The sequence below is a fragment of the Telluria sp. ZT3P39 genome, from assembly GCF_059685935.1.
Genome location: NZ_JCASIH010000008.1, coordinates 1 through 113,488, shown reverse-complemented (window position 1 = coordinate 113,488; position 113,488 = coordinate 1). Strand labels below are relative to the sequence as shown.

The 113,488-nt window shown below is 65.3% G+C and carries 99 protein-coding genes, 1 pseudogene and 1 riboswitch (1 of these 101 cut by a window edge); of the genes and pseudogenes, 61 read left to right on the top strand and 39 right to left on the bottom strand.

Annotated features, from left to right (window positions below):
* Window positions 1-635, top strand: partial view of a class II glutamine amidotransferase gene (locus tag AC56LR_RS10665; protein WP_497130157.1) — the 3' portion only. It extends 130 nt beyond the left edge of the window; the window shows 635 of its 765 coding nt (coding positions 131-765); its start codon lies off the left edge, out of view; its stop codon occupies window positions 633-635.
* A 111-nt stretch (window positions 636-746) separates the two neighbouring features.
* Entirely contained in the window at window positions 747-2,024 is a 1,278-nt protein-coding gene (locus AC56LR_RS10660; protein ID WP_497130156.1) for an EAL and HDOD domain-containing protein, read from the top strand.
* A 185-nt stretch (window positions 2,025-2,209) separates the two neighbouring features.
* On the opposite strand, the gene AC56LR_RS10655 is transcribed toward AC56LR_RS10660, so the two are convergent.
* Both AC56LR_RS10655 and metH read right to left on the bottom strand, forming a co-directional pair.
* Window positions 2,210-2,584 carry an SPW repeat protein gene (locus tag AC56LR_RS10655; RefSeq protein WP_497130154.1) on the bottom strand — a complete coding sequence of 125 codons (375 nt, stop codon included), beginning with the start codon at window positions 2,582-2,584 and terminating at the stop codon, window positions 2,210-2,212.
* Window positions 2,585-2,721: 137 nt separating this feature from the next.
* Window positions 2,722-6,489 carry a methionine synthase gene (metH, locus tag AC56LR_RS10650; RefSeq protein WP_497130152.1) on the bottom strand — a complete coding sequence of 1,256 codons (3,768 nt, stop codon included), beginning with the start codon at window positions 6,487-6,489 and terminating at the stop codon, window positions 2,722-2,724.
* Window positions 6,490-6,749: 260 nt separating this feature from the next.
* Here metH and AC56LR_RS10645 point away from each other — a divergent pair, with 260 nt between their 5' ends.
* On the top strand, window positions 6,750-6,986 hold the full coding sequence (locus AC56LR_RS10645) for a BrnA antitoxin family protein (RefSeq protein WP_497130150.1): 237 nt from the start codon (window positions 6,750-6,752) through the stop codon (window positions 6,984-6,986).
* Window positions 6,987-7,183: 197 nt separating this feature from the next.
* On the opposite strand, the gene fmt is transcribed toward AC56LR_RS10645, so the two are convergent.
* Together fmt and def are read right to left on the bottom strand one after the other, a co-directional pair.
* Window positions 7,184-8,134: a methionyl-tRNA formyltransferase gene (gene fmt, locus AC56LR_RS10640; RefSeq protein WP_497130149.1), complete on the bottom strand. Its 951-nt coding sequence runs from the start codon at window positions 8,132-8,134 to the stop codon at window positions 7,184-7,186.
* A gap of 13 nt (window positions 8,135-8,147) precedes the next feature.
* Complete coding sequence (def, locus tag AC56LR_RS10635; protein WP_497130148.1) at window positions 8,148-8,693, bottom strand: peptide deformylase; 546 nt, start codon at window positions 8,691-8,693, stop codon at window positions 8,148-8,150.
* Window positions 8,694-8,957: 264 nt separating this feature from the next.
* On the opposite strand from def, the gene AC56LR_RS10630 reads away from it, so the two are divergent.
* The 7 genes from AC56LR_RS10630 to AC56LR_RS10600 all read left to right on the top strand — a co-directional run bounded on the left by AC56LR_RS10630 (window position 8,958) and on the right by AC56LR_RS10600 (window position 17,902).
* Window positions 8,958-10,061 carry a LysM peptidoglycan-binding domain-containing protein gene (locus AC56LR_RS10630; protein WP_497130146.1) on the top strand — a complete coding sequence of 368 codons (1,104 nt, stop codon included), beginning with the start codon at window positions 8,958-8,960 and terminating at the stop codon, window positions 10,059-10,061.
* A gap of 8 nt (window positions 10,062-10,069) precedes the next feature.
* Complete coding sequence (dprA, locus tag AC56LR_RS10625) at window positions 10,070-11,197, top strand: DNA-processing protein DprA (protein ID WP_497130145.1); 1,128 nt, start codon at window positions 10,070-10,072, stop codon at window positions 11,195-11,197.
* Window positions 11,198-11,423: 226 nt separating this feature from the next.
* Window positions 11,424-11,882 carry a Smg family protein gene (locus AC56LR_RS10620; protein ID WP_497130143.1) on the top strand — a complete coding sequence of 153 codons (459 nt, stop codon included), beginning with the start codon at window positions 11,424-11,426 and terminating at the stop codon, window positions 11,880-11,882.
* A gap of 275 nt (window positions 11,883-12,157) precedes the next feature.
* Entirely contained in the window at window positions 12,158-14,812 is a 2,655-nt protein-coding gene (locus AC56LR_RS10615; RefSeq protein WP_497130141.1) for a DNA topoisomerase III, read from the top strand.
* A gap of 256 nt (window positions 14,813-15,068) precedes the next feature.
* Window positions 15,069-16,781 carry a methyl-accepting chemotaxis protein gene (locus AC56LR_RS10610; protein ID WP_497130139.1) on the top strand — a complete coding sequence of 571 codons (1,713 nt, stop codon included), beginning with the start codon at window positions 15,069-15,071 and terminating at the stop codon, window positions 16,779-16,781.
* On the top strand, window positions 16,781-17,116 hold the full coding sequence (locus tag AC56LR_RS10605) for a hypothetical protein (RefSeq protein WP_497130137.1): 336 nt from the start codon (window positions 16,781-16,783) through the stop codon (window positions 17,114-17,116). Before AC56LR_RS10610 ends, AC56LR_RS10605 begins: the two co-directional genes overlap by 1 nt.
* Window positions 17,117-17,137: 21 nt before the next feature.
* Window positions 17,138-17,902 (top strand): alpha/beta hydrolase, encoded by a 765-nt coding sequence (locus AC56LR_RS10600; protein WP_497130136.1) that lies wholly within the window; start codon window positions 17,138-17,140, stop codon window positions 17,900-17,902.
* 78 nt (window positions 17,903-17,980) lie between these two features.
* Here AC56LR_RS10600 and AC56LR_RS10595 read toward each other — a convergent pair whose 3' ends face one another.
* From AC56LR_RS10595 to AC56LR_RS10585, 3 genes are read right to left on the bottom strand one after another with little or no spacing between them, the layout of a single operon-like run.
* Entirely contained in the window at window positions 17,981-18,187 is a 207-nt protein-coding gene (locus AC56LR_RS10595; protein ID WP_489875573.1) for an addiction module protein, read from the bottom strand.
* Between the two features lie 43 nt (window positions 18,188-18,230).
* On the bottom strand, window positions 18,231-21,815 hold the full coding sequence (locus tag AC56LR_RS10590) for a M1 family aminopeptidase (RefSeq protein WP_497130135.1): 3,585 nt from the start codon (window positions 21,813-21,815) through the stop codon (window positions 18,231-18,233).
* A 4-nt stretch (window positions 21,816-21,819) separates the two neighbouring features.
* Window positions 21,820-22,713 carry an ABC transporter ATP-binding protein gene (locus AC56LR_RS10585; RefSeq protein ID WP_497130133.1) on the bottom strand — a complete coding sequence of 298 codons (894 nt, stop codon included), beginning with the start codon at window positions 22,711-22,713 and terminating at the stop codon, window positions 21,820-21,822.
* 207 nt (window positions 22,714-22,920) lie between these two features.
* Between AC56LR_RS10585 and AC56LR_RS10580 the strand changes: the two genes are divergently transcribed.
* Together AC56LR_RS10580 and coq7 are read left to right on the top strand one after the other, a co-directional pair.
* Window positions 22,921-23,355: a hypothetical protein gene (locus AC56LR_RS10580; RefSeq protein ID WP_497130131.1), complete on the top strand. Its 435-nt coding sequence runs from the start codon at window positions 22,921-22,923 to the stop codon at window positions 23,353-23,355.
* Between the two features lie 73 nt (window positions 23,356-23,428).
* A complete protein-coding gene (gene coq7 / locus AC56LR_RS10575; protein ID WP_497130129.1) occupies window positions 23,429-24,073 on the top strand; it encodes a 2-polyprenyl-3-methyl-6-methoxy-1,4-benzoquinone monooxygenase in 645 nt (214 codons plus the stop codon).
* Between the two features lie 144 nt (window positions 24,074-24,217).
* On the opposite strand, the gene AC56LR_RS10570 is transcribed toward coq7, so the two are convergent.
* From AC56LR_RS10570 to AC56LR_RS10555, 4 genes are read right to left on the bottom strand one after another with little or no spacing between them, the layout of a single operon-like run.
* Complete coding sequence (locus tag AC56LR_RS10570) at window positions 24,218-24,640, bottom strand: OsmC family protein (RefSeq protein WP_497130128.1); 423 nt, start codon at window positions 24,638-24,640, stop codon at window positions 24,218-24,220.
* A 33-nt stretch (window positions 24,641-24,673) separates the two neighbouring features.
* The gene (locus AC56LR_RS10565; RefSeq protein WP_497130126.1) at window positions 24,674-25,858 is read right to left on the bottom strand and encodes an ABC transporter permease; all 1,185 of its coding nucleotides are present in this window, start codon (window positions 25,856-25,858) and stop codon (window positions 24,674-24,676) included.
* Window positions 25,855-26,586 carry an ABC transporter ATP-binding protein gene (locus tag AC56LR_RS10560; RefSeq protein WP_497130125.1) on the bottom strand — a complete coding sequence of 244 codons (732 nt, stop codon included), beginning with the start codon at window positions 26,584-26,586 and terminating at the stop codon, window positions 25,855-25,857. The genes AC56LR_RS10565 and AC56LR_RS10560 overlap by 4 nt, the downstream gene beginning before the upstream one ends.
* 10 nt (window positions 26,587-26,596) lie before the next feature.
* Window positions 26,597-28,045 (bottom strand): alpha/beta hydrolase, encoded by a 1,449-nt coding sequence (locus tag AC56LR_RS10555; RefSeq protein WP_497130123.1) that lies wholly within the window; start codon window positions 28,043-28,045, stop codon window positions 26,597-26,599.
* 292 nt (window positions 28,046-28,337) lie between these two features.
* Here AC56LR_RS10555 and rplM point away from each other — a divergent pair, with 292 nt between their 5' ends.
* From rplM to argC, 5 genes are all read left to right on the top strand, one after another.
* Window positions 28,338-28,766: a 50S ribosomal protein L13 gene (rplM, locus tag AC56LR_RS10550; RefSeq protein ID WP_091874105.1), complete on the top strand. Its 429-nt coding sequence runs from the start codon at window positions 28,338-28,340 to the stop codon at window positions 28,764-28,766.
* 9 nt (window positions 28,767-28,775) lie between these two features.
* The gene (rpsI, locus tag AC56LR_RS10545) at window positions 28,776-29,168 is read left to right on the top strand and encodes a 30S ribosomal protein S9 (RefSeq protein ID WP_259211456.1); all 393 of its coding nucleotides are present in this window, start codon (window positions 28,776-28,778) and stop codon (window positions 29,166-29,168) included.
* Window positions 29,169-29,354: 186 nt separating this feature from the next.
* Window positions 29,355-30,110, top strand: a complete 756-nt coding sequence (locus AC56LR_RS10540) for a helix-turn-helix domain-containing protein (RefSeq protein WP_497130121.1) — start codon at window positions 29,355-29,357, stop codon at window positions 30,108-30,110.
* A gap of 9 nt (window positions 30,111-30,119) precedes the next feature.
* A complete protein-coding gene (locus tag AC56LR_RS10535; RefSeq protein ID WP_497130119.1) occupies window positions 30,120-30,854 on the top strand; it encodes a hypothetical protein in 735 nt (244 codons plus the stop codon).
* Between the two features lie 158 nt (window positions 30,855-31,012).
* Entirely contained in the window at window positions 31,013-32,050 is a 1,038-nt protein-coding gene (gene argC / locus AC56LR_RS10530; protein WP_497130117.1) for an N-acetyl-gamma-glutamyl-phosphate reductase, read from the top strand.
* 19 nt (window positions 32,051-32,069) lie between these two features.
* On the opposite strand, the gene AC56LR_RS10525 is transcribed toward argC, so the two are convergent.
* Window positions 32,070-32,687, bottom strand: a complete 618-nt coding sequence (locus tag AC56LR_RS10525) for an ArsR/SmtB family transcription factor (protein WP_497130115.1) — start codon at window positions 32,685-32,687, stop codon at window positions 32,070-32,072.
* 89 nt (window positions 32,688-32,776) lie between these two features.
* On the opposite strand from AC56LR_RS10525, the gene AC56LR_RS10520 reads away from it, so the two are divergent.
* The 3 genes from AC56LR_RS10520 (at window position 32,777) to erpA (ending at window position 35,130) form a co-directional block, all read left to right on the top strand.
* A complete protein-coding gene (locus tag AC56LR_RS10520; protein ID WP_497130113.1) occupies window positions 32,777-34,072 on the top strand; it encodes a S41 family peptidase in 1,296 nt (431 codons plus the stop codon).
* 233 nt (window positions 34,073-34,305) lie between these two features.
* Window positions 34,306-34,707 (top strand): bactofilin family protein, encoded by a 402-nt coding sequence (locus AC56LR_RS10515; RefSeq protein ID WP_497130111.1) that lies wholly within the window; start codon window positions 34,306-34,308, stop codon window positions 34,705-34,707.
* 54 nt (window positions 34,708-34,761) lie between these two features.
* Complete coding sequence (gene erpA / locus AC56LR_RS10510; RefSeq protein WP_489875586.1) at window positions 34,762-35,130, top strand: iron-sulfur cluster insertion protein ErpA; 369 nt, start codon at window positions 34,762-34,764, stop codon at window positions 35,128-35,130.
* A gap of 77 nt (window positions 35,131-35,207) precedes the next feature.
* Here erpA and AC56LR_RS10505 read toward each other — a convergent pair whose 3' ends face one another.
* On the bottom strand, window positions 35,208-36,305 hold the full coding sequence (locus AC56LR_RS10505; RefSeq protein WP_497130109.1) for an anhydro-N-acetylmuramic acid kinase: 1,098 nt from the start codon (window positions 36,303-36,305) through the stop codon (window positions 35,208-35,210).
* A 174-nt stretch (window positions 36,306-36,479) separates the two neighbouring features.
* Here AC56LR_RS10505 and AC56LR_RS10500 point away from each other — a divergent pair, with 174 nt between their 5' ends.
* On the top strand, window positions 36,480-37,232 hold the full coding sequence (locus AC56LR_RS10500) for a hypothetical protein (protein WP_497130107.1): 753 nt from the start codon (window positions 36,480-36,482) through the stop codon (window positions 37,230-37,232).
* Between the two features lie 40 nt (window positions 37,233-37,272).
* Here AC56LR_RS10500 and AC56LR_RS10495 read toward each other — a convergent pair whose 3' ends face one another.
* The 7 genes from AC56LR_RS10495 to AC56LR_RS10465 all read right to left on the bottom strand — a co-directional run bounded on the left by AC56LR_RS10495 (window position 37,273) and on the right by AC56LR_RS10465 (window position 44,903).
* Window positions 37,273-38,424 (bottom strand): ATP-binding protein, encoded by a 1,152-nt coding sequence (locus AC56LR_RS10495; RefSeq protein ID WP_497130105.1) that lies wholly within the window; start codon window positions 38,422-38,424, stop codon window positions 37,273-37,275.
* Window positions 38,421-38,807, bottom strand: a complete 387-nt coding sequence (locus AC56LR_RS10490; protein ID WP_497130103.1) for a response regulator — start codon at window positions 38,805-38,807, stop codon at window positions 38,421-38,423. The genes AC56LR_RS10495 and AC56LR_RS10490 overlap by 4 nt, the downstream gene beginning before the upstream one ends.
* Window positions 38,808-38,879: 72 nt before the next feature.
* Entirely contained in the window at window positions 38,880-39,089 is a 210-nt protein-coding gene (locus AC56LR_RS10485; RefSeq protein WP_497130102.1) for a hypothetical protein, read from the bottom strand.
* 233 nt (window positions 39,090-39,322) lie between these two features.
* On the bottom strand, window positions 39,323-40,147 hold the full coding sequence (locus AC56LR_RS10480; RefSeq protein ID WP_497130100.1) for a response regulator: 825 nt from the start codon (window positions 40,145-40,147) through the stop codon (window positions 39,323-39,325).
* Window positions 40,140-42,473, bottom strand: coding sequence for a PAS domain-containing hybrid sensor histidine kinase/response regulator (locus tag AC56LR_RS10475; RefSeq protein WP_497130098.1), 2,334 nt, complete (start codon window positions 42,471-42,473; stop codon window positions 40,140-40,142). The genes AC56LR_RS10480 and AC56LR_RS10475 overlap by 8 nt, the downstream gene beginning before the upstream one ends.
* A 64-nt stretch (window positions 42,474-42,537) precedes the next feature.
* On the bottom strand, window positions 42,538-43,287 hold the full coding sequence (locus AC56LR_RS10470; protein WP_497130097.1) for a Crp/Fnr family transcriptional regulator: 750 nt from the start codon (window positions 43,285-43,287) through the stop codon (window positions 42,538-42,540).
* 251 nt (window positions 43,288-43,538) lie between these two features.
* Window positions 43,539-44,903 carry a M23 family metallopeptidase gene (locus AC56LR_RS10465; protein ID WP_497130095.1) on the bottom strand — a complete coding sequence of 455 codons (1,365 nt, stop codon included), beginning with the start codon at window positions 44,901-44,903 and terminating at the stop codon, window positions 43,539-43,541.
* Window positions 44,904-45,087: 184 nt separating this feature from the next.
* Between AC56LR_RS10465 and tyrS the strand changes: the two genes are divergently transcribed.
* The 10 genes from tyrS (at window position 45,088) to ruvB (ending at window position 53,863) form a co-directional block, all read left to right on the top strand.
* Complete coding sequence (gene tyrS, locus AC56LR_RS10460; RefSeq protein ID WP_497130094.1) at window positions 45,088-46,329, top strand: tyrosine--tRNA ligase; 1,242 nt, start codon at window positions 45,088-45,090, stop codon at window positions 46,327-46,329.
* Window positions 46,326-46,784: a D-aminoacyl-tRNA deacylase gene (dtd, locus tag AC56LR_RS10455; protein ID WP_497130093.1), complete on the top strand. Its 459-nt coding sequence runs from the start codon at window positions 46,326-46,328 to the stop codon at window positions 46,782-46,784. Before tyrS ends, dtd begins: the two co-directional genes overlap by 4 nt.
* A gap of 69 nt (window positions 46,785-46,853) precedes the next feature.
* A complete protein-coding gene (locus tag AC56LR_RS10450) occupies window positions 46,854-47,516 on the top strand; it encodes a YbhB/YbcL family Raf kinase inhibitor-like protein (RefSeq protein WP_497130092.1) in 663 nt (220 codons plus the stop codon).
* A gap of 52 nt (window positions 47,517-47,568) precedes the next feature.
* Entirely contained in the window at window positions 47,569-48,234 is a 666-nt protein-coding gene (locus AC56LR_RS10445; RefSeq protein ID WP_497130090.1) for a histidine phosphatase family protein, read from the top strand.
* Between the two features lie 141 nt (window positions 48,235-48,375).
* Window positions 48,376-49,401 (top strand): tRNA dihydrouridine synthase DusB, encoded by a 1,026-nt coding sequence (gene dusB, locus AC56LR_RS10440; protein WP_497130088.1) that lies wholly within the window; start codon window positions 48,376-48,378, stop codon window positions 49,399-49,401.
* 125 nt (window positions 49,402-49,526) lie between these two features.
* Window positions 49,527-49,760, top strand: coding sequence for a helix-turn-helix domain-containing protein (locus AC56LR_RS10435; RefSeq protein WP_027865797.1), 234 nt, complete (start codon window positions 49,527-49,529; stop codon window positions 49,758-49,760).
* A 90-nt stretch (window positions 49,761-49,850) separates the two neighbouring features.
* Window positions 49,851-51,437: a bifunctional phosphoribosylaminoimidazolecarboxamide formyltransferase/IMP cyclohydrolase gene (gene purH / locus AC56LR_RS10430; protein ID WP_497130086.1), complete on the top strand. Its 1,587-nt coding sequence runs from the start codon at window positions 49,851-49,853 to the stop codon at window positions 51,435-51,437.
* Window positions 51,438-51,654: 217 nt separating this feature from the next.
* Window positions 51,655-52,191: a crossover junction endodeoxyribonuclease RuvC gene (gene ruvC, locus AC56LR_RS10425; protein ID WP_497130085.1), complete on the top strand. Its 537-nt coding sequence runs from the start codon at window positions 51,655-51,657 to the stop codon at window positions 52,189-52,191.
* Between the two features lie 19 nt (window positions 52,192-52,210).
* Window positions 52,211-52,792 carry a Holliday junction branch migration protein RuvA gene (gene ruvA, locus AC56LR_RS10420; RefSeq protein WP_497130083.1) on the top strand — a complete coding sequence of 194 codons (582 nt, stop codon included), beginning with the start codon at window positions 52,211-52,213 and terminating at the stop codon, window positions 52,790-52,792.
* 3 nt (window positions 52,793-52,795) lie between these two features.
* Window positions 52,796-53,863: a Holliday junction branch migration DNA helicase RuvB gene (gene ruvB, locus AC56LR_RS10415; RefSeq protein ID WP_497130081.1), complete on the top strand. Its 1,068-nt coding sequence runs from the start codon at window positions 52,796-52,798 to the stop codon at window positions 53,861-53,863.
* A gap of 45 nt (window positions 53,864-53,908) precedes the next feature.
* Here the strand turns inward: ruvB and AC56LR_RS10410 are convergent, their stop codons facing one another.
* On the bottom strand, window positions 53,909-54,121 hold the full coding sequence (locus tag AC56LR_RS10410) for a hypothetical protein (protein ID WP_497130079.1): 213 nt from the start codon (window positions 54,119-54,121) through the stop codon (window positions 53,909-53,911).
* 349 nt (window positions 54,122-54,470) lie between these two features.
* On the opposite strand from AC56LR_RS10410, the gene AC56LR_RS10405 reads away from it, so the two are divergent.
* Genes AC56LR_RS10405 through AC56LR_RS10395 form a run of 3 tightly spaced genes read left to right on the top strand, consistent with a single transcriptional unit; the run spans window position 54,471 to window position 58,010 of the window.
* Window positions 54,471-56,264 (top strand): CIA30 family protein, encoded by a 1,794-nt coding sequence (locus AC56LR_RS10405; RefSeq protein ID WP_497130078.1) that lies wholly within the window; start codon window positions 54,471-54,473, stop codon window positions 56,262-56,264.
* A 19-nt stretch (window positions 56,265-56,283) separates the two neighbouring features.
* The gene (locus AC56LR_RS10400; protein WP_497130076.1) at window positions 56,284-57,408 is read left to right on the top strand and encodes a sensor histidine kinase; all 1,125 of its coding nucleotides are present in this window, start codon (window positions 56,284-56,286) and stop codon (window positions 57,406-57,408) included.
* Entirely contained in the window at window positions 57,405-58,010 is a 606-nt protein-coding gene (locus tag AC56LR_RS10395) for a response regulator transcription factor (protein ID WP_497130075.1), read from the top strand. The genes AC56LR_RS10400 and AC56LR_RS10395 overlap by 4 nt, the downstream gene beginning before the upstream one ends.
* On the opposite strand, the gene AC56LR_RS10390 is transcribed toward AC56LR_RS10395, so the two are convergent.
* The 4 genes from AC56LR_RS10390 to AC56LR_RS10375 all read right to left on the bottom strand — a co-directional run bounded on the left by AC56LR_RS10390 (window position 57,977) and on the right by AC56LR_RS10375 (window position 62,638).
* A complete protein-coding gene (locus AC56LR_RS10390; RefSeq protein WP_497130074.1) occupies window positions 57,977-58,444 on the bottom strand; it encodes a hypothetical protein in 468 nt (155 codons plus the stop codon). The genes AC56LR_RS10395 and AC56LR_RS10390 overlap by 34 nt on opposite strands.
* Window positions 58,445-58,543: 99 nt before the next feature.
* Window positions 58,544-58,969 carry a hypothetical protein gene (locus AC56LR_RS10385; protein ID WP_497130073.1) on the bottom strand — a complete coding sequence of 142 codons (426 nt, stop codon included), beginning with the start codon at window positions 58,967-58,969 and terminating at the stop codon, window positions 58,544-58,546.
* 201 nt (window positions 58,970-59,170) lie between these two features.
* Window positions 59,171-59,617, bottom strand: coding sequence for a DUF2147 domain-containing protein (locus AC56LR_RS10380; protein ID WP_497130071.1), 447 nt, complete (start codon window positions 59,615-59,617; stop codon window positions 59,171-59,173).
* A gap of 225 nt (window positions 59,618-59,842) precedes the next feature.
* Window positions 59,843-62,638: a valine--tRNA ligase gene (locus AC56LR_RS10375; protein WP_497130069.1), complete on the bottom strand. Its 2,796-nt coding sequence runs from the start codon at window positions 62,636-62,638 to the stop codon at window positions 59,843-59,845.
* A gap of 348 nt (window positions 62,639-62,986) precedes the next feature.
* Between AC56LR_RS10375 and AC56LR_RS10370 the strand changes: the two genes are divergently transcribed.
* The 9 genes and pseudogenes from AC56LR_RS10370 to AC56LR_RS10330 all read left to right on the top strand — a co-directional run bounded on the left by AC56LR_RS10370 (window position 62,987) and on the right by AC56LR_RS10330 (window position 73,113).
* Window positions 62,987-65,125 carry a hypothetical protein gene (locus tag AC56LR_RS10370; RefSeq protein ID WP_497130067.1) on the top strand — a complete coding sequence of 713 codons (2,139 nt, stop codon included), beginning with the start codon at window positions 62,987-62,989 and terminating at the stop codon, window positions 65,123-65,125.
* Between the two features lie 137 nt (window positions 65,126-65,262).
* Window positions 65,263-65,556: a hypothetical protein gene (locus tag AC56LR_RS10365; protein WP_497130065.1), complete on the top strand. Its 294-nt coding sequence runs from the start codon at window positions 65,263-65,265 to the stop codon at window positions 65,554-65,556.
* 82 nt (window positions 65,557-65,638) lie between these two features.
* A riboswitch (TPP riboswitch) is annotated at window positions 65,639-65,747 on the top strand.
* Between the two features lie 68 nt (window positions 65,748-65,815).
* Window positions 65,816-67,765: pseudogene (gene thiC, locus AC56LR_RS10360) on the top strand (phosphomethylpyrimidine synthase ThiC).
* Window positions 67,765-67,968: a sulfur carrier protein ThiS gene (gene thiS / locus AC56LR_RS10355; protein ID WP_497130064.1), complete on the top strand. Its 204-nt coding sequence runs from the start codon at window positions 67,765-67,767 to the stop codon at window positions 67,966-67,968. Before thiC ends, thiS begins: the two are co-directional and overlap by 1 nt.
* Before the next feature lie 136 nt (window positions 67,969-68,104).
* Window positions 68,105-68,887 carry a thiazole synthase gene (locus AC56LR_RS10350; protein WP_497130062.1) on the top strand — a complete coding sequence of 261 codons (783 nt, stop codon included), beginning with the start codon at window positions 68,105-68,107 and terminating at the stop codon, window positions 68,885-68,887.
* Window positions 68,887-69,639 (top strand): hydroxymethylpyrimidine/phosphomethylpyrimidine kinase, encoded by a 753-nt coding sequence (locus AC56LR_RS10345; protein ID WP_497130060.1) that lies wholly within the window; start codon window positions 68,887-68,889, stop codon window positions 69,637-69,639. The genes AC56LR_RS10350 and AC56LR_RS10345 overlap by 1 nt, the downstream gene beginning before the upstream one ends.
* 24 nt (window positions 69,640-69,663) lie before the next feature.
* Entirely contained in the window at window positions 69,664-70,278 is a 615-nt protein-coding gene (thiE, locus tag AC56LR_RS10340; RefSeq protein ID WP_497130239.1) for a thiamine phosphate synthase, read from the top strand.
* A gap of 87 nt (window positions 70,279-70,365) precedes the next feature.
* A complete protein-coding gene (locus tag AC56LR_RS10335; RefSeq protein WP_497130058.1) occupies window positions 70,366-72,246 on the top strand; it encodes a potassium transporter Kup in 1,881 nt (626 codons plus the stop codon).
* Between the two features lie 162 nt (window positions 72,247-72,408).
* The gene (locus AC56LR_RS10330) at window positions 72,409-73,113 is read left to right on the top strand and encodes an ion channel (RefSeq protein WP_497130056.1); all 705 of its coding nucleotides are present in this window, start codon (window positions 72,409-72,411) and stop codon (window positions 73,111-73,113) included.
* On the opposite strand, the gene AC56LR_RS10325 is transcribed toward AC56LR_RS10330, so the two are convergent.
* Entirely contained in the window at window positions 73,114-74,751 is a 1,638-nt protein-coding gene (locus AC56LR_RS10325; protein WP_497130054.1) for a TonB family protein, read from the bottom strand.
* 7 nt (window positions 74,752-74,758) lie between these two features.
* Complete coding sequence (locus AC56LR_RS10320; RefSeq protein ID WP_497130052.1) at window positions 74,759-76,471, bottom strand: molecular chaperone HscC; 1,713 nt, start codon at window positions 76,469-76,471, stop codon at window positions 74,759-74,761.
* A gap of 178 nt (window positions 76,472-76,649) precedes the next feature.
* On the opposite strand from AC56LR_RS10320, the gene AC56LR_RS10315 reads away from it, so the two are divergent.
* Complete coding sequence (locus AC56LR_RS10315) at window positions 76,650-78,077, top strand: M28 family metallopeptidase (protein WP_497130050.1); 1,428 nt, start codon at window positions 76,650-76,652, stop codon at window positions 78,075-78,077.
* Window positions 78,074-78,607, top strand: a complete 534-nt coding sequence (locus AC56LR_RS10310) for a GNAT family N-acetyltransferase (protein ID WP_497130048.1) — start codon at window positions 78,074-78,076, stop codon at window positions 78,605-78,607. The genes AC56LR_RS10315 and AC56LR_RS10310 overlap by 4 nt, the downstream gene beginning before the upstream one ends.
* A gap of 112 nt (window positions 78,608-78,719) precedes the next feature.
* On the opposite strand, the gene AC56LR_RS10305 is transcribed toward AC56LR_RS10310, so the two are convergent.
* Window positions 78,720-80,261: a S8 family serine peptidase gene (locus AC56LR_RS10305; RefSeq protein WP_497130047.1), complete on the bottom strand. Its 1,542-nt coding sequence runs from the start codon at window positions 80,259-80,261 to the stop codon at window positions 78,720-78,722.
* 401 nt (window positions 80,262-80,662) lie between these two features.
* Between AC56LR_RS10305 and AC56LR_RS10300 the strand changes: the two genes are divergently transcribed.
* Window positions 80,663-81,769: an S-(hydroxymethyl)glutathione dehydrogenase/class III alcohol dehydrogenase gene (locus AC56LR_RS10300; protein ID WP_497130045.1), complete on the top strand. Its 1,107-nt coding sequence runs from the start codon at window positions 80,663-80,665 to the stop codon at window positions 81,767-81,769.
* Between the two features lie 252 nt (window positions 81,770-82,021).
* Complete coding sequence (locus tag AC56LR_RS10295) at window positions 82,022-83,818, top strand: M56 family metallopeptidase (RefSeq protein WP_497130043.1); 1,797 nt, start codon at window positions 82,022-82,024, stop codon at window positions 83,816-83,818.
* A gap of 167 nt (window positions 83,819-83,985) precedes the next feature.
* Here the strand turns inward: AC56LR_RS10295 and AC56LR_RS10290 are convergent, their stop codons facing one another.
* Complete coding sequence (locus AC56LR_RS10290) at window positions 83,986-84,468, bottom strand: SRPBCC family protein (protein ID WP_497130041.1); 483 nt, start codon at window positions 84,466-84,468, stop codon at window positions 83,986-83,988.
* A gap of 392 nt (window positions 84,469-84,860) precedes the next feature.
* Between AC56LR_RS10290 and AC56LR_RS10285 the strand changes: the two genes are divergently transcribed.
* Complete coding sequence (locus tag AC56LR_RS10285) at window positions 84,861-87,179, top strand: UvrD-helicase domain-containing protein (RefSeq protein WP_497130039.1); 2,319 nt, start codon at window positions 84,861-84,863, stop codon at window positions 87,177-87,179.
* A gap of 47 nt (window positions 87,180-87,226) precedes the next feature.
* Here the strand turns inward: AC56LR_RS10285 and AC56LR_RS10280 are convergent, their stop codons facing one another.
* From AC56LR_RS10280 to AC56LR_RS10270, 3 genes are read right to left on the bottom strand one after another with little or no spacing between them, the layout of a single operon-like run.
* Window positions 87,227-87,997 (bottom strand): BPSS1780 family membrane protein, encoded by a 771-nt coding sequence (locus AC56LR_RS10280; protein ID WP_497130037.1) that lies wholly within the window; start codon window positions 87,995-87,997, stop codon window positions 87,227-87,229.
* Window positions 87,994-88,953 (bottom strand): homoserine kinase, encoded by a 960-nt coding sequence (locus AC56LR_RS10275; RefSeq protein WP_497130035.1) that lies wholly within the window; start codon window positions 88,951-88,953, stop codon window positions 87,994-87,996. Before AC56LR_RS10275 ends, AC56LR_RS10280 begins: the two co-directional genes overlap by 4 nt.
* A gap of 52 nt (window positions 88,954-89,005) precedes the next feature.
* Window positions 89,006-89,485: a hypothetical protein gene (locus AC56LR_RS10270; RefSeq protein WP_497130034.1), complete on the bottom strand. Its 480-nt coding sequence runs from the start codon at window positions 89,483-89,485 to the stop codon at window positions 89,006-89,008.
* A gap of 188 nt (window positions 89,486-89,673) precedes the next feature.
* Between AC56LR_RS10270 and polA the strand changes: the two genes are divergently transcribed.
* The 4 genes from polA to AC56LR_RS10250 all read left to right on the top strand — a co-directional run bounded on the left by polA (window position 89,674) and on the right by AC56LR_RS10250 (window position 95,677).
* Complete coding sequence (gene polA / locus AC56LR_RS10265; protein WP_497130033.1) at window positions 89,674-92,448, top strand: DNA polymerase I; 2,775 nt, start codon at window positions 89,674-89,676, stop codon at window positions 92,446-92,448.
* Window positions 92,449-92,637: 189 nt separating this feature from the next.
* Window positions 92,638-93,852, top strand: coding sequence for a DUF4382 domain-containing protein (locus AC56LR_RS10260; RefSeq protein WP_497130032.1), 1,215 nt, complete (start codon window positions 92,638-92,640; stop codon window positions 93,850-93,852).
* 78 nt (window positions 93,853-93,930) lie between these two features.
* Complete coding sequence (locus tag AC56LR_RS10255; RefSeq protein WP_497130030.1) at window positions 93,931-94,812, top strand: dienelactone hydrolase family protein; 882 nt, start codon at window positions 93,931-93,933, stop codon at window positions 94,810-94,812.
* Window positions 94,813-94,975: 163 nt separating this feature from the next.
* Complete coding sequence (locus AC56LR_RS10250; RefSeq protein WP_497130028.1) at window positions 94,976-95,677, top strand: ZIP family metal transporter; 702 nt, start codon at window positions 94,976-94,978, stop codon at window positions 95,675-95,677.
* A 203-nt stretch (window positions 95,678-95,880) separates the two neighbouring features.
* On the opposite strand, the gene AC56LR_RS10245 is transcribed toward AC56LR_RS10250, so the two are convergent.
* Genes AC56LR_RS10245 through AC56LR_RS10230 form a run of 4 tightly spaced genes read right to left on the bottom strand, consistent with a single transcriptional unit; the run spans window position 95,881 to window position 99,368 of the window.
* Complete coding sequence (locus tag AC56LR_RS10245) at window positions 95,881-96,432, bottom strand: DNA-binding protein (protein ID WP_497130026.1); 552 nt, start codon at window positions 96,430-96,432, stop codon at window positions 95,881-95,883.
* 48 nt (window positions 96,433-96,480) lie between these two features.
* Window positions 96,481-97,335, bottom strand: a complete 855-nt coding sequence (locus AC56LR_RS10240; protein ID WP_497130025.1) for a sulfurtransferase — start codon at window positions 97,333-97,335, stop codon at window positions 96,481-96,483.
* A gap of 8 nt (window positions 97,336-97,343) precedes the next feature.
* Window positions 97,344-98,264, bottom strand: coding sequence for a DMT family transporter (locus AC56LR_RS10235; protein WP_497130023.1), 921 nt, complete (start codon window positions 98,262-98,264; stop codon window positions 97,344-97,346).
* A 3-nt stretch (window positions 98,265-98,267) separates the two neighbouring features.
* Window positions 98,268-99,368, bottom strand: coding sequence for an aromatic ring-hydroxylating oxygenase subunit alpha (locus AC56LR_RS10230; protein WP_497130022.1), 1,101 nt, complete (start codon window positions 99,366-99,368; stop codon window positions 98,268-98,270).
* Window positions 99,369-99,705: 337 nt separating this feature from the next.
* Here AC56LR_RS10230 and AC56LR_RS10225 point away from each other — a divergent pair, with 337 nt between their 5' ends.
* From AC56LR_RS10225 to dxs, 3 genes are read left to right on the top strand one after another with little or no spacing between them, the layout of a single operon-like run.
* The gene (locus AC56LR_RS10225; protein ID WP_497130021.1) at window positions 99,706-99,957 is read left to right on the top strand and encodes an exodeoxyribonuclease VII small subunit; all 252 of its coding nucleotides are present in this window, start codon (window positions 99,706-99,708) and stop codon (window positions 99,955-99,957) included.
* Complete coding sequence (locus tag AC56LR_RS10220) at window positions 99,954-100,847, top strand: polyprenyl synthetase family protein (protein ID WP_497130019.1); 894 nt, start codon at window positions 99,954-99,956, stop codon at window positions 100,845-100,847. The genes AC56LR_RS10225 and AC56LR_RS10220 overlap by 4 nt, the downstream gene beginning before the upstream one ends.
* Complete coding sequence (dxs, locus tag AC56LR_RS10215; RefSeq protein WP_497130017.1) at window positions 100,848-102,719, top strand: 1-deoxy-D-xylulose-5-phosphate synthase; 1,872 nt, start codon at window positions 100,848-100,850, stop codon at window positions 102,717-102,719.
* Between the two features lie 56 nt (window positions 102,720-102,775).
* On the opposite strand, the gene AC56LR_RS10210 is transcribed toward dxs, so the two are convergent.
* Both AC56LR_RS10210 and AC56LR_RS10205 read right to left on the bottom strand, forming a co-directional pair.
* Window positions 102,776-103,474 (bottom strand): 2OG-Fe(II) oxygenase, encoded by a 699-nt coding sequence (locus AC56LR_RS10210; RefSeq protein WP_497130015.1) that lies wholly within the window; start codon window positions 103,472-103,474, stop codon window positions 102,776-102,778.
* Between the two features lie 4 nt (window positions 103,475-103,478).
* The gene (locus AC56LR_RS10205) at window positions 103,479-104,033 is read right to left on the bottom strand and encodes a cob(I)yrinic acid a,c-diamide adenosyltransferase (protein WP_497130013.1); all 555 of its coding nucleotides are present in this window, start codon (window positions 104,031-104,033) and stop codon (window positions 103,479-103,481) included.
* 81 nt (window positions 104,034-104,114) lie between these two features.
* On the opposite strand from AC56LR_RS10205, the gene AC56LR_RS10200 reads away from it, so the two are divergent.
* The 5 genes from AC56LR_RS10200 (at window position 104,115) to AC56LR_RS10180 (ending at window position 110,384) form a co-directional block, all read left to right on the top strand.
* Window positions 104,115-105,596, top strand: coding sequence for an FAD-linked oxidase C-terminal domain-containing protein (locus tag AC56LR_RS10200; RefSeq protein ID WP_497130011.1), 1,482 nt, complete (start codon window positions 104,115-104,117; stop codon window positions 105,594-105,596).
* Window positions 105,597-105,598: 2 nt separating this feature from the next.
* Window positions 105,599-106,645: a glycolate oxidase subunit GlcE gene (gene glcE / locus AC56LR_RS10195; RefSeq protein ID WP_497130010.1), complete on the top strand. Its 1,047-nt coding sequence runs from the start codon at window positions 105,599-105,601 to the stop codon at window positions 106,643-106,645.
* Between the two features lies 1 nt (window position 106,646).
* The gene (gene glcF / locus AC56LR_RS10190; protein ID WP_497130008.1) at window positions 106,647-107,873 is read left to right on the top strand and encodes a glycolate oxidase subunit GlcF; all 1,227 of its coding nucleotides are present in this window, start codon (window positions 106,647-106,649) and stop codon (window positions 107,871-107,873) included.
* 58 nt (window positions 107,874-107,931) lie between these two features.
* Entirely contained in the window at window positions 107,932-108,237 is a 306-nt protein-coding gene (locus AC56LR_RS10185) for a hypothetical protein (protein WP_497130007.1), read from the top strand.
* A 107-nt stretch (window positions 108,238-108,344) separates the two neighbouring features.
* A complete protein-coding gene (locus tag AC56LR_RS10180) occupies window positions 108,345-110,384 on the top strand; it encodes a glycoside hydrolase family 97 protein (protein ID WP_497130005.1) in 2,040 nt (679 codons plus the stop codon).
* Between the two features lie 21 nt (window positions 110,385-110,405).
* Here the strand turns inward: AC56LR_RS10180 and AC56LR_RS10175 are convergent, their stop codons facing one another.
* Window positions 110,406-110,888: a glutathione peroxidase gene (locus AC56LR_RS10175; protein WP_497130003.1), complete on the bottom strand. Its 483-nt coding sequence runs from the start codon at window positions 110,886-110,888 to the stop codon at window positions 110,406-110,408.
* A gap of 138 nt (window positions 110,889-111,026) precedes the next feature.
* On the opposite strand from AC56LR_RS10175, the gene AC56LR_RS10170 reads away from it, so the two are divergent.
* Window positions 111,027-113,312 carry a TonB-dependent receptor domain-containing protein gene (locus AC56LR_RS10170; protein WP_497130001.1) on the top strand — a complete coding sequence of 762 codons (2,286 nt, stop codon included), beginning with the start codon at window positions 111,027-111,029 and terminating at the stop codon, window positions 113,310-113,312.
* Window positions 113,313-113,488: the final 176 nt, after the last annotated feature.

The window sequence follows — 113,488 nt, the reverse complement described above, 5'->3', positions numbered from 1 at the left end:
CGGGCGTGCGCCACTTCGTCGATCACCAGGCCGCAGTCGCCTCGCCGATCGCCGAACTGATCAAGCGCTACCCGATCAAGTCCACCAATGTCATCGCCCACATCCGCAAGGCCACGCAAGGGAGAGTCGCGCTCGAGAACTGCCATCCTTTCGTGCGCGAGCTGTGGGGCCGCTACTGGGTCTTCGCCCATAACGGCGACCTGAAGGAATTCGCGCCGGTCCTCGACGGGCCGTTCCGCCCGGTCGGCAACACCGACAGCGAGCTGGCCTTCTGCTGGCTGATGCAAAGCCTGCGCGCCGAATTCGGCGACACCGCGCCACAGCTGCCGGCGCTGCGCGCCACGCTCGAGCGCCTGGTCGCGCAAGTGGCCGCGCATGGCACCTTCAACATGATGCTGTCGGACGGCACCGCGCTGTTCACGCATTGCTCGACCAAGCTGTGCTACGTGGTGCGCAAATACCCGTTCGTGACCGCCTCATTGTCCGACGAAGACCTGTCGGTCGACTTCTCGCAAGTGACCACGCCCGACGACCGGGTCGCCATCATCGTGACCGAACCGCTCACCACCAACGAGACCTGGACCCAGTTCGCGCCGGGTGAATTGAAGCTGTTCGTGGATGGCTTGCCACAATAATGGCCGCGTAATGACAGGTAAGTATCATTCCGCTAATAAATTAATGCTAAGAAGCCACTAAAACTGACGAATACGGTAAAGTAGGTGTGTTCGCGAGCCCAACCAGACGACATGACCGATACCGCCAGCATTGACCAGTCCGCGCAGCCCCTGCGCCTGCGTAATTTCTACCTCGGGCGCCAGCCGGTGCTCGACCGTAACCAGGCGCTGTTCGGCTATGAACTGCTGTTCCGCGGCAGTGCCCAGGGACCGGCGCAGATCGAATCCGGCATCTCGGCCAGCGCCAGCGTCATCCATCACGCTTCGCAGCTGGGCCTGGCGCGCGCGATCGGCGACGCCACCGCCTTCCTGAACGTCGACACCGACGTGCTCATGAGCGACATGTTCGCCTTCCTGCCGCGCGAGCGCACCGTGCTCGAGATCGTCCGCTCGGTGGAGCCGACCGATGCCGTGATCCAGCGCATGACCGAACTGTCCACCCACGGCTTCCGCTTCGCGGCCGAGGCCTCGGCCCATGGCGCCAGCCTGGCTAGATTGCTGCCGGTGATCGACTTCGTCAAGATGGACCTGCGCGAACTGCCGGTCGTGACCCTGCTGTCGCTGGCCCCGCGCCTGCGCGGCACGGGCAAGCGCCTGGTGGCTGAAAAGGTCGAGACCCACAACGAATACCGCACCTGCCTGGACATCGGCTTCGATTACTTCCAGGGCTATTATTTCGCCAAGCCGACCGTCATCGCCGGCCGCAAGCTGTCGCCCTCGCAGGCGGCGGTGCTGGACCTGATGAACCTGGTGACCTCGGATGCCGACAATGCCGTCATCGAGCGCGCCATCAAGAAGGACATCACGCTCGGCCTGAACCTGCTGCGCCTGGTGAACACGCCGGCCGCAGGCAACGGGCGCCGCATCGAGTCGATCAGCCAGGCCCTGATGCTGCTGGGCCGCCGCCAGCTGCAGCGCTGGCTGCAGATCCTGCTGTACGCCGAACCGGGCGTGCGCGGCCACAACCTGAGCCCGCTCCTGATGCTGGCCACCACGCGTGCTCGCCTGATGGAACTGCTGGCCAAGCGCCTGCGCCCGCAACAGCGCAACGTCGCCGACATCGCCTTCACGGTCGGCATGATGTCGCTGATGGACACGCTGTTCTGCATCCCGATGCACGACATCGTCGACCAGATTCCCGTGATCGACGAAGTACGCCACGCCCTGCTGGTCCGCGGCGGCTTCTTCGGCGAATTGCTGCGCCTGGCCGAATCGATCGAGCGCATGGAAGATACGGAAGACGAAGTGATGCCGGCGCTGAACAGCCTGTCGATCAATGGCGACGACCTGGCCGAGCTGGAAGTGTCGGCTTTCGAGTGGAGCGACAAGGTGGTTCGCTACGCTATCTAGCGCAAGCAATGTCCGTAGGGTGGGCGGCTTCGCCGCCCGCGCGTTCACATCACGTTTGGATTCACGCGACGGGGTTATCGGGTTGGCGCATCGGGGTCCTTGGATGATTTGGACGCCAATTCAATCACGTCGCATCGACGCACATGTAATTTGAACGCGCGGGCGGGAGACCCGCCCACCCTACGTCACCCTGTCGCGCCAGAGCTCCACTGCCTCTGCAACTCCGGATCGCTGCGCAACTCCCACAATCCCAGCACGATGGTCGCAATCCCCGCAACCACCAGGCTCCAGGTCATCGCCACGTCGTTCACCGCATCGATCATCCACGGCGAGATCGTCACCCACGCGCCAACGATAATATTGAACAGCACGGCCCAGACATAGGTCTTGACCAGGTCGAAGGCCGCGAGGATCCCGATGATGGCGCCGGCCAGGGTGGCGTTCCATGCCTCCGGCGTGCCGGGCGGGTAAGCCAGTATCCAGGGCAAAACGAATAGCCAGACGCCGATCACCACCATCAGCTGGTCTTGCCAGCGCCTGGTCGACAGATGCATTGCCATGATGTCCTCCTCCGCGTTCTAGACGCTTACACAGGCTTGGACAAACGGGGCGGGCAGACGTTCCAGTGCGCAGGTGCTCAGGAACATAAAAAGAAGGGCTCTGCCGCCGGCCTGGGGCCGGCGGCAGGCAAGGGGAATTACAGGTTCGGCGCCAGGTGGCGTTCGAGTTCGGCCTTGTCCATGCCGCGGCGCTTGGCCATGTCCTCGACCTGGTCGTCGCCGATCTTGCCGACCACGAAATACTTCGATTCCGGGTGGGCAAAGTAAAAGCCCGACACGGCCGCGCCCGGGTACATCGCATACGACTCGGTCAGCTCCATGCCGATTTCTTCCGCCTGCAGGGTGCGGAACAGCTCGGCCTTCACGGTGTGCTCCGGGCAGGCCGGATAGCCCGGCGCCGGGCGGATGCCGCTGTAGCTTTCCTTGATCAGCGCTTCGCAGCTCAGGTCTTCGCCCGCCGCATAGCCCCACAAATCGGTGCGCACGCGCTCGTGCAGGTATTCGGCAAAGGCTTCTGCCAGGCGGTCGGCCAGGGCCTTGAGCATGATCGACGAATAATCGTCGTGGGCCGCTTCGAAACGCTGCTCGTGCTTCTCGATGCCGAGGCCCGCGGTCACCGCGAACATGCCGATATAGTCCGCCACGCCGGAATCTTTCGGTGCGACGAAATCGGCCAGGCACTGGTTCGGGCGCTGCACGCCGTCGACCACCGGCTTGACGCCCTGCTGGCGCACGCCGTGCCAGGTGAAGGCCACGTCCTTGCGCGTTTCGTCCGTATAGATCTCGATGTCGTCATGGCCGACCGAATTGGCCGGCAGCAGCGCGATGGCGCCGTTGGCGGTCAGCCAGCGGCCTTCGATGATCTTCTTGAGCATCGCCTGCGCTTCCTCGAACACCTTGCTTGCTGCTTCGCCGACCACCTCGTCGGTGAGGATGGCCGGGTAGGGGCCGGCCAGGTCCCAGGTCTGGAAGAACGGACCCCAGTCGATGTAGCGCGAAAGCGTGGACAGCTCCACGTTCTTGAAGATGCGGCGGCCGATGAACTTCGGTTTGACCGGCGCATACGCCAGGCGTGCACGGTTGCCGCGCGCCTGCTCGAGGGTCAGCATCGGCAGCGCCTTCTTGTTGGCGTGCTGGATGCGAATGCGTTCGTAGTCCTGCGCCAGCTCGATGATGTAGGCATCGCGCGTGTCGTCGGTGAGCAAGGACTGGCCCACCGACACCGAGCGCGAGGCGTCCGGCACGTAGACCACCGGGCCGTCGTAGTGCGGCGCGATCTTCACGGCCGTGTGGGCGCGGCTGGTGGTGGCGCCGCCGATCAGCAGCGGGATTTTCTTTTCGCGGAAATAGGGGTCGCGCTGCATCTCGCGGGCCACGTGGGCCATCTCTTCCAGCGACGGCGTGATCAGGCCGGACAGGCCCACGATGTCGGCGTTCTCCGCCTTGGCCTTGGCCAAAATGTCGGAGCAGGGCACCATCACGCCCATGTTCACGATCTCGAAGTTATTACACTGCAGGACCACCGAAACGATGTTCTTGCCGATATCGTGCACGTCGCCTTTCACCGTGGCGATCACCATCTTGCCCTTGGGCTTGGCGACAATGCCGGTACGCGCTTCTTCCAGCGCCTTTTCTTCTTCGATGAAGGGCACCAGGTGGGCCACGGCCTGCTTCATGACGCGCGCCGACTTCACCACCTGGGGCAGGAACATCTTGCCCTGGCCGAACAGGTCGCCGACGATGTTCATGCCGTCCATCAGCGGGCCTTCGATCACGTGGATCGGGCGGCCGTTGGCAGCCAGGACCTGCTGGCGCATCTCTTCGGTGTCCTCGACAATCCACTGCGTGATGCCGTGCACCAGCGCGTGCGCCAGGCGCTTCTCGACCGTGTTGTTGCGCCACTCGAGGTTCTGTTCCTGCTTGCCGCCGCCGGCCTTCAGGGTGCCGGCGAATTCGATCATGCGCTCGGTGGCGTCGTCGCGGCGGTTCAGCACCACGTCTTCGACGCGCTCGCGCAGTTCCGCGGGCAGGTCGTCGTAGACGCCGACCATGCCGGCGTTGACGATCCCCATGGTCATGCCGGCCTTGATTGCGTGGTACAGGAAGACGGTATGGATCGCCTCGCGCGCTGGGTCGTTGCCGCGGAAGCTGAACGACACGTTCGACACGCCGCCCGACACCTTCGCGTGCGGCAGGTTCCTGCGGATCCAGCTCGTGGCCTCAATAAAATCTACGGCATAGTTGTTGTGCTCTTCGATGCCGGTGGCGATGGCAAAGATGTTCGGATCGAAGATGATGTCTTCGGGCGCGAAGCCCACCTGCTCGACCAGTACCTTGTAGGCGCGGCCGCAGATCTCGGTCTTGCGCGCGAAGGTGTCGGCCTGGCCCTGCTCGTCGAAGGCCATCACGATCACGGCGGCGCCATAGCTGCGGCAAAGACGTGCCTGGCGGATGAATTCTTCTTCGCCTTCCTTCATCGAGATCGAGTTGACGATGGCCTTGCCCTGCACGCATTTCAGGCCCGCTTCGATCACGCTCCATTTCGAGGAGTCGATCATGATCGGCACGCGCGAGATGTCGGGTTCGGAGGCGATCAGGTTCAGGAAGCGCGTCATGGCCGCCTGCGAGTCGAGCATCGCCTCGTCCATGTTGATGTCGATGACCTGGGCGCCGTTTTCCACCTGCTGGCGCGCCACCGACAGCGCCTCGTCGAACTGCTCGTTCAGGATCATGCGCGCAAACGCTTTCGAGCCGGTGACGTTGGTGCGCTCGCCGACGTTGACGAACAGCGAGCTGTCGTCGACCGTGAACGGCTCCAGGCCCGACAGGCGCATGGCGACCGGGATGTCCGGAACTTGCCGCGGCGCGTGGCCTTCGAGGATCCTGGAGATCGCCGCGATGTGCTCGGGCGTGGTGCCGCAGCAGCCGCCGGCGATGTTGATGAAGCCGGCGTCGGCGAATTCGCGCAGCAGGGCCGAGGTGTCGGCCGGGAGCTCGTCGAAACCGGTGTCGCTCATCGGGTTGGGCAGGCCGGCGTTCGGATAGATGCAGACAAAGGTGTCGGCGATCTGCGAGAGCTCTTCCGCATAGGGGCGCATCAGGGCGGCGCCCAGCGCGCAATTCAGGCCGATGGTCAGCGGCTTGGCGTGGCGTACCGAGTTCCAGAAGGCCGGCACGGTCTGGCCCGACAGGATGCGGCCCGAGGCATCGGTGACGGTGCCCGAGATCATGATCGGCAGGCGCAGCTGCTCCGGGCGCTCGTTGAAATACAGGTCGATCGCGAACAGTGCGGCCTTGCAGTTCAGGGTGTCGAAGATGGTTTCGACCAGCAGCACATCCGCGCCGCCATCGACCAGTCCGCGCACCTGTTCGTGGTAGCTGGCGACCAGCTGATCGAAGGTGACGTTGCGCGCGGCCGGGTCGTTCACGTCTGGCGAAATCGATGCGGTCTTGGGCGTCGGTCCAAGCGCGCCGGCCACGAAACGCGGCTTGTCCGGGGTACTGTATTTGTCGCAGGCCGCACGTGCGAGCCTGGCCGATGCGACGTTCATCTCGTAGGCGAGATGCGCCATATGGTAATCGTCCTGCGCCACGCCGGTTGCGCCGAAGGTATTCGTCTCGAGCAGGTCGGCGCCGGCGGCCAGGTAGCGCTCGTGGATTTCCTGGATGACGTGCGGCTGGGTCAGGCTCAAGAGCTCGTTGTTGCCCTTGACGAAAAGCTCGCGGTGGCCAGCACCTTCCGGCGCGGCGAAATCCGCAAATCGCTCGCCGCGGTAGGCCGCTTCATCGAGCTTGTACTGCTGGATGATGGTGCCCATCGCGCCATCCAGGATCATGATGCGGCGCGACAGAATCTCGCGTAGCTGGGCGTCGATCGGGGAGAGGTTGGCGTGGCGGGCGTTCATGGTGGGCGACTTTCTGGATAAGCGGCAAGGAGTGCTGAGGCGGGCCGTTACTGTTGGGCGGTCTGAAATTATACGTCAAGGCGCCCATTTCCTCTGGAGGGCCCGATTTGTGGCTTTGTGTTTGTATCTTTATGTAAGGAAGACGCGAACTGATACATGACGTTACAAAACCCGGGGTATCCGCAATCTTTACGTTACATACACGGACGACAATTACCCTATCGACACATTGTTGGCGATGCTTTTAACGGGATAACTGTATGAACAAAGAATATGTGCCGGATTGGGACCAAGCGGTGATGCGTGATGACGAACCGGCGGTGGCGCCGAAGCCGCAAATGATCAACGGCGTGAAGCAGATCGTGACGATCCGCCTCGATGTGGACATGCTGGAATGGTTCAAGGCTGCCGGTCCGGGCTACCAGACCCGTATCAACCAGGTACTGCGCGAGTACATGGACGCGCAGCGCGCCGCTGCGGTGGAATACGACAAGTGATGCGATGGGGCGCATGCCCCTGGGTCGTGAAATGTTCGGGGGCGCAAGCCCCCGTTTTATTTCATGGTGCGGACGAATGCCCCTGACAGATTTGCGTAGGGTGGGCGGGTTTCCCGCCCGCGCGTTCAAATCACATACGATTTGACGAGCAGGCCTTCATAGTCGGGTTGAACGCGCGGGCGGCGAAGCCGCCCACCCTACGAAAAGCTTAACCCCGCAAGTGGGAAGCTTTTGAGGAATTCCTGCGCAGCGAGGCGCTTGCCACCCGGTTTCTGCAGTTCAGTAAAGCGCAGCGCACCTTCTCCGCACGCCACCACGATTCCCTGCTGCCCATCGGCGGCCAGCACCTGCCCCGGCGCGCCGCTGCCCGTGGCCAGCTCGGCATTCCAGATCTTCACCGTCACGCCATCGACCAGCCCGTGCGCACCCGGGAAGGGATTGAACGCACGCACCCGGCGCCACAGCAGTGCGGCCGGCAGGTTGAAGTCCAGTTTCGCTTCTTCCTTGCTGATCTTGGCCGCATAGGTCACGCCTTCTTCCGGCTGCGGGACTGCCTCCAAACTACCTTGCTCCATCTTGCGCAGCGCCTCGACGATCATGCGGCCGCCCAGTCCGGCCAGCTTGTCGTGCAGGCTGCCGGTGGTGTCGCTGTCCTGGATGGCCACGCGTTCGATCAGCATCATCGGCCCGGTATCGAGCCCTTCTTCCATGCCCATGATGGTCACGCCGGTTTCAAGGTCGCCGGCCTCGATGGCGCGGTGGATCGGCGCGGCGCCGCGCCAGCGCGGCAGCAGCGAGCCGTGGATATTGATGCAGGGCCGGATGTCGAGCGTGGCGCGCGGCAGGATCAGCCCATAGGCCGCCACCACCATCACGTCGTAGTCCAGCGCCAACAGGCGTTCGTGGGCGGCGCGCGCCTCGAGGGCGCGTTGCGGGTCCTTGCTATCCATGCGCAGCGACAGCGGCTGCGCCACTTCCATGCCGTGCGCCAGCGCATATTGTTTCACGCTGGACGCCTGCAACTGCATGCCACGCCCGGCAGGGCGGTCGGGCTGGGTCAGGACCAGGGGAATCTCGAAGCCGGCCTCGTGCAGGGCACGCAAGGCAACGGCGGCAAACTCGGGGGTGCCGGCAAAAACGACTTTCATGGGCGCGCCGCGATCAGTAGCGGCGGCCGGCGGCCTTCAGGGCGGCTTCGCGCTCCATGCCGCGCTCTTCCTTCTGGAGCTTGGCCTTGATGCGGTTGCGCTTGAGCGGCGACAGGTATTCGACAAAGACCTTGCCCACCAGGTGGTCCATCTCGTGCTGGATGCACACGGCCAGCAGGCCGTCGGCTTCGACTTCGAATTCCTTGCCGTCGACGTCCTGGGCCTTGCACTTGACGCGCGACGGGCGCTCGACGCCGTCGTAGATGCCCGGCACCGACAGGCAGCCTTCGTCATAGACCTGCTTGTCGTCGCTGGCCCAGGTGATTTCCGGGTTGATGAAGACCATCAGGTTGTCGTTGGTTTCCGAGACGTCGATGGTGATCACGCGCTCGTGCACGTCGACCTGGGTGGCGGCCAGGCCCACGCCCGGTGCGTCGTACATCGTGGCGGCCATGTCCGCGACCAGCTGGCGCAGGCGCTCGGTGCCGAATTCGGTGACCGGGGCGGCGATCTTGTGCAGGCGCGGGTCAGGGTAGCGGAGGATATTCAGTAAGGCCATAGTCAGGAGATTCAGGAATAGGTAGTGTGCAATCGGGTTGCGGCTCGACCAAAAATGCAACACTCGGCCGGCCTTGCAGGACGCGGTTTGTCTTGCTAGTTCGGGGAATTGTGTGCAGAATTTGATTCAGTACGGCAACCCTTTTACGATCAGGGAGCGGCGCATCGTGCTGTCGGGCTCCACATTTACTGGGGCCAAGTGACGCACGCTGCCAGCGATCCGGTGTAAAAGCCGCAATTTACGGACGCAATAACGGACGTCTCAATGAAAAATTTTAGCACAGTCGTGACCCGCGCTGCTGCCGTGGCGCTCGTTGCATGTGCCGCGACGGCCGCCGTGGCCAGCCCGGTCCAGGCCGCCCAGTGCGCCTTCCGCCCGAATGCGCCCGACCAGCATGTCGTGGTCAAGGGCGATACCCTCTGGGATATTTCCGGCACCTTCCTCCAGAACCCGTGGTGCTGGCCCCAGGTCTGGGGCATGAACCGCGAGGAAATCCGCAATCCGCACTGGATCTATCCGGGCCAGATCATCTATTTCGACCGCGCGCGCGGCCGCCTGTCGCTGACCCGCCCGGGCGGTGATGGCCGCGGCGAGCCGCCGATCACCAAACTCTCGCCCCAGGTGCGCACCGAATCGCTCGAGCGCGATGCCGTGCAATCGATCCCGGCCGGCATGATCGAGCCCTACCTGACCCAGCCGCTGGTGGTCGAGGCCGATGAGCTGGAAGGCAGCCCGCGCATCGTGGCCTCGCAGGAAGGCCGGGTATTCCTCGGCGCCGGCGACCGCGTGTATGTGAAGGGCACGCTGCAGGGCGGCACCAGCTTCCAGGTATTCCGTCCGGGCGGCATCCTGCGCGACCCGCAGACCCGCAAGGTGCTGGCGCGCGAGGCCGCCTACCTGGGCAGCGTGGCGCTCGATACCGAGGCGAAACCGGGCGTGGACGTGCACACCTTCCGCGTCACCGAAACGCGCCAGGAAATCGGCGTGGGCGACCTGCTGATCCCGATGCCGCCGGCGCCGGTGCGCAACTACATGCCGCACCCGCCGCTCCAGCCGGTCGATGCGCGCGTGATGTCGATCTACGCCGGCGTGACCTATGCCGGCCAGAGCCAGGTGGTCACTGTCAATCGGGGTTCGCTTGACGGACTCGATGTCGGCTCCGTGCTGCAGCTTTATCATCTCGGGAGAACGATGGTCGACCCGGCCCATAAAGGCGTGCTCGGCATCGGCAAGCAGAACATCAAGCTGCCCGACGAGCAATACGGCAGCCTGTTCATTTTCCGCGTGTTCAAGAACGTCTCGTACGGCTTGATCATGCAAGTGACGGCGCCGGTGGAAGTCGGCGACGTGGCCCGCTCACCGGAGTAAACCCTACCGTGCAGGACACGGCCCCCCATCCCGCCAGCCGCGCCGCCGCTCCTTCACCCGTCGCCGACTGGATCCGCCTGGAACAGGCGAGCGGGGTGGGGTGCCGGACGGCCCACCTGCTGCTCGGCGCCTTCGGCTCGCCCGCGGCGATCTTCCGTGCCGGCCATGCGGCGCTCGCCGCGCACGTGCCGGCGGCAACCGCCGCGGCGCTGTGCGCACCCATCTCCCCCGAACTCGCGCAACTGCTGGACGCCACCGATCACTGGCTGGCCCAGCCGCTGCACCACATCCTCACCCTGCACGACCCCGGCTATCCCGAACTGCTGCGGCATATTCCCGATCCGCCCTTGCTGCTCTATATAAAAGGGCGGCGCGCGTTGCTTGACGTGGCGATGGTCGCGGTGGTCGGCAGCCGCAATGCCAGCACGCAAGGCCGCGCAAACGCGGAAGGATTTGCGCGCTCGCTTTCCGAGGCCGGCCTGTGCGTGGTGTCGGGCCTGGCGTTGGGCATCGATACCGCGGCGCACGAGGGTGCGTTGTGCGGGGCCGGCTCGACCATCGCCGTCATCGGCACCGGCATCGACCGCGTCTATCCGGCGCGCAACCGCGCGCTCGCCCACCGCATCGCCGAAGAAGGCTGCATCGTCAGCGAATATGCGCTCGGCACGCCGCCGGTGGCCGGGAATTTCCCGCGCCGCAACCGCATCATCAGCGGCATGAGCGCCGGCGTGCTCGTCATCGAGGCGGCGGCGCAGTCGGGTTCCCTGATCACGGCGCAACTGGCGGCCGAGCAGGGGCGTGACGTCTTCGCGCTGCCTGGCTCGATCCACTCGGCACTGGCCAAGGGGTGCCACCAGCTGATCCGCGAAGGCGCGCGCCTGGTCGAGACCGTCGACGAGGTGCTGGAGGCCATGCAGATGTCGCCGCTCGCGCGCCGGCCCGTTCTTGCCGCGCCGGCCGGCAACGGGGCGCTGCTCGATGCGCTGGGCCACGACCCGGTCGAGCCGGACGACCTGCTCGCTTGCACCGATGGCGATGCGGCCCTGCTGGCGGGCGAATTGCTGGCGCTGGAGATGGCCGGGCTGGTCGAACGCTTGCCCGGCGGCAGGGTGCAACGGGTGGTCCGGATCGCTTGAACCCCCGTAGCATGCCGGTTCTCCCATATTCATCCTGCATGGATTAATGCGATAAAGCATATTCTTCCTGAGATGTCCTTGTGGAACGTACGGCCTTGATTCGGAAGAAAATAAGGAAAACTGTACGAACGGATAAGGCCTCGATACAACGTTTTTTATCGGCCGCGCGCCCCGCTGCGAGACACTCTTGTGCCGCGACGAGCTTAGCTGCTACAGTAGCGACACTATGTTCGACATCCTGGTTTACCTCTACGAGACGTACTATCGTCCTGACGCCTGCCCCGAGCCGGCGGCCCTGGCACGCAAGCTGTCCGCCGTCGGTTTCGATGACATCGAAATTTCCGAAGCGCTGGACTGGCTGTCCGGGCTGACCGAAGCGGAAGTTACCGACGCCATCGATGCCTGCACCGGCACACGTTATTACGTGGACGAGGAATACATCGAGCTGGGCAGCGCCGCGATCGGCTTCATCCAGTTCCTCGAGAGCGCCAAGGTGCTCAGCCCGACGCAGCGCGAGATCGTCATCGAGCGCGCGCTGGCCTGCGACGAGTCGCCGGTGGCGCTGGGCAAGCTCAAGATCATCGTGCTGATGGTTCTGTGGAGCCAGGGCAAGGAACCCGATGCGCTCATGTTCGACGACCTGTTCGGCGACGACGACGAGCAGGAACCGCGGCTGCTGCACTAGGCAACGCGACAGGATACACAACGGGGCCTTGAGCCCCGTTTTCCATTTCTGGCGCACGCTTGATGCGCCTCGCTGCACCGCCATGGGGCGCTACCCCAGCCGAATGTGCACTTGCGGTCTGCGCATCATCGCGCTTATCATTGGCCGCTCAATCCAGACAGTTACCGTACAGACACTACGGCGTTGAACCGCCCACAGGCTCGCAAGCATGTATGATGCGCGTGGCCGACAGCCAGGCCGGGCCCCACACTATATATAAGCAAGTACGAAAAACTATGACCAAATCCCTCATCATCGCCGAGAAGCCGTCGGTCGCGAACGACATCGCGAAGACGCTGGGCGGCTTCACCAAGCACGATGAGTATTTCGAATCCGACGAGTATGTGCTGTCGTCGGCCGTCGGCCACCTGCTCGAGATCGCGGTGCCGGAAGAATACGACGTCAAGCGCGGCAAGTGGAGCTTCACCCACCTGCCGATGATCCCGCCGTACTTCGCGCTGAACCCGATCGCCAAGACCGAGTCGCGCCTCAAGGTGCTGAACAAGCTGATCAAGCGCAAGGACGTCACCACCCTGATCAACGCATGTGACGCGGGCCGCGAAGGAGAACTGATCTTCCGCCTGATCGCGCAGAACGCCAAGGCCAAGCAGCCGGTCAAGCGCCTGTGGCTGCAGTCGATGACGGCCAATGCGATCCGCGAAGGCTTCAAGCAGCTGCGCACCGACGACGAAATGCTGCCGCTGGCCGATGCCGCGCGCTGCCGCTCGGAAGCGGACTGGCTGATCGGCATCAACGGCACCCGCGCCATGACCGCGTTCAACTCGAAAGAGGGCGGCTTCTACCTGACCACCGTGGGCCGCGTGCAGACGCCGACCCTGTCGATCGTGGTCGAGCGCGAAGAGAAGATCAAGAAATTCGTCCCGCGCGACTACTGGGAAGTGCGCGCCGAATTCGTGTGCGCGGCCGGCGTCTACGAAGGCCGCTGGCTCGACCAGGCCTTCAAGAAGGACGAGAACGATCCGGAAAAGCGCGCCGAGCGCCTGTGGAGCAAGGCGGCCGCCGATTCGATCGCGGCTGCCTGCCGCGGCAAGCAGGGTGTGGTCACCGAGGAATCGAAGCCAACCACCTCGATGGCGCCGGCACTGTTCGACCTGACCAGTTTGCAGCGCGAGGCCAACGGCCGCTTCGGCTTCTCGGCCAAGAACACGCTGGGCCTGGCCCAGGCGCTGTACGAGAAGCACAAGGTGCTGACCTATCCGCGTACCGATTCGCGCCACCTGCCGGAAGACTACGTCCAGACCGTCAAGGACACGATGGGCGCGCTGGCCGACACCAACAACTACAACCAGTTCGCCAAGCAGGTCACCAAGAACGGCTGGGTCAAGCCGAACAAGCGCATCTTCGACAACACCAAGATCTCGGATCACTTCGCGATCATCCCGACCGGCGTGGCGCCGAAGAACCTGACCGAGCCGGAACAGAAGCTGTACGACCTGGTCACGCGCCGCTTCCTGGCCGTGTTCTTCCCGCCGGCCGAGTTCCTGGTGACCACCCGCTACACCGAAGTGTCGGGCCACCAGTTCAAGACCGAAGGCAAGGTCATGACCAACCCGGGCTGGCTGGCGGTGTACGGCAAGGAATCGCAAACCGACGACAAGGACGGCGCCAACCTGGTGCCGGTGCAGAAGGGCGAGAAGGTCCTGACCGACAAGATCACCGCCAATGGCCTGGTCACCAAGCCGCCTGCGCGCTACTCCGAAGCGACGCTGCTGTCGGCGATGGAGGGCGCGGGCAAGCTGGTCGACTCCGACGAGCTGCGCGACGCCATGGCCGGCAAGGGCCTGGGCACGCCGGCCACGCGCGCGGCCATCATCGAAGGCCTGCTGACCGAGAAATACCTGATCCGCGAAGGCCGCGAGCTGATCCCGACGGCGAAAGCCTCGCAGCTCATGACGCTGCTGCGCGGCCTGGGCGTGAACGAGCTGACCGCGCCCGAGCTCACCGGCGAATGGGAGTTCAAGCTCTCGCAGATGGAGAAGGGCAAGATCTCGCGCGAGGAATTCATGCGCGAGATCGCGCAGATGACCCAGATTATCGTCAAGCGCGCCAAGGAATACAGCAACGACACCATTCCCGGCGACTACGCGACCCTCTCGACCCCGTGCCCGAACTGCAGCGGCGTGGTCAAGGAAAACTATCGCCGCTTCGCCTGCACCAAATGCGAATTCTCGATGTCGAAGACGCCGGGCAGCCGCCAGTTCGAGATCGCTGAAGTCGAAGAGCTGCTGAAGAACCGCACCATCGGTCCGCTGCAGGGCTTCCGCTCCAAGATGGGCCGTCCGTTCGCGGCCATCCTGCGCATCGTGCGCGACGAAGAGATCAAGAACTTCAAGCTCGAATTCGACTTCGGCCAGGACCAGGAAGGCGAAGAAGGCGAGGGCGTCGACTTCACCGGCCAGACCGCGCTGGGCCCGTGCCCGAAGTGCGCTGCCGGCGTGTTCGAGATGGGCCTGGCCTATGTGTGCGAGAAGACGGTTGCCAAGCCCAAGGAATGCGACTTCCGTAGCGGCCGCATCATCCTGCAGCAGGAAATCCTGCCGGAGCAGATGACCAAGCTGCTGGTCGACGGCAAGACCGACCTGCTGCCGGGCTTCGTGTCGCAGCGCACCCGTCGCGCGTTCAAGGCCTTCCTGGTGCGCGGCAAGGATGGCAAGGTCAGCTTCGAGTTCGAGGAGCGCAAGGCCAAGCCGGGCGCCAAGCCCAAGGCGGGTGCTGCCGACGGCGCCGAGGGTGCCGAAGGCGAGGGCGCGGCGCCGGTGAAGGCGGCGCGCAAGGCGCCGGCCAAGAAAGCGGCGGCCAAGCCGGCAGCCAGGAAGGCGGCGGCGCGCAAGCCGGCGGCGAAGAAAATTGCGACGGCGGTGAAGAAATAAGCAGCGCTGCTCCATCGAAAAACGCGAACCCGAGGGTTCGCGTTTTTTTTGCGCCGACGCCGACGCCACCATTTTTATGCACCACGCAAACCGTGCATTCCCTACAACAGCTTGTACTACCGTTAAGCAATATTTTTCTTTCCAGTATTACTTCTTCAAGTAATAATCAGGCAAGCCCTTAAAGCTTGAAGTTTCATCATGTGGCTTGTCCCGCATCCTGGATGCCACTTTTCTAACTATTTACCTGTCTGAACCCATGAAGCTCTCCGACCTGAAAATCGCGACCCGCCTGTATCTCGGCTACGGTGTCCTGATCGGCATCACCGGCATCGTCGTCGCCATCGCCTATGCGAACGTCTCCGCGCTCGACTCCGCCACCGATGCGAACGTGCGGACCTACCAGGCGCTGGTCGAGGTCGAGGGTGCGATGCAGGCGCTGGTGAATATCGAAACCGGTGAGCGCGGCTACGCCCTGACCGGCCAGGAAGGATCGCTCCAACCCTACCTTGCAGGCAAGCAGGCCTTCGGCCAGCACGTCGACAAGGCGCTGGCGCTCATGAGCGACAGCGAAGCACAGCAGGAGCGCCTGAAGCAGCTGGCGGCGCACCAGGGCGCGTGGCTGGTCCAGGCCATCGATCCGGTAATCGCCCTGCGCCGCGCGGCGGTGGGCGACGACCTGGCGGCGGTGGTCGCCATGGTCCAGGCAGGCAAGGGCAAGGCCGGCATGGACGCCATGCGCGGCCTGGTCGAGCAGATCCGCGAGACCGAGTTGGGCCTGCTGGCGCAGCGCGAAGAGGCGATCGCCGTGGCCCGTTCGGCCATGCGCCGCACCCTGGTCGGCGGCGGCATGATTGCGGCCGTGCTGGCGGTCTTCATGGCCTACCAACTGGGCCGCAACATCAGCATCCCGCTGCGCCGCGCCGTCACGCTGGCCGAGCGCGTGGCGCGCGGTGACCTGACCGCCGAGGTCAAGGTGCGCACCAATGACGAGGCGGGCGAGCTGATGGCCGCACTCAAGGCCATGAACGCCTCGCTGGTGGCGATCGTCTCGAAGGTGCGGGCCGGCACCGGGGCGATCGAAATCGCCGCCCAGGAAATCTCGGCCGGCAACCAGGACCTGTCGGCACGCACCGAGCAGCAGGCCGGTTCGCTGGAAGAGACGGCGTCGTCGATGGAAGAGCTGACCTCGACCGTCAGGCAGAATGCCGACAATGCGCGCCAGGCCAACCAGCTGGCCGCGAGCGCCGCCGACACCGCCCTGCGCGGCGGCGAAGTGGTGGCCGAAGTGGTGGTGACCATGGACTCGATCAACCAGGCCTCGCGCAAGATAGCCGACATCATCACCGTCATCGACGCCATCGCCTTCCAGACCAATATCCTGGCACTGAACGCGGCGGTCGAGGCGGCGCGCGCAGGCGAGCAGGGACGCGGCTTTGCCGTCGTGGCCGGCGAAGTGCGCAACCTGGCCCAGCGGTCGGCGGCGGCCGCAAAAGAAATCAAGGGCCTGATCGGCGACTCGGTCGCGCGCGTGGAAGCCGGCTCGCGCCTGGTGGACCAGGCCGGGCGCACGATGGACGACGTGGTGGCCAGCGTCAAGCGCGTGTCGGACATCATCGGCGAAATCGCGGCGGCCAGCCAGGAGCAGCGCGAAGGCATCGAGCAGGTCAACCAGTCGATCGTGCAGATGGACCACGTGACGCAGCAAAACGCGGCGCTGGTGGAACAGGCCGCCGCCGCCGCCGCCGCGATGCGCGAGCAGGCCGGCGGGCTGGCCCAGCTGGTGGGCACCTTCCAGCTGGCGCAGGCAGCACAGGCAGCGCCGATGCAGGCAGTGCAGCGGCCGCCGGCGCGTCCGGCGCTGGCGCATGGGCGCGGTGCGGCGCGCAAGGCCGCACACAAGGGCGCGCGCAAGGCGGCCGCGCCGGCGCCGGCCGAAGACGGCGTGGAACCGGCAGCGGAAGCGGCCTGATGGCGGAGCCGCGCCTGACCCAGGCGGCGGCGCTGCTGTGCTGTACGCTGATGGCCTCGGCCGTTCTGGGCGAAGGCCGCAGCCCGCCCCCCGCGCAGCGCGTCAAGCAGGAGATCGTCGCGCAATCGATCGCCGCCTATCCCGGCCGCTGCCCCTGCCCCTACAACGTCACGCGTAACGGCAGTTCCTGCGGTGCACGCAGCGCCTGGAGCCGAAAAGGGGGCTATGCTCCCATTTGCTACGAAGACGAGGTCACCAGCGAGATGGTGAAGCGCCATTCGCAGCAAGCATCACGCCAACTTGCCCGCGTCGCCAGGCAGGAGACGCCGCAGTAAACGCAGGCCAAGGACCACACCATGCCGAAGACCCTGGGCCTCATCCTGTTGCTGGCTTTGTGCGCGTATGCCGGCGCCTGCCTGGTACTGTTCGTGTCCCAGCGCGTGTTCATCTATTTTCCGCCTCCGGCCGCCGCTTTTCCTGCGCCCCACACATCCAGGCTGGCCGTACCCGGCGCCAGCCTGGTCGTGTCCGAGCGGCCCGCCGAGGGCCCCAGGGCGCTGATCTATTTGGGCGGGAACGCCGAAGACGTCAGCGCCAGCCTGCCGCTGCTGGACCGGGCCTTCCCGGAGCGCTCGCTCTACCTGCTGCACTACCGGGGCTATGCCGGCAGTACCGGCCTGCCAACCGAAGACGCGCTGGTGGCCGATGCGCTGGCGCTGTTCGACCAGGTGGCGGGCAAGCATGACGACATCGTGGTGGTCGGGCGCAGCCTGGGCGCCGCCGTGGCGGTGCAGGTGGCCGGCCGGCGGCCCGTGAAGAAGCTGGTGCTGGTGACGCCCTTCGACAGCCTGCGCGGGCTCGCCGCCCGGCAGTTCCCGTATTTCCCGGTGCGCTGGCTGCTACGGGATGGCTACGACACCTGGCGCCATGCGCCGCAGGTGAAGGCGCCGACCCTGATCGTCGCCGCTTCAAGCGACGAGATCGTCCCGGCCCACAGCACGCAGCGGCTGCTGGCGCATTTCAACGCGGGCGTGGCCTCCATGCGGGTGATCCCGGAAACCGGGCATAACGCGATCTCGGACAGCCCGGAATACCTGCGCGCGCTGCAGTGGGCGCGCTAGCCTGTACCGCCTGAAAAGCAAAAACCGCGGTCGGGCCGCGGTTTTTTCATGACGCGCACAGGGGGCGCGTGTCGAATCTTACTCCTGCCACTCCTGCAGCGCGCGGATGGCCGCTTCGCCGTTGCGGATCGCCTTCACGCGGCGCACCACTTCGTTGCGCCAGGCCTCGTCTGCGTCCTCGTCGGGACCATCGATATCCTGAAGCAGCATGCGTACCAGCGTATGTTTTTCCTCTTCGCTCAGCAGCTTGATCTTTTCAGCGATCTCGGCAACCACGTTTGACATGATGATCCTTCGTATAAACAGTGGTTCGATAATAACTTGAGATTCAAAGGTTGTCGACTGGAACCATGTTATCTGTTGGTTTTCTGTCAATAAGCTTGTTGTCGGGATCGATTCCCGCCCGCACCGGACGCGTGTTGACGACCAGCGTCACGGTCTGCGCCGCCTGATCGACCAGGCGCCGTTCGCGCACCAAGGGGTTGCCGTTGCGGTCGTCGACGCCGAATTCGATGTAATCCTTCAGCGGCGCCGGCTTCTCGTCGCCCAGTTCGCCCGCGCGCACCTTGCCGGCGCGGGCCTTGATCGTCACCTCGAACTTGCCGTCCTTGCGCTGGCGCGCGACCGCGCTGTCGGCACGGTTCTCGTACAGGACGATCGATTCGAACAGGTCGCCCACCAGATAGGCCTTATCCGGGGGCGTCACGGCGCGCAGGGCGTCCACCAGCACCGCGACGCTGGGGTAGGGTGCGCCCTTGAACGCGTGCTGCGCCAGCAGGCCGCGCAGCACGCCGTTGACGGTGTCTTCGCCCAGCAAGTCCTGCAGCAGGTACAGCGCCAGACCGCCCTTGCGGTAGTGAATGTAATCCTGGTTCTCGTTCTGCGCCAGCGGCAGTTCCTTGCGGCGCTCCATCGCGCGGCCCCGCAGGTAGGCGTCGAGGTTGTAGCGCAGGAAGCGGCGCATCTTCTGCGCGCCATTGGCACGCTTCATGACCATCAGCGCCGTGTATTCCGACAGGCTCTCCGACAGCGCGGTCGCGCCGCGGGTGTCGGCGCCCACCAGCTGGTGGCCCCACCACTGGTGCGCCGTTTCGTGCGCGCTGACGTAGAAAGGGTAGTCGATGTCCTTGGGCGAGTCGCTGTCGATGCGCGCGATGAAGCCCATGCTTTCCGAGAACGGGATGGTGCCCGGGAAGGCCTGCGCATAGGACGCGTAGCGCGGGAACTCGACGATGCGCAGCTCGCGGAAGGGGTAGGGGCCGTAGCAGCGCGAAGCGTAGTCCAGGCCGGCCTGGGCGCCGCGGATCATGCGCTCGACATTGTAGTCGTGGCCCGGGTGGTAATACACATCGATGGTCACGTCCTGCCAGCGGTCGTGGCGCACTTCATACCTGGCCGACTGGAAGGCGTAGAAGTTCAGGATCGGCCGGTCCATCCGGTAGTGGAAACGGCGGCGGCCCTTGTCCATCCATTCCCGTTCCAGCGTGCCCGGTGCGATCGCGACCTGGTCCGGGGTGGTGCTGACGGTGGCCTCGAAGCCGATCCAGTCGGCGTCCACGCCCAGGCCGTTGTTGGCGCGCCCGGCCGCGTCGCCGTGCGCGGCCATCGGGGCTTTCGGCGGCAAGCCATGGCGCTTGCGGTCGCGGTCGTCCAGCAGCTCGACCGCCGGCTGGTAGCCGATGCGCGGCATCACGTCGTTGGTGAAGAAGCTGCCGTTGCCCACCACCGGCGTCTCGCTGCCCAGTCCCAGCAGGCCGCCCGGGGCGTAGCCCAGGCCGAAGGCCAGCGCCATGCGCCCACCCGGCTGCAAAGGCGCAGCCAGGCGGTAGTGGTAGAAGCCGCGTTCGGGGTCGGCGGCGACCTGTTGGGCCGGCCGCGAGAAGCGCAGCGCAAGGGCCGCGCCGCGCTGCTGGTAGAGGACGATGTCCGAGACCGGCTTGCCACTGCGGTTCTCGAGCTGGTAGACGCCCTTGACGGCCAGCCTGCGCTGTTCCGGGCGAATATCGACGTCGAGTGTGACGCCGGTGATGCGCGGCTGCGGCAGGCGTGCAAAGCGGCGGTAGCGCTGCTCGTATTCGGCGCGCGTTTTTTCCATCTGCACGGTGGTCTGGTAGCCGCCGGCGGACAGTTCATACGCCAGCAGGACCCCGGTGCCGGCGAACACCACCAGCCCCAGGCCGAAGCCGGCCAGCACCGGCCTTGAGAGGTTGCGGCGAGCCAGGCGCAGGCACTCGCGCCAGCCGCTGTCCACGCCGCGCGCCCACAGCACGCGCGCCGCCACCATCAGCATCAGCGCGAAGCCGGCCCAGTACAGCTGGAACAGGTATTCGCGCAGGAGATAGTGGCCGAAGCCGTTCATCGCCGAATAGGTGAACCGCGGGGTGTAGCCATACACCAGCATCGGGTGGTCGATCCCATAGCCCTGGGCCGTGCCCGCGATCAGGTACAGGGCGATCAGGATGAAATAGGCCAGGTATTTGTTGTTGACGATGACCTGCATGGCGATCGCCACCACCGCCAGCAGCGCGTACTGCGGCAGCAGCACGGTGAACAGGAAGCGCAGGTAGAGGCCGGGTTCGAGCCCGAAATAGCCCTTGAACAGCTGGATCAGCATGCCCACCACCATCGCCATTGCCAGGAGCAGCGCCTGCAGGCCGATGAGCGCCAGCGTCTTTCCCGCCAGGGGCAGCCAGGTCGGCGCGGGCAGGGCGTCGAGCATCTGCGACATGCGCGCCTCGCGCTCGCGCCATACGAGTTCGCCCGCGAACAGCGTGGTCACCACCAGCATGTACAGCTCGAACACGTCGCGGATCAGCTCCAGCACCATGTAGGTGACCGGCAAGGTGGACGTGCCGTAGATGGAACCGAGGTCGATCGCACTGGCGGCCAGGATCAGCGCGCCGGCGAGGGTCAGCGCCAGGAAGTAGATGTTCTTGGTGGCTTCGCGCAGGTTGTACCAGACCGACTTGGCGAGCAGGAAGGCCAGGCTGCGGTGCGCGAAGTCCGGCGCTTCGCGCGTGTTCACCGCGGCGTGCGACAACTGCACCGGCGTTTCTTCAGGCGGCAGCACCTGGCCCTTCTTGTGGCGCGGGTCGATGCTGCCGGTGGTATGGAAGCGCCAGTAGCCCAGCAACAGGACGGTCAGGCCGAACGCCACCCAGCCCAGCCGGTTGACCAGGAATACCCCCTCCAGCAGCACGGGCCGGGTATTGCGCTCGGCGATCGGCCAGTATTCGGTGAGGCGGATCAGCGCCGTGGTGCCGAAAGGGTCGATCAGGGCCGCCAGGGTCTTGTAATCGAGGTCGCGCGCCAGCGAGGGCGCGATGATGTAGCCGATCATCATGACTATGCTGGCCACGTAGACCGGCAGCATGCGGCGCGACAGCGCGGCCAGCACCCAGAACAGCGCGCCGAAGATGAAGGTGTTGGGCAGCAGCGTGAACAAATAGGGCAGCAGGTAGGTCGACAGCGGGGCCGGGCCCAGGCGGTCGGCTTCCACGCCCGGGATGAAGCTGCCCAGCCAGGCGCCCAGCACGATGCTCGACAGGATCAACGCCAGCGTGGCATAGGCCCCCAGGAAGCGTCCCAGCACGTAGTGGTGCTTGCGGATCGGCGCGCTGAAGAAGAAGTGGTGCATGTCGTATTCGAAGTCCTGCTGCACCGAGCGGCCCATCACGGCCGCCACCACGACCACCCCGAAGCAGCCCAGGAAGGAGGCGGTCAGCGCGACCTGGCGCGGCCCGTTGATCAGGAGCCGGCCGCCGAAGGTGACCATGGCGTCGCGGAACACGCCGCCGGCCGCGGCCATCCACAGCAGCGCGAGCGCCAGGAACATGCCGAAATAGATCCAGGTCGAGAGCAGGCGCAGGCGCTGGGTCGCCTCGAAGCGGGCGATGGCGAAGAGCGGGCTCATTGCCTCAGCAAGTCCCTGCGGCTGCGTTGTGGCGGCCGGCGATGGTGGCGAAATACACGTCGTCCAGGCTGGCGCGGGCCGGCTCGAAGCCGTCGCCCGGATCGCTCTCCGAGTACACGTGGATCAGGGTGCGGCCGGTGAGCAGGCGGGTGGAAATCACCTGGTGGCGCTTCTGGAACAGCGGCAGCTCCTGGCGGGTCACGAAGCGCGCCCAGATAAAGTCTTCGATCTCGTAGGTCAGGTCTTGCGGGTCGCCGCACAGCAGCACGTGGCCCTTGTTGATGATGGCCATGTTGGCGCACAAATCGGCCACGTCGGACACGATGTGGGTCGACAGGATGACGGTTTTATCTTCGCCGATCTCGGACAGCAGGTTGTGGAAGCGCACCCGCTCCTGCGGGTCCAGGCCCGCGGTGGGCTCGTCGACGATGATCAGGCGCGGGTCGCCCAGCAGCGCTTGGGCGATGCCGAAGCGCTGGCGCATGCCGCCCGAATAGGTGCCGAGGCGCTGGTTGCGCACTTCCCAGAGATTGGTCTGCTGCAGCAGTCCATCGACCACCTCGCGCCGGCGGCCCTTGTGCGACAGGCCCTTGAGCTGGGCGAAATGGTCGAGCAGTTCGTAAGCGGTCACTTTCGGGTAGACGCCGAAATCCTGCGGCAGGTAGCCGAGCATGCGGCGCACCTCGTCCTTCTCGTCCAGCACATCGATATCGTCCAGGAAGACCGAACCGGAATCGCATTCCTGCAGCGTGGCCAGGATCCGCATCAGCGTCGACTTGCCGGCGCCGTTCGGGCCGAGCAGGCCGAACATCCCGGCGGGGATGGTCAGCGTGACACGGTCGAGCGCCACCACGCCATTGGCGTAAGTCTTCGACAGATTGCGGATGCGTAATTCCATACTTGCTCCATGACAACGCGACAAAGATGCGCGTGGAAACCTTCTTTAACGCCTGCATTGTATTAAATTGTTCAGCCAGATGTGGACTCTCTGCGACGCACGGACAATTCGGTGGACCAGACTGCATAATCCGGTGATAGGGCGCACGGTTAGTTTCCCTGTGAAAACATTGCTCGCCTTACTCGTGGAAACGTGGATAATGGACGTATGAACAAGGTCATCCAGGACAAGCTGCTGGCATTGATGCGCGAAGGCCGCGGCCGCGGCGAGGCGACCGACTGGTTCCGTGTCGGGCTGGGGCTGGTTTACCTGGCCGGCCTGATGACCCAGGAAGAGATCGATTTCAAGGTGGTCGACCGCGCGTTCAACCGCTTCATCTATCACACGCTGGGCAAGGGCCACAGCATCGCCAGCGTGCTGCAGTACATGAGCGGCGAGAAGGTGATGCCGACCGTGGAGTCGGCGCGTTTTACGCAAGCCTTCAGCGCGCACTGCCCCGACATTCCGGTCGAATCGATTCCCTTCCTGCTCGAGCTGAACCTGGGCGTGGCGAAGAATATCTCGGGACTCGAGCCCGACGGCCCGCTGGCCGACTGGGTGGCGCGCCAGAAGGCGCTGGCCGCAGGGCAGGGCAGCCCCTGAGACGCCGAGCCGGGCGTCCCCGCCCTGGCGCTGCGCCTATAATGATGTTTTCGGATACTGCATCGATGACACCATGAGCGCTTACCGTTCCAACTCTCCCCTCGACAATCTGATCACCGGTTTCGACAAGGCCCTGCGCGTGGTGGGCGGCGTGGCCGCCTCCTCGCGCCCCAACCCGGGGGCGCATGCCACCGACTGCGAACTGAGCGACGAAGAGCGCCGCCACAGCGCGGGCCTGATGCGCGTGAACCACGTCGGCGAAGTCTGCGCCCAGGCGCTGTACGACGCGCAGGCGCGCTTCGGCAAGAGCGACACGATCCGCGCCCAGTTCAAGAAATCGGCGCGCGAAGAAGAAGACCACCTGGCCTGGACCGCGGAACGCCTGGGGGAACTGGGCTCGCAGCCGAGCATCCTCAATCCGCTGTGGTATGCCGGTTCGTATGTGCTGGGCTCCATCGCGGCCAAGCTGGGCGACCCGCACAGCCTGGGCTTCGTGGTCGAGACCGAGCGCCAGGTCGAGGCGCACCTGGACAACCACCTCGAGCAGCTGCCGCCGCAGGATGCGAAATCGCGCGCGATCGTGGAGCAGATGCGGGTCGATGAAATCGCCCACGGCGCGTCGGCGCAGGCGCTGGGCGCTTCCGAGATGCCGGCGCCGGTGCGGATGGCGATGACGGCGATGTCGAAGGTGATGACGACGACGGCGTATCACATTTAGTTATTTGCTAGATCTGCCTGCGTATTCATCCAGGCGCCAACTATCACCGCGCGGGCGGCATAGCCGCCCACCCTACAAAAGCCACTGACTCGTAGGGTGGGCGGGTTTCCCGCCCGCGCGTTCAACCAGCCAGTGAGCAGCCGCTCAAACCTCCACAATCTCGATCGAATGCGTGATCTCCGCCGTCCTGGCCAGCATGATCGACGCCGAGCAATACTTGTCGTGCGATAGCGTCACCGCGCGCTCCACCGCCGCCGGCTTGAGGTTGCGCCCGGTGACCGTGAAGTGGAAGTTAATCTTCGTGAACACCTTCGGATCCGTTTCCGCGCGCTCGGCCTGCAGCGTGACGTCGCAGCCGCGCACGTCCTCGCGGCCGCGCTTGAGGATCAGGACCACGTCGTAGGCGGTGCAGCCGCCGGTGCCCACCAATACCATCTCCATCGGGCGCGGCGCCAGGTTGTGGCCGCCGGCGTCAAGCGCGCCATCCATCGCCACCATGTGGCCGGTGCCGGTCTCGGCGCGAAAACTCATGCCCGACGGGCCGTTCCAGCTGACTTTCACTTCCATTCGATTTCTCCGCTATTGAACCAGTACCGAAGCTTACACCGCCAGCACGTAGCGCTCGCTCTTCATGCGCCAGCTGGCGAAGGCCACGATCAGCAGCGCCGGCACCGCCGAGCACAGGAAGGTCAGCAGGAAGGGCAGGGTGCCGAGGTCGCCGCCCTTGGACAGTTCCTTGATCAGGGTCTGGTTCGACAGCATCGGCACCGCATACATCCACAGCGCGGTTTTCAGGTCGAGGAAGGACACCACGATGCCCGGGACGATCGGCAGGATGATCACGAAGCTCAGGATCGTTTGCGCTTCCTTGAAGGTCTTGGAATTCATGGCCAGCGCCACGTACAGCGCGCCCGCCAGCAGCGACAGCGGCGCCGTCACCAGGCAGACCAGCGCCAGGTCGCCCCAGCCCAGGCTCCAGGACATGCCGATCTCCTCGAGCGGCAGCCACTGAAGCATGAGGTGGGCCAGCACCAGTTCCAGGGTCACGCCGACCACGCCCAGCAGGCTCGCCGCCAGCCACTTGCCGCCGATGAGCTCCCAGGTGTGCGCGGGCTGCGCCATCAGCACTTCGAGCGAGCGGCGTTCGCGCTCGCCGGCGGTGCTGTCGACCGAGGCCGACATGGTCAGCATGAAGGCCGGCAGGAACAGCACGCCCATGATGCTCCCGACCAGCATGGCCGAGCGCGAGGCGTTGGTGCCGGTGTCGTAGCGCTGCACCTGGATCGGCGTGAGCGCCGCCGGCGACACGCCATGCGCCAGCAGGCGCGCGCTGGCCACGTTCGAGCCGTAGGCATCGAGCACGTCCTGCACTTCGCGGCGCTGCGAATTGCTCTCGGCCGCCGAGTCGTACCAGACCTCGACCCGGGCCGGGCGCATCGCATGGTAGTTCTCGGCGAAGTCGTCCGGCAGGCGCAGCACCGCCGCCACCTTCTTGGTGCGCAGCAGTTCGCCGATGGCCTCCTCGGTCATCGGGGCGGTGTCCTTGACCGTGATGTTCTTCTGGCCCAGCTGCGCCATCAGGGTCGGGGCGCGGGCCGCCCCGATCACCGCCAGGTCGACGCCTTCGCGCTCGGTCTTGGTGCTTTTTTCGATCAGCTGGTGCATCGTCAGGCCGATGATCAGCGGGTACAGCAGCGTGAACATGGCGAGCATGCCCAGCGTGCGCTTGTCGCGCAGGGTTTCGCGCAATTCTTTCAGGTAGACGATCAGCAGCCGGGATTTCATGCGATTCCTTCTTCGGTGCCGACCAGGCTGACGAATGCGTCTTCCAGGTTGGCGATGCCGGTGCGCCGGCACAGTTCTTCGGGCGAGCCCTGGGCCACGGTGTGGCCGCCGGCGATGACGATCACGTCTTCGCACAGGGCGGTGACTTCCTGCATTACGTGGGTGGCCATGATCACGCAGCAGCCGTCGGCGCGCAGCGCGCCCAGGGCGGTGCGCAGGGCGCGCGTGCTCATGACGTCCAGGCCGCGGCTCGGTTCATCGAGCAGCAGGTGGCGCGGGCGGTGCAGCAGGGTGCGCGCCAGCGCCACCTTGATGCGCTGGCCCTGCGAGAAGCCCTTGCTGCGGCGCGCCAGGATGTCTTCCATGCCGAGCAGCGCCGACACCTCGTCGATGCGCTTGTTGATGGCGGGGCGGTCCATGCCATTGAGCTCGCCGAAATAGGTGAGGTATTCGCGGGTGGAGAGGCGCTCGTAGAGCCCGAACTGGTCGGTCAGGAAGCCGATCGAGCGGCGTACCGCCATCGGATCCTTTTCGGGATCGATACCGTCGATCGAGATGCTGCCGTGGTCGCGCTTGAGCAGCCCGACCAGGGTGCGCAGCAGGGTGGTCTTGCCGGCGCCGTTGGGGCCGAGCAGCGCGGTGATCTGGCCATCGCGCGCGGTGAAGCTGACGCCGCCCAGCGCCTTGACGGCGCCGAACTGTTTGCGTACATCGTGGACTTCAATCATGTCTGTCGCCTTAAGGTTGCGGGCCGGCGCTGCCGAGCTGGAAGGTGGGAGCCGGGATCTCGTTCAGGCAGGTGGCGTCGAGCGTGGCTTGCGGCTTGTCGAGGAATGCGCGCAGCAGGCGCGGTGCGCAGCCCAGCTGCGAGACGCCATGGCCGGCATTGGCCACGACCACCTGCTGGGCATGCGTCATGTACCTGGCGGCGGTGGCGGCGCGGTGCGGCGGCGTGACCGGATCGAGCGCGCCGGAGAGCAGCAGGGCCGGGGTCGCGATCGGGCTTGGGGTGCGGTAGGCCACCGGCGGCACGTTCATCGCCTTGCACATGGCCGGCATCTTGTCGGCCAGGGTCTTGGTCAGCTGGCCGGCGTCGGACTTGAGCAGCTCGGGCGTGAAGCGCGGGATGTCTTCGGCGCAGACCACGGCCAGGTGCATCAGCATCGCCATGTTGCCTTCGGCGCCGAAGTCGCTGGCCAGGTTCTGGCGCGCCACGAAAGGCTGCCAGCGGCCCTGGGCGGCGTTGTGGATCAGGAAGGGCAGGCGGCGCGCGTCGGCCGGCGAATACAGGATGTTGTGTACGGTGCCGAGGAAGCGCGCCGAGGTCATCGACAGCGTGAGCGGTTTCGCGGTGCGCGGATCGGCGATCGCCAGGCGGATCGGGCCCGCAGCCAGTTTCGCCGCCAGGGCGTCGAAGTCGGCGCGCACGGTCGGGAAGGCCTTGTTGCAGGCGGCGTCTTTCGCGCACAGGGCGAAGGTCTTGTCGAGCGCGGCCTGGGCGTCGCGCGCACCGGCCGGGATCACCTGGTCGGGCGCGGCCACGCCGTCGAGCACGATGCTGCGCACGCTGCCCGGATACAGGCGGGCATAGGCCTGGCCCAGGCGGGTGCCGTAGGAGGCGCCCCAGACGTTGACGGCGCCGTAGCCGAGCGCGCGGCGCACCAGTTCGAGGTCGCGCGCGCCGGCATCGGTGGTGTAGGCGCTCCAGGGCGCCTTGTTGGCGGCGATGCAGGCGCGCAGCTCGACCTCCAGCTGCTCTTCGGTCATGGTTTCGTGCTCGGGCTTGTTCTTGCAATCGAGCTTGCCCGACAGGCCGGTGCCGCGCTGGTCGATGAAGACGATGTCGCGGGTGGCGCGCACGCGGCCGAAGGCCAGCGTGAGCAGCTGCACCACGTCGCTGCCGGCCTGGCCGGGGCCGCCGGCCAGCACGAACAGCGGGTCGCCCCGGGTGCCGTCGCGGTGGGCGGGCGCCACGGTGACGTGCAGCTTCATGCTGCCGGCGCGCGGGTTGGCGTGGTCGACCGGGACGTCCAGGCTGATGCAGCGCAGCGCATCGGTGGCGCCGGGCAGGTGGCAGCTGCGCGTCGCCGCGGGGGCAGGCTTGGCTGCCGGGGCGGGCGCTGCCGCGGTGGCGGTGGATGCCGCCAGCCAGATGGCGGCGGCGGGCAGGAACGATCTTGTCTTCACACAATCTCCTCAGGGGTTGCCTGCATAGTAGGTTGTCATCGTTTTGCCGGTCAATAACTTAGTTGCACACTCACACGAAATTATGCGAGGGAGCTTGATTGGCGCGGAAGCAGGCAGGGTAGTCGGGCGGGGGAGCGGAAAAAGCCACAGCAGGCGGCACGCGGATTGACGCCTCTACCGTGGATCGGCTATCATCGTGGGCTTTCCCTTTGCTCGGGGAAGATAATAAGGCAGAGTCCGCTGCAGCAAGGGCGGAACCACCACAGTGAGCACTTTTAATTAGGAAGTCAACATGAAAACTTTTTCCGCTAAGGGCCATGAAGTCCAGCGCGACTGGTTTGTGATTGACGCGACGGACTTGGTCCTCGGACGTGTTGCCAGCGAAGTGGCACTCCGACTGCGCGGCAAACACAAGCCAGAATTCACTCCGCACGTCGACACCGGTGACTTTATCGTCGTCATCAACGCAGGCAAGCTGCGCGTGACCGGCACCAAGGCCACCAACAAGACGTACTACCGTCACTCGGGCTACCCGGGCGGTATCTACGAAACCAACTTCCTGAAAATGCAACAGCGCTTCCCGGGCCGTGCCCTGGAAAAAGCTGTCAAAGGCATGCTGCCGAAGGGCCCACTGGGCTATGCAATGATCAAGAAGCTGAAAGTGTACGCGGAAGGTTCGCACCCGCACGCAGCACAGCAACCACAAGCACTGACCCTCTAAGGAACTGACATGATCGGTAACTACAACTACGGCACCGGCCGTCGCAAGAGTGCAGTCGCTCGCGTGTTCATCAAAGCGGGCACCGGCCTGATCATCGTGAACGGCAAGCCTGCGAACGAATACTTCTCGCGCGAAACCGGCCTGATGGTCATCCGCCAGCCGCTGGAACTGACCGGCAACGTCGAGCGTTTTGACATCAAGGTCAACGTGCACGGCGGCGGCGAGTCGGGCCAGGCAGGCGCCGTCCGTCACGGCATCACCCGCGCTCTGATCGACTACGACGCAGGTCTCAAGGGCGACCTGGCACGTGCCGGTTTCGTCACCCGTGACGCCCGTGAAGTCGAGCGTAAGAAAGTCGGCCTGCGTAAAGCACGCCGCGCAAAGCAGTTCTCGAAGCGTTAATTTCGACTTCGACAGCGCCCCCGGGCGCTGCTGCAAGAAAGCCGTCCTCCGCAAGGTGGGCGGTTTTTTGTTTTTCGGGCCGGGTTTTTTGCAGGATTCATCCTTATTCGCGCATATTCATCTTCCAAGTCTTGCATGAATGGCCAAGAATACGGCTTTTCCATTGACGTTCAGGAAAGGTTTGCGATGAATTTTGGAGAAAGACTCAAGCAGCTCAGGACCGACAAAGGCCTGACCCAGCCACAGTTTGCCCAGGCGGCAGGCATCGAGCAGTCCTACCTGTCGAAGCTGGAAAACGACAAGTCGGTACCCTCGGCCGACATGTTTTCCACCATCCTGGCCGGTCTTGGCGTGGACGAGGCGACGTTTCTGAGCGAAGTGGACCGGGACGTGCTGGCCACGACGCTGCGCCATATCCCGGCAGTGACCCAGTTCACCGCCAGTACGGTGGCCGTACAGGTCAACCATACGAAGCAGTGGCTGTACGGCTCGGCGGCGGCGTGGATCCTCGGATTCGCCATGATGCTGGCGGCCAATGACGGCATCTTCTTTTCAAACAAGCTCTACAAATACACTTCTCCCGGTGTGCTGCGCGCCGGCGAGGCGGAAAACATCTTCCAGAACTACAAGGAGATCCTGACGCTCAGGATGCTGGCCCAGACCATCACGCATGCCGACATGGCGAAGCAGCTGGAAGCGTTCCAGTCCAACCGGGTCCGGCCGGTGACGGTGGAGTGGCCAGCCAGCCGCGGCACGGTGTATACCGAACAGGTGGAAAACGGCCGGCGCCGCTTCGACCTGGTCGATACCACCCATGCGCAGGCGCCCGGCAACCGCATCCTGCAATTCCTGGGCGCGATCGTGATCCTGTGCGGCTTCGTCGGCCTGTTCATCGAGTGGCGGCTGCGCCGCCTGAAAACCACCCTCCGTTCATCACGCTGAAGGAAACCCATGTCCCAGCTCCGCACCTTCCTGGCCGGCGCCACCACGATGGCCGCCTCCCTGGCTGCCGTCGTGGTCCTCACCGGCGCCACCGATCCCGGCCGCCGCGCCAGCTTCGACGAAATCACCGTCGGGCGCATCAACATCGTCGAGCCGGACGGCACCAAACGCCTCATCCTGTCCAACAAGGCTCAGTTCCCCGGCGACTTCCAGCAGGGCAAGGAAGGCGCGCGCCCGGACCGGCGCTCCTTCGCCGGCATCCTGTTCATCAACGAAGAAGGCACGGAGAATGGCGGCCTGATCCAGAAGGGCAGTATCGGCCCGGATGGCAAGATCTCGTCCGGCCTGTCGCTGACCTTCGACCGTTTCCGCCAGGACCAGGCCATGCAGCTCATGAACAACGACAGCGCCAGCCACCAAATGACCGGCATCCGGATCAACGACGTGCCGCTCTTCCAGCGCACCTCGATGGACGACATGAAACGCTTCAGCGAGGAAGGCGGCAAGCTGCCGGCGGCCGACCAGGAAGCGTATTGGAAGAAACTGTCGGCCGAAGGGCGCCTGAGCGAGAACCGTATCTGGCTCGGCAATACCCGCGACAAGGGCTCGGCCCTGCAATTGAAGGATGCCAAGGGGCGCACGCGCATGATGCTGCTGGTCGCGGCCGACGGCAGGACAGAGATCCAGATGCTGGACGAGCAGGGCAGGGTCAGCAAATCGATCACGCCGGGCTCGGCGCAATAAAAGGCCGGCAAACAATATTTGCACCCAGGGCTTGTGGTGCAAATATTGTTTGCACGGCTGCGTCGCCCCCTCGCCGCCTGCGCCGCACGCATTTTTCATGACTGTTAAAATGCAGCCTCGTCCTGAAAAGGTCATTTTTACATCACGAGGAACAGAACATGATCAAAGTTGGCATCGTTGGCGGAACCGGATACACGGGCGTGGAATTGCTGCGGCTGTTGGCCGCGCGTCCCGACGTGCAGCTGACCGCGATCACCTCGCGCAAGGAAGACGGCCTGCCCGTGGCCGACATGTTCCCCTCGCTGCGCGGCGTCGTCGACCTGGCTTTCTCGAGCCCTGATAAAGCCGACCTGACCCAGTGCGACGTGGTGTTCTTCGCCACCCCGCACGGCGTGGCGATGGCGCAAGCGCCGGCGCTGCTGGCGGCCGGCGTCAAGGTGATCGACCTGGCGGCCGACTTCCGCCTGAAGGACCAGGCCACGTTCGAAAAATGGTACAAGATCCCGCACACCGCGCCCGAGCTGCTCGAGGAAGCCGTGTACGGCCTGCCGGAACTGAACCGCGAAGCCATCAAGACCGCGCGCCTGATCGCCAACCCGGGCTGCTACCCGACCACGATGCAGCTGGGCTTCTACCCGCTGCTCAAGGCCGGCGTGATCGACGCGGGCAACCTGATCGCCGACGCGAAGTCCGGCGTCTCGGGCGCCGGCCGCAAGGCCGAGATCGGCACGTTGTTCTCGGAGTCGAGCGACAACTTCAAGGCCTACGGCGTGAGCGGCCACCGCCACACGCCGGAAACCTCGGCCCAGCTGGCCCGTTACACCGACCAGAAAGTCGGCCTGGTGTTCACCCCGCACCTGGTGCCGATGATCCGCGGCATGCACGCGACCCTGTACGCGCGCCTGACCAGGGACATCGACGATGCCGCCCTGCAGGCCCTGTTCGAGAACGAATACAAGGACAGCGCTTTTGTTGATGTGATGCCTTTCGGCTCGCACCCGGAAACCCGCTCGACCCGCGGCTCGAACATGCTGCGCCTGGCGCTGCACCGTCCGGATGGTGGCGATACCGTCGTCATCCTGGTGGTGCAGGACAACCTGGTCAAGGGCGCGTCCGGCCAGGCCGTGCAGTGCATGAACCTCATGTTCGGCCTGGATGAAACCACCGGCCTGAAGCAGATCGCGCTGCTGCCTTGAGGCCACAAGGGCGGCGTCTTCAGCCGCCGTCCGCTATCCCGTCCGTCTCTCCATCGCTTCCCCTGCGCTTCGGGCGCGCCACATGCGGCGCCAGCACGAACGCACAACTGAGAAGCTGCGTGCGCTCCGGCGTGCGCGGCTGGCTCATCAGGTGGCACAGGCGCCGCAACAGCGCATTCGCCTCCGCAAGCTCATCCTCACTCAGCCACGCCTTGTTGCGCGCCGCCCATAGCTGGCGCGCGCTCCCGCTCGTGGCGACGCCCGGCATGTCCAGCCCCTCATCGAAATCCTGCTGCGCCACTTTCAGCATGGCATGCGAAAACTTGCGCAGGGCACGTTTGCCGGACTCGGTATCGGTGGGGTAGGCGAGCTGCAGCGCGAGCGTTCGTGCACCGGGCAATGCGTAGCGGCGCGCCTCATTCTGGCCATCCACCGATTCCACGACGAGTCCCGATTTCGCGAGCAGCTTCAGGTGGTAATACAGCCCATCGACGTGCCTGCCGAGCTGGAGGGAAAGCTCGGCTGCGCTGACCGGTTTGCCCGAGGCTCCCAGCGTATCGACAATCTCCTGGCGGATGGGCGAGGCCAGCACCTCGATCAGGGCAGGCTCGTCGACCTGCCAATATTCATCCGGCATGATTTTCTCCGTTTGTTGTTTTGTGTTGAAAAATCAGTATATTATTTCAACGACATTTCAACAATAGCTTGATGACAACGGATGAGCACATGATGACTTTGCGAATGCAGTTCCTGTCCCTGCTTGCGGCCTTATGGCTGTGCATGCCGGCACCCGTTGCCGTTGCTGGCGAGCCTTTGCAACAGGTTACGGCTGACCAGTTCCGCGCCGACATCGCCTTCATGCGCGCAACGATTGCGCGGATGCATCCGGATCCCGGATTTTCTACCGATGAGCGTGCCTTGGACGCGGCGTTCGACCGAGTGAGCCAGCGTGTGCCCCCGCGACTGACGCGCGACGAGGCATGGCGGCGGCTGGCCTTGCTGAATCCACAGCTTGCGGATGGCCATTTCTTTGTTGGCTACCCTGACTGGCGGGGCGATACGCTGGCGTGGCTGGCCGGTGGCGGCAGCCTGTTTCCGGTCGAGGTGGAACTCGGCGAGGACAAGGCGCTGTTCGTGCGTCGCCCTACGCCATCTGCTGCTCCGGCGCGCATCGTGTCCATTAACGGGATCGATGCCGGCACGGTGGTGCGCACGCTCCTGGCGAAAGCCCATGGCGATACGCCGGGATTCCGCGCAAACCTGCTGGCCCAGCGCTGGGGGCTGTTCTACTGGAAGACCTACGGGGCGCCTGGCCGATACCGCCTGACGCTCGAGCAGGGCGGGCATAGGCGGACGGTCGACCTGCCGGGCAGCCGCGCCACGCCCCGCTTGATGCGCGACGAAGCGCAGTTCGAGCGCCAATTCAATCTCGAGATCCGCCCCGGCGGCAGCGCCGTGCTCACTGTCGGCAGCTTCAGCCCGTCCGATCCCGCGCGTTTCCTGGCCTTCACGCGCGAAGCCTTCACCCGGATCCGGAAAGAAGGCGTGACCAGCCTGGTCATTGACATCAGCAACAATGGCGGCGGTGACGACGGAATGTGGCTGGACGGGCTCATGCCCTATCTCGCCACCACGCCTTACCGTACCGGATCGACGTACCGGGCGATGTCGCGCCCGCAACCGGGCGTGCATGGCGAGGTGTCCGACGGTGAAATCTCGACCTGGCGCCAGCCGCAACCGGACAATGCCCTGCATTTCAGCGGCAAGGTGTACGTGCGGATCGGGCCGGCAACGTATTCTTCGGCCATCGTGTTCGCCAACGTCATGCGCGACTTCGGGCTGGCCTCGCTGGTCGGCACCGGTGGCGCGGCCCGGCGCTCGCAGTCGGGCGGCGTGCGCGATGTGCGCTTGCCGCACACCGGCCTGCTCATGTCGCTGCCGCGCTTTATCCTCGATCCTCCCGCGGGACGCTCGCCCGGCGCCTTGCTGGAGGTGGACGTGGCGCAGCCGAAGGAAGGGTAAGCGCTACGGCCGGCAGAACCGGACGACCGGAAAGCAACAGGCGGCACCGCACGGTCAGAAGATGCGGGGCGTATTTCGTGCCGCGCATTTTGCAATGCCGGATCGGGAGCGCGCTTTCCTACCGACCCGATCTAGATCAAGGCCACTCTTGTTGAGCACGGTAAATTGACCAATGCACAGGTCATTCAGCGCCCCCGGTAACCGCCGCCGGCGCCATTCAAGAGGGGTGGAACATGTTCGGTCGACAAGTGAAAAGCGAGATTGACAGCCTGGTCGGCATCTCGGCCCGGATCGAGGGCGACCTGTGCTTTACCGGCGGACTGCGCATCGACGGCGAAGTGCACGGCAACGTGGTCGCGGCCGATGGCGCCGACAGCATGCTGATCGTGTCCGAACATGCCCGCATCGAGGGCGAGGTGCGCTGCGCCAGCCTGGTGGTCAACGGCTATATCGCCGGCTCCGTGTATTCGTCGGAACTGCTTGAATTACAGCCGAAAGGCCGCATACATGGTGATGTCCATTACCGCTTGCTCGAGATGCATGGCGGCGCCCTCGTGACGGGGAAACTGACCCACGAAGCCGTCGGCGAGCCGGTGTTTCATCTGGCCGACGCCGAGGCCGGGTCCGCAGCATGAGTTGCGGCTAGGGTCTATAATGGGCGTAATTCGAAATTCACCAGGAGTTCTCCCATGACCGCAGTCGTCGAAGTGCAAGACCTTGACACGATCCCCGTCCCGATCAACTTCACCGACAGCGCCGCACAAAAAGTTGCACAGCTGATCGAAGAAGAAGGCAATCCCGACCTCAAGCTGCGCGTCTTCGTGCAGGGCGGCGGTTGCTCCGGTTTCCAGTACGGCTTCACCTTTGACGAAATCGTCAACGAAGACGACACCACGATGGAAAAGAACGGTGTCCAGCTGCTGATCGACTCGATGAGCTACCAGTACCTGGTCGGCGCCGAGATCGATTATAAAGACGACCTCGAAGGCGCCCAGTTCGTCATCAAGAACCCGAACGCCCAATCGACCTGCGGTTGCGGCTCCTCGTTCTCGGCGTAAAGTTCCCCCAGGCCGCCCGGTGATCCGGGCAGTCGACGGCCCGGTTGATCCGGGCCGTTTCTATTTTCGCGCCGCTTTTACGCCGGATACAGGGCGCCGAGGATGCGCGGCCCGCGTGCGCCGGTCACGGCCGGCAAGTTGCCCGGCTCGCGCCGGCTGAAGCGGTAGCCCAGCCAGGCAAAGGCCAGGGCCTCGACCCTATTCGGCGCCACGCCCAGCACGGCCGTCGATTCCACCTGCACGCCACCCAGCGCCACACCGATGTCGCGCAGCAAAGTCGCGTTATAGGCGCCGCCGCCGCACACATAAATCGCTTCCACGCCCGCGCTGTCGCCACGGATCGATTCCGCAATCGTGACGGCAGTCAGGCGCGTCAGCGTCGCCATGACGTCCTGCGGCGCCACGCCGGCGAAGCCCGTTAACTTGGCATCCAGCCATTGGTCATGGAACAGGTCGCGGCCCGTGCTCTTGGGCGCCGGCTGGCGGAAATAGGGCTCGTCGAGCAGCGCTTCGAGCAGCGGCGCGTGCACGGCGCCGTTTGCGGCCCAGGCGCCGTCTTCGTCATACGGCTTGCCCAGGTGGCGGCCGATCCACAAATCCATCAAGACATTGCCCGGGCCGGTATCGAAACCGGTCACACGGCCATCGCCATGCAGCACGCTGATGTTGCCGATCCCGCCGATGTTCACCACCACGCGCGCGGTGCCCGGCTTGCCGAAGGCCGCTTCGTGGAAGGCCGGCACCAGCGGTGCGCCCTGGCCGCCGGCCGCGACGTCGCGGGTGCGGAAATCGGCGATGACATCTATCCCGGTCAGCTCGGCCAGCAGCGCGGGGTTGTTGGTCTGGCGCGTGAAACCCAGTTCCGGACGGTGGCGGATGGTCTGGCCATGCACCGCGACTGCCGCGACCGGCGCGCCGGCGGAGGGCATCAGCTGGCGCACGCATTCGGCATAGCACAGCGCCAGGCCGTTGGCGGCCAGCGCCTCGCGTTCGAGCTCGTTCTCGCTGGCGGCCTGCAGCGCCATCAACTCGCTGCGCAAGGCGGCAGGGAAGGGCGTGAAGGCGGCGGCGATCGAGCGGATGCTGCCGCCCGCGAAGTCGGCCAGCACGCCGTCAACGCCGTCGAGGCTGGTACCGGACATCAGGCCGATGTACAGGGAAGGGGACTGGCTCATATGCGTTCTCGCTCGATTGACATGGGACAGCGCCGGCCGTGCCGGCGCCCCTGCATACTAAACGGTGCGCCCGAAAAGCGGAAGGCAGGCCGGGGCGCAGCTGCCGGCGTGGGAAACCACGTATTTGCAGCCTTGCCGTTCTGTTACCCTGAGCGAAATGATCCGGAGTGAAAGATGAACAAGATCGGCATTGCCCTACACCTTGTTTGCTGCCTGGCGCTGGCCGCCCCGGCGCAGGCGGCTCCCGTGGTCTCGCATTTCCCCCAGCAAGGGCTGGGGCAGTTTTTGGCGGAACAATTCGACCTGGCCTCGATCCGCAGTTCCTTCGGGCCGCGCCGTACGCCGGACCAGCGCACGTTCGCCGATTTCCAGCTGAAGCCGAGCAGGGCAACGGAGTCGCTGGTCGAATTCGCGCGGCCGAACTGGTTCTACCAGATGGTGGTCACCGAGCGGCGCGACATCAATGGCGACGGCATCGAGGACCTGGCCGTCTGCTTTACCGACAAGGCGGTGGGCGAGGGCAATTACCATGCGCAGCATGGGCTCCTCGTGACTCGCTATGCTGCCAATGGCCATGCCCTTGCGCTGGACTATGATGTAGATGCCTGCGCGCCCTGGCGGGACGAGGCGGTGCGTAGCAGCGCCGCGGCGGTTGGCCCTCCGGAAGCGCCGTACTACGAGGCGCTTGGGCGTTTCATCTATGGGTACCACCGCGAAGGCATCTCGATCGAAGAAATGAACAACCCGGAACTGGCCCGGCGCGGCCCGCCCGAACTGGCCGCACGCGCGCGCAGCATGGCGCAGAAATTCGATTGGATTCTGCACGGCGAGATCAAGCCGCCAGAAGCGGAGCTGAAAGACATCCTGCGCGAGGCGGTTGCGATCAGCGCAGCCATCAAGGAGTGGCGCCAGGGCGCCAAACCCTAGCGTGCGGGCGCCCCGGCCACGGCCTGGCTCGGCGCATGCGTCAGTCGTCGTTCCTGCGATTGGGCACGACGCGCGGCAGGCGCGCGGAAATGACGACGCCCTCATCCTTGTTCGAGATCACGGAGACTTCGCCCTCGTGCGCCGCGACAATCTGCTTCACCACGTATAGCCCCAGCCCCAGGTTCTGGGTGCGTGCGGAGGCGCGCTCGCTTGCAGGACGGATGGCGAAACGCTTGACCGGGTCGAACAGCGTGCGCAGCTTGGCCGGCGGGATGGGATCGGCCTGGTTGCGCACCTCGTAGATGACTTCATTCGGGAGGCCGCGCAAGGCTACCTTGACCGCTGCTTCCGGCCTGCCGTGCTCGACGGCATTCGAAATGAGGTTGGAGAAGGCCTGCGACATGCGCGCGCCGTCCCAGGCGCCGATCAGGTCGCCCTCGACCACCAGGTCGATCTTGCGGTCCGGATGGAAGGTGCGCGCTTCCTCGACCACGCCCTGGCCGATCTCCGCCAGGTCCACGGTGTGCGGATCGACCGGGATGCCGTCGCCAAGGTGGGTCGTCGAAAAGTCCAGCAGGTCGCGGACAATCGCATCCATTCGTTTCGTGCTGTTGAAGATGCGCAGGGCAACCTTCAGGACTTTCGCCGGCAGAGTCTGGTCCTGCAGCAGCACCTGGGCGCCCATGCTGATGGCGCCGAGCGGGGTGCGGACATCGTGGCCGAGAATGGCCAGGAAGAGGTTCTGGGCTTCGCGCAGCATCTTCGCGTAGCGCGCCATGGATTCGGTCTGGGCCTGGTCGATCGACTCGTTAAAGCGGATCATGTCCTGGACGTCGCCGGCCGTCGTGATCTCGGCCTGGCGCGCCCACAGGCGCAGCACGCTCGAGCGCAGGGCCCGGTATTCGGCCATCACCTGCTCGCCGGTGAAGCCCGAGGCGACCCGGTCGGCTGCATGGATCTCGGCCGCGGTATCGTCTGTCGCCTGCGGGCCCTGGCCCTTGGACTTGGCAATGCTCTCATGCTCGGCCTGGGGGGTATCCAGGTCGGTGGCGACGGCTTTCAGGACGGCCGCAGCATGGTCCCGCAGTTCTTTTTTATTGGCATCTGCAAGTGGTTCGAGGGTCGACGCGAAATCTTCCCACTCCTGCAAGATGCATTCAAGATTGTTGCGGATAAAGTCTGATAATTTCATTGATTTCCTGAATGTGTCTGGGCGGTGGGCGCGCTGTTCTGTAGTAGCGTGCGCACCTGCAGTAATAGTTCTTCTGCCAGAAACGGCTTGCGCAGGAAGGCGTCGTACGCCTTTCCGCCAGCAACCTGGCACTGCAAGGAACCGCTCATCAGCAAGATGGGAAACTGCCCATCGACGGGACTCGATTTGAGTTGCTCGCTCAACTGCAGCCCGGTCATGCCCGGCATGCAGCAATCGGAAATGAGCAGATCGGGCTGCTGGCGCGAGATTCTCGCCAGCGCTTCCGAGGCGCTCAATACGACGCTGACCTCATAGCCGTGGGACTCCAGCATCATCGAGCAATTTTCCGCCAGGTCCGAATCATCGTCTGCTATTAATATCATGCTTCTCTCCTTATGTGGACGGGGTCACAGCGCGTGCAGGCAAGGCTGGCGGCCGGAGCCGCCAGCCTGCGATCAGCGCTGCGGGACCACGATCACCGTGTCGCCGGTCCTGCCCTTGTCACCTTTTTCGCCGTCGTAGCCCTGGGCGCCGGTGTCGCCGGTTGCGCCAGGCGCACCGGCAGGACCGGCGACCACCTGGACGACCGGCGGCGGCGCTTCGCGCTGGCAGGCCGACAGGGTAAAGGTAGCGGCGATGGCGAGCAGGATGAGGGAATGTTTCATGGTGAATCCTTGTATGGGGTCGTGCGCCGCAGCAGGCCAACGGCTCGACGGCGTCGGGCAGCGTTGCGTGGCGGGAGGGGAAATCGGCCGGGAGGCGCAGCCCCAGGTCAGGTGACCGGGGGAGGGGCGGTAGCGGGGAGTAGGACCATCATGCTCCGCCGCTTGAGGTAGTTCCGTTCGGAACCGAACACAAGTTATTGCCGCCATGCAGTTTGCAGGCGGCGTCCTTCACATCATCCTGTTCGCTGCATGCGTTCGCTGATATCGAGCCCGATGCCGCGGTAGCCAACAAACGCACTGGCTGCGTCGAACATCGGTTCGCCACTGACCTGGAGGGTCTGGATCCGGCCGTCCGGCAGGGTGCGGCTGTAGACGAAGTCGAGGAAGGGCTGGCGGTTCGCGATGCGGGCGTCGAGCGTGGCCCGTTCCTCGACGTTCCAGCCGGCCGCCGCCAATTCCTCGGTCGTGGCGCCATGGCTGATGCCGAGCATCTCTTCCACGGGACCGGAGAACTGCGTCAGCTTGCCGGCCGCATCCTGCTCCCAATACCAGTCCGACGACAGCTCCGTGAAGCGCTGGAAACGCGCTTCGCTCTGCCGCAACTCGGCCGTGCGCTCGAGCACGGTCTGCTCGAGCAGGCGGTTGTGGTCGTTCAGCCGCCGGTAGAGCAGGCGCACTTCCAGCATGTTGTGGATGCGGGTTTGCATTTCCACGAAATCGAAAGGCTTGCTGACGAAGTCTTTCGCTCCCGCCTGCAGGGCGCGCAGCTTGTGTGCCGGCTGAGCCGTGATCACCAGCACCGGCAGGTAGCCGCCGACTTCGATCTCCTTGAGCGCCTCGATCACCTCGAATCCGTCCATCTCGGGCATCTGCAGGTCGAGCAGGATCAGGTCGAAGCGGTGCTCCTGGTGCAGGGCACGCACCGTGCGCGGATCCTGGGTGGTCGTGACGTTCTGGTAACCCTCGTTATTCAGCATCATCTCGAGCAGCATGACGTTCGCTTCCTGGTCATCCACGATCAGGATGGTGGCGTTCAGAATTTCGCTGGCTTCAAGCATGGCAGTTCCGTGAATGGTCATCGTCGTGGTGAGGTGGGAGTTCGTTGTCGGGCGGCGTCGGGCAGTAAGCGGCGGCGTGCACCAGCGCGAGATCGAGCGCATTCATGAATTCGTGCACGCGGATCGGTTTGGTCAGGTAGCGGAAGAAGCCCGCTTCCAGCCCTTTTTCGATATCGCGCGGCACGGCATTGGCCGACAGCGCCAGCACCGGGATGTGCGCCGTGAGGGGATCCTCGCGCAGGCGTTTCAGGGCGCCATAGCCGCTCATGCCCGGCAAATTGATGTCCATCAGGATTACGTCCGGCAGGTAGGCGCGCGCCAGTTCGATGCCGAGGTGGGCGTCGATGGCCGTGAGCAGTTTCAGGTCGCCGCGGCGCGCGATCAGCTGCTCGACCAGGGCCAGGTTGGCCGGGTTGTCTTCCACGTACAGCAGGGTCGGCTGGTCGGCCAATTCCCGCGGCAGCACCGGGCGGCGTTCGAGTGCCCCATCGTCGATATTGTCCAGCAGCAGGGTCGGCGGCGCGGAGGCCGCGAATTCCACCCAGAACACGGTGCCCACGTCGACGATGCTGTCGACGCCGATCTGGCCACCCATCAGCTCGACCAGTTGCCTGGTCACCACCAGCCCGATGCCCGTGCCTTCTTCGACGCTGTCGTGCTGGCCGAGGCGGTTGAATGGCTGGAACAATTGCGCCAGTTGCTCGGCCGACAGGCCGGCGCCGGTATCCTTGACGCTGATGCGCACGCGATCGGTGCCGCTGTTGGCGCACTGGACGATGACGCTGCCGCCGAGGCCGTTATACTTGATGGCGTTCGACAGCAGGTTGATCATGACCTGCTTGATGCGGGTGCGGTCGGCGTGCACGTAGAACACGTTGTCGGGCGCCGGGAAGCTCATCCCGATGCCGCGCTTGGTGGCCTGCGGCTCGATCATGCCCTTGCAGTCCTGCAAGACTTCGTTGATCGACATCGATTCCTGCGACATCGTCACCTTGCCGGCCTCGATCATGGTCAGGTCGAGGATCTCATTGATCAGGCGCAGCAGGTACCAGCCGCCTTTCAGGATCTGGTCGATCGAGCGCTGCTGGCGCGGGTCCGGCGGCGGCACTTCCGAGCCCATCAGCTGGGCAAAGCCGAGCACCGCATTGAGCGGCGTGCGCAGCTCATGGCTCATGCTCGACAGGAATTCGGATTTGGCCAGGTTGGCCTTGTCGGCCGCTTCGCGTGCCGCATGCAGCTCGACATTGCTCTCCTGCAGCGCGTGTTCGAACTGCTTGCGCTCGGTGACGTCGCGCGCCGCGGCAAACACGCCCTGCAGCTTGTGGTCGCGGTCGTGCAGCGTGGTCGCATTGAACGAGACCACCGTTTCCTTGCCGTCGCAGGCCAGCACCGTCAGTTCGTAATTCCTGACCTTGCCTTCCTGGAGCACGCGGGCGATCGCTTCGTCGCTCCGCTGCGGCTCGGTGAAACAGCTCCTGAAGGGTGCGCCGATCAGTTCGTCGCGGGTACGGCCGGTCAGCATTTCCATCTGGTGGTTGACGTCGCTGATGATGCCGCAGGGGTCGGTCGTGATCAGCGGATCGATGTTCGATTCGATCAGCGAACGGGTATAGAACTGCTGGTCGCGCAGGCGCTGGTCGAGCAGTTCCTGCTCGGCCTCGACCTGCTTGCGGGCGGTATTGTCGGTGCCGATCAGCAGGAAGCCGATGACTTCGTCGCGGGCGCCGCGCAGGGCGGTGACCGAGACCAGCGCCGGGAAGCGGGTGCCGTCGGCGCGGATATAGGTCAGCTCGTAGATGTCTTCGATGCCGCGCACGGCCTTGTAGACCAGCGCCTCGAAGCCGGGGCGGATCGTGGCGCCGGATTCCAGGCTCAGCGCGGCCGCACGTTCGATCAGTTCCTTCGCATCCGAAATGCTGGCCGGGGTCAGCTTGTTGACCACGTCCTTCGGGGCATAGCCGAGCATGCGCTGGGCGCCGACGTTGAAGATCTGGATCACGCCCTCGGCATCGGTGGCGATGCTGGAGAAATTTTCGCTGTTGAAGATGGCGTCCTGCAGCGCGCCGGCTTTCAGCAGGGACTCGGCCGGCGCCGGCTCCTGTGCTTGCATGATCTTGCGCAGGCGCGCCTGGCGCCTGGCCACGACCAGCAAGCCGGCCAGCACGCACAGCAGCAAGCCGAGGCTGGTCCCGATGCGCAGCGCAGCCGAATGGCTCACGGCGCCTTCGTCGAGAGCCACCGCGCTGACCAGGAGCAGGACGGTAAAGGTGGCAATGAAGCCGGCCGCCATCAGGCGCTCGACGGAAATGTGTCGCTTGTTTCGCATAGTGCTATCTCAAATGGGACAAGGGGCGCCAGCCTGCGCCCGGGAGGTGTCGGCGATGGCGCGCTCAGGCAGCGCGCGCGGGCAGGCCGGCGGGCTGGCGTTGGCGCACGTCCGACAGGAGCCGTGCGAATTCCTTCTTGACCACGACATAGCATTCGCACACCTGGTCTTCCAGGCCGAGCCGGTCGAGCACGGTGATGTGGCCGCGCCGCGAACTGATATAGCCGCGTACCTGCAGGCGGCCGGCCGCTTCGGTCACGCCTTCGCGGCGCACGCCGAGCATGTTCGAGATCAGTTCCTGCGTCATGGTCAATTCGCCGGTGCCGAGGCGGTCGAGCGTCAGCAGCAGCCAGCGGCACAGTTGCTGTTCCACGCTGTGATGGCGGTTGCACACAGCCGTCTGCGACATATGGGTCAGCAAGGCCTGGGTGTAGCGCAGCAGCAGGCGCATCACCGGGCCGGCGCGGTCGAACTCGTCCATCAGGACGCGCACCGGCAGCCGGTAGCCGAAGCCGCCGGTCTGGATCACGGCGCGGCTGGGCGTGGTGCTGCCGCCCATGAAGAGCGCGACGCCCAGCATGCCCTCGTTCCCGACCCCGGCAATTTCCGATGAACCGCCGTTTTCCAGCAGGTAGTGGATCGAAATAATGGCGGTCGTCGGAAAATAGACGTAGTCCGGCTTGGCGCCGGATTCGGACAGGACATCGCCAAGGAGCAGGGGAACGAGCTGGAGGTGAGGGGAGAGGCGGTCGAACTCGGCGTCGAGCAGGGCAGCGAGGAGGTGGTTCTGGTTCGGGTCTTGCCGGGGTTGCATACTGCCTTATTGTTCAGTCGGGAAAGACTGATTAAGGGTCAGGGTAGCATGCGGCCTGCATTACACCTACAAGTATCTTGCCTAAAATATATACAGCAAGCTAAGCGCGCTACCGAACGGAACCGCCTCATGCAGAGGTAGATAGTGTCACGCCGGAAGCAACAGCGCGGGCAAGAAACGCTCCCTGCGCCAAACAAAACGCCCCGCGGCATGCAAGATGCGGCGGGGCGTTTTACGTCAGGAGACGAAGATCAGCGGGCTGCCATCGCGTTGCCGCTTGGTGCCAGCAGCGAGAAACGGTGGTTCATTTCGGCTGCGGCCATGCGGAAGCGGTTCAGTTCGGCCGCGGTCAGCGGCTGCTGCGCCAGCGACTTGAACTTGTTCGGATCCTTGGCGTCGCCGGAAACGCGGAACTCGTAGTGCAGGTGGGGGCCGGTCGACCAGCCGGTCGAGCCGACATAGCCGATGACCTGGCCCTGGCTGATCTTGCTGCCCTTGCGGATGCCCGGAGCGAAGCGGCTCATGTGGGCATAGGCGGTGCTGTAGTTCGACCAGTGCTTCAGGACGACCTGGTTGCCGTAGCCGCCGCTGTTGCCGGCGAAATCGACGGTGCCGTCGGCCGAGGCGCGGATCGGGGTGCCCTGGGTAGCGGCGTAGTCGACGCCCTTGTGCGCTTTCCACTTGCCCGACAGCGGGTGCACGCGCATCGAGAAGCCCGACGAGATGCGCGAGAATTCCAGCGGCGACTTGAGGAAGGCCTTTTTCAGGGCCTTGCCGTCGAGGCTGTAGTAGCCGCCCTGCTTGGTGACCGGGTCTTCGAACCAGACCGACTGGTAGGCCACGCCGCGGTTGACGAATTCGCCGGCCAGGACGCGGCCGGTTTTCACCAGTTCGCCGTCGAGCCAGAAGGTTTCGTACACGACGTTGAAACGGTCGCCGCGCTTGATGTCCGAGCGGAAGTCGATGTTGGTCGAGAACATCTCGATCATTTCGCGAACGATCGAGTCCGGCATGCTGCCGCCATCGACGTTCGAGTCGGTGGCCGAGAACAGCGAGCCCTTGATTTCACGCGAACGCATTTCGACGCGGCGCTCGAGCTTGGCCGGCGCCTCGACGGCGACGAAGTCTTCGCCCTTGCGCTCGACCGTCACCTGGCGTGCATCGCCACCCTTGGCGTCGGTGATGGTGGCGCGCATCGACAGCAGCAGGCCATTTTCATCGGTTTCGGCCTGGACGCGCTTGCCGGTCTTGAGCGACAGCAGGCGGCGGGCGGTTTTATTGGAACGAACGAATTTTTGCGCTTGGGCGTCGTCGACACCGAGGCGGTTGAAGAGGGAGCCGAGCGAATCGCCAGGGCGGATGCGCTCTTCGTGGATGAATTGCTGCTCGTTTTGCTGGAGGGCGGCGATCTGGTCTGCCAGGTTCGGCATTTCCAGGTTCTGCTGGATCGACTTGACCGGCACGTCGGACGTGTCGGCAGTGATCGGCGAGACACCAATGGCGCTGAAAGCGCACGCGCTCAGGAACACCGCACCGGCGCTGAGGATACGCGCCTTGCGGGTTACCGGCACCAGCTGGAGCAGGCTTTTAGGGGTAATTTTATGTGTAATGTTCATGCAATCAGTTAAAATTTGCGGCTGAACTTCCAGGATTCCTGCTTCTTGTAGATTTGAAAAGTTTTCTACAGGAAATAGAAACGGGATCGAGCATTATACCACTTAGATCTGGTCCTACAACCGCTTTAGCCAATTTCCTACAAGACTTATGACTTCAATTGTTTCCTCCGGTAACGGCGCCCCGGTGAATTCTTCCGCCCCCTTGCCGTTGACGGACAAGGTGCGCGAGGCGCTCGCCATTACCAGGCGCGGTGTCGATGAACTGCTGATCGAGAGCGAATTTGCCCAAAAGCTGGCGCGCTCCGAACAGAGCGGCAAGCCGCTGCGCATCAAGCTGGGCCTGGACCCGACCGCACCTGACCTGCACCTTGGCCACACGGTAGTGCTCAACAAGATGCGTCAATTGCAAGACCTCGGCCACCAGGTGATTTTCCTGATCGGCGACTTCACATCGATGATTGGCGACCCGTCGGGCCGAAATGCCACTCGTCCGCCGCTGACCCGCGAGCAGATCGAAGAAAATGCGATGACGTATTTCCGTCAGGCATCGTTGGTGCTGGACGCCGCGCGTACGGAAATTCGCTACAACTCAGAGTGGTGCGACCCGCTGGGCGCACGGGGCATGATCCAGCTTGCCTCGCGCTACACCGTTGCCCAGATGATGGAACGGGACGATTTCACCAAGCGCTACAAGAGTGGGACACCGATTGCGGTGCACGAGTTCCTTTACCCTTTGATGCAAGGCTATGATTCGGTCGCCCTGCAGGCGGACCTGGAACTTGGGGGCACCGACCAGAAATTCAACCTTCTTGTTGGCCGCGCGCTTCAAAAAGATTATGGGCAAGAGCAGCAGTGCATCCTGACCATGCCGCTGCTCGAGGGCCTGGACGGCATCGAAAAGATGTCGAAATCGAAAAACAACTACATCGGCATCACCGAAGCCCCGAGCACCATGTTCGGCAAACTGATGAGTATTTCCGACGACATGATGTGGAAGTACTACAACCTGCTGTCCTTCCGTTCGATCGCCGAGATCGAGGCGGTGAAGGCCGAAGTCGCCGGCGGCGCCAACCCGCGCGATGCGAAAGTGGCGCTGGGCAAGGAAATCGTGGCGCGCTTCCACTCGGCCCAAGCCGCAGACGATGCGCTGGCCGACTTCGTCAACCGCTCCAAGGGCGGCATCCCGGACGACGTGCCGGAAGTCAGCCTGTCGGGCGCTCCGATGGGCGTGGCGCAATTGCTCAAGCAGGCAGGCCTGTGCGCCTCGACCTCGGAAGCCATGCGCATGATCGACCAGGGCGGCGTGCGCATCGATGGCGCCGTGGTCAGCGACAAGGGCCTGCAAGTCGAGGCCGGCAGTTTCGTCATGCAAGTGGGCAAGCGCAAGTTCGCCCGCGTGATCTTTGCCGGGGCGCCGGCTGCATGATTGCCCTGCTGCAGCGGGTCAGTGAAGCCAGCGTGCGCGTCGACGGCAAGGTCGTCGGCGCCATCGAGGCCGGCCTGATGGTGCTGGTCTGCGCCGAGAAGGGCGATACCGAGCGCGAAGCCGACCTGTTGCTGGCCAAGCTGCTGGGCTATCGCGTGTTTTCCGACGAGGCCGGCAAGATGAACCGCAGCATTACCGATACCGCTGGCGGCCTGCTGCTGGTGCCGCAGTTCACCCTCGCGGCCGATACCAAATCGGGCACGCGTCCCTCGTTTTCGCCGGCGGCGGCGCCCGAAGAGGGGCGGCGCCTGTTCGACCATGTCGTGCGCCAGGCCAGGGAACGCCATGGCAGCGTCGAGACCGGCAAGTTCGGCGCCGACATGAAAGTCGGCCTCGTCAACGACGGCCCGGTGACTTTCTGGCTGCAGGTTGATCCGATCGGGGTTTTGCGTTGATTCGCGCCCGGTTGCGCTGAAACCCGCGCTGGCCACGGGAGTCAATAGCAATATGGCCTGGGAGGACGTATGCGAATCTGGAGCGAGTCATTTATCGAAGGCGAGGCGATCCCGCCGGAATGCGCTTTTGCGGCGATCGACCCCGTCAGCCACGTCAGGCTGTCGAACAACCGCAGCCCGCACCTGGCCTGGGAGGACGTGCCACCCGGCACCAATTCGCTGGTGCTGATCTGTCGCGACCCCGACGTGCCGTCAAACGGCGACCGGGTCAACCAGGAAGGCAAGACCGTACCCGATACCCTGCCGCGGGTCGATTTCTTCCACTGGACCCTGATCGATATCCCGACCGTGCTGAAATCCTTCCCCGAAGGCGTGTTCTCCGACATGGTCACGCCCCACGGCAAGCCCGGTCCGCTGGTGCCCTTCACCATCAAGAACGGCACCGAGCACCAGTTGCGTCACGGAATCAACGACTACACGAGCTGGTTCGCGGGCGACCCCGACATGGCCGGCGAATACTATGGCTACGACGGCCCCTGTCCGCCATGGAACGACGAGCGGGTCCATACCTATGTGTTTACAATGTATGCGCTCGACATCCCGCGCCTGCCGCTCGAAGGCGCCTTTACCGGTGCGACGCTGCAGCGGGCCATCCGCGGCCACATCCTCGACGAAGCACGGACCTTCGGCATTTATTCGCTCAATCCGGCCATCGCGCCGTCATTAACGTAAGCGCCTGTCGGGCGCGCCACAAACCGCCTTGAGGTTCGGGCGAAGGGACCTCATGCTTTCGAACGACAACGCGCACCCCACCACCATCCTCCTGATCCGCCATGGCGAAACCGCCTGGAACGCCGAACGCCGGCTCCAGGGCCATATCGACATCGCCCTCAACGCCGAGGGCGAACGCCAGGCCGCGCTGCTTGCCGCGGCCCTGGCGCCGGAGCGGATCGACCACATCGTTTCCAGCGACCTGACGCGGGCCCGCCAGACCGCCGACGCGATCGCCCGCGAACGCGGCATGATGGTTGTCACCGACCCGGCGCTGCGCGAGCGCTGCTATGGCGGCTTCGAAGGCCTGCTCTACAGCGAGATCGCGACCCGCTTCCCGCGCGAGTTCGCCGCCTGGCAGGGGCGCGACGTCGACGGCGTCCTGCCGCCGGGCGCCAACCGGGGAGAGAGCTTCCGGCAGTTTTTCGACCGGGTGAGGGCGGCCATCGTCAAGCAGGCGGCGGCGCACCCCGGCAAGACCCTGGCCTTCGTGGCCCACGGCGGCGTGCTCGAATGCGCCTACCGGGCGGCGCTCGGCCTGTCGCTGGAGACACCACGCGACTTCAAGGTGCTTAATGCGAGCGTCAACCGGTTCGTGGTGGAGCAGGGCGGCTTGCGTCTGCTGAGCTGGGGCGAGGTGGGGCATCTTCAGCCGGCGGTGCTGGATGACCTGACCTAGGCGGGGTGGGCCATCCTTTACCCCCACTGCCACCCCCTGCCAATATCACACAAACAACACCCCCCAAAAATTCTGCCGATAATTTGAGCAGCGATTGAGGTAAAATAATAGGTTCCCCGAGAAACTTCTGAGATTTCCGCTTTGCAAATCGGACCTTACATCCTGCGTAATAACGTCTTTGTCGCCCCCATGGCCGGGGTGACGGACCGGCCGTTCCGCCAGCTGTGCAAGCAGCTGGGCGCCGGCTACGCCGTGTCCGAAATGGCGGCCTCGAACCCGCGCCTGTGGGCCAGCGAAAAGACCTCGCGCCGCACCGACCACACCGGGGAAATGGAGCCGAAAGCGGTGCAGATCGCCGGCGCCGACCCGAAAGACCTGGCCGATTGCGCGAAGTTCAACGTCGAGCGCGGCGCCCAGATCATCGACATCAACATGGGTTGCCCGGTGAAAAAGGTGTGCAACAGCTGGTGCGGTTCCGCGCTGCTGCAGCACGAAGACCTGGTCGAGCGCATCCTGCACGCGGTGGTCGAGGCGGTGGACGTGCCGGTCACCCTGAAATTCCGCACCGGCTGGGATCGCCAGAACAAGAACGCGCTGCGTATCGCGCGCCTGGCCGAGCAGGCCGGTATCCAGATGCTGACCCTGCACGGCCGCACCCGCGCCGACGGCTACAAGGGCGACGCCGAATACGACACCATCCGCGCCGTCAAGGCGTCGGTAAACATCCCGGTGGTGGCCAATGGCGACATTACCACGCCCGAAAAAGCGAAATTCGTGCTCGACTACACCGGGGCGGACGCCGTGATGATCGGCCGCGCCGCCCAGGGCCGTCCCTGGATCTGCCGCGAGATCGACCATTTCCTGCGCACGGGCGAGCACTTGCCGGCGCCGCTGGTGGAAGAAGTGCGCGAGCTGATGAACGAGCACCTGCCGGCGCACTACGCCTTCTATGGCGATTTCATCGGCGTGCGTTCGGCCCGCAAGCACATCGGCTGGTACGTGCAAGACCTGGCTGGTGGGGAAGAATTCCGCCAGCGAATGAATTTGTTGGAATCCACCGCCGAGCAACTGGCGGCGGTCGATCTGTTCTTCAAATCGCAACTCGAGCATGGGGAGCGGTTACAATACCGCCCCGCGCTTCCTGCCGATGAGGCGTTGGCGGCTTGAATCAGCCAGCGCGTCGCACCAATGACGCAAGCAGCAATAGTACGCAGTGCATAAAAAATAGAACAAACGGGGACACGCTGCGCCAGCAGCGAGCAATCATTAACCAGGATGAAGCAGCAGAGAACATGAGCAAAGAAAGTATCCAGGAAGTCGTCCAGAAAAGCCTCGAGGATTATTTCAATGATTTGGGCGAGCAAAAGCCGACGAACATCTACGACATGATGGTCCTGACCGTGGAAAAACCGGTCCTCGAAGTGGTCATGACGCGCGCCGACGGCAATCAGTCGCATGCGGCGCAGATGCTGGGCATCAACCGGAACACTTTGCGCAAGAAACTCCAGGAGCACGGTCTCCTCTAAAGCATTGCATGGCGTGGGCCGTGCGTTGGGGCGCGGCCGCTACAAGGTCCGCGCGCCCGGACGCACCAATTCTCAACAACAGGCCACACCATGATCAAACAAGCACTGATTTCCGTCTCCGACAAGACCGGCGTCCTCGATTTCGCCAAGGCCCTGGCTGGCCTCGGCGTCAACATCCTGTCCACCGGCGGCACCGCCAAGCTGCTGCAGGAAAACGGCGTGCAGGTGACCGAAGTCGCTGACTACACCGGTTTCCCGGAAATGCTCGACGGCCGGGTCAAGACCCTGCACCCGAAGGTGCACGGCGGCATCCTGGCGCGCCGCGACCTGCCCGAGCACGTGGCCAAGCTCGACGAACACGGCATCCCGCAGATCGACATGGTCGTGGTCAATCTCTACCCGTTCCAGCAGACCGTCGCCAAGCAAGAGTGCTCGCTGGAAGACGCGATCGAAAACATCGACATCGGCGGCCCGACCATGCTGCGCTCGGCCGCCAAGAACCACCGCGATGTGGTCGTCATCTGCGACCCGGCGGACTACGGCGTGGTGCTGGCGGAAATGAAGGGCACCGGTTCTACTGCCGGCCCGGTCAGCTACGAGACCAAGTTCCGCCTGGCCAAGAAAGTGTTCGCTCACACCGCGCAATACGACGGCGCCATCACCAACTATCTCACCAGCCTGGGCGATGATCGTGCCCACGCGACCCGCGCCAGCTATCCGCAGACCCTGAACATGACGTTCGAAAAAGTCCAGGACATGCGCTACGGCGAGAACCCGCACCAGGGCGCCGCCTTCTACCGCGACCTGACGCTCGGGGCCGGTCTACTTGCCGCCTACACCCAGCTGCAGGGCAAGGAACTCTCGTATAACAACATCGCCGATGCCGACGCGGCATGGGAATGCGTCAAGTCGCTCGGCGGCCTGGGACAGCCTGCCGGCTGCGTGATCGTCAAGCACGCCAACCCCTGCGGCGTGGCGATCGGCACCGATGCGCTGGACGCCTACGGGCGCGCGTTGCAGACCGACCCGACCTCGGCCTTTGGCGGCATCATCGCCTTCAATGTCGAAGTCGATGGCCGTGCTGCGCAAGCCGTGTCCAAGCTGTTCGTCGAGGTGCTGATCGCGCCGTCGTTCACCGCCGAGGCACGCCAGATCATGGCGGCCAAGCAGAACGTGCGCCTGCTCGAGATCCCGCTGGGCGACGCCCAGAACGCCTACGACGTCAAACGCGTCGGCGGCGGCCTGCTGGTGCAGGCGCCGGACGCCAAGAACGTCGGCCTGGGTGAACTGCGCGTGGTCAGCAAGAAGCAGCCGACCCAGCAGCAGCTGCAAGACCTGATGTTCGCCTGGCGCGTGGCCAAGTTCGTGAAATCGAACGCGATCGTGTTCTGCGCCAACGGCATGACCCTCGGCGTCGGGGCAGGGCAGATGAGCCGCATCGATTCGGCGCGTATCGCCTCGATCAAGGCGCAGAACGCCGGCCTGTCCCTGAGTGGTTCGGCCGTGGCCTCGGACGCCTTCTTCCCCTTCCGCGACGGACTGGACGTGGTGGTCGACGCGGGCGCGACCTGCGTCATCCACCCGGGCGGCTCGATGCGCGACCAGGAAGTGATCGATGCGGCCGATGAGCGGGGCGTGGTGATGCTGTACACGGGTGTGCGGCATTTCCGTCATTGATTTTGTAGGGTGGCCGGCTTTGCCGGCCGCGCGTTCAACCATCGTTGGTATGGACGCGAAATTCTTTTCATACGTGATTTGAACGCGCGGTCGTTCGTAATTTCGGGCATTGCCCAAAATTACCCCGACCACCCTACGTGTCAAGCTTTGCCACATCACCTGTGTTTTTACACAGTATTTTCCCCACCAACCCCCTCCAGCCGTATATCATTCCACAATGATTATTCTCGGCATCGACCCGGGCCTGCGCACGACGGGCTTTGGCGTCATCGAAAAACACGGCACGAAACTGCGCTACATCGCGTCCGGCACGATCAAGACCGGCCTTGAGGGCGCACTGCCGCCACGCCTGAAGGTGATCCTGAAGGGCGTGAGCGAAATCGTCTCCGCCTACCAGCCCGGCTGCGCGGCCATCGAAAAAGTGTTCGTCAACGTCAATCCGCACTCCACGCTGCTGCTGGGCCAGGCCCGCGGCGCGGCGATCACGGCCTTGGTCGGCGCCGACCTCGACGTGGCCGAATACACTGCGGTGCAGGTCAAGCAGGCCGTGGTCGGCACCGGCAGGGCAGCCAAGGCCCAGGTGCAGGATATGGTGGCGCGCCTGCTCAAGCTGCCCGGCCTGCCCGGGAGCGACGCCGCCGACGCGCTGGGCGTGGCCATCTGCCATGCCCACAGCATCGACACCCTGGCCCTGCTCGGCGCGCTGGCGCCCACCACGTCCACGCTGCGCATGAAACGCAGCCGCCTCGTCTGAAAACAACAAGGAAACAACGATGATCGGTCGTCTCTCCGGAATCTTGCTCGAAAAAGCGCCGCCGCACGTGCTGGTGGATTGCAACGGCGTCGGCTATGAGGTCGACGTACCGATGAGCACTTTCTACAACCTGCCGCACACGGGCGAGCGCGTGGTGCTGTTCACCCACCTGACCGTGCGCGAAGATGCGCACCTGCTGTTCGGCTTCGGCAGCGCGTCCGAACGCGCACTGTTCCGCCAGCTGATCAAGATCACCGGCGTCGGCGCGCGCATGGCGCTGTCGATCCTGTCGGGCATGACGGTGGCCGAGCTCTCGCAGGCGGTCACCTTGCAGGAAACCGGCCGCCTGGTGAAGGTGCCGGGCATCGGCAAGAAAACCGCCGAACGCCTGCTGCTCGAACTCAAGGGCAAGCTCGGCGCCGACCTCGGCATGGTTGCCGGCGGCGCCCCGCGCGACGACACGCAGACCGACGTGCTCAATGCGCTGGTGGCGCTGGGGTATTCTGACAAGGAAGCGCTGCTCGCGACCAAGAACCTGCCGGCAGGGGCCACCGTCTCGGACGGCATCAAGTTTGCGCTGAAGGCGCTCTCCAAAGCATAAGCAATGAGCATCCAGACCGACAATTTCACCGAACAGCGCGTCATCGACGCGGCCCCGGCCTCGCCCAACGAGGAGGCGATCGAGCGCGCCTTGCGCCCTAAGCAGCTGGAAGAGTACGTCGGCCAGGAAAAGATCCGCGCCCAGCTCGAGATCTTCATCCACGCCGCCCGCAACCGCCGCGAAGCGCTCGACCACACGCTGCTGTTCGGCCCCCCGGGCCTGGGCAAGACCACGCTGGCGCACATCATCGCGCGCGAAATGGGCGTCAACCTGCGCCAGACCTCCGGCCCGGTGCTGGAGCGCCCGGGCGACCTGGCCGCGCTGCTGACCAATCTCGAGCCGAACGACGTGCTGTTCATCGACGAGATCCACCGCCTGTCGCCCGTGGTCGAAGAGATTTTGTATCCGGCGCTCGAGGACTACCAGATCGACATCATGATCGGCGAAGGCCCGGCCGCGCGTTCAGTGAAACTCGACCTGCAGCCCTTCACCCTGGTCGGCGCCACCACCCGCGCCGGCATGCTGACCAACCCGCTGCGCGACCGCTTCGGCATCGTCGCGCGCCTGGAGTTCTACAACGTCGACGAGCTGACCAAGATCGTCGTCCGCAGCGCCGCCTTGCTGGGCGCCCCGATCGACCAGGACGGCGCCCGCGAAGTGGCGCGCCGCGCGCGCGGCACGCCGCGCATCGCCAACCGCCTGCTGCGCCGCGTGCGCGACTACGCCGAAGTGAAGGGCAACGGCGAGATCACCAAGGATATCGCCGACCTCGCGCTGCAGATGCTCGACGTCGACTCGGTCGGCTTCGACGTGATGGACCGCAAGTTATTGGAAGCGGTGCTGTTCAAGTTCGGCGGCGGGCCGGTGGGCATCGGCAACCTGGCCGCGGCGATCGGCGAAGCGGCCGACACCATCGAAGACGTATTGGAACCCTTCCTGATCCAGCAGGGCTATTTGCAGCGCACGCCGCGCGGGCGGATTGCCACGCCGCTGGCTTACCAGCACTTTGGAGTGACGGCGCCGCGGATCAGCCCGACGGGGGATTTATGGGATAGCTTGCCGCCGGGATGAGGGTGGCTGGCAAACTCTCGGCGTATATCAAGACGAATCAGTCGATCAACCGGGGATACCCGATTCAGGGTAGCGACGCCGCTTCGTCGATCGTGTCAGGACGCGAATCACAACGTCAGGCGGTGTGTGCTGCTCAAGAAGTTCCTGCGCAGCGGTGAATACATCATGTGAGCTGGCCGCATTGATTGCCGCGTCGATCAGCAGCGATGTGCGGAAATCCGTCCGGCGATCCGTCCGGTAGTCGGGGCTGTATCTCATGGCAGGCCTCCTTGTCACTCCAGCGACTCACCATGTTAGATCCATGCGCTCGCGAGACATTCCTTCACTGCCGTGAATCCATGTAAATTGGTGTAATGGACCGGGACAAACCCGGAGCGGTGCTGGATGCGCAGAAACTAGGTCCGGGCCGAAGTTACTGCAACTGCTCCACGTGGCAACTACGTGTCTGCCGCGGCTGTCAGCTCGTCACCAGCGGCCGCTTCCGCTCCATTGCGGGAAGGTAGCGGCACGGGTGACAAATGTCATACCAATCTGATGGCGCCCGCTTCTACCACCCCCATCGCGTTGTTCGCATACTGGCTTCACTACCCAACCATGCGAGGAACGTATGAACGCCAGCCTGAAGCTCCTGTCCGCCGCCGCCGCACTCTTCCTGGCGAGCTCCGCCCTTGCCGCCCCCACCCTGGTCCAGGACGTGCGCGTCTTCGACGGCGAGCGCGTACACGAGCGCCGCTCGGTGCTGTTCGACAAGGGCGTCATCGTCGATGCCAATTTCCGCGGCGCGGCGCCGAAAGACGCGCGGGTCGTGAGCGGACAAGGCCGCACGCTGCTGCCAGGCCTGATCGACGCCCACACCCACGCCTTCCGCCATTTCGAGCTGCCGGTGCTGTTCGGCGTGACCACCCAGGTCGACATGTTCACCGACGTCGGGATGCTGGCGACCGCCAGGAAGGCCATGCGCGCAGGCGGCAATCACCAGCACGCCGACCTGTTCTCGGCCGGCACCCTGGTCACCGCGCCGAACGGCCACGGCACCCAGTTCGGCATCGCCATCCCGACCCTCACCAAACCGGAAGACGCGCAGGCCTTCGTGGACGCGCGCATCGCCGAAGGCTCGGACTTCATCAAGGTCGTCATGGAAGCGGGCTTCGGTTTCAAGTCGCTCGACCTGGCCACCGTCAAAGCCGTGATCGCGGCGGCGCACCGGCGCGGCAAGCTGGCGGTAGTTCACATCAGCACCGAGGCGGATGCGCGCGCCGTGCTGGAGGCGGGCGCCGACGGCCTGGTGCACCTGTACACCGGCGGCACCGCCGATGCCGAAGGCATGGCCAGGCTTGCCCGCGCCAAGGGCGCCTTCGTGATCCCGACCTTCACCGTCCTGGAAAGCATGGCCGGCTACAAGGGAGACGACCTGCTGGCCGATCCGCTGCTTGCCGGACTGCTCGACAAGGACGAACAGGCGCCGCTCAAGGCGCGCTATGGCTCGCAGCAGCAACCGGCGATGCTGGTGGCGCCGAAGATGGTGACCGCCGCCATGCAGCGGGCCGGCGTGCCGGTGCTGGCCGGCACCGACGCCGGCAATCCCGGCACCCAGTATGGCGTGAGCATGCACCGCGAACTGGCCGCACTGGTGGAGGCGGGCCTGAGCCCGGCGCAGGCGCTGGCCGCGGCTACCAGCGCGCCGGCCAAGGCATTCAAACTGGGCCAGCGCGGCCGCATCCAGAAGGGCTACAAGGCCGACCTGCTGCTGGTGGAAGGCAACCCGGCGCAGGATATCCGCGCCACCCGCCGGATCGTCGAGGTGTGGAAGGATGGCGAGAGCGCGGGCGGGCTGCGCGAGCGCCAGCGCGAGCAGGTGGCAAAAGCCGCGGCGGCCGGCGCCAACCAGCCGTTGGCGCTACCGGTGGACGGCCGTATCAGCCAGTTCAGCGCAGCCAGGCTGGCCAGCCCGTTCGGCGCCGGCTGGATGCCCTCGACCGACAGCTTCGCCGGCGGCAAATCGACCGTCAAGCTGGCGGCCCAAGCGGCGCTGCCCGACGGCCAGGTGCCGCTCGCGATCAATGCGACAGTGGCGCCGGGCCTGCCGTTTGCCTGGGCCGGCGTGGCCTTCATGCCGGGCACCACGCCGATGCAGCCGGTGAACCTGAGCGCGGCGAAGCAGGTGCGCTTCAAGGTGCGCGGCGACGGCAAGGTGTACCAGATGATCGCCATGTCGCAGGGCGTGCAGATGCCGGGCGCCGCGCGCTTTACCGCCGGCCCTGAATGGGCCGAGGTGACGGTGCCGGTCAGCGACCTGAAAGGCGTCGATCCGGCCACCCTGACCATGTTAGGATTCAACGCCGGTCCGCAGCCGGGCGACTACCGCTTCGAGATCGCCGACGTGCGCCTGCTCGCACAATAACAACCTGGATGGAAGACGCATGAACGGGATCAGGCAGGGCATCGCGAGACTATGGACGGGACCCTGGATCCCGCCCGAACAGGGCAAGATGCCGTACTTCTGGCTGCTCAGCCTTGGCTACATGGGCTGGAAATACGCCTACGTCGCGCCCACTCCGCTCGAGGCACTCATGCTGGCGCTGACGCTGGTGGTGTTCCTGGTCCTGTATTGCGCCAGCTTCTGGACGCGCGGCTGGCAGTCGGCCGGCTGCATGCTGGCGGGCTGTCTGATCGGCGCGGCCTGGGTGCGCTGGAACGTCGGCGCCGCCACCTTCTTCATCTTCGCCTGCGCTGCGGCGGCCGGGATCATGCAGCTGCGGCTGGCCATACTGGCGATCGTGGGCGTGGTGGCGCTCGCCGTGCTTACGTCCTTCTTCATCCCGGACACGCAGATGCGCTGGCTGTTCCTGATGCCGATCCTGACCGTCAGCCTGCCGGTGGGCGTGGGGGCCGTCATGGATGCGCGCCTGCGGCGCTCGCGCCAGGCGCTGGTGCGCAAGCAGGAAGAAGTCGAGCACATCGCCACCATCGCCGAGCGCGAACGGATCTCGCGCGACCTGCACGACCTGCTCGGGCACTCGCTGTCGCTCATTGCGCTCAAGGCGGAGCTGGCGCGCAAACTCGTGCACCGCGATGCCGATGCCTGCGCGCGCGAGATCGGCGACATCGAAACCAGCGCGCGCCAGGCCCTGGCCGAAGTGCGCGCCGCTGTGAGCGGCTACCGCGAGAGCGGCCTGGCTCATGCGCTGGCCAGCGCCCGCGCCAGCCTGGCGGCGGCCGACGTGCAACTGGACGAGCGGGTCGAACGATTTGCGCTCGCGCCGGCCGCCGAGAACGTGGTGGCGCTGGCGCTGCGCGAGGCGGTCACCAACGTGGTGCGGCATGCGGGGGCGAAGCGCTGCAGCGTGTCGCTCGCGCTGGAACACGGCGTGGCCGTGCTGCGCATCGCCGACGACGGCCAGGCGCGCAGCGAGGCCGATATCCGGCAAGGTAATGGCTTGTCCGGCATGCGCGAGCGCGTGGCTTCGGTCGGCGGCAGGCTGGCGCTGCGCGCACGCGCTGGACTGGAAGTCGAGTTGCGCATTCCGGCGGGAGCCACGGCATGATCCGCATCCTGCTGGCCGAAGACCAGAACCTCGTGCTGGGCGCGATGGCCGCGCTGCTGCGGCTTGAGCCCGATTTCGAGGTCGTCGGCGCCGCCACCAACGGCCGCGAAGCACTGGCCCTGTGCGAAGAGCTGGCGCCGGACGTGGTGCTGACCGACATCGAGATGCCCCAGATGACGGGGCTCGAACTGGCGGCCCGGATCAAGGAGCAGCGGCTTGTGGCGAAGGTGATCGTGGTGACCACCTTCGGGCGCAGCGGTTACCTGCGGCGCGCTTTGGCGTCGGGCGTGCGCGGCTACCTGCTCAAGGATGCGCCGGTGGACGCCCTGGCCGCGGCGATCCGCGCGGTGCACGAGGGCGGACGGGCAATCGCGCCGGAGCTGGCGCTGGAAAGCTGGAGCGGCGGCGGCGACCCGCTCACCGAGCGCGAACGGCAGGTATTGCGGCTGGCCGGGGAAGGGCGCAGCAGCGCCGACATCGCGCGCGAGGTGCATTTGTCCGAAGGGACCGTGCGCAACTACCTGTCCGAGGCGATCAGCAAGCTCGGTGCCGCCAACCGGGTGGAAGCCTACCGGATGGCGCGCGACGCCGGCTGGCTGTAGGCGTCGAGCGCTGGCGCCTTGTCTTTCTGCTTGGGCGTGTACATCAGCGGATAGATGAAGGTCATGTACAGCACCAGCGTGAGCACCATCAGGAAGCCGCAGACCCGCAGCAGGGTGGGGCCGCCGCCGTGCCAGACCACGATGGCGCTGGCCGCAAACGGCATCATCATCAAGAGCGAAGCCAGGGAGCGCAGCGGCGGCGAGCGGCGCATGCGGTTGCCCGCCAGGCCGATCACGAAGTAGCCGCCGGCCGCCAGCAGCATCCCACCCAGCATGACGAAGGGTTCGGCCATGTCCGGGATGGCGTGCGCGATGGAGCGCAGCAGCAGCGGGGGATGGATGAGCGCGAGCACGCCGGCCAGCAGGCTCAGCAGCCGCAGGTAGCGCAGCGCGCGGCCCCGCACCACGGGGCGCGCCGGCTTGGGAACGCTCATCGGTATGCTCATTGGCGCCAGGGCAGGAAAAGCGGGTCCAGGGAGCCTGACGATAGCACAATCAGGCCGCCCGGCAGGGAGGCCTGGAGGACGTGCGGATCAGGCCTGGTAGAGCATTGGCTCGCGCCGGCTCGGGCGGGCGTCGCGGGCGCGCAGGCGGCTCGCGCTCGGGCCCTGCAGGATCGGGTAGACCAGCGCCAGGCCGGTGACCAGCGTGAAGCTGAGCAGCAGGCCGCCCATCCACAGCACGTTCGGTTCGGTGCCGAACCAGAGCGTCGCGATGCCGGCCAGGAAAGGCGCGCCCAGGACCATCACGCACAGGCGGCGCAGCGGAGGCGAGCGCTTGATCCGGTGTGCCGAAAAGGTGATGAAGAAAAAGGCGGAGGCGGCCAGCATCAGCACCAGCGCCATGGCCAGCGCCCCAAGCAGGTTGGGTGTCACGGCGCCGTTCGGGAACAGCATGGCCGGCGGCGCGACCAGCACGGCTATGCTGGCCATCAGGCAGGCAAGGCGCAGGAGGATCATCGGCTGCCTCCGGGAAGCAGTTTCGTTGGTACGGTATTCATGGTTTCCTCGTGTGGGTTTGCTTGTTGCGGATAACTCAGCAATAACGAGAAGTTAGCGGAAAAACAATTTTCGTGGCGCGCGGCTGGAGGCGGCCGAAGGTGGGGAGGGGAGGGGACGGGCAGCAGCGTGCGCCGCCGCCCGGGGTCGTTCAAGTGCTGCTTACTGCTCGCGGACCCAGGTCTGCGAACGGCCGAACATCGGTGCGCCGATGTAGCCGCGCACTTCAAGCTTGCTGCCGTTGTCCTTCAGCTGGGCCTTGCTCTTGTAGGTCTTGCCCTTGGCCGGATCGAGGATCTCGCCGCCCTTGTACTCGTCGCCGTCTTTCTTCAGGCCCGACAGGATGGTCATGCCGATCAGCGGCTGGTCCTTGCGCGCGCCTTCGCAGGCGGTGCATTTCGGGTTCTGGTCCTGGTCCGCAGGGCGGAACAGCTTCTCGATCTTGCCGGTCAGGACGCCGCCTTCCTCGGTGATGCGCACCAGCGACTTCGGCTTGCCGGTTTCGTCGTCGATCGTTTTCCAGGTGCCGGCGGCCGAGGTGTTTTGCGCCATTGCTGCAGGAACTGCGACCATCATGGCAATCAGGCTTGCCCAAATCAGTTTACGCATTGTGAGTCTCCATTGTTGTTATCAAGCGGGGTCAGTGTAGCAAACTGTTTTGATACCGGGGTGATCTGGAACCTGAAGAACCATTCCAATCTGTTGTGAACCGGGTCGCACTAACTTGAATCATGCTCTGCTTGAACGCGCGGGCGGCGAAGCCGCCCACCCTACGAAAAGCCGGACAAAAAAAACGCGGCCACTCGGGCCGCGTTCTCATGAAGCATCGACAGCTTACGCCGCCAGCTTGCCCAACTGCTCCCGCATCTTGTCCAGCGTCGCCGAGAAGTTCGCCACGCGTTCCTTTTCCTGCGCCACCACCGCGGCCGGGGCGCGCGCAACAAAACTCTCGCTCGAGAGCTTGCCATTGGCCTTGGTGATCTCGCCTTCGATGCGCGCGATCTCTTTCGAGAGGCGCTCACGCTCGGCGGCGACGTCGATCTCGACTTTCAGCATCAGCTTGGTGGTGCCGACGACCGACACCGCGGCGGGCGACTCCGGCAGGGCGTCGACGATCTGCACCTCGGCCAGCTTGCACAGCGACTGGACATAGGGCGCGAAGCCCGCCAGCGCGGCGCGCTCGGCCCCGGCTCCCGGTTCGACGATCAGCGGCACCCGCACCGAAGGCGAGATCTTCATCTCGCCGCGCAGGTTGCGGGTGGCGTTGGTCAGGTCCTTGAGCTGGGCCATCCAGGCTTCGGCGGACTCGCTGATCAGGGATTCGTCGGCGATCGGGTAGGGCTGCATCATGATGCTGTCGCCGGTTTTTCCGGCCAGCGGCGCGATGGCCTGCCACAGCGCTTCGGTCACGAAGGGGATGATCGGGTGCGCCAGGCGCAGGATCACTTCGAGCACGCGCAGCAGGGTGTGGCGGGTGGCGCGCTGCTGCGCCTCGGTGCCTTGCTGGACCGAGACCTTGGCCACTTCCAGGTACCAGTCGCAATACTCGTCCCAGACGAACTTGTAGATGGTGCTGGCGATGTTGTCGAAGCGGTAGTCGGCGAAGCCCTTGGCCACGTCGAGTTCGGCGCGGTTCATCAGCGAGATGATCCAGCGGTCGGCCTGCGACAGGTCTTCCGGATTCGGAGCACCGCAGTCCTTGCCTTCGGTATTCATCATCACGAAGCGCGTCGCATTCCACATCTTGTTGCAGAAGTTGCGGTAGCCTTCGCAGCGGCCGAGGTCGAAGTTGATGTTGCGGCCCAGCGAAGCGTAGCTGGCCATCGTGAAGCGCACGGCGTCGGTGCCGAAGGCCGGGATCCCGTTCGGGAATTCCTTGCGGGTGGCTTTCGCGATCTTCTCGGAGGCGCGCGGGTCCATCAGGCCGGTGGTGCGCTTGGCGACCAGCGAGTCGAGGTCGATGCCGTCGATCAGGTCGATCGGGTCGAGCGTATTGCCCTTCGACTTCGACATCTTCTGGCCCTGCGAGTCGCGCACCAGGCCGTGCACGTACACGGTCTCGAACGGCACCTTGCCGGTGAAGTGGGTCGTCATCATCACCATGCGGGCGACCCAGAAGAAGATGATGTCGAAGCCCGTCACCAGCACGGACGACGGCAGGAACATCGACATGTCCTTCGTCTGCTCCGGCCAGCCCATGGTCGAGAAGGGGACCAGGGCCGACGAGAACCAGGTGTCCAGGACGTCGTCGTCACGGCGCAGCGCGCCGGTAATGCCTGCGGCCTTGGCCTTGGCGTGCGCTTCTTCTTCGCTGCGCGCGACCACGATCTGGCCGTCTTCGGCGTACCAGGCCGGGATGCGGTGGCCCCACCACAGCTGGCGCGAGATGCACCAGTCCTGGATGTTGCCCAGCCACTGGTTGTAGGTGGTAGTCCAGTTCTCCGGCACGAACTTGATCTCGCCGCTGGCGACTTTTTCCATCGCCACTTCGGTGATCGACTTGCCCGGATTGAAGCTGCCTTCCGGCGCCGGCTTGCTCATGGCGACGAACCACTGGTCGGTCAGCATCGGCTCGATGACGACGCCGGTACGGTCGCCGCGCGGCACCATCAGCTTGTGCGGCTTGACCTGCTCCAGCAGGCCTTGCGCTTCGAGGTCAGCGACGATCTGCTTGCGCGCGGCAAAGCGGTCCATGCCCTGGTATTGGGCGGGCGCGTTCTCGTTGATCCTGGCGTCCAGCGTCATGATCGTGATCGGCGCGAGATTGGCGCGCTGGCCGACCGCGTAGTCGTTGAAGTCGTGGCCCGGGGTGATCTTCACGCAGCCGGTGCCGAATTCCTTGTCGACATAGCTGTCGGCGATCACCGGGATCTGGCGGCCGGTCAGCGGCAGGGTAAGCATCTTGCCGTGCAAATGGGTGTAACGCTCGTCGGTCGGATCCACCGCCACGGCGACGTCGCCCAGCATGGTTTCAGGACGGGTGGTGGCCACCGTCAGGTGACCGGAGCCATCGGCCAAGGGGTACTGGATGTACCACATCGAGCCGTCTTCTTCCTGCGAATCGACTTCCAGGTCCGACACCGCGGTGCCCAGCACCGGGTCCCAGTTGACCAGGCGTTTGCCGCGGTAGATCAGGCCCTGCTCGAACAGGCGCACGAACACTTCCGAGACGACCTTCGAACGGGTCTCGTCCATCGTGAAGTATTCGCGCTGCCAGTCGGGCGAGGTGCCCATGCGGCGCATCTGGCCGGTGATGGTGTTGCCCGATTTTTCCTTCCACTCCCAGACCTTCTCGACGAAGGCGTCGCGGCCCAGGTCGTGGCGCGAGATCTTTTGCGCGTCGAGCTGGCGCTCCACCACGATCTGGGTGGCGATGCCGGCGTGGTCGGTGCCCGGGATCCAGGCGGTGTTATGGCCGCGCATGCGGTAGTAGCGCGTCAGGCCGTCCATGACGGTCTGGTTGAAGGCGTGGCCCATGTGCAGCGTGCCGGTGACGTTCGGCGGCGGCAGCTGGATGCTGAACGACGGCTTGCCGTCTTCCATGGTGGCGGTGAAGTAACCGCGCTTTTCCCACTCGGCACGCCAGTGTTGTTCAATGTCGGCGGGCTCGAAAGACTTGGCTAATTCCATAATATGCGGGCGATTGAATTTGAGAAAAAAACCATTATAGGTCACCTTCCAGCGCCCGCCTATTCCCGGCAGCGGCGCGGCGCGGCGGCCCCGTCCGCCGCCCGGCGTCAGCCGCGCGCCCCGTCCTTTTCGCAAACTGACGTCTTCTTGATCCAGCTCATATCGGATGTCGAATCGCCTCCAATTGTTGCGGACTCGACAAATCGCTTCCTTCTTCTTCCTGTCCAAAGAAGATGTTCATTCCATGGAGAGGGAATCTGTGTCGTCGCAGCAGCGTCCGGGCGAAGTCGGCAAGGCGTATTCGTCTGCCGCCGCGCCGGATACGAGTGGTCCGTGAAGGAGAAGAACATGTCGCAACTAGATCCCACCGGCGTGGAATCCGCCGGCGATGAGCGCCTGGCCGATAGCGCCGGTGGCCAGCTCACCTATGAAGAAATATCCGGCCTGAGTAATAGCGAGCTGGGCCTCGCCGAATTGTCCGCCGCGCCAGACGCGGCGGCGCCGGTCATGGCGCCGCCGGGGACGATGCCCGTACCGCAGGCGCCCGGCATGCCGGCGCCCCGGCCGCCGCTGGCGGGCCTGCATCTGCCGACCATACGCAAGGCGGTCAGCGGCTGCTACGCCGGCAGCGCCGGCGCCTACCAGGTCGAACTGCGCGTCGATATCGACCGCACCCGGCCCATGAAGCGGGTGAGCGGAGACTTTTTCCAGGTCATGGGCCGCACCCTGTCGTATTACGGCTCGTTCGTGGTCGACGCACCGGTCGTCACGGCGACCGCAACCCAGTATGTGATCAGGGGCAGCGGCCGCTTTACCTTCGGCAGCAGCGCGCCGACCGTCCAGGTGACCATCCCGCGGGTGCAGCTGTTCCAGCCCCAGGGCGCGGCCACCCTGCAGTTCTTTACCGCGGCAAACGCGCCCGGGGCCGCCTACCAGTGTGCCTTCCAGTCCGGCTATTTCCGCACGGTGCGGATCGAGACCGACAGCGTATCCGACCTCACGACGCCCGTGTTCACCAGCTACGACACCGGCGCCCTGGCCTCGGGCGGCAGCGGGCGCACACTGGGCGTCGCCTCGGCATTTGCCGAGGCAGGTATCGCGATGGCGCCGACCGCGGGCGGCAATGTGATCGATGTCAGCGGCGCCGGCACCGACGCCTCATGGAGCGATGCCGAGCTGCACGCCTCGATGCAGCAGCATTTTTCCCTGTGGGCCGACCTGCCGCAATGGTGCGTCTGGCAGGTGGCGGCGCAGTTGCACGACGAGGGGCCGCTGTTGTACGGCATCATGTTCGATCTGGCCGGCAAGGAGCGCCAAGGCTGCGCCGTGTTCCATGCCGGCATCGGCGGCACCAGTGCCGAAAAGCAGCGCGACCAGCTCTACACCTATGTGCACGAGCTCGGCCACTGCTTCAACCTGCTGCACTCGTGGCAAAAACACCTGGCCTCGCCACCGGCGGCAAGCCGGCCGGAGTCGCTGTCCTGGATGAATTACCCCTGGAAATATCCAAAAGGTAGCGCGGCTGCTTACTGGAGCAATTTCGATTTCCGCTTCGACGACGAAGAACTGATCCACCTGCGCCACGGCTTCCGCAACGACATCATCATGGGCGGCAGCGGTTTCGGGGCCGGGGCCGCGCTGGGCCGCGAGATCATGGCCGACCCGATCGAGGACGGCTCGGGCCTGGCGCTGAGCATCTCGACGCACCAGAAAAGCTTCGCGCTGGGCGAACCGGTCGTGCTCGAACTGAAACTGCGGACAACCGACACGCGCGGACGGCGCGCCCACACCTGGCTGCATCCCAACCACGGCCTGGTGCATGTCGTCATCAGCAAGCCGGGCGGGGAGGTGGTTGCCTACGAACCGCTGATCGACCACCTGGTCGGCGACCGCCAGACCGTTCTCGGCGCGAACGACGAAATCCGGGAGAGCGCCTATATCGGCTACGGCAAGGGCGGCTTCTATTTCGAGCAGCCTGGACAATACCGGGTGCGCGCCGCCTATTCGGCGCTCGATGGATCCCAGGTGCTATCGGATATTCTGACGGTGCGCGTGCGCTATCCGGTGACCGAGGCGGGCGAGCACCTGGCCGAACTGTTCATGGGCGAAGACCAGGGTTCGCTGCTCTACCTGCTGGGCTCGGACAACCCGACCCTGCGCGCGGGCAACGCGGCCTTCGACGAAGTGCTCGACCGGTATGCCGATGACCCGTTGGCCACCTACGCGCGGCTGGTCAAGGGCGTCAACGCCGCGCGCACCTTCAAGACGATCAGGGCCGAAAACCCGACCCGTATCGATGTGCGCAGCGCCAAGCCGGACGAAAGCGTCGCCTTGCTGTCCGCCGCGGCCGGATCGCACGTGCTCGACCCCGTGTCCACCGGCACGGCGCTCAATTGCCTGGCCGCGTCCCAGGCGCGGATGGGCGACGACGAGAGCGCCAGGATGACCCTGCAGACGTTTTCGGCGATGTCGATCAGGAAGTCGTGAACGGGGACGGCATGTCGCCCCGTTGCTGGATCGCGGTGCCGGTATTGTGCGCCGTGTTGTCGGGACAGGCGTGTGCGCCCCGTGCGCCGGGCCTGTCCGCATCTATCATTGCAGTCAACCAGGAAGCGAGGGCGGTCATGACATTACGGGTAAGGCTGGGCGACGGATTTCAGAACAATACCGTCAGCCTGCGCGTGAATGGCGAGCAGGTGTTCCACAAGTCCGGGGTCACCACCGACCTGCGGATCTCGCGCGCCGACAGCGTCGACCTGCCGGTCGGCACCTCAATCATGCGGCTGGAGGTATCGGTGGACGGGGGCCCGAGCGCGGTCAAGGAGATCACGCCGGCCCTGACGCCTTTTGTCGATGCCAATGTGGTCGACGGCAGGCTCGAACTGCAGGCGCTGCCGAGCGAGACGCCGATGCTGTAGAACCCGGACCATTCCGGGCCGGAGCTTGCGGCTTGTAAGTACAAGTTTGCCTGGGCTATAATCCGGCCGTTGCCGAAACGGCAGCACACGCTAGGGGTCCTGCGCATGCATATCGAAGCATGCGCGGGTGAGAAATACCCTCCGAACCTGATCTGGATAATGCCAGCGAAGGGAAGCAGTCGGTACGGCGGCCGTGCGCATGCGCACAGGTCTCGCCACACCCGATGAATCCTTTGCTGGCTCCTCGCAAAGGAGCCACATGAATGCACCACTCGCCGCCGCCCTGACGGCAGCGCTTCCCCACTCGAACAGTTTCGATGCCGCGACCGCCACGGTCGACAGCGCGGCCATCGCGCCCTTCCCGAACTCGCGCAAGGTCTATATCGAAGGCAGCCGCCCCGACATCCGGGTGCCGATGCGCGAGATCGCCCAAGCGCCCACGCCCGGCAGCTTTGGCGGCGAGCCGAACCCGCCGCTGTTCGTCTATGACACTTCCGGTCCCTACACCGACCCGGCCGCCGCCATCGACCTGCGCTGTGGATTGAAGTCGCCGCGCCTGCCCTGGATCCGCGAACGCGCCGATACCGAGGAACTGGCGGGGCCGAGCTCCGTCTACGGCCAGGCGCGCCTTACCGATCCGGCGCTCAGCGCGCTGCGCTTCAAGCTGCAGCGCAAGCCGCGCCGCGCGCTGCCCGGCCGCAACGTCACGCAAATGCACTACGCGCGGCAAGGCATCATCACGCCCGAGATGGAATTCGTGGCCCTGCGCGAGAACCTGCGGCGCCGCGAATACCTCGCGTCCCTCGGCGGGTCGGGCCCGATCGGCGCGCGCATGGCCGGCCTGCTGGGCCGCCAGCATCCGGGCCAGTCTTTCGGCGCCAGCATCCCGCCGGAGATCACGCCCGAATTCGTGCGCAGCGAACTGGCGCGCGGCCGCGCCATCATCCCGGCCAACATCAACCATCCGGAAGTCGAGCCGATGATCATCGGCCGTAACTTCCTGGTCAAGATCAACGCCAACATCGGCAACTCGGCGGTCACGTCCTCGATCGGCGAGGAAGTCGAGAAGATGACCTGGGCGATCCGCTGGGGCGCCGACAACGTGATGGACCTGTCGACCGGCAAGCATATCCACGAGACGCGCGAATGGATCATCCGGAATTCCCCGGTGCCGATCGGCACGGTGCCACTCTACCAGGCGCTGTAAAAGGTGAACGGCAAGGCCGAAGACCTCACCTGGGAGATCTACCGCGACACCCTGATCGAACAGGCGGAGCAGGGCGTCGACTATTTCACCATCCACGCCGGCGTGCGCCTGGCCTATGTGCCGATGACGGCGAAGCGCCTGACCGGCATCGTCTCGCGCGGCGGCTCGATCATGGCCAAGTGGTGCCTGGCCCACCACCGCGAATCCTTCCTCTACACGCATTTCGAGGACATCTGCGCCATCATGAAGGCCTATGACGTGTCGTTCAGCCTGGGCGACGGCCTGCGCCCCGGCTCGATCTTCGACGCCAACGACGAGGCCCAGCTGGCCGAACTCAAGACCCTCGGCGAACTCACGCAGGTCGCCTGGCGCCACGACGTCCAGACCATGATCGAAGGCCCCGGCCACGTGCCGCTGCACCTGATCAAGGAGAACATGGACCTGCAACTGGAGCAGTGCAGCGAGGCGCCGTTCTACACGCTCGGACCGCTCACCACCGACATCGCACCCGGCTATGACCACATCACCTCCGGCATCGGCGCGGCCACGATCGGCTGGTACGGCACCGCCATGCTGTGCTACGTCACGCCCAAGGAACACCTCGGCCTGCCCGATAAGGCCGACGTCAAGGACGGCATCATCACCTACAAGATCGCTGCCCATGCCGCCGACCTGGCCAAGGGCCACCCTGGCGCACAGATGCGCGACAACGCACTGTCGAAAGCCCGCTTCGAATTCCGCTGGGACGACCAGTTCAACCTGGGGCTCGATCCGGACAAGGCGCGCGCCTTCCACGACGCGACCCTGCCCAAGGAGTCGAGCAAGGCGGCCCATTTCTGCTCGATGTGCGGGCCGCATTTCTGCTCGATGAAGATCACCCAGGAAGTACGCGCCTATGCGGCCGCCAATGGCATGGATGAGCAGGCCGCCCTGGCCCAAGGCCTGCAGGAAAAGGCGATCGAATTCGTCAAGGGCGGCGCCCGTTTGTACCGGGAGGCCTGATGCCGGCGATCGAATTGAACGGCGCGCCTTTCCACGTGCCGGCCGGGCAGTCGCTGCAGGAGCTGGCCGGGGAGCTTGGGCTGGCGGGGCAGCCGGTGGCGGTGGCGGTGAACCGCGAAGTGGTGCCGCGCGAAGCGTGGCCGGCCCGGCGCTTGCGTGCCAGCGACAAAGTAGACATCGTCCGCGCCATCGGCGGCGGCTGATCAACGGGTTTCGTAGGGTGGGCGGGTTTCCCGCCCGCGCGCTCAACCAGTGCGTGATTCGAGCATGCGCAACACAGAGCGAGCACGGTTTGAACGCGCGGGCGGCGAAGCCGCCCACCCTACATAAAGGACAACAATGAACGAAGACTTCCTCACCATCGCCGGCCGCCGCTACGCCTCGCGCCTCCTGGTCGGCAGCGGCAAATACCGCGACCTCGCCCAGACCCGCGAAGCCACCCTGGCGGCCGGCGCCGAGATCGTCACGGTGGCGATCCGCCGCGTGAACATCGGCCAGGACCGCAACACGCCGAACCTGCTCGACGTGCTGCCTCTCGATGAATTCACCATCCTGCCCAACACGGCCGGCTGCTTCAACGCGAACGACGCGGTTTACACGCTGCAGATGGCGCGCGAGCTGCTGGACGGGCGCAAGCTGGTCAAGCTCGAAGTGCTGGGCGACCCGGCCAGCTTGTTCCCGCACATGCCCGAAACCTTGAAAGCCGCCGAAACCCTGGTGCGCGACGGCTTCGACGTGATGGTCTATTGCAGCGACGATCCGGTGCAGGCCCGCATCCTGCAGGAGATCGGCTGCGTCGCGGTGATGCCGCTGGCATCGCTGATCGGTTCGGGCATGGGCATCCTGAACCCGTGGAACCTGGGGCTGATCATCGAGCAGGCCAGGGTGCCGGTGCTGGTCGATGCCGGCGTCGGCACGGCCTCGGATGCGGCCATCGCGATGGAGCTGGGCTGCGACGGCGTGTTGATGAACAGCGCGATCGCCGGCGCGCGCGACCCGGTGCGGATGGCGCGCGCGATGCGCCATGCTGTGCTGGCCGGCCGCGAAGCGCACCTGGCGGGGCGCATGCCGAAGCGTTTCGCCGCGGCGCCGTCCTCCCCGGTCGAAGGCGTCGTCGCCTGATGGTGCCCACCGTACTGGTGTTCGCCGGACTCGATCCCGGCGGCGGGGCGGGCCTGGCGGCGGACATCGCCGCCATCGGCGCGCTCGGGGCGCATGCGCTGCCGGTGGCGACGGCCCTCACGGTGCAGGACAACAACCGCGTGCACGAGGTGCAGCCGGTCGATGCCGGCTTCATGCTGCGCCAGGCCGATGCGCTGATCGACACCTGCAGCATCGACGCGGTGAAGATCGGCATCCCGGGCAGCCGGGAGAACGCGGCGGCGATCGCCGCGCTGCTGCGCCAGCTGCGCCTCGCCGACCCCGGCCTGCCGGTGGTGCTCGACCCGGTGTTGGCAAGCGGCCACGGCGACCTGTTGGGCCGGGGCGATGCCCTGGCCGCCCTGGCCGAACTGCTGCCCTTAGCGACCGTGCTGGTGCCGAACCTGCCGGAAGCGCTGGCCCTCGGGGCGTTCGACGCCATGCCCTGCGAGCACGTGTTCGTCACCGGCGGCCATGGCGACGGCGACATCATCCTGAACCGCTGGCTGCGCGGCGGCGTCGAAGAGCGGATCTGGCGCCTGCCACGCCTGCCGCACACCTACCATGGCAGCGGCTGCACCCTGGCCGCCGCCATCGCCGCCCGGCTGGCGCTGGGCGACCCGCTCGGGCAGGCGCTCGAGCGCGCGCAGGACTACTGCCACCAGACCCTGGCCCATGCCTTCTGGATCGCCCCCGGCCAGCGCATCCCGCGCCGCATCCTCCACACCCACTGAAAGACCGCATTGAACACCCACGCCCTGCAAGGACTCTACCTGCTCACGCCCGACTGGCTTGATACCGACCGCCTGCTGGCCGTCACCGAGACCGCGCTGGCCGCCGGCGCCGCGCTGCTGCAATACCGGAACAAGCGCGCCAGCCCGGCGCTGCGGGCGGAGCAGGGCGCCGCCCTGCTGGCGCTGTGCCGCCGCCATGGCCGGCCGCTCGTCATCAACGACCACCTCGACCTGTGCCTCGACCTCGGCGCCGACGGCGTGCACCTGGGCGGCACGGACGTCCCGGTCGCCGAGGCGCGCGCGCTGCTCGGCCCCGGCGCGATCATCGGCGCGTCCTGCTACGGCGAACTGAAACTGGCCGAGGCGGCCCAGCAGGCCGGCGCCAGCTATGTGGCCTTCGGCGGCTTCCATCCGTCGCCGGTGAAGAAGTACAGCTTCGTCACGCCGCCGCAGCTGGTCGACGTCTGGCGCGACCGCGTCGCCCTGCCGATGGCGGTCATCGGCGGCATGACGCCGGACAACGCCGCGCCGTTGGTCAGGCGCGGCGCAGCCATGGTGGCTGCGATTACCAGCGTGTACGCGGCAAGCGACCCGGCGGCGGCGGTGCGCGCATTCCGCGCGCTGCTCGATTCTGCATGAAAGAAAGTTGTTCCTTCGTCCCCTACGCGGCGTCGTGTTCGGATCGGTAACGTTACAATGTAATAACGTTTATCTAAGGACAATGAAATGAGTACACCACAGGGCAATCGGAACGGGGTGGCCGCCCTCACCCTGGGGGCGATTGGCGTTGTTTACGGCGATATCGGGACCAGCCCGCTGTACACCCTCAAGGAGGTGTTCGCGCCTGCCCACGGCATCGCGGTGACGCCCGCAAACGTCATCGGGGTCATCTCGCTGATCCTTTGGTGCCTCATCATCGTGATCTCGCTGAAATACGTGACCCTGGTATTAAAGGCGGACAACCATGGCGAGGGCGGCATCATGGCCCTGACCGCGTTGGCATTGAAATCCGTGACCCAAAATTCGCGCTTCTACTATCCGGTGATGCTGATCGGGATGATAGGGGCGGGCCTGTTCTTCGGGGATGGCATCATCACGCCGGCGATTACCGTTCTTTCATCGATCGAAGGCATCGAAGTCGCGACCCCGGCCTTCAAACCGTATGTGATTCCCTTGACCCTCACCGTGCTGGCGGTCCTGTACTGGGCCCAGCATCGGGGAACGGGCGGGATCGGCAAATGGTTCGGTCCGATCGTCCTGGTCTGGTTCACCACGCTCGCGGCGATGGGAGTCGTGAATATCATCGAAGGCCCGCAGATCCTGGCCGCCCTCAATCCATTGCACGCGGCGCGCTTCCTGCTCGATAACGGATGGTTCGCGTTCGTCGCGCTGGGCGCCGTGGTGCTGGCCCTGACGGGGGCGGAGGCACTGTATGCCGATATGGGCCACTTCGGCCGCAAGCCGGTCCGCCTTGCCTGGTTTTCGGTGGTCTTTCCCGCCCTCGCGCTGAACTATCTCGGGCAAGGAGCGGTGCTGATCGCCAACCCTGCGGCAGCGTCCAACCCGTTCTTCAACCAGCTCGGCGCGTGGAGCATCTATCCACTGGTGGCACTGTCGACGGTGGCCGCCGTCGTCGCCTCCCAGGCGACCATCTCGGGCGCGTTTTCGGTCGCCCAGCAGGCGATTTCGCTGGGATTCCTGCCCCGGATGCGCATCGTCCACACATCGCATCAGGAAAAAGGGCAGATCTACATCCCGCTGGTGAACTGGCTGCAGTTTGGCGCCGTGGTCTTCGCCGTGGTCGCATTCGGTTCGTCGACCAACCTGGCTTCCGCCTACGGTATCGCGGCAACGGCGACCATGTTGACGACGACGCTGCTCACCTTCTTCGTCGTCCGCTACGGATGGAACTATTCCACGTTGATCGCCGTTGCGGCCACGCTGTTTTTCCTGGTGTTCGACGTGACCCTGTTTGCGTCGACCAGCCTCAAGATCGTGAGCGGGGGCTGGTTTACGTTGTTGATCAGTTTTTTCATGGTGACCATCATGCTCACCTGGCGCAAAGGTCGGGAACTGGTGTTCGAGAACGTCAAGCGGCACCTGCTGCCGTTGCAGGAATTCCTCGAGAGCCTGTTCGCTGCACCGCCACATCGCGTGCCGGGAACGGCCATTTACTTCCGCGCCGAAGGCGACGGCGTGCCGCATGCAATGCTGCATAACCTGCTGCATAACAAAGTCTTGCATGAGCGCGTCGTTTTCCTGACCGTGCAGGCCACCGATATCCCGACCGTTCCAGCGGGAGAGCGTCTCGAAGTCGCAGAGCTCGGCCACAACTGCTATCAGGTCAACCTGTCCTACGGCTTTACCGATCCGCGTGACGTTCCCGCCGACCTTGAAAACGCAGCAGGCCTGGGTTTGCGCTTCGATCCCATGAGCACGTCGTATTTCATCGCCCGGCAGACGGTCATCGCGACACCGGGGGCAGGCATGGCGCTTTGGCGCGAAAACCTGTACGCCATGATGGCGAGAAACGCGAGGGATGCGGCCGATTACTTCGGGCTTCCGGCAAACCGTGTCATCGAACTCGGGACGCAGATCGAGATCTGACCGGGCACGATCCAGAGCCCGCCCTTGCGCACGGCATGGCGGGTGATATCGCGCCCATGGTCAGCTACCGCGCCGCGGCGGCGGCGCAGGGATCCGCGCGCGCTCTCGGCCGTACCAGCCCTACAATGGCGGCATGTCCAATTCCGTGCCGGCCACGCTCCCATGTCCCTATTGATCCATACCAGCCGCCATCCCTCCGCCGTCCTGTTGCTTGTACAACTGCTCGGGATGCTGCTGTACCCGTTCATCGAGGGCGAGCCGGCAGGGCATGGCGCCCTGAATGTCTTCGGCGTCGTGGTGCTGGCGCTGACGATCCGCATGGTGCGGCGCACGCCCGGTGAAACCTGGATCAGCGTGGCGCTGGCGGTGCCGATCATCGTGCTGCTGGCGCTGCAAACGGTATTCGGCATGCGCGGCGCGTTGCTGCCCTGGTCATCGGCACTGGAAGCGCTGTTCTATTTCTATGCCGCCGGCAGCCTGATCGCCTACATGATGGGCGACCGCCAGGCCACCACCGACGAACTGTTCGCCGCCGGCGCCACCTTTACCCTGCTGGCCTGGGGCTTCACCCATCTCTACTTGATGGTGCAGGAACTGCATCCCGGTAGCTTCGCAGGCGCGGTGAATGTCGGGGCGCCGCGTTCATGGACCGAACTGAATTACCTGAGCTTTGCGCTGCTGTCGAGCACCGGAATCGGTGACGTGATCCCGCTGACCGTGCACGCGCGGGCCCTGTGCAGCATCGAGATGCTGGTCGGCGTGATGTACATTGCGGCCGTGGTGGCGCGCCTGATCGGCTTCACCACCCAGGGCAAGGTGCACCGGCGCCACCCGAACGAGTCGCCCGAACCCTGGGAAAAGGATTGATCAGCCGTCAAGCGCCGGTGCGGGTTTGGGTTCGTCGGGCGCCGGCTTGCGCGTCAGGGTCCCCGAGTACGTAAAGGTGAAGCCGGGCGTACCTGGAGGGAAGGGCCTGGCGGCGCGCAGCGCTTCCTCGACGGCCTTGTCCAGCCGGATGTCGCCGGACGAGGTGAGCAGCTCGACATTGGCAACCTTGCCCTGGGGGTCGGGCAGCACGCGGTAAACGACGAGGTACTTGCCTTCCCGGGCAAAGCGCGTGGGTGTGAAACGCACCGGCGGAACGTGCTTGTTCAGCAAGGCCTGGGTGATGCGCACCGCCGGCGTGCGCATGTCCTGGCGGGCCGCGGCCGGCCGCGGCGGCCCCTTGCGCGTCATCCGGCCCGTATAGCGCACCTGGAACTCGCGCGGCGTCTCCAGCGGGAAGGCCTTGGCCGCAGCCAGCGCGTCGCCCACGGCCTGGTCGAAACCAGGCTCGCCCGAGGTCTGCCAGTTTTGCACGCGCTCGACTTTCCGGTCGACGCTGAGGTAGACCTTGTAGATGACTTCCAGCTTGCCGGCGTCGGTTCCCGGCGGCGGCGTGTACGCTACCGGCGGCACCACCCGGTCGAGCACCGCCTGCGGCACGGCCGGCGCTTCACGCGTGACAGGTGGAATGAAGCCCCTGCCCGCATCCTGCTCGCCGCCGGCATAATTGAACAATGCCCGCAGCAGGGCCGTCAGCGCCAGGAAGATGAGGATGCCCTGCCAGGCCGAGAAGCGGCGTGCCGGTTCGGCCGGCGCGGGCGGCGCCTCGTGCACATCCACGGCGATCGGCGGGCCGCCCGATTCACGGTACACGTTGCGCCAGCGCTCCACGTTCTCCATGCTCGCGACGATCGCCAGGAAGGCCGGGAAGCGTCCCAGCATGCGCTCGACGTCCGGCATGGCGGCGCGGATGCGGCGGGTGCCGGGCAGCCCGTCCTGGCGCAACAGCTTGAGCAGGTCGCGCATGCGGGTCCGTTCCGGCGTCGGCAGCGCCTCGTAGAGCTGGCGCTCTTCGATCGCCTGGTCCAGCATGCGTCCGGCCTGGCCGAGCTGCCACAGGCGGCGCCGGTCGCCGGTCCAGGCAAAGACGTCTTTCGCGGCGACGAACAGCGCTTCGTGCCCCGGGCGCCAGCTCGATGCCAGCAGCGCCGCCACACCGGCTTCGAAATAGATGCGCGCATCGATGTTGACCAGCTCCTCGTCGGCGAAGCGCGCCTCGATTGCGGCTTGCCAGGCGAGCGGATCGCCGTGCTTGCCGGATGCGAGCAGCTCGGCGGCCGCTTGCTGGAAACGGCCGAAGACGTCGCTGCCGAGTTGGGCGGCGTCCGGCAGCGTTTCCCGAGGGATGGCGGCCTGCGGCGGCTGCGCAAGGGGAGCCGGCGCCGGCGCTTCTTGCGCTACCGCTGCACCGGCAGGCTCCTGCTCCCCGGCCGCCTGCGCCAGCTTCCAGCGCGCCCAGTCGAGCGCCACTTCATAGGCGTCGCGCAGGGCCTGGAAGGCGGCGGGTTCGGTTTCCTGGTCGATCCGTTTGAGCTTGCGGGCATAGGCGCGCCGGATGTCGCGCTCCTGCGCGCTGTCGTCGAGCTCGAGCGCGTCGAGAAAATCGTAGGTGGTCTGCATTGCGGATCTAGGCGTCGGGCAGCAGGAAGCTCTGGTGGTCGAAATAGTCCACGACCTCGCGGAAGGCCTTGGCCGCGGGATGGATCACGTGGTGGTCCTGCGACTCGAGCGCCGTTTCGAAGCGGGTGATCTCGCGGCCCAGCTGCTCGCGCGGCATGCCGCGCAGGTGCTGGTAGAGCCGTTCGGCCCGCGCCAGCAGGGTGCGGTTCTCGATCCGGTCGCGCGGGTGGATCTTCAGCTCGGACAAGGCGATGAAGCGCTGCGCGACTTCCTGCTCGCTGAGCATGCCGGGATTGCCCTCGATGACCAGCGCATGCACCTCTTTCGTGGCGACCAGGGTGGCCTCGACCTGCAGCAGGCCGTTGACGTCGTAGGTGAAGCGCACGTCGACGCCGTTGTCCTCGCGCGCTCCCTGGGGCAGGCGCACCTCGAGCTGGCCCAGCTTGATGTTGTCGCTCGCCATGCGCGCTTCGCCCTGGTAGACGTTCAGTTCGATCAGCTGCTGGTTCTGGTCGATTGGGAAGTAGCGCTTGACCCGGCTGACCGGCACCACCGTGTTGCGCTCGATGATGGGGTCAAAGTGGCCGTGCGAAAAATGCTCGCCGGCGATGCGCACAGTCGTCGCTACGCCGAGCGAATAGGGCGCGACGTCGGTCATCACCACTTCGTCCAGCGCCGCGTCGCGCATCTTCAGGCCGGCCTGCACCGCCGCGCCCAGCGCCACGACTTCGTCGGGATTGATCTCGCAGGACGGGAAGCGGCCGAACATGCGCGCCGCCATGCGCCGCACCATCGGCATGCGGGTCGCGCCGCCGGCCAGCACGATGTTGTCCAGTTCGGAGAGCGGCAGGCTGGCGTCGCGCAGCGCGCGCTCGACCGGGCTGCGCAGGCGCGCCAGCAGCAGGGCGCAATGCTTCTCGAGCGCGGCCTCGTCCAGCTCCATGCGGTAATCGATCTTGCCGTCGCCGACCTGGATCAGCGCGCGCGGCGCCTCGCTCAAGGCGCGCTTGGCGTTTTCGGCCTGCGCCACGAGGCGCTGCATGAAGGCGGCGTCCATCCGCAGCGCGTCGGGCACCCTGGCCGCCTCGAAGAAGCGGTCGACCAGCACGGTGACGAAGTCTTCGCCGCCCAGGTAATTGTCGCCGGCCGAGGCGCGCACTTCCATCACGTTGTCGAACAGGTCCAGCACCGAGACGTCGAAGGTGCCGCCGCCAAGGTCGAAGACGAGGAATTTCGATTCGCCGTCGCGCAGGTGGATGCCGTAGGCCAGCGCCGCGGCGGTCGGCTCGTTGAGCAGGCGCTCCACCTTCAGGCCGGCAAGCTGGCCGGCGGCGCGGGTGGCCTTGCGCTGGGCGTCGGAAAAATAGGCGGGCACGGTGATCACCGCTTCCAGTACCGGCTGGCCAAGGGCCGCCTCGGCGTCTTCCTTCAGCGAGCGCAGTACCAGGGCGGACAGTTCTTCCGGACGGAAGGCCTGCTTGCCGAGGCGGATGGTCTTGTCGCTGCCCATCAGGCGCTTGAAGTTGGCGGCGCTCGATTCGGGATGGGTTTGCAGCCGCTCGCGCGCGGCGCGGCCGACCAGGATCGAACCGTCGCCGTCGATGCTCACGCAGGAGGGCGTCAGCACCTCGCCCAGGCTGTTGGGAATGAGGCGCGCGGCGCCGTTCTCCCAGACTGCGATCAAGCTGTTGGTGGTTCCCAGGTCGATCCCGACGATCATTGATTCCCCGTGCTGGTAGTGGTTGGCAAACCGGACGATCTTAACCCAGCAGCCGGCGCACGGCACGGGCAGGCCAGGGATTACCCGGCATGGGTAATCCGCGGGCGCCGGCGCATTGACCGCGCCCCGCCCGCCATGCGATATTGCCTTTCTTGCCACTTGAACGGAAGCCCCTCGGATGCGTCTCTACGTCACCGCCCTCGTCCTCGCACTGGCCAGCGCCGGCTGCGCCCAAGTCCCGACGCATGCCGACATCGTGCCTGGGGCGCTGCGCAGCCACGTTTCCTTCCTGGCGTCCGATCTGCTGGAAGGCCGCGGCACGCCGTCGCGCGGCCAGGACCTGGCGGCCGAGTACATCGCGGCCCAGTTCCGCGGTGCGGGCCTGGAGCCGGCCGGCGACGACGGCTATTTCCAGACCGCGAACTGGCAGTACGCCGAGCGCAAGCCCGAGGATGTCGTCCTGAGCGTGACGGCCGGCGGCACGCCGATCGTGGTGCCCGCGGGTGGCGCGACCGGCAACTTCCTCGAGCAGGTGGCGCTGGCCGCCACCCCGGCCGTGTTCATGACCTGGAAGGAGGCGCTGGACAACAGCGAGGCCGCCAACGGCAAGGTGCTGGTGGTGCCGGCCGCGCCGGTACCGGGCGCCGCCCGCGTCCTGCACGAAAAACTCAAGGGCGCACCCAGGCTGGTGATCATGATCGACCGCGAAAAGCGCCACGGCGCCGGCACCGGCGGCTGGCTGCTCGATCCCGAGCAGGCGAGCGTGAAGGGCGGACCGCCGGTGCTGGTGCTGCACGCGCCGGACGCCGCCGCCGCGCTGGAAAAGGGCGGCGCGCAGGTGACCGCGCGCGTGGCGGCTGCGGCGCTGCGCCCGGTCAAGCTGCGCAACGTGGTGGGCGTGCTGCGCGGCTCCGATCCGGTCTTGAAGAACACCTATGTGCTGCTCACCGCGCACCACGACCACGTCGGCATGCGCAACGGCGAAGTCTTCAACGGCGCCAACGACGACGCCAGCGGCGTGGTCTCGGTCATCGAGGTGGCACGCAGCCTGGCCGCGCAGAAGGAACGTCCGCGCCGCAGCATCGTCTTCATGACCTATTTCGGCGAAGAGCTCGGGATGCTGGGCTCGAAATACTATGCGCGCCACCCGGTGTTCCCGCTGAAGGACAGCGTGGCCAACCTGAACCTGGAGCAGACCGGCCGCACCGACGACAGCGAAGGCGCGCAAGTCAATGCGCTCGCGATGACGGGCTTCGATTTCTCGACCGTCGGCGAGATGCTGCGCAAGCCGGCCGAGCAGGCCGGTATCCGCCTGTGGAAGCATGCCTCCTTCAGCGACCAGTTCTTCGGCCGGGCCGACAACCAGTCGCTGGCCGACGCCGGCGTGCCGGCGCACACGCTGTCGGTGGCCTATGGCTTCTCGGACTACCACGGCAAGGACGACACCTGGGACAAGCTCGATTACGACAACATGGCGCGCGTGACGCGCATGCTGGCGCTGGGCACGGCCGCCATCGCGAACAACCCGCAGCGCCCTGAATGGACGGCGGCGCCGAAGGCATCTGGCTATGCGGCCAAGGGCCAGGCATTGCAGGCGGCGCCGTGAACACGCCCATGGAGCCGGGCAGGGCGGGTTTCACGATCCGCACCCTGCTGCCCGGCGAATGGCAGGCCTACCGCGCGATCCGCCTGCGCGCGCTGCTGGAAGCGCCCGATGCTTTCGGCAGCACGCTGGCGCGCGAAGAGGCGCTGGCGCCGGAGACCTGGGCGGCGCGGGTGGCGAGAGCCGCGGTCTCCGGCATCGACTGCCCGCTGGTGGCCGTGGCGGAGGGCGAATTCGCCGCCCTGGCCTGGGCCAAGGTGGATGCCGACGATGCCGCCATCGTCAACCTGTTCCAGATGTGGGTGGCGCCCGAGTGGCGCGGGCAGGGCGTGGCTGCTGCGCTGCTGCGGCAGGCAGTCGCCTGGGCCGAGGCGCGCGGTGCGCACGCCCTGCAGCTGGGCGTGAACTGCGCCAACGAGGCGGCCGTCGCACTGTATGTGCGCCACGGGTTCGAAGCGGTCGGCGCGCCGTATCCGATGCGCGAAGGCACGCTGCTCCTCGAACAGACGATGCGGCTTGAGTTGAGTCGATAACCGTACGGGCAACTGGCGACTTCCAGGTATCGGCCACCGGTCCACATCACCCCGTCCACCCTACAAAAAAAGGGACGCCGAAGCGTCCCTTTTTCACGAGGCGGGGTAAGGATTAGTTACCGCAGCCCAGCGATGCGATACGGTCCTTGGCTGCCTTCGCCTGGACCAGGCCGAAGCCGTACTTGGTGTCGCGGCCAACGGTGCCCAGGTCGAGCGCGCTCTTGGTCAGAGTGTTGCGCATCTGCGCAGCGGTGCAGGTCGGATAGTAGCTCCACACCAGCGCTGCGACTGCCGCCACGTGCGGGGTCGCCATCGAGGTGCCGTCGAAGTACGCGTAGTTGCTCGCCTTGATGCCGACGGTGGCGCTCTGCCCGAGTTGCGACTTCATCGCCAGGCCATCGGTATCGGTCGCGGTGACCGACGGGATGTTGGTCACGGTGGTGCCCAGCGTGCCGCCGAAGGCGCCTGCCGCGTTGTTGTACACGATGGCGCCGACGCCGCCGCTATTCTGGCAGTTCGAGACCTTGGTCGCGAAGTCGACGGTGCCGCGCTGGATCAGGCAGACCTTGCCCGAGACGGCCGCGTTGACGGTGTCGCCGATGCCGAAGTCGGCCAGTGGCGCGGTGGCGGTCGTGACAGGCGAACCCGTCATCGCGCCCGGCGCATAGGTGGCGGCGCCGACGGTCAGGATGGCTTCCTGGCCGGTGCCCATCGGGACGGTCGAGAGCACGCCGACGCCAGGACCGGCCAATTCGACCTTGCTGTTGTATTGCGAGAAGGTGGCCCAGGCCTTGTTCTCGTCGACCGCGCCGACCGAGATCACGCTGGTATAGCCGGCCGGGTAGGAAATGGCCGTGTTGCCGTCGTTGCCGGCGGCGGCGATGTTCAGGATGCCCGAATTGGCGAGCGAGGCGAAGGTGTTCTTCTCGGTATTGTTCTGGGTCGGGCCGCCGAGCGACATGCTGATGATGTTGGCGCCGGCTGCCTTGCACTTGTTGGCGGCGGAGGCCAGGCTCGACGAATAGGCCCAGCCATTGGCGCCGAATACCTTCACGATGTGCAGCTTGATCTGCGCATTCGCATTCACACCGACCACGCCCTTGCCGGCGTTGTTGATGGCGGCGATGGTGCCTGCCACGTGGGTGCCGTGGTGGTTCTCGTCGGTGTACCACCAGCCGGTGCCGGCGTCGTATTCACCGGTCATGGTGTTGCCCGACAGGTCTTCGTGGTCGCGGTTGATGCCGGAGTCGATGATGCAGACCTTGCGGTTGGCGGCGGCCGAGTCGCTCAGCAGGTCGGCCTGGACCATCTTGACGCCGTAAGGGACCAGTTGGCCGGTCGCATAGGGCGTGCCGGTCGACGGGGTCGTCAGCGCCAGCGGATAGCGCTTGACGTCTTCTTCGATGTATTCGACGTTTGGATCGTTTTCCAGGTTCTTCAGGAGTGCGCGCGGCACTTCGACTGCCATCGCGTCGTCATTGAAGATTTCGTGCTTGATCTTGCCTTTGAGGCCGCTCACCAGGGACTTCAGGAGCGCCTTCTGGCCTTTCTTGAATTTCACGATGACACGGGCGCTGTCGGCAGCGGGTTCAGTATCGGCAACGTTGGCCGCGCCGGCCGAATTGCAAAGCAGGGCGACCGCAGTGGCCACCATGCCAACGCGAAGGGAAAATGCGCGAGTGTTCTTGTCTACCATTGATATTCTCCGTTTGAAAACAATCAGTTACGCCTTGGCTCTACTGGCTTCGTGCGTATATTTTTTTGTGTCCGCATATTGACGCGGTAATTAAGTCTATTTCAAAAGCATGCTTGTATGCATCCAATTTTCAACTGTGCGCAGGAAATATTTGAGCTAGCGCAGTGCAGCATGAATTCATGTATGAGGCATATCGAAACCCATGCTATATTTTTCCCCAAACGTCCAAATTGCTGAGACGGAACGCTACCGTGCACACGGATGCGCCCACCTTGCTATCATTGCCAGACTCATGCCGCCGCCCGCGCCGCGGCGCCGTGCATGCGCACGAATTTCGCTCAAGGATCAGGAAGGAATACATGAAGACCAAGGCAGCAGTTGCATGGAAGGCGGGCCATCCGCTCACGATCGAAGACGTCGAGCTCGAAGGTCCGAAGGCCGGCGAAGTGCTGGTCGAAATCAAGGCCACCGGAATCTGCCACACCGACTACTACACCCTGTCGGGCGCCGATCCCGAAGGCCTGTTCCCGGCCATCCTGGGCCACGAGGGGGCCGGCGTGGTGGTGGATGTCGGGCCGGGCGTGACCAGCCTGCAGCGCGACGACCACGTCATCCCGCTGTACACGCCGGAATGCCGCCAGTGCAAATTCTGCCTGTCGCAAAAGACCAACCTGTGCCAGGCGATCCGCTCGACCCAGGGCCGCGGCCTGATGCCGGATGCGACCAGCCGCTTTTCCCTCAATGGCGAGCCGCTCTATCACTACATGGGCACGTCCACCTTCTCGAACTACATCGTGGTGCCGGAAATCGCGCTGGCCAAGGTGCGCCCGGACGCGCCCTTCGACAAGATCTGCTACATCGGCTGCGGGGTCACCACCGGCATCGGTGCGGTGATCTTCACCGCCAAGGTGGAGGCGGGCGCCAACGTGGTCGTGTTCGGCCTGGGCGGCATCGGCCTGAACGTGATCCAGGCCGCACGCATGGTGGGCGCGGACAAGATCATCGGTGTCGACCTGAACCCCGAGCGCGAAGCGATGGCGCGCAAGTTCGGCATGACCCATTTCATCAACCCGACCAAGGTCGAGAGCGTGGTCGACACCATCGTGCAGCTCACCGATGGCGGCGCCGACTACAGCTTCGAATGCGTGGGCAGCGTCACCACCATGCGCCAGGCGCTCGAGTGCTGCCACAAGGGCTGGGGCCAATCGATCATCATCGGCGTGGCCGCGGCCGGCCAGGAAATCTCGACCCGCCCCTTCCAGCTGGTGACCGGCCGCGTGTGGAAGGGCTCGGCCTTTGGCGGCGCGCGCGGCCGCACCGACGTGCCGAAGATCGTCGACTGGTACATGGAAAACAAGATCAACATCGACGACCTGATCACCCACCACCTGCCGCTCGAGCGCATCAACGAAGGCTTCGATTTGATGAAGTCGGGCGAGTCGATCCGCTCCGTCGTCGTGTTCTGATGGTTCCGGGCAGGCGCACCAAGCCTGCCCATCCTGCTTCCCCCCTTCCAGCCTGTACCGCCAATCCTGCCTTCTGTCGCACGGGGCTGGCAGGCGAGCGCACGTCCCCTTTACAGTCATTCCATCGCCGGCAAGGTCCGGCACAAAGTAGAAAAAAAGTTCTAGACAAAATTATCTAGAACTTTTAATCTAGTTGCCAAGGATGGAGCAAGCGATGACGCTGCCTGGACCCACGATGACGGAGACCGCCCGATGAACGCCCTGCTGGACGCCTGGGCGCCGGCCCTGGCCTGGGCGCTGATCGATTTCCTGTGGCAGGGCCTGCTGGTCGGCTGGGGCGCCGAGCTGCTGCTGGCGCTGATGCGCAAGGCGCGGCCGCAGGCACGTTACGCGGTCGCGTGTGGCGCGCTGCTGCTGTGCGCCGCCTTGCCGCTGGCCGGCACGGTGCAGCGGCTTGCGGTCACGGACACCGGCGCCGAGCCTGGCGCGACGACGCTGCTCGCTGTGGTGGGATCGCCGGCCCTGCCGGCCGCCATGCTCGATAGCAGCCGCTTCAACGGTTGGGAAATGGTCTTGCAGGAAAAACTGCCCCTGGTCGTGCTGTTCTGGTCGAACGGCGCAGGCCTGCTGGCGCTGCGCATGATGCTCGGCCTGGCCTGGGTGCGCGGACGCTGCCGGCCGGGGCAGTACCGGATCGACCCCGTGTGGCAGGCCCGGCTCGATGCGATGGCGCGCCGCATGGGCATCGCGCGCCGCGTGACGCTCGGCCTGGTCGATGATTTGGCAGGCCCGGTGACCGCCGGCTGGTGGCGCCCGGTGGTGCTGGTGCCCGCTTCGCTGCTCTCGGGCATGCCGCCGCAGCTGCTGGAAGCGCTGCTGGCGCACGAGCTGGCCCACGTCCGGCGCTGCGATTACGTGGTGAATTTGATCCAGAGTGCGATCGAGATCCTGCTGTTCTACCACCCGGCCGTGTGGTGGTTGTCGAACCGGATCCGCGAAGAGCGCGAACAGATTGCAGATGATGTAGCCGCAAGCGAGCTTGGCGAACCGCGGCGCCTGGCACTTGCATTGTCCGAACTGGACTTGTTCCAGTTCACCCCGCAACTTGCCCCAGCAGCACATGGAGGAAATCTTATGTCCCGCATCAAACGCCTGGTTCGCCCTGAAGCCGAACCGCTGAACTGGAAGCTGGCCCTGCCGATCCTCGGCCTGGCCACCTGCGCCGCGTTTTACTCCTGGGCCGGCCCGGCCCATGCCGCCGATCCGCGTCCGGAGGCGCCGCCGCACACCGCAGTTGCCGAAGCGAAGACCGAGCGGCGCATCGTGCGCAGCATCGCCAGCGGCAGGGAAGAGCCGTATTCCGTGGTGCGCGCCGGCGACAAGGGCATGACCATGAGCGGGAGCAGCGACGACTGGGACGAGATCAAGCAGGCCCGAAGCCGGATCGGAGGGGAATTCCTCTGGTTCCGCGACGGAGGAAAGGCGTATTACGTGCAGGACCCAAGCGTGCTGGCGCGCGTGACGGCCGCCTGGGCGCCGGTCGACCGGCTCGGCGCGCAGATGGATGTGCTCGGCAAGGAAATGGACGTGCATGGCAAGCGGATGGACGCCCTCGGCAAGGAAATGGACGTCGCTTCGCGCGGCTTCAAGCCGGACGAGACGAAGCTGCGCGCCATCGAAGGGCGCATGAAGGCGCTCGGCGCCGAGATGGAAGCGCTCGGCAGGCAGATGGAGAAAGCCACGACCGACGCCGAGCGCGACCGCCTCAGCCGGCGCATGTCGGAGGTCGGCGAGCGCATGTCGGCTGCGGGCGCCGAGATGGGCGAGGCGCACAACGGCCCGGGCATGCGCCAGGCCTCGGCGTCGATGGACGAGATCGGCCGCCGCATGGGCGATGCCGGCAAGCCGATGGATGCCCTGGGCAAGCGCATGGGCGCCCTGGGCAAGGACATGGAGCGCGAGAGCAAGGCGGCGGACAAGACAGTGCGCGCCCTGATTCGCGAGGCGCGCGAGAAGGGGCTGGCCAAGCCGGTGCCGCAGGCGGGCTAGGCGGGTAGGGGCCCTGGCCGGGCATTGATATGCTGGGCATATCAGGGATGGGTAATTGATACGTCTGGCATATCACCCCGTTTCGACTGTCCAGGAAAAAACGGCCCGGTCGCATGCCGCCACCGGGCCGTTCGCATTCAGGGCGGGACGCATCCCGCCCGGCTACATTATTGCTGGGCGATCTTGCCGCGCCATGCGCCGGTTTCCGAGCCGCGCTTCTCGAGCAGTTCCTTGAAGTTCTGCAGGTTCGAGCGCAGTTCCATGCGCACGGCGCCCATGGCGTCGCCGACGGCTTCCAGTGCGCCATCCGGTTCGTAGTCCATCTGGACCATGACGCGGGTGACGTTGTCCGAAATCTTGTGGAAGGTGGCGACGCCGCCATTCTTCACACCCGTGATGCTGCGCCATGCGATCCGCTTGTCCGGGATCTGCTCGGTGATTTCCGCATCCCACTCTTTGGTTTCGCCGGCGACGTTGGCGACCCAGTGCAGGTGCTTGTCGTCGAGTTGGCGGATTTCCTTCACGCTCTTCATGAACTGTGGGAAATCTTCAAACTGGGTCCACTGGTTGTAGGCAGTTTTGACCGGGACATTGATTTCGATCGATTCTGCCACCGAGGAACTGGCGCCAAAGCCACGATTCTGTTTCATTTTCTTCGACAGCAACATGCCGCCGACCGCAAGTGCAGCAACAGTAACTACGCGATTGAGCATTATTAATCTCCTATTGGATGGAAAGCCGGTCCGCATGCATGATGACAATGGCCCGTACCGATGGCATGTGGAGCAGGCGGCTTTGTAAGACCAGGTAACGACGGGCCACGCGATCTGTCGTGAATCTTTAGTTAAAATAAGCTAAAAGTTAACAAGGCGGCGCGCGAAAGGCTGGGGCAGCGCTCCCGTCTTGATACTGATGAGCACATTTTTTCCGGTTTAAAAGGGGTGGCATAGGCTTGCAAGGGACAATAGGCGATGGAGGCGCTGGCGGCAGTCCTGTTGCAAGCTGGATGGGCATACAGTAATCGCGGCGGTATAATGGACCCATGCAGAATCTCCTCCATAAGCTCAATCCTGAACAGCTCGCCGCCGTCACCCTGCCGTCGCAGAGCGCCCTGATCCTTGCGGGCGCCGGCTCCGGCAAGACCCGCGTGCTGACGACGCGCATCGCCTGGCTGATCCAGACCGGCCAGGTCTCGCCCGCCGGCATCATGGCAGTGACGTTCACGAACAAGGCGGCGAAGGAGATGCTGACCCGCCTCTCGTCCATGCTGCCGATCAATACCCGCGGCATGTGGATCGGCACCTTCCACGGTTTGTGCAACCGGCTGTTGCGTACGCACTACAAGGATGCGGCACTGCCGCAGACCTTCCAGATCCTCGATTCGCAAGACCAGCTTTCGCTGATCAAGCGCATGCTCAAGGCCGCGAACGTCGACGACGAGAAGTATCCGGCCAAGAACCTGATGTACTTCATCAATAACGCGAAAGACCAGGGCTTGCGCGCGGGCGCGGTCGAGGCCTACGACCCGATCGAGCGCCGCATGGTCGAGCTCTACGAGCTCTACGACCAGCAATGCCAGCGCGAAGGCGTGGTCGATTTCGCCGAGCTGCTGCTGCGCTCGTACGAACTGCTGGCGCGCAACGGACCGCTGCGCCACCACTACCAGATGCGCTTCCGCCACATCCTGGTCGACGAGTTCCAGGATACCAACGACCTGCAATACAACCTGCTCAAGCTGCTGGCCGGCCACGACCAGGAAGGCGGCGGCGCCATCTTCGCGGTGGGCGACGACGACCAGAGCATCTACGCCTTCCGCGGCGCCAATGTCGGCAACATGCAGGCCTTCGAGCGCGATTTCCGCGTCCAGAACCTGATCAAGCTCGAGCAGAACTACCGCTCGCACGGCCACATCCTGGACAGCGCCAATCTGCTCATTTCCAACAACGCCAAGCGCCTCGGCAAGAACCTGCGCACGGACGAAGGGCAGGGCGAGCAGGTGCGCGTGTATGAAGCGTCGAGCGACCTCGAAGAAGCGCAGTGGATCATCGAGGAAACCAAGAGCCTCATGAACGAGGGCCTCAAGCGCAGCGAGATCGCCATCCTCTACCGCTCGAACGCGCAAAGCCGCGTGATCGAGCACGCGCTGTTCGCAGCCGGCCTGCCCTATACGGTGTATGGCGGCCTGCGCTACTTCCAGCGCGCCGAGGTCAAGCACGCCATCGCCTACCTGCAGCTGATGGACAATCCGCACAACGATTCGGCCTTCCTGCGCGTGGTGAATTTCCCCACCCGCGGCATCGGCGTGCGCTCGATCGAGCAGCTGCAGATGGCGGCCGACTCCTACGGCATCTCGCTGTTCGCGGCGGTGCCCTACATGACCGGCAAGGCCGGCACTTCGCTGGGCAATTTCGTCAAGCTGATCGAATCGGCGCGCTTCGAGACCCAGCAACTGGCGCTGCCCGAGATGGTGCGCGTGGTGCTCGAGCGCAGTACCCTGCTTACCCACTACGGTAACGAAAAAGAAGGCGCCGACCGCATCGAAAACCTCGAGCAGATGGTCAGTGCCGCCACCCAGTTCGTGCAAGAAGAAGGCTTCGGCCAGTTCGCCCCGGCCCACCTCGGCCCGCAGGCGCTGCCGCAGGCCGGCGAAGCCATCCTCAACCAGGACGGCATCGAAGTATTCGATGGCGACGCGCCGCTGCCCACCGTGATGTCGCCGCTGTCGGCCTTCCTGTCGCATGCGTCTCTGGAAGCCGGCGACGCCCAGGCCCAGGCCGGGCAGGATGCCTTGCAGCTCATGACCGTGCACTCGGCCAAGGGCCTGGAATTCGACGCCGTGTTCATCACCGGCCTGGAAGAAGGCCTGTTCCCGCACGAGAGCAGCGCGCGCGAACTCGATGGCGTGGATGAAGAGCGGCGCCTGATGTACGTGGCGATCACGCGTGCGCGCCGCCGCCTGTACATGAGCTTTACCCAGCAGCGCATGCTGCACGGCCAGACCCGCTTCAACATGAAGTCGCGCTTCTTCGAAGAGCTGCCCGAAGAATCGCTCAAATGGCTGTCGCCGCGTGTGCAAACCAACTGGTTCGCCGGCCGCAAGTCCACCACCGCCTGGGACGACGCGGCCTTCCGCGACGGCACCGACAACCGCATCGCCCAGCAGATCACGCAAAAGTCCGCCAACGGCAACGGCACCGGCTGGCGCGTGGGCGAGTCGGTGGCGCACGCCAAGTTCGGCGAAGGCGTGATCGTGAATATCGAGGGTGGGGCAGGGGCGGCGCGCGCCCAGATCAATTTCGGCGCGGCGGGGATGAAGGTGCTGGACCTGTCGATTGCGAAGCTGGAGCGGATTGGCCGTTGATGTTCATGGGGGGCGGCGTTGCCGCCCACCATGGGTTCACGACGGATTTACTTGGCGAGGTTGACGCCGCCACCATCCGGCTTCCCGAAAATCTGCCGATACCCCACATACATCGCGCACTGCAGCAGCAGCACGAACAAGAAGATCAGCCACATGATCAGCACGCGCACCAGGTTGTCCCCACCCAGCAGCAGCGACAGCACCAGGGTGATGGCAAAGAAGATCGCGAACCACGACAGCAGCAGCACCAGAAAGACGCGCGCGCTGCGCAGCACGGCGAAGAAGCTGTAGAAGGTCGCTTTCCCCGGCGGCATCTTCTGCCAATAGGTAAGCGGTCCGGCGAAGCACATCGCCACCATCCCCGCCATATTCAGCATCACGATCGCGAAGATCGACAGCATGAACGATCCCGACACCTCCGGCTGGCCGCCTTCGCGGCTCTGGCGCGCCATTTCCTGCATGGCGTCCGGATCGATCAGCAGGCGCACCAGCACCAGCTGCACGATGCCGATGCCCAGGTAGACCAGGCCAATCTTGCACAAGGCCTTGAAGGCAGGCTTGCGGAAACCCGTGAGCAGCACGCCGGGCGTGACGCGCTCGCCATTTTCGATCATCAGGCAGGCCTGCATGAAGGCCATCGAGAACGACGGAATCAGCACCGAGACGATCAGGGGTCCGAGCAGGGGCACGGCGCTGATGCCGATGCTGACCAGGATGTTGGCGAACAGCAGGGTGGTCAGGGCGGCGGGCTGCTTGCGGAACAAGGCGGCGCCTTGCTTGAGCCAATGCCAGCCGGTGATTGCAGGAAGATTATTCATACGGGAAGCTCCGGCGCGCCGCCAGCGATGCGCTCGCGCAGGATGCGTTCAAAATGGGTGGGGTCGTGGGGCGTGAGCAGCTCGGCTGCCCGCGGCAAATGGAAATCATACAGGCGCGACAGCCAGAAACGCAGCGCGCCGGCGCGCAGCAGCGGCAGCCAGGCACTGCGTTCTTCCGTCGTGAACGGGCGCGCGCCATGGTAGGCCTCGAGCAGGGCGCGCACGCGCGGCTCGATGAGCTCGCCGGTGGCCAGGTCGATGCACCAGTCGTTGACGGTGACGGCGACGTCGAACAGCCAGGTGTCGACGCCGGCAAAGTAAAAATCGAAGCAGCCGGTCAGGCGCTCGCCTTCGAACATGACGTTATTGCGGAACAGGTCGGCATGCACGGGGCCGCGCGCCAGCCGCGCATAGTCGGCGCCGGCGGCGAAATCGCTTTGGTACGCGACCTCGGTGCGCAGCAGCGCCGCCTCGGGTTCCGACAGGAAGGGCAAGACCTGCGGCGCGGTCGCCATCACCCAGTCGAGGCCGCGCAAGTTCGGCTGCCGCATGTCAAAATCCTGGCCCGCCAGGTGCATGCGCGCCAGCATCCGGCCGACTTCGGCGCAATGCACGGGCTGCGGGTCCATCTGCGAGGCGCCGCTCAGGCGGCTGACGATGATGGCGGGCTTGCCCTGCAGGCTCACGACCAGTTCGCCTTCCAGGTTCGGCACCGGCGCCGGCACCGGAATGCCGCGTTCGGACAAATGGCGCATCAATTGCACGTAGAAGGGCAGCTGTTCGAAACCTAAATTCTCGAAAATGGTCAGCACGAACTCGCCACGCTCGGTGGTGAGAAAGAAATTGCTGTTGTCGATGCCGGAGGAAATGCCCTGGAGCGCGAGGGCGCGGCCTAGGGGGAACTGCTTGATCCACTGGGAAAGGTCGTCCAGCGAGACCGCGGTGAAAACTGCCATGTGCTTGCTACAAAGGTGAGGGTCGGCTGCCGAACGCCTCGGCAGCGGAGGATTATTTTTTCTCGACAGGGTCCATCGGGGGAGGCGGTGGTGCGTCGGCGCGGGCCGGCACGCCCGCCTTGGCCGGGGCCGGCGCAGTGGCCGACGGGTCGGCGGCCGGCTGCTTCTTCGGATTGCCGAGGTCGAATTCCAGGACCTGCCATTGTGGGGCGCGGATCGCGCTGCTCTGGGCATCGCCGGGCTGTGCGTTACCTGCAGGCACGTTGGGCTTCATGATGTAGCGGCTCTTGCCGCTTTGCACTTCTACTTCCTTGACCGTGCCGTCATTGCCGCGCTTTTCAGTGATGCGGGTGCGTTCGCGCGGCGGGATGGTGGTGGTCGGGGTCTCGCTGCCCGGCTCGATCCGCTCGAGCTGGGGAGGCGCCTGGCTCGGGCGTTGCGGGGCTGGCTGCTGCGCCTGGGCCGACGCCAGTCCGGCATGGGCAAGCAGGCAGAGCGACAGGAGTTTCAGGCGGGAAGAAGTGCGCAACATGATGGTCACCCTTGTATCGTTTAGTTCATTGTAACAAACAGACACGCTTCCCTGTGAAAAGTGTGCGGCGAATCCCGGCAGTGCCGCAGGCCGGGTCCGCCATTGCCCGGCTTGATTCTGCGATAATGCCGGCTACCCGGCGCGCCCGCGCCACCGCCCCTTTTTTGATCGAACTGCATAGTCGCCCTATGGAAAATACCCTGCTGCTCGTTGACGGTTCCAGCTACCTTTATCGCGCCTTCCATGCGCTGCCCGACCTGCGCAGCCCGGACGGGTTCCCGACCGGCGCCATGCACGGGATGGTCAACATGCTGCGCCGCCTGCGCGCCGACTATCCGGCGGCCTATATCGCCTGCGTGTTCGATGCCAAGGGCAAGACTTTTCGCGACGACTTGTACCCGGAATACAAGGCCACTCGCGCCTCGATGCCGGAAGACCTGGGCAAGCAGATCGAGCCGATCCACGAGATCGTGCGCCACATGGGCTGGCCGATCCTGATGGTCGAGGGCGTGGAAGCCGACGACGTCATCGGCACCCTGGCGGTGCAGGCGCGCGCGCGCGGCATGAAGACCGTGATCTCGACCGGCGACAAGGACCTGGCGCAGCTGGTCAATGACCAGGTCACGCTCATCAACACGATGAGCAACGAGAAACTCGACGAAGCCGGCGTGATCGCCAAGTTCGGCGTGCCGCCGAACCGCATCATCGATTACCTGACCCTGGTGGGCGACACCGTCGACAACGTGCCGGGCGTGAGCAAATGCGGCCCCAAGACCGCGGTCAAGTGGCTGACCCTGCACGGCTCGCTCGACGGCGTGGTGGAAAACGCCCACAGCATCGGCGGCGCGGTCGGCGAGAACCTGCGCGCCGCGCTCGAATGGCTGCCCAAGGGGCGCGAGCTGATCACGGTAAAAACCGACTGCGACCTGGTCAACCACGTGGTCTCGTTCGAGGAAACCCTGGTCGCCCGTCCCGAAAACGCCGAAGCCCTGCGCGAGTTCTTCCAGCGCTACGGTTTCAAGACCATGCTGCGCGAACTGGGCGGCAGCCCGCGCGCCGATGGCGCCGTGGCGCCGGCCCGTGGCGCCGGTCCGGGCGGCTCGCCGCTCAATTCCCCGGAAGGCGCCTCCGGCACGCTGCCGGGCATGGCCATCATCAAGGGCGAGTACGAGACCGTCCTCACCATCGAGCAACTGGACAAATGGCTGGCGCTGGTCGATGCGGCCGAACTCACCTCGGTCGATACCGAGACCACTTCGCTCGACCCGCTCACGGCCGAGATGGTCGGCATTTCGCTGTCGGTGGAGCCGGGCAAGGGCGCCTACATTCCGCTCGCGCACCGCTATGCCGGCGCGCCGGACCAGCTGGGGCGCGAGTTCGTGCTGGAGCACATGCGCGCCTGGCTGGAGAATCCGGCCAAGCCCAAGCTCGGGCAGAACCTGAAGTACGACATGCACATCTTCGAGAACCATGGCGTCAAACTCAAGGGCATCGTGCACGACACGCTGCTGCAGTCCTATGTCTTCGAGTCGCACAAGCCGCACGACATGGACACCATGGCCATGCGCCACCTCGGCTACACCACGATTCCCTTCGTCGACGTGTGCGGCAAGGGCGCCAACATGATCTGCTTCGACCAGGTGGAGCTGGGGCGCGCCACCGAATACGCGGGCGAGGATTCCGACATCACCCTGCGCCTGCACCAGGCCATGCTGGGTCATGTGGAAGCCGACAAGGGACTGGCCACCATCTACCGCAACATCGAGATGCCGACCATGGAAGTGCTGCAGAAGATCGAGCGCAACGGCGTGCTGATCGACGCGGAGCTGCTGGGCGTGCAGTCGAACGAGCTCGGTGCGCGCATCCTGGAACTCGAGCAGCAGGCCTACGAGCTGGCCGGCGGCCCCTTCAACCTCGGCTCGCCCAAGCAGATCGGCGAGATCTTCTTCGGTAAACTGGGCCTCCCGGTGATCAAGAAGACCGCCACCGGCGCGCCGTCGACCGACGAAGAAGTGCTGCAGAAACTGGCCGAAGACTATCCGCTGCCGAAGATCCTGCTCGAATACCGCGGCATGTCCAAGCTCAAGTCGACCTATACCGACAAGCTGCCGAAGATGGTGAACCAGAAGACCGGCCGCGTGCACACCAACTACGCGCAGGCCGTGGCCATCACCGGCCGCCTGTCCTCGAACGAACCGAACCTGCAGAATATCCCGGTGCGCACCAGCGAGGGCCGCCGCATCCGCGAAGCCTTCATCGCCCCGCCAGGCAGCGTGCTGGTCTCGGCCGACTATTCCCAGATCGAGCTGCGCATCATGGCGCACATCTCGGGCGACCCGGCCATGCTGAAAGCCTTCGCGGAAGGGGAGGACATCCACAAGGCCACCGCCGCCGAGATCTTCGGCATCGCCCCCGATGAAGTCCAGAGCGAGCAGCGCCGCTACGCCAAGGTGATCAACTTCGGCCTGATCTACGGCATGAGCGCCTTCGGCCTGGCCCAGAACCTCGGCATCGAGCGTTCGGCCGCCGCCAGCTACATCGACCGCTATTTCGCCCGCTTCGCCGGCGTCAAGCAATACATGGACGAGACCCGCCTGCAGGCCAAGGCGCGCGGCTACGTGGAAACCGTGTTCGGCCGCCGCCTCTGGCTCCCCGAGATCAACTCCCCGAACGGCCCGCGCCGCGCCGGCGCCGAACGCGCAGCCATCAACGCGCCGATGCAGGGCACGGCGGCCGACCTGATCAAGCTGGCGATGATCGCGGTGCAGGGCTGGCTCGAAGCCGATGGCCTGGCTACGCGCATGATCATGCAGGTGCACGACGAACTGGTGCTCGAGGTGCCCGAGGGCGAACTGGAACTGGTGCGCGTGAAGCTGCCGGAGCTGATGGCCAAGGTCGCGACCCTGAAGGTGCCGCTGCTGGCCGAGACCGGGGTGGGGCCGAACTGGGAGCAGGCGCACTAAGCTGAAAACAGGCCGCCCGCCGCCCTTATGAAACGTCCTGGTGTCGCATTTCACGACACCAGTCTTTACACAGCTGTAAGCCATGTAAGCAAACGTTTCAATGTGCGCCAGCACACACAAATGTTGCTTTTGGGAATGCTAGGATCGCCGCATATCGTCATCTCGGCGAGTTCTTGCAAAGGTATCCTCATGTTCCAGCACACTTCCCCATCCCGCCTTGCCCTGGTCGGCATGACCGCCCTCAGCGCCGCCCTGCTTGCCGCCTGTGGCGGCGGCGGCGATCCGGCGCCGGCCGCTCCTGTCAGCACCCTCGGCACCCTGGCGGTCTCGATGACCGACGCGCCGGCCTGCGGCTTCGATGCGGTCAACGTCACCGTCAGCAAGCTGCGCGTGCACCGCAGCGAAGGCGCGGCGGAAGGCGAGAGCGGCTGGACCGACATTGCCCTGAACCCTGCTAAAAAGATCAACCTGCTCAACCTGACCAACGGCGTGCTCGAAGCCCTGGGCCAGACCTCGCTCGAAGCCGGCCGCTACACCCAGATGCGCCTGGTCCTGGACGGCAATGCGAGCGGCACCGCCAACACGGTCGTGCCGACGCTGGGCAAGACCGAGCAGCCGCTCGAGACCCCGAGCGCGCTCCAGAGCGGCATCAAGCTGGTCGGCAGCTTCGACGTGACCGCCGGCCAGAAGACCGACGTCGTGCTCGACTTCGACGCCTGCAAGTCGGTGGTCACCCGCGGCAAGGGCAGCTATTCGCTCAAGCCGGTCGTCAAGATCGTCCCGGCGGCCCTGAACGGCATCTCGGGCTTCGTCAGCACCGCGCTGCTGGGACGCAGCGTGCAGGTGTCGGCGCAGCAGAACGGCCAGATCGTGAGTGCGACCACGCCCAACGCCACCACCGGCGAATTCGTCCTGTCGCGCCTCGCGCCGGGCAGCTATGACGTCGTCATCACCGCCAACGACAGCGCGGCCAGCGTCGTCGCGGCCGTGCCGGTGGCCTCGACCACCAGCACCACGGTCCTGAGTACCGCGGCCGCCCCGATCCTGCTCGCACCTGGCGCCACCGGTTCGATCAGCGGCACGGTCACCATGACCCCGGCCAGCCTGGAAGCGGCCTACGTGTCGGCCAAGCAGTCCTTCGCCGCCGGTCCGACCGTGACCATCAAGTACCAGGGTGCGGACCTGGCGACCGGCGCCTATACGATCGCCAACCTGCCGGTCGGCGCGCCGCAATTCGCGGCCTACGCCACCACGCTGCCGCTGGCCTTCAGCGCCGGCACCGCGGCGCCGGCCGGCAAGTACCGCGTCGAGGCGGCGGCCACCGGCTATGCCGCCAAGTCGGTCGAGGGCGTGGACATCGCCACGGCCAACGCGTCCAACGTCAATTTTGCATTGACCCGCTAAGCTGCAGGCGCGCAAGCGCGCACCCTTCCGGACTTTGCTAAGATTGCAAGCCTGTCCAACACAACCGGAAGGGTGCACATGAAAGATCTCATCAGCGACGCCGAAAGCCTGCTGGCGGCCAGCGCGTTCGGCGACGGCGTCGACCGCCGCGTCTTCCTGAAAGCTGCCATGGGCAGCGGCTTTGCCGTCGCCGCCCTGCCGGTGGTGGCGCAGACCCAGATCCAGACCTCGCTTGAAGGCCTGGACGCGGCCGACCACATCATCGTGATCAACGGCCAGGACGTGCCGGTCTACCGCGCCCAGCCCAAGGACCGGAGCAACCTGCCGGTGGTGCTGGTGATCTCCGAGATCTTCGGCGTGCACGAGCACATCAAGGATGTGGCGCGGCGCTTCGCCAGGGCCGGCTACATGGCGGTGGCCCCCGACCTGTTCGTGCGCCAGGGCGATGCAACCAGGACCCCGATGCCGGACCTGATGAAGAACATCATTTCCAGAGTGCCGGACGCGCAGGTCATGCTTGATCTCGACACCGTGGTCACCTGGACCAGGCAGCGCGGCGGCAATACCGACAGGCTGGGCATCACCGGTTTCTGCTGGGGCGGGCGCATTACCTGGCTGTATGCTTCGCACAATCCAAAGGTGAAAGCCGGCGTGGCCTGGTACGGACGCCTGGTGGGCGAGGCCAATGCGCTGCAAACCAGACACCCGATCGACGTGGCCCAGGCGCTGAAGGTGCCGGTCCTGGGCCTGTACGGCGCCAAGGACGGCGGCATTCCGCTGGAATCGGTCGAGCGCATGCGCAAGGCCCTCGATGCCGGCAACAGCCGCTCGATGATCCACGTGTATCCGAACTCGGGCCACGCCTTCCACGCCGACTACCGCCCGAGCTTCAATCCCGACGACGCGAAAGACGGCTGGAGCCGCGCGCTGAACTGGTTCGCGAAGCACGGCGTCGCCTGATCTTGCACGGCCGCAGGCCCGGGCAGGTTACAATGCCCGGTTTGCGGCACTGCGCAAGACCAGAACAAAAGGTTTTCAAATCGACCCGTTTCTCGACCCCATCCTGAGCTCCATCCTGCTGGCGACGCTGATCGCCGGCGTCTTCAGCATCTCTGCCGCTGCGGTGTTCTCGTTCTCGCTGCTGTCGAAGGTGGTGGAGCGGATGGTCAGCCTGTCGGTGGGCATCATGTTGTCGACTTCGCTCCTGCACGCGCTGCCGGAAGCCTTCGAGTCGGGCGCCGACACCCACAGCCTGTTCGCCACGCTGCTGGGCGGCCTGCTGACCTTCTTCGTGCTCGAAAAACTGGCGCTGCTGCGCCATTCGCACCACCATGAAGGCGACGGGCACCACCACGCCCACGGCCACGACGCCCACCAGGCGGGCAAGTCGGGCTGGATGATCCTGGTCGGCGATGCGATGCACAACTTCACCGACGGCATCCTGATCGCCGCGGCCTTCCTGGCCAACCCGGAACTGGGCATGGTCACCGCGCTGGCCATCGTCGCCCACGAAATCCCGCAGGAGATCGGCGATTTCATCGTGCTGCTCAACGCCGGCTTCTCGCGCCTGCGCGCCTACCTGTTCAACCTGTTGTGCAGCTTGATGGCGGTCGCCGGCGGCCTGCTGGGCTATTTCACGCTGGACCAGGCCAGCGGCCTGATTCCGTACGTGCTGGTGTTCGCTTCGTCGGGCTTCATCTATATCGCGGTGAGCGACCTGATGCCGCAGATGCAGCGCCGCGCCACCGTGAAGGAATCGGTGCCGCAGGTGCTCCTGATCGCGCTGGGCGTGGCGATCGTACTGGCGTTGAATAACGCGCATTGATTGGCGGGGCCCGCGTCTCGATAATCCGTAGGGTGGGCAAGTTCCTTGCCCGCGCGTTCAACCAGCCGTATCGTCGACGCGGTGCATCCATGCGAGCACATGTTGAACGCGCGGGCGGCAAAGCCGCCCACCCTACGAGCAAGCGAGGGCTCCCAATTGATCGGCATTAGGCGAGTAGCCCGGATTACAGCCGCCCACCCGTTTTATTTCTTCCCGCGCGCGCTTTCCAGCTCCGCGCGCAGCGAGCTGCGTTCGGCATAGGATTTATCCAGCTGGCTGCGCAGGGTGCGCACTTCGGCTTCGAAGTTGTCGCGCGCGGTCGTCGCGCCGATCAGTTCCATCTCCGCCGCCAGGCGCGCATCCGATTCCGAGGCTTGCGCCGCCACGTTGCGTTCGAGCTGGGCGCGCAGGTCGGCCAGCTGGCGGTCCTTGCCGTCGATCGCGAGCTGGTCTTTCGCCTTGCTCACCAGCGCTTCGGTGGCGAGCTTGCGGGCGTCGCGCAGTTCGATCGTCAGGCGCTCGATCTCCGCTTCGTGCTCGCTCGATGCCGCCAGTGCCTGGTCGCGCGCCGCTTCCAGCTGGGCGCCGGTCTCGCGCAGCTCGGCCGCATCGATTTCCAGCTGTTCCAGCGCTTCGCGCACGGGGGCGGCGGTCTGCTCGGCCACCTGCTGCACCCAGCCGCTCAGGGCGGCGGCGACCGCTTCGGGGATCTCCAGCGCCGGCGAGGCCGCGCGCGATGTTTCTTGGTCCGACATTGGTACGTTTTCCTTGCTGGTTGATTTTTTCATCTGGCGTCCCGCAATCTACGCGTCGCCGGTGGCGACCGGGCGGGCGGGATCGGCCACCCATTCGCTCCACGAACCAGGGTACAGCGCCGCACCGGGCAGGCCCGCCACTTCGAGCGCGAGCAGGTTGTGGCAGGCGGTCACGCCCGAGCCGCACTGCATGACGGCGCGCTGCGGATCGTCGATCAGCGGCGAAAATTCGGCGCGCAGGCTGGCCGCGTCCTTGAAGCGGCCGTCGGCCTGCAGGTTGTCCTTGAAGAAGCGGTTCTTCGCGCCCGGGATATGGCCGCCGACGGGGTCGATGGTCTCGTTCTCGCCGCGGAAGCGGTCGGCGGCGCGGGCGTCGATGACGGTGCGCTCGCCTTTTTCGATATTGTCCATCACGTCCCGCACCGTCACGGTCGGCACGAAGGGTGCGCGCACGGTGATGGCGCCGCGCGCTTTGGCCGGGACATCGACGCTCAAGGGCTGGCCGAGCGACTGCCAGGCGGCCATGCCGCCGTCGAGCACTGCTACCCCCTCGTGGCCCAGCCAGCGCAGCAGCCACCACAGGCGCGCGGCGAACATGCCGCCGTGGGCGTCGTAGGCCACCACTTGCGAGCCGTCGTTCACGCCCAGGTCGCGCAAGGTCTCGATGAGGGCTTCTTTTTCCGGCAGCGGATGGCGGCCGCGGAACACGCCGTCCGGCCCCTGCTTGGCGCCCGACAGCTCGGTGTCGATGCCGGCGAATACCGCGCCCGGCAGGTGGCCGATGGCATAGCCTTCGCGGCCGGCCGCCGGGTTCATCAGGTCATGGCGGCAGTCGATCACCACCCAATCGGGATCGGCAATGTGCGCGGCGACATCAAGCGCGCTGATCAGGGTCTTGTACATGGGGCTCCTCAGGTTTCGCTGGCGATCGGATCGGTATCCTTGACTACGGCGCCCTTCGCCGTGCTCTTCGTATTGTAGAACGTCGCGGCAATGCCGGACGCAAGGATCACGGCGATGCCCAGCCAGACGTGCCAGCCGAAGCGGTCGCCCCACAGGGCCAGCCCCCATAGACTGGAAAACACGATGCCGGTGTACTGCAGGTTGGCCACCACCAGCACCTTGCCGACGCGGTAGGCGCGGGTCATGGCGATCTGGGCGAGCAGGGCGGAGATGCCGATCCCGAGCAGCAGCGTGGCGCTGTAGGGGGTGTGGCCGTGGAAGGCAGCGTCTTGCGGACCGTCGCCGAGCAGGGTGCCCACCAAACCGACCAGGGTCGTGGTAGCCGAAAAATAGAACACCACGCGGTATTCGGGTTCGCCCATCTGGCCGAGTTTGCGCACCTGCATGTAGGCCATGGCCGAGATCACCGACGAGCACAGGCCGGCCAGGCCGCCCAGCCACTGGTTGCTCTCGACGGCCGGCTGCAGCACCAGCGTGACGCCCAGGAAGCTCATGGCGATGGCCAGCACCAGCGGCCATTCGGCCACCTTGGTTCCGGTCCACCAGCCGGTGGCGAACATCCAGGCCGCGATCCAGATCGGGGCCATGTAGTTGAGCGTGACGGCGGTGGCCAGCGGCAGGCGCGTGATCGCGAAGAACCACAGCCACAGCGAGACCACGCCGACGAAGCTGCGCCACAGGTGGGCGCGCGGGAAGGAGGTGTTAAATGTGCCGCCGCGGTGGCGCACGGCCAGCACCAGCACCACCGTGCCGATGAGGCCACGGTACATCAGCAGTTCGGAGGTGGAGTAGAACTCGGAAGCCAGCTTCACGCCCGCGCCCATGGCGGCGAACGCGAAGCTGGCAAACAGCATCCAGAGTGAAGGCATCGGCTACAGTTCTAGCCTGCTGCGGTACCACTCGTGGAAATGCTGCATTCCGTCTTCCATCGGCGATTGATAAGGACCGACTTCGTTGACGCCGCGCTCGACCAGGATCTTGCGGCCGGCATCCATGCGCAGCGCGATCTCGTCGTCCTCGACCGCGGTCTCCATATAGGCAGCGCGTTCGGCTTCGACGAATTCGCGCTCGAACAGCACGATCTCTTCGGGATAGTAGAACTCGACCACGTTGCGGGTCTTCTGCGGGCCGATCGGCCACAGGGTCGACACCACCAGCACGTTCGGATACCACTCGACCATGATGTTCGGATACAGCGTCAGCCAGATGGCGCCGAACTTCGGCGGCTGGCCGTTGTTGAACTTCAGGATCTGTTCCTGCCACTTTTTATAGGCCGGCGAACCGGCCTTTTGCAGTGCGCGGTTCACGCCCACGGTCTGGACGCTGTAGTCGCGGCCGAATTCCCATTTCAGGTCGTCGCAGGAGACGAAATTACCCAGGCCCGGATGGAAGGGCTCGACGTGGTAATCCTCCAGATAGACCTCGATGAAGGTCTTCCAGTTGTAGTCGCACTCGTGGATCTCGACGTGGTCGAACATATAGCCCGAGAAGTCGAGGTCGCGGGTGGCGTCCATATTCTTGAGCTTGTCCATCACGTCGTAGCCGTTCTGCTCGAACAGCAGGCCGTTCCAGTTCTGCAGCGGCGTCTTCGACAGGTTCAGGCAGGGCGTTTCGGCGAAATGCGGCGCGCCGATCAGCTGGCCCTTCAGGTCGTAGGTCCAGCGGTGCAGCGGGCAGACGATGGTGTTCGCATTGCCGCGCCCATTGAACATGAGCGCCTGGCGATGACGGCAGACGTTGGAGAGCACCTCGATGCCGCCAGCATTGCGGACCAGCATGCGGCCTTCGTTTTCGGCGGGGAGGGTCGCGAAATCGCCCATCTCCGGCACCATTAATTCGTGCCCGACATAACGCGGGCCGTTGTGAAACAGCTCTTGCTTCTCGCGCTGCATCAGCGCGTCGTCGAAGTAGACATTTACCGGAAGCTGCGCGCACGAAGCGGCCAGCTTGGCCTGGGTAGCCAGATCGGACATCCCCACCCCCCTTGTAATCAATACCACCAAAGAAGAGAAAGAATCCAAAGACCAGTATTTATATGAAGGAATACGGTATTTCGGACAGAACCGTCGATTATACCGTGGAACAAGCTCTACAGTCTTGGGCCGTCGCGGGGATGTGGCGCCCATGTGCACGGAAAATGTACAAACAATATCGTTTTCATGGCGGGGAGGGGGGCGTGGGCTAGAATGTGGTCGTGCAGGCAAGTTGCGAACGGTGCAATGCGCGCCCCCCGTGGGGAAGGATTGATCTAAAATACGCGATTGGATTGCCCCGCGGCGCACCCTTGCGCCGTCCTCACGCTAGATAGCTATGTCAAATAATACAAACGCAATTCCACCCGAATCCTTCGAAGGCGCGATGGCGGAGCTGGCCCAGCTCGTCACGCAGATGGAATCCGGCCAGTTGCCGCTGGAAGCCTCGGTGGCCGCCTATGCGCGCGGCTCCGAGCTGGTGAAATACTGCGCGGCCCAGCTGGAAAAGGTCGAATCCCAGGTCAAGGTGCTCGAGGGCGACATGCTCCGGCCGTTCTCGGCCGAGGGTGGCGACGAGGGTGGACAATGACGGTGCAGGCATTCGACACATGGATGCACGAAGTCCAGCTGGAAGTCGAGCGCGCGCTCGACGCCACATTGCCCCGGGCCACGGCCCTGCCGCAGAAGCTGCACGAAGCCATGCGCTACACCGCGCTGGGCGGCGGCAAGCGGGTGCGCCCGCTGCTGGCCTATGCCAGCGGCGCCCTGTTCGGCGGCGATGCGCAAGCGCTCGCGCGCGTGGCCAGCGCGGTCGAGATGATCCACGTGTACTCGCTGGTCCACGACGACATGCCCTGCATGGACGACGACGACCTGCGCCGCGGCAAACCGACCGTGCACGTGGCCTATGACGAAGCAACCGCGCTGCTGGTCGGCGACGCGCTGCAGGCCCAGGCCTTCCAGGTGCTGGCCGATATCGACACGCTGCCCCCCGCGCGCCAGGTCACCATGCTGCGCCTGCTGGCCGAAGCGGCGGGGTCGAACGGCATGTGCGGCGGCCAGGCGATCGACCTCGATAGCGTCGGCCTGTCGCTCCAGCGCGAAGAACTCGAGCGCATGCACCAGCTGAAAACCGGCGCCATGCTGCGCGTCTCGGTGATCCTGGGCGCGCTGTGCGGTAAAGATTTGTCGCCCACCGAGATGGAAGCATTGAAAGCCTATTCGATCGCGATCGGCCTGGCCTTCCAGGTGGTGGACGACGTGCTCGACGCCACCGCCGATTCGGCTACGCTGGGCAAGACCGCGGGCAAGGACGCGGCCGACAACAAACCGACCTATGTGTCGATCCTTGGGCTGGAACCATCGAAGGAACTGGCCGAGCAATTGCGGCGTGAAGCGCATGAAGCGCTGGCGCCATTTGGAGAACAAGCACTGCGGCTGCGCGAACTCGCGGACCTGATCGTGCAGCGGAAGGCCTAAATGAAACTGTTAGAGACCATCAACGACCCCGCCGACCTGCGCCAGCTTGGCCGGACCCAACTGACCCCGCTCGCCACCGAGCTGCGCCAGTTCCTGCTCGACTCGGTGTCGAAAACCGGCGGCCACCTGTCGTCGAACCTCGGCACCGTGGAGCTCACCATCGCGCTGCACTACGTGTTCAACACGCCGCACGACCGCATCGTGTGGGACGTGGGCCACCAGACCTATTCGCACAAGATCCTCACCGGCCGCCGCGAGCGCATGCCGACCCTGCGCCAGCTGAACGGCCTGTCGGGCTTCCCGAAGCGCGACGAAAGCATCTACGACACCTTCGGCACCGCCCACTCGTCGACCTCGATCTCGGCGGCCCTGGGCATGGCGACTGCCGCCAAGATCAAGGGCGAGGACCGCCACGCGATCGCCGTGATCGGCGACGGCTCGATGACCGCCGGCATGGCCTTCGAGGCGCTGAACAACGGCGGCATCGACGAAGACGTCAACCTGCTGGTGGTCCTGAACGACAACGACATGTCGATCTCGCCGCCCGTGGGCGCGCTCAACCGCTACCTGGCGCGGCTGATGAGCGGCCAGTTCTACGCCGCCGCCAAGAACGTCGGCAAAAGCGTGCTGCCGGGCCCCGTGCTCGACCTGGCGCGCAAGATCGAAGAACACGCCAAGGGCATGGTGGTCCCGGCCACGATGTTCGAGGAATTCGGTTTCAACTACATCGGCCCGATCGATGGCCATGACCTCGATTCCCTGATCCCGACGCTGGAAAACATCAAGAAGCTCAAGGGCCCGCAATTCCTGCACGTGGTGACCAAGAAGGGCCAGGGCTACAAGCTGGCCGAGGCCGAGCCGATCCTGTACCACGGCACCGGCAAGTTCAACCCGACCGAGGGCATCAAGCCTGCCACCGCGCCGAGCAAGATCACCTACACCGAAGTCTTTGGCAACTGGTTGTGCGACATGGCGGCCGTTGACAAGCGCCTGGTCGGCATCACGCCGGCGATGCGCGAAGGTTCGGGCATGGTGCGCTTCCACCAGCAGTACCCGGAACGCTATTTCGATGTCGGCATCGCCGAGCAGCACGCGGTGACCTTCGGCGCAGGCATCGCGACCGAAGGCATGAAGCCGGTGGTGGCGATCTACTCGACTTTCCTGCAGCGCGCCTACGACCAGTTGATCCACGACGTGGCCCTGCAGAACCTGGACGTGACCTTCGCGCTCGACCGCGCAGGCCTGGTGGGCGCCGACGGCGCCACCCACGCCGGCAACTACGACCTGGCCTACCTGCGCTGCATCCCGAACATGGTCGTCATGGCTGCGTCCGACGAGAACGAATGCCGCCAGATGCTCACCACCGGCTACCACTACCCGGGCCCGGCCGCCATCCGCTATCCGCGCGGCGCCGGGGTGGGCGCGGCGCTGTCGCTTGAGCTGACATCGATCGAGATCGGCAAAGGTGTCGTGGCGCGCGAAGGCAAGAGCATCGCCATCCTGGCCTTCGGGTCGATGGTGGCGCCGAGCCTGGCCGCCGGCGCGGAGCTGGACGCCACGGTCGCCAACATGCGTTTCGTGAAGCCGCTCGATGCGGAACTGGTCAAGCGCCTGGCGAAAGACCACGACTATTTCGTGACGGTGGAAGAGGGCTGCGTGATGGGCGGTGCAGGTTCGGCCGTGGCCGAAGCGCTGGCCGAAGCGGGGCTGGTCAAGCCGCTCTTGAATCTGGGACTGCCGGACAAGTTCATCGACCAGGGTGATCCGGCGGCCTTGTTGGCTTCCGTGGGGCTGGACGCCAAGGGGATTGCGGCGTCGATTCGTGCGCGGTTTGCGGCGGGTGAGCCGCGGCTGGTGGTCAACAACACTTGATTCGGTCGCACACCACTAAATCGTAGGGTGGGCAGGAAACTTGCCCACCCTACGATTTACGACTGACCAAATAGTGCCTCCGCCCTCTGGAACAAAATCCACGAGGTCGCGATGTACTTGTCCCCGCTCTTCGACACATGCCCCTTGTGGGTATGCGTAAACCCCGCCGGCGCAATGATCAGGCGCCCCTTGCGCGCCTCGACCTTGCGCCCCTGGTACAGGAACTCCGTCTCGCCGCCATCCTCCACGTCGTTCAGGTAGAACTGCCACAGCAGCACGCGGTGCAGCGTTTCGCAGCTGGCGTTCTGCGGATAGATCTCGGAATGCCAGTGGTGGTACCCGCCGGTTCCCTGCAGGTACTTCTGCAGGTTGACGTTCCCCACGCGATAAATCGACTGCATCAGGTCCACCACGTTCGGCGTGCCGAATTCGTCGAAGTTCGCCAGCGACAAGGTCACCGCCTCGCCAGTCTCCGGATGCGCCACCTGCGGCGACAGCGCGCCGATCAGCAGCATGCGGTACTTGTTCATGTACTGCGCCAGGTGGTGCGCCATGGCCTGCGTCAGCACCGCGCCGACGTCGTCCCATTCCGGCAAGCCGTTGATGGTCAGGTCGTAGCTGTCCTTCTTGCTGACGTCGACGCCGTTGCCGGTGCGCCCGCGCGCGACCTGTTTGCTGGCGTCGAAGCGGGCGCGGATGGCGTCGCACTGCTGGGCAGTGAGCGCGTCGTCGTAGATCCCGATGAAGTCTTCCATTGGCTTAGCCCCGCTTGCGCTCGTGCTGCCACAGCACGTCGCTGCCGCCCGCGAATCGGTTCAACACGCGCGCCAGCACGAACATCAGGTCGGACAGGCGGTTGACGTATTCACGCGGATGGGGGCGGATCGACTCGGCATTCCCCAGCGCCACGATGCTGCGCTCGGCGCGGCGGCAGACGGTGCGGCACACATGCGCCAGCGAGGCCGCGCGCGAGCCGGCCGGCAGGATGAATTCCTTCAGCACCGGCAGGTCAGCGTTGTATTTTTCAAGCAGGCCGTCCAGGCGCGCCACGTGCTCGTCCTTGATCAGCTCGAAACCGGGAATGCACAGCTCACCACCCAGGTCGAACAGGTCGTGCTGGATCGAGACCAGCTCTTCGCGCAGGTCGTTCGGCATCTCTTCGCACAGCAGCAGGCCCACGAAGGAGTTGAGCTCGTCCACCTCGCCCAGGGAGTGGATGCGCGCGCTGTCCTTGCCGGTGCGGCTGCCGTCGCCCAGGCCGGTGGTGCCATCGTCGCCCGTGCGCGTGGCGATTTTCGAGAGTCGGTTGCCCATGATCTAGCCTTATGCAATATGTTAGAAAAAAGATAGGGCGAGCATACGACAAAACGCGGCGATTGTGCTTACAATCAGGGCATGTTCGCTACCATGTCCACGCTCGCCGAAAGGCGCCTGCAAGTCGTTGCCGCCTTGCGCGCGCGGCTGCCCGAACGCTGCGTCCTGTTCGACCCCGAAGACACCCGCCCCTACGAATGCGACGGCCTGGCGGCCTACCGCCAGCTGCCGATGATCGTGACCCTGCCCGACAGCGAAGCGCAGGTGCTGGCCATCCTCGATGTCTGCCGCGAACTCGCGGTGCCGATCGTGCCGCGCGGCGCCGGCACCGGCCTGTCGGGCGGCGCGCTGCCAATCAGCGACGGCGTCGTGCTCTCCACCGCGCGCATGAACCGCATTGTCCGCGTGGACGCGTATTCACGCACCGCGGTCGTGCAGCCGGGCGTGCGCAACCTCGCCATCTCCGAAGCCGCGGCAGGGGACGGCTTGTACTACGCGCCCGATCCATCCTCGCAGATCGCCTGCACCATCGGTGGCAACGTGGCCGAGAACTCGGGCGGCGTGCACTGCCTCAAATACGGCCTCACGGTGCACAACGTGCTGCGCGTGCGCGTGGCCACCATCGATGGCGAGATCATCGAGCTGGGCAGCGAAGCGCTCGACGCGCCGGGCCTGGACCTGCTGGCCGTGTTCATCGGCTCGGAAGGCATGCTCGGCATCGTTCTAGAGGTCACCGTCAAACTGGTGCCGAAGCCGGCGGTGGCGCAAGTCATCATGGCCTCGTTCGGCGACGTGCTCACGGCCGGCAATGCGGTCGCCAACATCATCGCCGCCGGCATCATCCCGGCCGGGCTGGAAATGATGGACCGCACCTCGGTGCGCATGGTCGAACCTTTCGTCCATGCCGGCTACGATACCGACGCCGCCGCCATCCTGCTGTGCGAGGCCGACGGCACGGCCCTGGAGGTGGCGGAAGAAATCGCGCGCATGAAGGCCGTGTTCGAAGGCGCCGGTGCGACCGCGATCGCGGTGTCCGAAACGGAAAGCGAGCGCATGCGCTTCTGGTCAGGCCGCAAGAACGCCTTCCCGGCGGCCGGCCGCATCTCGCCGGACTACTACTGCATGGACGGCACCATCCCGCGCAAGAAGCTGGCGCAGGTATTGGGTGCGATCGAACAGATGGAAACGACCTTCGGCCTGCGCTGCGCCAACGTCTTCCATGCGGGCGACGGCAACATGCATCCCCTGATTTTGTTCGACGCCAACCAGCCGGGCGAATTCGACCGCGCCGAAGCCTTCGGGGCCGCGATCCTGGCGCTGTGCGTCGAAGTGGGCGGCACCATCACTGGCGAGCATGGCGTGGGCATGGAAAAGATCAATTCGATGTGCGTGCAGTTCGGGCGCAAGGAGCTCGACGCCTTCTTCGCGGTCAAGCGCGCCTTCGATGCGCCGATGCTGCTCAACCCGGACAAGGCGATCCCCACGCCGCACCGCTGCGCCGAATTCGGCAAGCTGCACGTGCACGGCGGCGCCGTGCCTTTCCCGGACCTTCCGCGCTTCTGACCATGACTTCGATCGAACACTTTCAGGAACAGGTGCAGGCTGCCGCGGCCGGCGGGCAGCCGCTATGCATCCGCGGCGGCGGCACCAAGGACTGGTATGGCCAGCGCCTCGAAGGCGCGATCCTCGATACGCGCGGCTACAGCGGCATTGTCGATTACGAGCCGACCGAACTGGTGATCACGGCGCGCTGCGGCACGCCACTGAGCGAGATCGAGGCCGTGCTTGAAGGGCAGAACCAGATGCTGGCTTTCGAGCCGCCGCATTTCGGACCGGGAGCCACCCTGGGCGGCGCGATCGCTGCCGGACTGGCCGGCCCGCGCCGTGCCAGCAGCGGCGGCGTGCGCGATTTCGTGCTGGGCGCCAAGCTGCTGGACGGGAAGGGCGACGTGCTCACCTTCGGCGGCCAGGTGATGAAGAACGTGGCCGGCTACGACGTCTCGCGCATGCTGGCCGGCTCGATGGGCACGCTCGGCCTGCTGGTCGAAATGTCGGTGAAGGTGCTGCCCAAGCCTTTTGCCGAAACCACGCTGCAATTCGCCATCGGCGAGATCGACGCCATCCGCAAGCTCAACGAATGGGGCGGCCAGCCGCTGCCCTTGTCCGCCAGCTGCTGGCATGATGGCGTATTGTCGCTGCGCCTGTCGGGCGCGCAGGCGGCGGTCGATGCGGCCGTGCGCCAGTTTGGCGGCGACCGCGTCGCGGACTGCGACACCTTCTGGGCCGGCGTGCGCGAGCAGCGGCATCCCTTCTTTGCAGGCGAGGGCGCGCTGTGGCGGCTGTCGGTACCGTCGACGACAAGCGCCATCGTCCTGGGTGGAACCCAATTGATCGAATGGGGCGGCGCCCAGCGCTGGCTGCGCACCGGGCTGGACGCCGCGACCATCCGCCGCACGGTGTCGGCGCTCGGCGGTCACGCGACCCTGTTCCGCGGCGGCGACAAATCCGCGGGCGTGTTCCAGCCGCTGCAGCCAGCCGTGGCGCGCATCCACGAACGCCTGAAAGCGTCCTTCGATCCGTCGAACATCTTCAATCCGGGACGAATGTACTGATATGCAAACCAACCTGGCCGACTTCATCAAGGGCACCGCGGACGGCAATGAAGCCGAAGCCATCCTGCGCGCCTGCGTGCATTGCGGCTTCTGTACCGCCACCTGCCCGACCTACCAGCTGCTGGGCGACGAGCTCGATGGCCCGCGCGGGCGCATCTACCTGATCAAGCAGGTACTCGAAGGCGCGGAACCCACCCGCAAGACCCAGCTGCACCTGGACCGCTGCCTGACCTGCCGCAACTGCGAGACCACTTGCCCGTCGGGCGTGAAATACGGCCGGCTGGTGGACATCGGCCGCCGCGTGGTCGACGAGCGCGTGCCGCGCCCCTTGAGCGAGCGCATCAAGCGCACGACCCTGAAGGAATTTTTGCCACGCAGCGCGCTGTTCAAGCCGGCCTTCAGGGCAGGGCAGCTGGCGCGTCCGCTGCTCTCGACCGCCCTGCAGGACAAGCTGCAGCCGGCGCGCAAGGCCGGCGCCTGGCCCACGCGTACGCATGCGCGCAAGATGCTGGTGCTTGGCGGCTGCGTGCAGCCGGCCATGGCGCCCAACATCAATGCGGCGACCGCACGCGTGCTCGATGCCTTCGGCGTGCAGCTGATGACGGCGCCGAAAGCCGGCTGCTGCGGGGCAGTGCGCTACCACCTGAACGATCAAAAAGCAGGCCTGGACGACATGCGCCGCAACATCGATGCGTGGTGGCCTTACGTGGAGCAGGAGCAGGTCGAAGCCATCGTCATGACGGCGTCCGGCTGCGGCGTGACGGTCAAGGAGTACGGGCACCTGCTGGCGCACGACGAAGCCTACGCGGCCAAGGCCGGACGCATCGCGATGCTCACGCGCGACCTGTCCGAGATCCTGCCCGAGTTCGAGGAGCAACTGGCCGGCAGGCTGCAAGGGAAGCTCGCCAAGCGCGTGGCCTGGCACCCGCCCTGCACGCTGCAGCACGGCCAGCAAATCCGCGGCAAGGTCGAAGGCTTGCTGCGCGCCGCCGGCGTGGACGTGCGCCTGTGCGCCGACAGCCACCTGTGCTGCGGCTCGGCCGGCACCTATTCGGTGCTGCACCCCGAGATCGCGCACGAACTGCGCGACCGCAAGCTGGCCAACCTGGAGGCGACGGGCGCGGAAGAAATCGTCTCGGCCAATATCGGCTGCATCAGCCACCTGCAGTCGGGGACGCAGACGCCGGTCACGCACTGGATCGAACTGATCGACCGCGCGCTGGGCTAGGCGCGGCTGGCCTATACTGGCGGCCTGTCTGCATACCAAAAGGTCAGTCTTGAGTTTCGTGTTCCAGCTTATCCGCGACGACGAGGGCTTTCCGCCCGCCGTCGTCTTCGAAGACTCCACCACCCCCGGCCTGGTGCCGCTGTGGGAAGCCGTCGGCGTCTACGATGCGCTCTACAACAGCGATGGCCGGCGCGCGCGCGACGTCTCGCGCGCCATCGCCTATGGACTCGACAAGGTGAGCCAGGACGCGAGCCTGGCCCGGCTCATGCCGCCCGGCGTGTCGCAAGGCGAAGCGATCCGCTTCCTGGAAAACGTCAACCGCGGCTGCACCACGCACGGCGCGGCCTGGATCCAGACGCGCTGAATTCGTGCGTTGGTAGTCGAGTTACAACTTTTGTCATATCATCGCTGAGTTCAGCCGGAGGGAAAGTAGTATTCCTACTGCCGGCGTGGTACATACAAGGGAACTCCATGCACATCCGCCGCTGCGCCGCCGTCCTGACGCTGTCCTGTTTCTTCAGCCTTCCCGCCTGGGCCCAGCAGGTCATCGCCAGCGCCGCGTCGCCCGGCAATGTCCTGAGCGTGGAAGTGCAGGTCGACGGCGGCGGCAAGCTCGCGTATGGCATCAAGCGCAAGGGCGCGCCCATCATCGGCCTCTCGCGCCTGGGCTTCAACCTCGCCAACGCGATGAAGCTCGACGGCGGCTTCAGCCTGAAGCGGCAAACCAGCAGCGACCATGACAGCACCTGGGAACAGCCCTGGGGCGAGCGCCAGTTCGTGCGCAACCGCTACCGCGAGTTGCGCGTGGACCTCGAGCAGAAACAGCAGGAGGGCCGCCAGCTCAGCGTGGTCTTCCGCATCTATGACGACGGCGTCGGCTTCCGCTACGAATTCCCGGCGCAGCCGCAGCTAAAAACCGTCGAGATCCTCGATGAGCTGACCGAGTTCGTGGTGACCCAGCCGGCCACCGCCTGGTGGATTCCGGCCGGTGAGCTGCCTGGCCTGGAAGAAGAAATCCGCAAGGCGCCGCTACGCGAAATCGGCATCGCCAATACTCCGCTGACGGTGCGCCTGATTGATGGCACCCACATCGCTTTCCACGAAGCGGCGCTGGTCGATTACGCGAGCATGTGGCTGCGCAAGGTGGATGGACAGAAGCTGCGCGCCATGCTGGCGCCGTCCCCTGGCGGCCCGGCCGTGGTGCGCCAGGGCGCCTTCACCACGCCGTGGCGCACGCTGCAGATCGCGGATGACGCGGCAGGGCTGTACATGTCGGACCTGGTGCTGAACCTGAACGAACCGAACAAGCTGGGCGACGTGTCGTGGGTGAAGCCGTCGAAATTCGTCGGCGTCTGGTGGCAGATGCACCTGAACAGCGGCACCTGGAACGCTGGCCCGAAGCACGCTGCGACCACGGCCAATACCAAGAAATACATCGACTTCGCCGCGAAAAACGGTTTTCGTGGCGTGCTGGTCGAAGGCTGGAACAAGGGCTGGGAGAGCGACTGGGGCCATGGCGGCGCCGACTTCAGCTTCACCCAGCCTTACCCGGACTTCGACCTGCCGGGCCTGGCCGCCTACGCGAAGACCAAAGGCGTGCGCCTGATCGGCCACCACGAGACCGGCGCCAACATCGTCGCCTACGAAAAGCAGATGATTGCTGCCTACAAGCTTTACGCGAAGCTGGGCGTGGACAGCATCAAGTCCGGTTATGTGCACGAAGCGGGCAGCGCGCTGTTCATGGGCCGCGACGGCAAGCCGCGCTACGGCCACTACGACTCGCAGGAAGGCGTGCGCCACTTCGTGAAAGCGGTCACCGAGGCGGCGAAATACAAGCTCTCGATCGACACCCACGAGCCGGTGAAAGACACCGGCCTGCGCCGCACTTATCCAAACTGGCTCACGCGCGAAGGCGCGCGCGGCGTCGAGTACAACGCCTGGGGCAATCCGCCCAACAGCGTCGACCACGAGGCCAAGCTGGTGTTCACCCGCATGCTGAGCGGCCCGATGGATTACACGCCGGGCGTCCTGAGCCTGGTGGGAGCGGACGGCAAGGTGTTCAATTCCACCCAGGCCAAGCAGCTGGCCAACTTCGTGGTCATTTACTCGCCGATCCAGATGGCGGCCGACCTGCCGGAGAACTACGAGAAGTACCCGGCCGCCTTCAAGTTCATCCGCGACGTGCCGACCGACTGGGCCGATACGCGCGTGATCCACGGCGTGATCGGCAAGTTCGCGACCATCGCCCGCAAGGACCGCCATAGCCCCGATTGGTATGTGGGTGCCGTCACCGACGAGCAGGGCCGCACGCTGCCGCTGGCCCTTGGCTTCCTCGACAAGGGCAAGCGCTACACGGCCGAGATCTACCGCGACGGCGACCGCGCCGACTACCGCACGGCGCGCCGCTTCGACCTGGTGGTCGAGACGAAGACGGTCACGGCGAAGGACGTGCTGCAGCTGCGCCTGGCCCCCGGCGGCGGGCAGGCGATTCGCCTGGTGCCGCAGCCGTAACGCGAAGCGCCGGCTGCGGTCCTACAGCGCCAGCAGCCGGTCGATATCGCCGGCAATCTCCGCCGGCGCCGTTTGCGGCGCGTAGCGCTTGACCACCTCGCCGTCGCGGCCCACCAGGAACTTGGTGAAGTTCCACTTGATGGCTTCCGTGCCCAGCACGCCGGGCTTTTCGCCCTTCAGGTGCTTGAACAGCGGGTGCGCGTCCTCGCCATTGACCTCGACCTTGGCGAACAGCGGGAAGCTCACGCCGTAGTTCTTTTCGCAGAATTCGCCGATCTCGGCTTCGCTCCCGGGTTCCTGCTTGCCGAACTGGTTGCAGGGGAAGCCCAGCACGGCCAGGCCGCGTTCGCCGTACTGGCGGTGCAGCTCTTCCAGCCCCTTGTACTGCGGCGTGAATCCGCAGGCGCTGGCGGTGTTGACGATCAGGAGCACCTTGCCGCGGAAACGCTCCAGGCTGACGGGCTGGCCATCCAGGCCAGTGGCGGTGAAATCGAAGACGTTCATGGTGGCGTTCTTGTAGGGGTTAAACGCAAAGTGTAAGACAAGGCCGCGAATGCTGCTATTCCGCTGTCATTGTTTGTTACATATGTAAACCTGCCCCCATGCGACAATCGCGCTCGCCCCAACTGTCGAGCAGGATACATGTCCACCACACGCCCCACTGCAAGTCCACGCCATCCCCGGATTTCCCTGATTGCCCACCTGGTCGCCGGCACGCTGCTGGCGCCGCTGGCGGCGCTCGCCCAGCAGGCGCCGGCCGCCCCGGTGCCGGAGCAGGCCAAGCCGGCTCCGGCCAAGCCCGTGCCGGTGCAGTCCACCGTCACCGTCACCGCCACCAAGACCACGAACCGCATCGACCGCCAGACCTATGACGTCAAAGCCGACCCGGCCACCTCGAACGACACGGTGGCCGACACCCTGAACAAGGTGCCCTCGGTGGCCGTGGACGGGGAGGGCAACGTGACCCTGCGCGGCCGCAGCAATGTGCAGATCCTGGTGGACGGCAAGCCCTCCGCGATGATGCAGGGCGAGAACCGCGCGGCGGCGATCAATGCGCTGCCGGCGGGCGACCTCGAATCGGTGGAAGTGATCAACAACCCGGGCGCGCAGTTCGGCAACGAAGGCGGCGGCGGGCCGGTCATCAACCTGGTGATGCGGCGCGACCGCAGCCCCGGCGGCTTCGGCACGGTCAACGCCAACCTCGGCCCGTCCGGACGCTATAACGCCTCGGCCTTCGGCAGCTATAACGCCGGCCGCATCAGCCTGCAGGGCGGCGTGTTCCGCCGCCACGACGGACGCGACGCCAGCGGCGAGACCCGGCGCGAGCGGATCGACCCAGCTACCGGCGCCGTGGCGCGCAGCACCCAGTTCTCCAGCGGCGAGAACACCATCGACGCGGCCGGCTTCAATGGCGGGATGACCTATAACCTCGGCGAGAAGGACGTGGTCGGCGTCACCGCCAGCTATTCGCAGAACGAGAACGGCTCGCGCTCGACCGACCAGTATCGCAGCCTGAACCCAGCCGGCGTGGTGGACAACGATTACCTGCGCACCAGCCTGCGCGATGCCGACAGCAGCAACTACAGCCTGGGCGGACGGCTGGACCACAAGGGCGACCAGCCGGGCGAAGTCTTCAAGCTCGACCTGCGCCTGTCGGGTTCCGAGTCGAACAGCGACGCGCGCTACGCCAGCGCCTACACGGTACGCCCTGTGATCGCCGCCGCGGCCAACAGCCGCCAGGACGGCCTGAATGAAACCCGCGTGGTCGACTTCACCGGCGACTACGAGCTGCCGGGCGAGCATGGCGTGATGAAGATGGGCTACAAGGTGGCGCGCAACAGCAGTGTGTTCGATAACGCCTATTTCGACCTCGACCCGGTCACAGCGCTCGAGCGCGTCAACACCGCGCGCACCAACCGCTTCGAACTCACCGACACCACGGTGGCGCTGTACGGCACCTACCAGTGGCGCATCGACAGCAAGTGGGGCGTGCTGGGCGGCCTGCGCGCCGAGTACACGGACCTGGACATGAACCAGGTCACGACCGGCCAGCGCGCGACCAACCATTATTTCGACGCGATCCCGAGCGCCTTCGTCACCTACGGCCTGTCCGACGACACCACGCTGCGCCTGAGCTACGCGCACCGCATCCGCCGTCCCGGCGCGGGCGACCTGAATCCCTTCGTGGTCTACCGCGACGAGCTCAATGTCTCGTCGGGCAACCCGAACCTGAAGCCCACCGATTCCGATTCGCTTGAGCTGGGTCTCGAGACCAAGCTGGGCAAGGTCGATACCAACCTGCGCCTGTACACGCGCCGCGACACCGACCTGATTTCGGAACGCCGCTACCTGCTGGCCAACGACGTGCTGCTGACCACCCGCGAGAACGCCGGCAGCAGCACGTCGAGCGGACTGGAATTCAATTTCAGCGGCCGCGCGACGCCGAAGCTGATGATCAACCTGAACGGCAATATCGGCTACACCGAGCAGACGGTGCTCGGCAGCGCCCTGGACGACAAGCGCAGCGCCACCTCGATCAGCGGCCGCGCGCGCGTCAGCTACCAGATGGACGCCACCAACAGCTTCCAGCTGATGCTCAACGCCCAGGGCAAGACCCTGTTCGGCGAGGGCTACCGCCAACCGGTGCGCACGGCCGACTTCAACTACCGCCGCAACCTGACGCCGGCCCTGACCCTGGTGGTGAACGTCAACGACCTGTTCGACTCGCAGAAGATGGAGATGATCACCGAAACCGACCGCCTGCGCGAATACAGCATCCGCCGCAGCGGCGGGCGCATGGCGTATGTGGGGCTGTCGTATCGCTTCGGCAGCTTCGGCGGGCCTGGTGGGCAGCGCCGGCCGATGATGTTCGGCGGCCCGGGCGGCCACGGCGGTCCAGGCGGCCACGGCGGCGGCCCTGGCGGCTGACCGACCTTGCAGCGTCGGCCGGCGGCGCCGACGCCTTACCACCAACTTCGGGGTCAGGTCCTGACCCTTCCCCACATATTTTCCTTGTAGGCGGGCCGGGTTGCTGCTAGCTTCCCTGTCAAAAAAGCGGTGCATGCATGGCTGTGTTAGCCCTCTCTTTCGTAGCGTCCAAACTG

Excerpts from the sequence above, each read along its gene's own strand:
- AC56LR_RS10660 (WP_497130156.1), top strand. The coding sequence starts at position 747 with ATGACCGATACCGCCAGCATTGACCAGTCCGCGCAGCCCCTGCGCCTG.
- AC56LR_RS10655 (WP_497130154.1), bottom strand. The coding sequence starts at position 2,584 with ATGGCAATGCATCTGTCGACCAGGCGCTGGCAAGACCAGCTGATGGTG.
- metH (WP_497130152.1), bottom strand. The coding sequence starts at position 6,489 with ATGAACGCCCGCCACGCCAACCTCTCCCCGATCGACGCCCAGCTACGC.
- AC56LR_RS10645 (WP_497130150.1), top strand. The coding sequence starts at position 6,750 with ATGAACAAAGAATATGTGCCGGATTGGGACCAAGCGGTGATGCGTGAT.
- fmt (WP_497130149.1), bottom strand. The coding sequence starts at position 8,134 with ATGAAAGTCGTTTTTGCCGGCACCCCCGAGTTTGCCGCCGTTGCCTTG.
- def (WP_497130148.1), bottom strand. The coding sequence starts at position 8,693 with ATGGCCTTACTGAATATCCTCCGCTACCCTGACCCGCGCCTGCACAAG.
- AC56LR_RS10630 (WP_497130146.1), top strand. The coding sequence starts at position 8,958 with ATGAAAAATTTTAGCACAGTCGTGACCCGCGCTGCTGCCGTGGCGCTC.
- AC56LR_RS10620 (WP_497130143.1), top strand. The coding sequence starts at position 11,424 with ATGTTCGACATCCTGGTTTACCTCTACGAGACGTACTATCGTCCTGAC.
- AC56LR_RS10615 (WP_497130141.1), top strand. The coding sequence starts at position 12,158 with ATGACCAAATCCCTCATCATCGCCGAGAAGCCGTCGGTCGCGAACGAC.
- AC56LR_RS10610 (WP_497130139.1), top strand. The coding sequence starts at position 15,069 with ATGAAGCTCTCCGACCTGAAAATCGCGACCCGCCTGTATCTCGGCTAC.
- AC56LR_RS10605 (WP_497130137.1), top strand. The coding sequence starts at position 16,781 with ATGGCGGAGCCGCGCCTGACCCAGGCGGCGGCGCTGCTGTGCTGTACG.
- AC56LR_RS10600 (WP_497130136.1), top strand. The coding sequence starts at position 17,138 with ATGCCGAAGACCCTGGGCCTCATCCTGTTGCTGGCTTTGTGCGCGTAT.
- AC56LR_RS10595 (WP_489875573.1), bottom strand. The coding sequence starts at position 18,187 with ATGTCAAACGTGGTTGCCGAGATCGCTGAAAAGATCAAGCTGCTGAGC.
- AC56LR_RS10590 (WP_497130135.1), bottom strand. The coding sequence starts at position 21,815 with ATGAGCCCGCTCTTCGCCATCGCCCGCTTCGAGGCGACCCAGCGCCTG.
- AC56LR_RS10585 (WP_497130133.1), bottom strand. The coding sequence starts at position 22,713 with ATGGAATTACGCATCCGCAATCTGTCGAAGACTTACGCCAATGGCGTG.
- AC56LR_RS10580 (WP_497130131.1), top strand. The coding sequence starts at position 22,921 with ATGAACAAGGTCATCCAGGACAAGCTGCTGGCATTGATGCGCGAAGGC.
- coq7 (WP_497130129.1), top strand. The coding sequence starts at position 23,429 with ATGAGCGCTTACCGTTCCAACTCTCCCCTCGACAATCTGATCACCGGT.
- AC56LR_RS10570 (WP_497130128.1), bottom strand. The coding sequence starts at position 24,640 with ATGGAAGTGAAAGTCAGCTGGAACGGCCCGTCGGGCATGAGTTTTCGC.
- AC56LR_RS10565 (WP_497130126.1), bottom strand. The coding sequence starts at position 25,858 with ATGAAATCCCGGCTGCTGATCGTCTACCTGAAAGAATTGCGCGAAACC.
- AC56LR_RS10560 (WP_497130125.1), bottom strand. The coding sequence starts at position 26,586 with ATGATTGAAGTCCACGATGTACGCAAACAGTTCGGCGCCGTCAAGGCG.
- rplM (WP_091874105.1), top strand. The coding sequence starts at position 28,338 with ATGAAAACTTTTTCCGCTAAGGGCCATGAAGTCCAGCGCGACTGGTTT.
- rpsI (WP_259211456.1), top strand. The coding sequence starts at position 28,776 with ATGATCGGTAACTACAACTACGGCACCGGCCGTCGCAAGAGTGCAGTC.
- AC56LR_RS10540 (WP_497130121.1), top strand. The coding sequence starts at position 29,355 with ATGAATTTTGGAGAAAGACTCAAGCAGCTCAGGACCGACAAAGGCCTG.
- AC56LR_RS10535 (WP_497130119.1), top strand. The coding sequence starts at position 30,120 with ATGTCCCAGCTCCGCACCTTCCTGGCCGGCGCCACCACGATGGCCGCC.
- argC (WP_497130117.1), top strand. The coding sequence starts at position 31,013 with ATGATCAAAGTTGGCATCGTTGGCGGAACCGGATACACGGGCGTGGAA.
- AC56LR_RS10525 (WP_497130115.1), bottom strand. The coding sequence starts at position 32,687 with ATGCCGGATGAATATTGGCAGGTCGACGAGCCTGCCCTGATCGAGGTG.
- AC56LR_RS10520 (WP_497130113.1), top strand. The coding sequence starts at position 32,777 with ATGATGACTTTGCGAATGCAGTTCCTGTCCCTGCTTGCGGCCTTATGG.
- AC56LR_RS10515 (WP_497130111.1), top strand. The coding sequence starts at position 34,306 with ATGTTCGGTCGACAAGTGAAAAGCGAGATTGACAGCCTGGTCGGCATC.
- erpA (WP_489875586.1), top strand. The coding sequence starts at position 34,762 with ATGACCGCAGTCGTCGAAGTGCAAGACCTTGACACGATCCCCGTCCCG.
- AC56LR_RS10505 (WP_497130109.1), bottom strand. The coding sequence starts at position 36,305 with ATGAGCCAGTCCCCTTCCCTGTACATCGGCCTGATGTCCGGTACCAGC.
- AC56LR_RS10500 (WP_497130107.1), top strand. The coding sequence starts at position 36,480 with ATGAACAAGATCGGCATTGCCCTACACCTTGTTTGCTGCCTGGCGCTG.
- AC56LR_RS10495 (WP_497130105.1), bottom strand. The coding sequence starts at position 38,424 with ATGAAATTATCAGACTTTATCCGCAACAATCTTGAATGCATCTTGCAG.
- AC56LR_RS10490 (WP_497130103.1), bottom strand. The coding sequence starts at position 38,807 with ATGATATTAATAGCAGACGATGATTCGGACCTGGCGGAAAATTGCTCG.
- AC56LR_RS10485 (WP_497130102.1), bottom strand. The coding sequence starts at position 39,089 with ATGAAACATTCCCTCATCCTGCTCGCCATCGCCGCTACCTTTACCCTG.
- AC56LR_RS10480 (WP_497130100.1), bottom strand. The coding sequence starts at position 40,147 with ATGCTTGAAGCCAGCGAAATTCTGAACGCCACCATCCTGATCGTGGAT.
- AC56LR_RS10475 (WP_497130098.1), bottom strand. The coding sequence starts at position 42,473 with ATGCGAAACAAGCGACACATTTCCGTCGAGCGCCTGATGGCGGCCGGC.
- AC56LR_RS10470 (WP_497130097.1), bottom strand. The coding sequence starts at position 43,287 with ATGCAACCCCGGCAAGACCCGAACCAGAACCACCTCCTCGCTGCCCTG.
- AC56LR_RS10465 (WP_497130095.1), bottom strand. The coding sequence starts at position 44,903 with ATGAACATTACACATAAAATTACCCCTAAAAGCCTGCTCCAGCTGGTG.
- dtd (WP_497130093.1), top strand. The coding sequence starts at position 46,326 with ATGATTGCCCTGCTGCAGCGGGTCAGTGAAGCCAGCGTGCGCGTCGAC.
- AC56LR_RS10450 (WP_497130092.1), top strand. The coding sequence starts at position 46,854 with ATGCGAATCTGGAGCGAGTCATTTATCGAAGGCGAGGCGATCCCGCCG.
- AC56LR_RS10445 (WP_497130090.1), top strand. The coding sequence starts at position 47,569 with ATGCTTTCGAACGACAACGCGCACCCCACCACCATCCTCCTGATCCGC.
- AC56LR_RS10435 (WP_027865797.1), top strand. The coding sequence starts at position 49,527 with ATGAGCAAAGAAAGTATCCAGGAAGTCGTCCAGAAAAGCCTCGAGGAT.
- purH (WP_497130086.1), top strand. The coding sequence starts at position 49,851 with ATGATCAAACAAGCACTGATTTCCGTCTCCGACAAGACCGGCGTCCTC.
- ruvC (WP_497130085.1), top strand. The coding sequence starts at position 51,655 with ATGATTATTCTCGGCATCGACCCGGGCCTGCGCACGACGGGCTTTGGC.
- ruvA (WP_497130083.1), top strand. The coding sequence starts at position 52,211 with ATGATCGGTCGTCTCTCCGGAATCTTGCTCGAAAAAGCGCCGCCGCAC.
- ruvB (WP_497130081.1), top strand. The coding sequence starts at position 52,796 with ATGAGCATCCAGACCGACAATTTCACCGAACAGCGCGTCATCGACGCG.
- AC56LR_RS10410 (WP_497130079.1), bottom strand. The coding sequence starts at position 54,121 with ATGAGATACAGCCCCGACTACCGGACGGATCGCCGGACGGATTTCCGC.
- AC56LR_RS10405 (WP_497130078.1), top strand. The coding sequence starts at position 54,471 with ATGAACGCCAGCCTGAAGCTCCTGTCCGCCGCCGCCGCACTCTTCCTG.
- AC56LR_RS10400 (WP_497130076.1), top strand. The coding sequence starts at position 56,284 with ATGAACGGGATCAGGCAGGGCATCGCGAGACTATGGACGGGACCCTGG.
- AC56LR_RS10395 (WP_497130075.1), top strand. The coding sequence starts at position 57,405 with ATGATCCGCATCCTGCTGGCCGAAGACCAGAACCTCGTGCTGGGCGCG.
- AC56LR_RS10390 (WP_497130074.1), bottom strand. The coding sequence starts at position 58,444 with ATGAGCGTTCCCAAGCCGGCGCGCCCCGTGGTGCGGGGCCGCGCGCTG.
- AC56LR_RS10385 (WP_497130073.1), bottom strand. The coding sequence starts at position 58,969 with ATGATCCTCCTGCGCCTTGCCTGCCTGATGGCCAGCATAGCCGTGCTG.
- AC56LR_RS10380 (WP_497130071.1), bottom strand. The coding sequence starts at position 59,617 with ATGCGTAAACTGATTTGGGCAAGCCTGATTGCCATGATGGTCGCAGTT.
- AC56LR_RS10375 (WP_497130069.1), bottom strand. The coding sequence starts at position 62,638 with ATGGAATTAGCCAAGTCTTTCGAGCCCGCCGACATTGAACAACACTGG.
- AC56LR_RS10370 (WP_497130067.1), top strand. The coding sequence starts at position 62,987 with ATGTCGCAACTAGATCCCACCGGCGTGGAATCCGCCGGCGATGAGCGC.
- AC56LR_RS10365 (WP_497130065.1), top strand. The coding sequence starts at position 65,263 with ATGACATTACGGGTAAGGCTGGGCGACGGATTTCAGAACAATACCGTC.
- thiS (WP_497130064.1), top strand. The coding sequence starts at position 67,765 with ATGCCGGCGATCGAATTGAACGGCGCGCCTTTCCACGTGCCGGCCGGG.
- AC56LR_RS10350 (WP_497130062.1), top strand. The coding sequence starts at position 68,105 with ATGAACGAAGACTTCCTCACCATCGCCGGCCGCCGCTACGCCTCGCGC.
- AC56LR_RS10345 (WP_497130060.1), top strand. The coding sequence starts at position 68,887 with ATGGTGCCCACCGTACTGGTGTTCGCCGGACTCGATCCCGGCGGCGGG.
- AC56LR_RS10335 (WP_497130058.1), top strand. The coding sequence starts at position 70,366 with ATGAGTACACCACAGGGCAATCGGAACGGGGTGGCCGCCCTCACCCTG.
- AC56LR_RS10330 (WP_497130056.1), top strand. The coding sequence starts at position 72,409 with ATGTCCCTATTGATCCATACCAGCCGCCATCCCTCCGCCGTCCTGTTG.
- AC56LR_RS10325 (WP_497130054.1), bottom strand. The coding sequence starts at position 74,751 with ATGCAGACCACCTACGATTTTCTCGACGCGCTCGAGCTCGACGACAGC.
- AC56LR_RS10320 (WP_497130052.1), bottom strand. The coding sequence starts at position 76,471 with ATGATCGTCGGGATCGACCTGGGAACCACCAACAGCTTGATCGCAGTC.
- AC56LR_RS10315 (WP_497130050.1), top strand. The coding sequence starts at position 76,650 with ATGCGTCTCTACGTCACCGCCCTCGTCCTCGCACTGGCCAGCGCCGGC.
- AC56LR_RS10305 (WP_497130047.1), bottom strand. The coding sequence starts at position 80,261 with ATGGTGGCCACTGCGGTCGCCCTGCTTTGCAATTCGGCCGGCGCGGCC.
- AC56LR_RS10300 (WP_497130045.1), top strand. The coding sequence starts at position 80,663 with ATGAAGACCAAGGCAGCAGTTGCATGGAAGGCGGGCCATCCGCTCACG.
- AC56LR_RS10295 (WP_497130043.1), top strand. The coding sequence starts at position 82,022 with ATGAACGCCCTGCTGGACGCCTGGGCGCCGGCCCTGGCCTGGGCGCTG.
- AC56LR_RS10290 (WP_497130041.1), bottom strand. The coding sequence starts at position 84,468 with ATGAAACAGAATCGTGGCTTTGGCGCCAGTTCCTCGGTGGCAGAATCG.
- AC56LR_RS10285 (WP_497130039.1), top strand. The coding sequence starts at position 84,861 with ATGCAGAATCTCCTCCATAAGCTCAATCCTGAACAGCTCGCCGCCGTC.
- AC56LR_RS10280 (WP_497130037.1), bottom strand. The coding sequence starts at position 87,997 with ATGAATAATCTTCCTGCAATCACCGGCTGGCATTGGCTCAAGCAAGGC.
- AC56LR_RS10275 (WP_497130035.1), bottom strand. The coding sequence starts at position 88,953 with ATGGCAGTTTTCACCGCGGTCTCGCTGGACGACCTTTCCCAGTGGATC.
- AC56LR_RS10270 (WP_497130034.1), bottom strand. The coding sequence starts at position 89,485 with ATGTTGCGCACTTCTTCCCGCCTGAAACTCCTGTCGCTCTGCCTGCTT.
- polA (WP_497130033.1), top strand. The coding sequence starts at position 89,674 with ATGGAAAATACCCTGCTGCTCGTTGACGGTTCCAGCTACCTTTATCGC.
- AC56LR_RS10260 (WP_497130032.1), top strand. The coding sequence starts at position 92,638 with ATGTTCCAGCACACTTCCCCATCCCGCCTTGCCCTGGTCGGCATGACC.
- AC56LR_RS10255 (WP_497130030.1), top strand. The coding sequence starts at position 93,931 with ATGAAAGATCTCATCAGCGACGCCGAAAGCCTGCTGGCGGCCAGCGCG.
- AC56LR_RS10245 (WP_497130026.1), bottom strand. The coding sequence starts at position 96,432 with ATGTCGGACCAAGAAACATCGCGCGCGGCCTCGCCGGCGCTGGAGATC.
- AC56LR_RS10240 (WP_497130025.1), bottom strand. The coding sequence starts at position 97,335 with ATGTACAAGACCCTGATCAGCGCGCTTGATGTCGCCGCGCACATTGCC.
- AC56LR_RS10235 (WP_497130023.1), bottom strand. The coding sequence starts at position 98,264 with ATGCCTTCACTCTGGATGCTGTTTGCCAGCTTCGCGTTCGCCGCCATG.
- AC56LR_RS10230 (WP_497130022.1), bottom strand. The coding sequence starts at position 99,368 with ATGTCCGATCTGGCTACCCAGGCCAAGCTGGCCGCTTCGTGCGCGCAG.
- AC56LR_RS10225 (WP_497130021.1), top strand. The coding sequence starts at position 99,706 with ATGTCAAATAATACAAACGCAATTCCACCCGAATCCTTCGAAGGCGCG.
- AC56LR_RS10220 (WP_497130019.1), top strand. The coding sequence starts at position 99,954 with ATGACGGTGCAGGCATTCGACACATGGATGCACGAAGTCCAGCTGGAA.
- dxs (WP_497130017.1), top strand. The coding sequence starts at position 100,848 with ATGAAACTGTTAGAGACCATCAACGACCCCGCCGACCTGCGCCAGCTT.
- AC56LR_RS10210 (WP_497130015.1), bottom strand. The coding sequence starts at position 103,474 with ATGGAAGACTTCATCGGGATCTACGACGACGCGCTCACTGCCCAGCAG.
- AC56LR_RS10205 (WP_497130013.1), bottom strand. The coding sequence starts at position 104,033 with ATGGGCAACCGACTCTCGAAAATCGCCACGCGCACGGGCGACGATGGC.
- AC56LR_RS10200 (WP_497130011.1), top strand. The coding sequence starts at position 104,115 with ATGTTCGCTACCATGTCCACGCTCGCCGAAAGGCGCCTGCAAGTCGTT.
- glcE (WP_497130010.1), top strand. The coding sequence starts at position 105,599 with ATGACTTCGATCGAACACTTTCAGGAACAGGTGCAGGCTGCCGCGGCC.
- glcF (WP_497130008.1), top strand. The coding sequence starts at position 106,647 with ATGCAAACCAACCTGGCCGACTTCATCAAGGGCACCGCGGACGGCAAT.
- AC56LR_RS10180 (WP_497130005.1), top strand. The coding sequence starts at position 108,345 with ATGCACATCCGCCGCTGCGCCGCCGTCCTGACGCTGTCCTGTTTCTTC.
- AC56LR_RS10175 (WP_497130003.1), bottom strand. The coding sequence starts at position 110,888 with ATGAACGTCTTCGATTTCACCGCCACTGGCCTGGATGGCCAGCCCGTC.
- AC56LR_RS10170 (WP_497130001.1), top strand. The coding sequence starts at position 111,027 with ATGTCCACCACACGCCCCACTGCAAGTCCACGCCATCCCCGGATTTCC.